Origin of the sequence: Filobacillus milosensis, from assembly GCF_004402015.1 — a bacterium.
GTDB lineage: Bacteria > Bacillota > Bacilli > Bacillales > Alkalibacillaceae > Filobacillus > Filobacillus milosensis.
The window spans coordinates 57,672-173,014 of record NZ_SOPW01000003.1; the positions used below are offsets into that span (position 1 = coordinate 57,672).

The 115,343-nt window shown below is 34.8% G+C and carries 134 protein-coding genes and 1 other annotated feature (2 of these 135 cut by a window edge); of the genes, 120 read left to right on the forward strand and 14 right to left on the reverse strand.

Annotated elements, in window-relative coordinates:
• The 11 genes from lpdA to E3U55_RS03385 all read left to right on the forward strand — a co-directional run.
• Positions 1 to 650: the end of a dihydrolipoyl dehydrogenase gene (lpdA, locus tag E3U55_RS03335; protein WP_134338922.1), read on the forward strand. Its footprint begins 772 nt before the window's first position; 650 of the gene's 1,422 nt are visible here — the last part of the coding sequence; its start codon lies off the left edge, out of view; its stop codon occupies positions 648 to 650.
• A gap of 19 nt (positions 651 to 669) precedes the next feature.
• Positions 670 to 1,674: a thiamine pyrophosphate-dependent dehydrogenase E1 component subunit alpha gene (locus E3U55_RS03340; protein WP_134338923.1), complete on the forward strand. Its 1,005-nt coding sequence runs from the start codon at positions 670 to 672 to the stop codon at positions 1,672 to 1,674.
• Positions 1,675 to 1,676: 2 nt separating this feature from the next.
• Positions 1,677 to 2,660, forward strand: coding sequence for an alpha-ketoacid dehydrogenase subunit beta (locus E3U55_RS03345; RefSeq protein ID WP_134338924.1), 984 nt, complete (start codon positions 1,677 to 1,679; stop codon positions 2,658 to 2,660).
• A gap of 26 nt (positions 2,661 to 2,686) precedes the next feature.
• On the forward strand, positions 2,687 to 3,964 hold the full coding sequence (locus E3U55_RS03350) for a dihydrolipoamide acetyltransferase family protein (protein ID WP_134338925.1): 1,278 nt from the start codon (positions 2,687 to 2,689) through the stop codon (positions 3,962 to 3,964).
• A gap of 189 nt (positions 3,965 to 4,153) precedes the next feature.
• Positions 4,154 to 4,585, forward strand: coding sequence for a BrxA/BrxB family bacilliredoxin (locus tag E3U55_RS03355; RefSeq protein WP_134338926.1), 432 nt, complete (start codon positions 4,154 to 4,156; stop codon positions 4,583 to 4,585).
• Positions 4,586 to 4,679: 94 nt separating this feature from the next.
• Entirely contained in the window at positions 4,680 to 5,633 is a 954-nt protein-coding gene (locus E3U55_RS03360; RefSeq protein WP_134338927.1) for an aromatic acid exporter family protein, read from the forward strand.
• Between the two features lie 341 nt (positions 5,634 to 5,974).
• Positions 5,975 to 6,682, forward strand: a complete 708-nt coding sequence (locus tag E3U55_RS03365; protein WP_134338928.1) for a hypothetical protein — start codon at positions 5,975 to 5,977, stop codon at positions 6,680 to 6,682.
• Complete coding sequence (locus tag E3U55_RS03370; protein ID WP_134338929.1) at positions 6,679 to 7,419, forward strand: hypothetical protein; 741 nt, start codon at positions 6,679 to 6,681, stop codon at positions 7,417 to 7,419. Before E3U55_RS03365 ends, E3U55_RS03370 begins: the two co-directional genes overlap by 4 nt.
• A 19-nt stretch (positions 7,420 to 7,438) precedes the next feature.
• Positions 7,439 to 7,816, forward strand: a complete 378-nt coding sequence (locus E3U55_RS03375; RefSeq protein ID WP_134338930.1) for a hypothetical protein — start codon at positions 7,439 to 7,441, stop codon at positions 7,814 to 7,816.
• Between the two features lie 31 nt (positions 7,817 to 7,847).
• On the forward strand, positions 7,848 to 8,321 hold the full coding sequence (locus E3U55_RS03380; RefSeq protein WP_134338931.1) for a GNAT family N-acetyltransferase: 474 nt from the start codon (positions 7,848 to 7,850) through the stop codon (positions 8,319 to 8,321).
• A gap of 216 nt (positions 8,322 to 8,537) precedes the next feature.
• The gene (locus E3U55_RS03385; protein WP_134338932.1) at positions 8,538 to 9,470 is read left to right on the forward strand and encodes a DUF2268 domain-containing putative Zn-dependent protease; all 933 of its coding nucleotides are present in this window, start codon (positions 8,538 to 8,540) and stop codon (positions 9,468 to 9,470) included.
• Between the two features lie 115 nt (positions 9,471 to 9,585).
• Here the strand turns inward: E3U55_RS03385 and nadA are convergent, their stop codons facing one another.
• Together nadA and nadC are read right to left on the reverse strand one after the other, a co-directional pair.
• On the reverse strand, positions 9,586 to 10,686 hold the full coding sequence (gene nadA, locus E3U55_RS03390) for a quinolinate synthase NadA (protein ID WP_134338933.1): 1,101 nt from the start codon (positions 10,684 to 10,686) through the stop codon (positions 9,586 to 9,588).
• A gap of 3 nt (positions 10,687 to 10,689) precedes the next feature.
• The gene (nadC, locus tag E3U55_RS03395) at positions 10,690 to 11,538 is read right to left on the reverse strand and encodes a carboxylating nicotinate-nucleotide diphosphorylase (protein ID WP_134338934.1); all 849 of its coding nucleotides are present in this window, start codon (positions 11,536 to 11,538) and stop codon (positions 10,690 to 10,692) included.
• A gap of 140 nt (positions 11,539 to 11,678) precedes the next feature.
• Between nadC and E3U55_RS03400 the strand changes: the two genes are divergently transcribed.
• Positions 11,679 to 12,809 (forward strand): IscS subfamily cysteine desulfurase, encoded by a 1,131-nt coding sequence (locus E3U55_RS03400; protein WP_194840809.1) that lies wholly within the window; start codon positions 11,679 to 11,681, stop codon positions 12,807 to 12,809.
• A 13-nt stretch (positions 12,810 to 12,822) separates the two neighbouring features.
• Positions 12,823 to 13,362 (forward strand): transcription repressor NadR, encoded by a 540-nt coding sequence (locus E3U55_RS03405; protein ID WP_323740396.1) that lies wholly within the window; start codon positions 12,823 to 12,825, stop codon positions 13,360 to 13,362.
• 32 nt (positions 13,363 to 13,394) lie between these two features.
• Here the strand turns inward: E3U55_RS03405 and E3U55_RS17240 are convergent, their stop codons facing one another.
• Complete coding sequence (locus tag E3U55_RS17240; RefSeq protein WP_153801889.1) at positions 13,395 to 13,544, reverse strand: hypothetical protein; 150 nt, start codon at positions 13,542 to 13,544, stop codon at positions 13,395 to 13,397.
• A gap of 187 nt (positions 13,545 to 13,731) precedes the next feature.
• On the opposite strand from E3U55_RS17240, the gene E3U55_RS03410 reads away from it, so the two are divergent.
• The 12 genes from E3U55_RS03410 (at position 13,732) to E3U55_RS03465 (ending at position 26,323) form a co-directional block, all read left to right on the forward strand.
• Positions 13,732 to 15,390 carry an acyl-CoA mutase large subunit family protein gene (locus E3U55_RS03410; RefSeq protein WP_134338936.1) on the forward strand — a complete coding sequence of 553 codons (1,659 nt, stop codon included), beginning with the start codon at positions 13,732 to 13,734 and terminating at the stop codon, positions 15,388 to 15,390.
• A gap of 20 nt (positions 15,391 to 15,410) precedes the next feature.
• A complete protein-coding gene (locus E3U55_RS17875) occupies positions 15,411 to 15,815 on the forward strand; it encodes a cobalamin B12-binding domain-containing protein (protein WP_134338937.1) in 405 nt (134 codons plus the stop codon).
• On the forward strand, positions 15,812 to 16,222 hold the full coding sequence (gene mce, locus E3U55_RS17880) for a methylmalonyl-CoA epimerase (RefSeq protein WP_134338938.1): 411 nt from the start codon (positions 15,812 to 15,814) through the stop codon (positions 16,220 to 16,222). Before E3U55_RS17875 ends, mce begins: the two co-directional genes overlap by 4 nt.
• Positions 16,222 to 17,769: an acyl-CoA carboxylase subunit beta gene (locus E3U55_RS03425; RefSeq protein WP_134338939.1), complete on the forward strand. Its 1,548-nt coding sequence runs from the start codon at positions 16,222 to 16,224 to the stop codon at positions 17,767 to 17,769. The genes mce and E3U55_RS03425 overlap by 1 nt, the downstream gene beginning before the upstream one ends.
• An 18-nt stretch (positions 17,770 to 17,787) precedes the next feature.
• Positions 17,788 to 18,921, forward strand: a complete 1,134-nt coding sequence (locus tag E3U55_RS03430) for a M20/M25/M40 family metallo-hydrolase (RefSeq protein WP_228547459.1) — start codon at positions 17,788 to 17,790, stop codon at positions 18,919 to 18,921.
• Positions 18,922 to 18,979: 58 nt separating this feature from the next.
• Complete coding sequence (locus tag E3U55_RS03435) at positions 18,980 to 20,227, forward strand: DNA polymerase IV (protein ID WP_134338940.1); 1,248 nt, start codon at positions 18,980 to 18,982, stop codon at positions 20,225 to 20,227.
• Positions 20,228 to 20,360: 133 nt separating this feature from the next.
• Positions 20,361 to 20,795, forward strand: a complete 435-nt coding sequence (locus tag E3U55_RS03440; RefSeq protein ID WP_134338941.1) for an NUDIX hydrolase — start codon at positions 20,361 to 20,363, stop codon at positions 20,793 to 20,795.
• A gap of 32 nt (positions 20,796 to 20,827) precedes the next feature.
• Positions 20,828 to 21,181: a hypothetical protein gene (locus tag E3U55_RS03445; RefSeq protein ID WP_134338942.1), complete on the forward strand. Its 354-nt coding sequence runs from the start codon at positions 20,828 to 20,830 to the stop codon at positions 21,179 to 21,181.
• Between the two features lie 68 nt (positions 21,182 to 21,249).
• Positions 21,250 to 21,503, forward strand: a binding site (T-box leader).
• A 52-nt stretch (positions 21,504 to 21,555) separates the two neighbouring features.
• Positions 21,556 to 24,651 carry an isoleucine--tRNA ligase gene (gene ileS / locus E3U55_RS03450; protein ID WP_134338943.1) on the forward strand — a complete coding sequence of 1,032 codons (3,096 nt, stop codon included), beginning with the start codon at positions 21,556 to 21,558 and terminating at the stop codon, positions 24,649 to 24,651.
• Between the two features lie 253 nt (positions 24,652 to 24,904).
• A complete protein-coding gene (locus tag E3U55_RS03455; protein WP_134338944.1) occupies positions 24,905 to 25,435 on the forward strand; it encodes a hypothetical protein in 531 nt (176 codons plus the stop codon).
• Between the two features lie 227 nt (positions 25,436 to 25,662).
• On the forward strand, positions 25,663 to 26,103 hold the full coding sequence (locus tag E3U55_RS03460; RefSeq protein WP_134338945.1) for an NUDIX hydrolase: 441 nt from the start codon (positions 25,663 to 25,665) through the stop codon (positions 26,101 to 26,103).
• A gap of 19 nt (positions 26,104 to 26,122) precedes the next feature.
• Positions 26,123 to 26,323, forward strand: a complete 201-nt coding sequence (locus E3U55_RS03465; protein WP_134338946.1) for a short-chain dehydrogenase — start codon at positions 26,123 to 26,125, stop codon at positions 26,321 to 26,323.
• 56 nt (positions 26,324 to 26,379) lie between these two features.
• On the opposite strand, the gene E3U55_RS03470 is transcribed toward E3U55_RS03465, so the two are convergent.
• A complete protein-coding gene (locus E3U55_RS03470; RefSeq protein ID WP_134338947.1) occupies positions 26,380 to 27,024 on the reverse strand; it encodes a glycosyltransferase in 645 nt (214 codons plus the stop codon).
• A 190-nt stretch (positions 27,025 to 27,214) separates the two neighbouring features.
• On the opposite strand from E3U55_RS03470, the gene E3U55_RS03475 reads away from it, so the two are divergent.
• From E3U55_RS03475 to E3U55_RS03495, 5 genes are all read left to right on the forward strand, one after another.
• Positions 27,215 to 27,409 carry a DUF2197 domain-containing protein gene (locus E3U55_RS03475; RefSeq protein ID WP_134338948.1) on the forward strand — a complete coding sequence of 65 codons (195 nt, stop codon included), beginning with the start codon at positions 27,215 to 27,217 and terminating at the stop codon, positions 27,407 to 27,409.
• 41 nt (positions 27,410 to 27,450) lie between these two features.
• Positions 27,451 to 28,164 (forward strand): hypothetical protein, encoded by a 714-nt coding sequence (locus E3U55_RS03480; protein WP_134338949.1) that lies wholly within the window; start codon positions 27,451 to 27,453, stop codon positions 28,162 to 28,164.
• A gap of 118 nt (positions 28,165 to 28,282) precedes the next feature.
• A complete protein-coding gene (locus E3U55_RS03485) occupies positions 28,283 to 28,903 on the forward strand; it encodes a zinc dependent phospholipase C family protein (RefSeq protein WP_134338950.1) in 621 nt (206 codons plus the stop codon).
• Between the two features lie 11 nt (positions 28,904 to 28,914).
• Positions 28,915 to 29,487: a D-glycero-alpha-D-manno-heptose-1,7-bisphosphate 7-phosphatase gene (locus E3U55_RS03490; RefSeq protein WP_228547460.1), complete on the forward strand. Its 573-nt coding sequence runs from the start codon at positions 28,915 to 28,917 to the stop codon at positions 29,485 to 29,487.
• A gap of 15 nt (positions 29,488 to 29,502) precedes the next feature.
• Positions 29,503 to 30,480 carry a phosphotransferase gene (locus E3U55_RS03495; RefSeq protein ID WP_134338951.1) on the forward strand — a complete coding sequence of 326 codons (978 nt, stop codon included), beginning with the start codon at positions 29,503 to 29,505 and terminating at the stop codon, positions 30,478 to 30,480.
• Positions 30,481 to 30,516: 36 nt separating this feature from the next.
• Here the strand turns inward: E3U55_RS03495 and E3U55_RS03500 are convergent, their stop codons facing one another.
• Genes E3U55_RS03500 through E3U55_RS03515 form a run of 4 tightly spaced genes read right to left on the reverse strand, consistent with a single transcriptional unit; the run spans position 30,517 to position 34,611 of the window.
• Positions 30,517 to 31,887, reverse strand: coding sequence for an aldehyde dehydrogenase (locus tag E3U55_RS03500; RefSeq protein WP_134338952.1), 1,371 nt, complete (start codon positions 31,885 to 31,887; stop codon positions 30,517 to 30,519).
• Positions 31,888 to 31,903: 16 nt separating this feature from the next.
• Positions 31,904 to 32,818 carry a ribonuclease Z gene (gene rnz / locus E3U55_RS03505; protein ID WP_134338953.1) on the reverse strand — a complete coding sequence of 305 codons (915 nt, stop codon included), beginning with the start codon at positions 32,816 to 32,818 and terminating at the stop codon, positions 31,904 to 31,906.
• A 25-nt stretch (positions 32,819 to 32,843) separates the two neighbouring features.
• Entirely contained in the window at positions 32,844 to 33,860 is a 1,017-nt protein-coding gene (namA, locus tag E3U55_RS03510) for an NADPH dehydrogenase NamA (protein ID WP_134338954.1), read from the reverse strand.
• Positions 33,861 to 33,876: 16 nt separating this feature from the next.
• Positions 33,877 to 34,611 (reverse strand): glycerophosphodiester phosphodiesterase, encoded by a 735-nt coding sequence (locus tag E3U55_RS03515; RefSeq protein ID WP_228547461.1) that lies wholly within the window; start codon positions 34,609 to 34,611, stop codon positions 33,877 to 33,879.
• 139 nt (positions 34,612 to 34,750) lie between these two features.
• Here E3U55_RS03515 and E3U55_RS03520 point away from each other — a divergent pair, with 139 nt between their 5' ends.
• From E3U55_RS03520 to E3U55_RS03565, 10 genes are all read left to right on the forward strand, one after another.
• Positions 34,751 to 36,388, forward strand: a complete 1,638-nt coding sequence (locus tag E3U55_RS03520) for a M20/M25/M40 family metallo-hydrolase (RefSeq protein WP_323740397.1) — start codon at positions 34,751 to 34,753, stop codon at positions 36,386 to 36,388.
• Between the two features lie 72 nt (positions 36,389 to 36,460).
• Positions 36,461 to 37,438 (forward strand): MBL fold metallo-hydrolase, encoded by a 978-nt coding sequence (locus tag E3U55_RS03525; RefSeq protein ID WP_134338955.1) that lies wholly within the window; start codon positions 36,461 to 36,463, stop codon positions 37,436 to 37,438.
• Between the two features lie 227 nt (positions 37,439 to 37,665).
• On the forward strand, positions 37,666 to 38,070 hold the full coding sequence (locus E3U55_RS17930; protein WP_134338956.1) for a PH domain-containing protein: 405 nt from the start codon (positions 37,666 to 37,668) through the stop codon (positions 38,068 to 38,070).
• A 128-nt stretch (positions 38,071 to 38,198) separates the two neighbouring features.
• Positions 38,199 to 38,417 carry a hypothetical protein gene (locus E3U55_RS03535; protein ID WP_134338957.1) on the forward strand — a complete coding sequence of 73 codons (219 nt, stop codon included), beginning with the start codon at positions 38,199 to 38,201 and terminating at the stop codon, positions 38,415 to 38,417.
• 327 nt (positions 38,418 to 38,744) lie between these two features.
• Positions 38,745 to 39,101 carry a VOC family protein gene (locus E3U55_RS03540; protein WP_134338958.1) on the forward strand — a complete coding sequence of 119 codons (357 nt, stop codon included), beginning with the start codon at positions 38,745 to 38,747 and terminating at the stop codon, positions 39,099 to 39,101.
• Positions 39,102 to 39,209: 108 nt separating this feature from the next.
• Complete coding sequence (locus E3U55_RS03545; RefSeq protein ID WP_134338959.1) at positions 39,210 to 39,635, forward strand: hypothetical protein; 426 nt, start codon at positions 39,210 to 39,212, stop codon at positions 39,633 to 39,635.
• 9 nt (positions 39,636 to 39,644) lie between these two features.
• The gene (locus E3U55_RS03550) at positions 39,645 to 40,019 is read left to right on the forward strand and encodes a DUF3221 domain-containing protein (RefSeq protein ID WP_134338960.1); all 375 of its coding nucleotides are present in this window, start codon (positions 39,645 to 39,647) and stop codon (positions 40,017 to 40,019) included.
• Between the two features lie 23 nt (positions 40,020 to 40,042).
• Positions 40,043 to 40,654, forward strand: coding sequence for an alpha/beta fold hydrolase (locus tag E3U55_RS03555; protein WP_194840810.1), 612 nt, complete (start codon positions 40,043 to 40,045; stop codon positions 40,652 to 40,654).
• An 18-nt stretch (positions 40,655 to 40,672) separates the two neighbouring features.
• Positions 40,673 to 40,816 carry an alpha/beta fold hydrolase gene (locus tag E3U55_RS03560; protein WP_134338962.1) on the forward strand — a complete coding sequence of 48 codons (144 nt, stop codon included), beginning with the start codon at positions 40,673 to 40,675 and terminating at the stop codon, positions 40,814 to 40,816.
• Between the two features lie 71 nt (positions 40,817 to 40,887).
• Positions 40,888 to 41,364, forward strand: a complete 477-nt coding sequence (locus tag E3U55_RS03565; RefSeq protein WP_134339155.1) for a GNAT family N-acetyltransferase — start codon at positions 40,888 to 40,890, stop codon at positions 41,362 to 41,364.
• Between the two features lie 62 nt (positions 41,365 to 41,426).
• Here E3U55_RS03565 and E3U55_RS03570 read toward each other — a convergent pair whose 3' ends face one another.
• The 4 genes from E3U55_RS03570 to E3U55_RS03585 all read right to left on the reverse strand — a co-directional run bounded on the left by E3U55_RS03570 (position 41,427) and on the right by E3U55_RS03585 (position 44,491).
• The gene (locus E3U55_RS03570) at positions 41,427 to 41,810 is read right to left on the reverse strand and encodes a DUF3888 domain-containing protein (protein WP_134338963.1); all 384 of its coding nucleotides are present in this window, start codon (positions 41,808 to 41,810) and stop codon (positions 41,427 to 41,429) included.
• Between the two features lie 41 nt (positions 41,811 to 41,851).
• Positions 41,852 to 42,190 carry a YolD-like family protein gene (locus E3U55_RS03575; RefSeq protein WP_134338964.1) on the reverse strand — a complete coding sequence of 113 codons (339 nt, stop codon included), beginning with the start codon at positions 42,188 to 42,190 and terminating at the stop codon, positions 41,852 to 41,854.
• Positions 42,191 to 42,203: 13 nt separating this feature from the next.
• Positions 42,204 to 43,436, reverse strand: coding sequence for a DNA polymerase IV (locus E3U55_RS03580; protein ID WP_456071343.1), 1,233 nt, complete (start codon positions 43,434 to 43,436; stop codon positions 42,204 to 42,206).
• 128 nt (positions 43,437 to 43,564) lie between these two features.
• The gene (locus E3U55_RS03585) at positions 43,565 to 44,491 is read right to left on the reverse strand and encodes an aldo/keto reductase (protein WP_134339156.1); all 927 of its coding nucleotides are present in this window, start codon (positions 44,489 to 44,491) and stop codon (positions 43,565 to 43,567) included.
• Positions 44,492 to 44,595: 104 nt separating this feature from the next.
• Here E3U55_RS03585 and E3U55_RS03590 point away from each other — a divergent pair, with 104 nt between their 5' ends.
• From E3U55_RS03590 to E3U55_RS03765, 36 genes are all read left to right on the forward strand, one after another.
• Positions 44,596 to 45,138: an NUDIX domain-containing protein gene (locus E3U55_RS03590; RefSeq protein WP_134338966.1), complete on the forward strand. Its 543-nt coding sequence runs from the start codon at positions 44,596 to 44,598 to the stop codon at positions 45,136 to 45,138.
• A gap of 5 nt (positions 45,139 to 45,143) precedes the next feature.
• Complete coding sequence (locus E3U55_RS03595) at positions 45,144 to 46,334, forward strand: endonuclease Q family protein (protein WP_228547462.1); 1,191 nt, start codon at positions 45,144 to 45,146, stop codon at positions 46,332 to 46,334.
• Positions 46,335 to 46,416: 82 nt separating this feature from the next.
• Positions 46,417 to 47,046, forward strand: a complete 630-nt coding sequence (spoIIM, locus tag E3U55_RS03600) for a stage II sporulation protein M (RefSeq protein ID WP_194840811.1) — start codon at positions 46,417 to 46,419, stop codon at positions 47,044 to 47,046.
• 105 nt (positions 47,047 to 47,151) lie between these two features.
• Positions 47,152 to 47,601 carry a ferric iron uptake transcriptional regulator gene (gene fur / locus E3U55_RS03605; protein ID WP_134338969.1) on the forward strand — a complete coding sequence of 150 codons (450 nt, stop codon included), beginning with the start codon at positions 47,152 to 47,154 and terminating at the stop codon, positions 47,599 to 47,601.
• A 336-nt stretch (positions 47,602 to 47,937) separates the two neighbouring features.
• Positions 47,938 to 48,825 carry a site-specific tyrosine recombinase XerD gene (gene xerD, locus E3U55_RS03610; RefSeq protein ID WP_134338970.1) on the forward strand — a complete coding sequence of 296 codons (888 nt, stop codon included), beginning with the start codon at positions 47,938 to 47,940 and terminating at the stop codon, positions 48,823 to 48,825.
• A 139-nt stretch (positions 48,826 to 48,964) separates the two neighbouring features.
• Positions 48,965 to 50,146 carry a phosphopentomutase gene (gene deoB, locus E3U55_RS03615; protein ID WP_134338971.1) on the forward strand — a complete coding sequence of 394 codons (1,182 nt, stop codon included), beginning with the start codon at positions 48,965 to 48,967 and terminating at the stop codon, positions 50,144 to 50,146.
• A 17-nt stretch (positions 50,147 to 50,163) separates the two neighbouring features.
• Positions 50,164 to 50,979: a purine-nucleoside phosphorylase gene (locus E3U55_RS03620; RefSeq protein WP_134338972.1), complete on the forward strand. Its 816-nt coding sequence runs from the start codon at positions 50,164 to 50,166 to the stop codon at positions 50,977 to 50,979.
• Positions 50,980 to 50,996: 17 nt separating this feature from the next.
• The gene (locus tag E3U55_RS03625; RefSeq protein WP_134338973.1) at positions 50,997 to 52,301 is read left to right on the forward strand and encodes a pyrimidine-nucleoside phosphorylase; all 1,305 of its coding nucleotides are present in this window, start codon (positions 50,997 to 50,999) and stop codon (positions 52,299 to 52,301) included.
• Between the two features lie 383 nt (positions 52,302 to 52,684).
• Complete coding sequence (locus tag E3U55_RS03630) at positions 52,685 to 53,845, forward strand: D-alanyl-D-alanine carboxypeptidase family protein (protein ID WP_134338974.1); 1,161 nt, start codon at positions 52,685 to 52,687, stop codon at positions 53,843 to 53,845.
• A 100-nt stretch (positions 53,846 to 53,945) separates the two neighbouring features.
• On the forward strand, positions 53,946 to 54,299 hold the full coding sequence (spoIIAA, locus tag E3U55_RS03635; RefSeq protein ID WP_134338975.1) for an anti-sigma F factor antagonist: 354 nt from the start codon (positions 53,946 to 53,948) through the stop codon (positions 54,297 to 54,299).
• Positions 54,296 to 54,739, forward strand: coding sequence for an anti-sigma F factor (spoIIAB, locus tag E3U55_RS03640; RefSeq protein ID WP_134338976.1), 444 nt, complete (start codon positions 54,296 to 54,298; stop codon positions 54,737 to 54,739). The genes spoIIAA and spoIIAB overlap by 4 nt, the downstream gene beginning before the upstream one ends.
• Positions 54,740 to 54,744: 5 nt before the next feature.
• Entirely contained in the window at positions 54,745 to 55,494 is a 750-nt protein-coding gene (gene sigF, locus E3U55_RS03645; protein ID WP_134338977.1) for an RNA polymerase sporulation sigma factor SigF, read from the forward strand.
• Between the two features lie 131 nt (positions 55,495 to 55,625).
• Positions 55,626 to 56,249: a stage V sporulation protein AA gene (locus E3U55_RS03650; protein WP_228547463.1), complete on the forward strand. Its 624-nt coding sequence runs from the start codon at positions 55,626 to 55,628 to the stop codon at positions 56,247 to 56,249.
• Positions 56,249 to 56,674, forward strand: a complete 426-nt coding sequence (locus E3U55_RS03655) for a stage V sporulation protein AB (RefSeq protein WP_134338979.1) — start codon at positions 56,249 to 56,251, stop codon at positions 56,672 to 56,674. Before E3U55_RS03650 ends, E3U55_RS03655 begins: the two co-directional genes overlap by 1 nt.
• 5 nt (positions 56,675 to 56,679) lie before the next feature.
• Complete coding sequence (gene spoVAC / locus E3U55_RS03660) at positions 56,680 to 57,132, forward strand: stage V sporulation protein AC (RefSeq protein WP_134338980.1); 453 nt, start codon at positions 56,680 to 56,682, stop codon at positions 57,130 to 57,132.
• A 15-nt stretch (positions 57,133 to 57,147) separates the two neighbouring features.
• Positions 57,148 to 58,155, forward strand: a complete 1,008-nt coding sequence (spoVAD, locus tag E3U55_RS03665; RefSeq protein ID WP_134338981.1) for a stage V sporulation protein AD — start codon at positions 57,148 to 57,150, stop codon at positions 58,153 to 58,155.
• Positions 58,156 to 58,160: 5 nt separating this feature from the next.
• Positions 58,161 to 58,511, forward strand: a complete 351-nt coding sequence (spoVAE, locus tag E3U55_RS03670) for a stage V sporulation protein AE (protein WP_134338982.1) — start codon at positions 58,161 to 58,163, stop codon at positions 58,509 to 58,511.
• 6 nt (positions 58,512 to 58,517) lie between these two features.
• Complete coding sequence (locus E3U55_RS03675; protein WP_134338983.1) at positions 58,518 to 59,996, forward strand: spore germination protein; 1,479 nt, start codon at positions 58,518 to 58,520, stop codon at positions 59,994 to 59,996.
• Between the two features lie 156 nt (positions 59,997 to 60,152).
• Positions 60,153 to 61,430 (forward strand): diaminopimelate decarboxylase, encoded by a 1,278-nt coding sequence (lysA, locus tag E3U55_RS03680; protein ID WP_134338984.1) that lies wholly within the window; start codon positions 60,153 to 60,155, stop codon positions 61,428 to 61,430.
• Between the two features lie 12 nt (positions 61,431 to 61,442).
• Complete coding sequence (locus E3U55_RS03685; RefSeq protein ID WP_407644093.1) at positions 61,443 to 61,883, forward strand: peptidylprolyl isomerase; 441 nt, start codon at positions 61,443 to 61,445, stop codon at positions 61,881 to 61,883.
• A gap of 162 nt (positions 61,884 to 62,045) precedes the next feature.
• The gene (locus tag E3U55_RS03690; protein ID WP_134338986.1) at positions 62,046 to 62,393 is read left to right on the forward strand and encodes a GNAT family N-acetyltransferase; all 348 of its coding nucleotides are present in this window, start codon (positions 62,046 to 62,048) and stop codon (positions 62,391 to 62,393) included.
• Between the two features lie 130 nt (positions 62,394 to 62,523).
• Positions 62,524 to 63,264, forward strand: a complete 741-nt coding sequence (locus E3U55_RS03695; RefSeq protein WP_134338987.1) for a segregation/condensation protein A — start codon at positions 62,524 to 62,526, stop codon at positions 63,262 to 63,264.
• Position 63,265: 1 nt separating this feature from the next.
• Positions 63,266 to 63,841: an SMC-Scp complex subunit ScpB gene (gene scpB / locus E3U55_RS03700; RefSeq protein ID WP_134338988.1), complete on the forward strand. Its 576-nt coding sequence runs from the start codon at positions 63,266 to 63,268 to the stop codon at positions 63,839 to 63,841.
• A gap of 35 nt (positions 63,842 to 63,876) precedes the next feature.
• Complete coding sequence (locus E3U55_RS03705) at positions 63,877 to 64,335, forward strand: DUF3907 family protein (protein WP_194840812.1); 459 nt, start codon at positions 63,877 to 63,879, stop codon at positions 64,333 to 64,335.
• 111 nt (positions 64,336 to 64,446) lie between these two features.
• On the forward strand, positions 64,447 to 65,352 hold the full coding sequence (locus tag E3U55_RS03710) for a D-alanyl-D-alanine carboxypeptidase family protein (RefSeq protein WP_134338990.1): 906 nt from the start codon (positions 64,447 to 64,449) through the stop codon (positions 65,350 to 65,352).
• Positions 65,340 to 65,948 carry a nucleoside recognition domain-containing protein gene (locus E3U55_RS03715; RefSeq protein ID WP_134338991.1) on the forward strand — a complete coding sequence of 203 codons (609 nt, stop codon included), beginning with the start codon at positions 65,340 to 65,342 and terminating at the stop codon, positions 65,946 to 65,948. The genes E3U55_RS03710 and E3U55_RS03715 overlap by 13 nt, the downstream gene beginning before the upstream one ends.
• Positions 65,929 to 66,453: a spore maturation protein gene (locus tag E3U55_RS03720; protein ID WP_134338992.1), complete on the forward strand. Its 525-nt coding sequence runs from the start codon at positions 65,929 to 65,931 to the stop codon at positions 66,451 to 66,453. Before E3U55_RS03715 ends, E3U55_RS03720 begins: the two co-directional genes overlap by 20 nt.
• A gap of 66 nt (positions 66,454 to 66,519) precedes the next feature.
• Positions 66,520 to 67,260, forward strand: coding sequence for a pseudouridine synthase (locus E3U55_RS03725; protein WP_134338993.1), 741 nt, complete (start codon positions 66,520 to 66,522; stop codon positions 67,258 to 67,260).
• Positions 67,261 to 67,317: 57 nt separating this feature from the next.
• Positions 67,318 to 67,866, forward strand: coding sequence for a thiol-disulfide oxidoreductase ResA (resA, locus tag E3U55_RS03730; protein WP_228547465.1), 549 nt, complete (start codon positions 67,318 to 67,320; stop codon positions 67,864 to 67,866).
• A gap of 27 nt (positions 67,867 to 67,893) precedes the next feature.
• Positions 67,894 to 69,513, forward strand: a complete 1,620-nt coding sequence (resB, locus tag E3U55_RS03735; RefSeq protein ID WP_134338995.1) for a cytochrome c biogenesis protein ResB — start codon at positions 67,894 to 67,896, stop codon at positions 69,511 to 69,513.
• Between the two features lie 19 nt (positions 69,514 to 69,532).
• Positions 69,533 to 70,720 carry a c-type cytochrome biogenesis protein CcsB gene (gene ccsB / locus E3U55_RS03740; protein ID WP_134338996.1) on the forward strand — a complete coding sequence of 396 codons (1,188 nt, stop codon included), beginning with the start codon at positions 69,533 to 69,535 and terminating at the stop codon, positions 70,718 to 70,720.
• 25 nt (positions 70,721 to 70,745) lie between these two features.
• The gene (locus E3U55_RS03745) at positions 70,746 to 71,462 is read left to right on the forward strand and encodes a response regulator transcription factor (RefSeq protein WP_134338997.1); all 717 of its coding nucleotides are present in this window, start codon (positions 70,746 to 70,748) and stop codon (positions 71,460 to 71,462) included.
• Positions 71,462 to 73,207 carry an ATP-binding protein gene (locus E3U55_RS03750; protein WP_134338998.1) on the forward strand — a complete coding sequence of 582 codons (1,746 nt, stop codon included), beginning with the start codon at positions 71,462 to 71,464 and terminating at the stop codon, positions 73,205 to 73,207. Before E3U55_RS03745 ends, E3U55_RS03750 begins: the two co-directional genes overlap by 1 nt.
• A 145-nt stretch (positions 73,208 to 73,352) precedes the next feature.
• Complete coding sequence (locus tag E3U55_RS03755; protein ID WP_134338999.1) at positions 73,353 to 73,883, forward strand: RNA polymerase sigma factor SigX; 531 nt, start codon at positions 73,353 to 73,355, stop codon at positions 73,881 to 73,883.
• Entirely contained in the window at positions 73,880 to 75,049 is a 1,170-nt protein-coding gene (locus E3U55_RS03760; RefSeq protein WP_134339000.1) for a hypothetical protein, read from the forward strand. The genes E3U55_RS03755 and E3U55_RS03760 overlap by 4 nt, the downstream gene beginning before the upstream one ends.
• 224 nt (positions 75,050 to 75,273) lie before the next feature.
• On the forward strand, positions 75,274 to 75,741 hold the full coding sequence (locus E3U55_RS03765; RefSeq protein ID WP_134339001.1) for a helix-turn-helix transcriptional regulator: 468 nt from the start codon (positions 75,274 to 75,276) through the stop codon (positions 75,739 to 75,741).
• 1 nt (position 75,742) lies between these two features.
• Here the strand turns inward: E3U55_RS03765 and E3U55_RS03770 are convergent, their stop codons facing one another.
• The gene (locus E3U55_RS03770) at positions 75,743 to 75,991 is read right to left on the reverse strand and encodes a ferredoxin (protein WP_134339002.1); all 249 of its coding nucleotides are present in this window, start codon (positions 75,989 to 75,991) and stop codon (positions 75,743 to 75,745) included.
• Positions 75,992 to 76,044: 53 nt separating this feature from the next.
• Between E3U55_RS03770 and E3U55_RS03775 the strand changes: the two genes are divergently transcribed.
• The 39 genes from E3U55_RS03775 to E3U55_RS03965 all read left to right on the forward strand — a co-directional run bounded on the left by E3U55_RS03775 (position 76,045) and on the right by E3U55_RS03965 (position 110,911).
• Positions 76,045 to 77,103: a helix-turn-helix domain-containing protein gene (locus E3U55_RS03775; protein ID WP_134339003.1), complete on the forward strand. Its 1,059-nt coding sequence runs from the start codon at positions 76,045 to 76,047 to the stop codon at positions 77,101 to 77,103.
• Positions 77,090 to 78,556, forward strand: coding sequence for a RecQ family ATP-dependent DNA helicase (locus E3U55_RS03780; RefSeq protein WP_134339004.1), 1,467 nt, complete (start codon positions 77,090 to 77,092; stop codon positions 78,554 to 78,556). The genes E3U55_RS03775 and E3U55_RS03780 overlap by 14 nt, the downstream gene beginning before the upstream one ends.
• Positions 78,557 to 79,135: a CPBP family intramembrane glutamic endopeptidase gene (locus tag E3U55_RS03785; protein WP_134339005.1), complete on the forward strand. Its 579-nt coding sequence runs from the start codon at positions 78,557 to 78,559 to the stop codon at positions 79,133 to 79,135. It begins immediately after the preceding gene.
• An 8-nt stretch (positions 79,136 to 79,143) separates the two neighbouring features.
• Positions 79,144 to 79,356 (forward strand): hypothetical protein, encoded by a 213-nt coding sequence (locus E3U55_RS03790; RefSeq protein ID WP_134339006.1) that lies wholly within the window; start codon positions 79,144 to 79,146, stop codon positions 79,354 to 79,356.
• A gap of 460 nt (positions 79,357 to 79,816) precedes the next feature.
• Positions 79,817 to 80,395: an adaptor protein MecA gene (locus E3U55_RS03795; protein ID WP_134339007.1), complete on the forward strand. Its 579-nt coding sequence runs from the start codon at positions 79,817 to 79,819 to the stop codon at positions 80,393 to 80,395.
• Between the two features lie 13 nt (positions 80,396 to 80,408).
• Positions 80,409 to 81,338 (forward strand): D-alanine--D-alanine ligase, encoded by a 930-nt coding sequence (locus E3U55_RS03800; protein WP_134339008.1) that lies wholly within the window; start codon positions 80,409 to 80,411, stop codon positions 81,336 to 81,338.
• Positions 81,339 to 81,510: 172 nt separating this feature from the next.
• A complete protein-coding gene (locus E3U55_RS03805; RefSeq protein WP_134339009.1) occupies positions 81,511 to 82,779 on the forward strand; it encodes a Glu/Leu/Phe/Val family dehydrogenase in 1,269 nt (422 codons plus the stop codon).
• A 97-nt stretch (positions 82,780 to 82,876) separates the two neighbouring features.
• Positions 82,877 to 83,866 carry a YpdA family putative bacillithiol disulfide reductase gene (locus tag E3U55_RS03810; RefSeq protein WP_134339157.1) on the forward strand — a complete coding sequence of 330 codons (990 nt, stop codon included), beginning with the start codon at positions 82,877 to 82,879 and terminating at the stop codon, positions 83,864 to 83,866.
• 1 nt (position 83,867) lies between these two features.
• On the forward strand, positions 83,868 to 84,827 hold the full coding sequence (locus E3U55_RS03815; protein ID WP_134339158.1) for an asparaginase: 960 nt from the start codon (positions 83,868 to 83,870) through the stop codon (positions 84,825 to 84,827).
• Between the two features lie 125 nt (positions 84,828 to 84,952).
• On the forward strand, positions 84,953 to 85,771 hold the full coding sequence (gene sleB / locus E3U55_RS03820) for a spore cortex-lytic enzyme (protein ID WP_134339159.1): 819 nt from the start codon (positions 84,953 to 84,955) through the stop codon (positions 85,769 to 85,771).
• Positions 85,772 to 85,786: 15 nt separating this feature from the next.
• Positions 85,787 to 87,130 carry a germination protein YpeB gene (gene ypeB, locus E3U55_RS03825; RefSeq protein WP_134339010.1) on the forward strand — a complete coding sequence of 448 codons (1,344 nt, stop codon included), beginning with the start codon at positions 85,787 to 85,789 and terminating at the stop codon, positions 87,128 to 87,130.
• Between the two features lie 95 nt (positions 87,131 to 87,225).
• The gene (locus tag E3U55_RS03830) at positions 87,226 to 87,894 is read left to right on the forward strand and encodes a flagellar brake protein (protein WP_134339011.1); all 669 of its coding nucleotides are present in this window, start codon (positions 87,226 to 87,228) and stop codon (positions 87,892 to 87,894) included.
• 23 nt (positions 87,895 to 87,917) lie between these two features.
• On the forward strand, positions 87,918 to 88,574 hold the full coding sequence (gene cmk / locus E3U55_RS03835) for a (d)CMP kinase (protein ID WP_134339012.1): 657 nt from the start codon (positions 87,918 to 87,920) through the stop codon (positions 88,572 to 88,574).
• 11 nt (positions 88,575 to 88,585) lie between these two features.
• Positions 88,586 to 89,164: a lysophospholipid acyltransferase family protein gene (locus tag E3U55_RS03840; RefSeq protein ID WP_134339013.1), complete on the forward strand. Its 579-nt coding sequence runs from the start codon at positions 88,586 to 88,588 to the stop codon at positions 89,162 to 89,164.
• Between the two features lie 99 nt (positions 89,165 to 89,263).
• Positions 89,264 to 90,409: a 30S ribosomal protein S1 gene (gene rpsA / locus E3U55_RS03845; RefSeq protein WP_134339014.1), complete on the forward strand. Its 1,146-nt coding sequence runs from the start codon at positions 89,264 to 89,266 to the stop codon at positions 90,407 to 90,409.
• A gap of 421 nt (positions 90,410 to 90,830) precedes the next feature.
• Positions 90,831 to 92,141, forward strand: coding sequence for a ribosome biogenesis GTPase Der (der, locus tag E3U55_RS03850; protein ID WP_134339015.1), 1,311 nt, complete (start codon positions 90,831 to 90,833; stop codon positions 92,139 to 92,141).
• 16 nt (positions 92,142 to 92,157) lie between these two features.
• Positions 92,158 to 93,180, forward strand: coding sequence for an NAD(P)H-dependent glycerol-3-phosphate dehydrogenase (locus tag E3U55_RS03855; RefSeq protein WP_134339016.1), 1,023 nt, complete (start codon positions 92,158 to 92,160; stop codon positions 93,178 to 93,180).
• 79 nt (positions 93,181 to 93,259) lie between these two features.
• Entirely contained in the window at positions 93,260 to 93,523 is a 264-nt protein-coding gene (locus E3U55_RS03860; protein WP_134339017.1) for a stage VI sporulation protein F, read from the forward strand.
• Between the two features lie 252 nt (positions 93,524 to 93,775).
• Entirely contained in the window at positions 93,776 to 93,973 is a 198-nt protein-coding gene (locus E3U55_RS03865; RefSeq protein WP_134339018.1) for a DUF2768 family protein, read from the forward strand.
• Positions 93,974 to 93,984: 11 nt separating this feature from the next.
• Positions 93,985 to 94,713, forward strand: coding sequence for a hypothetical protein (locus E3U55_RS03870; RefSeq protein WP_134339019.1), 729 nt, complete (start codon positions 93,985 to 93,987; stop codon positions 94,711 to 94,713).
• A gap of 150 nt (positions 94,714 to 94,863) precedes the next feature.
• A complete protein-coding gene (gene spoIVA, locus E3U55_RS03875) occupies positions 94,864 to 96,342 on the forward strand; it encodes a stage IV sporulation protein A (protein ID WP_134339020.1) in 1,479 nt (492 codons plus the stop codon).
• Positions 96,343 to 96,884: 542 nt separating this feature from the next.
• A complete protein-coding gene (locus E3U55_RS03880) occupies positions 96,885 to 97,157 on the forward strand; it encodes an HU family DNA-binding protein (RefSeq protein ID WP_134339021.1) in 273 nt (90 codons plus the stop codon).
• Positions 97,158 to 97,359: 202 nt separating this feature from the next.
• Entirely contained in the window at positions 97,360 to 98,001 is a 642-nt protein-coding gene (locus E3U55_RS03885) for a heptaprenyl diphosphate synthase component 1 (RefSeq protein ID WP_194840813.1), read from the forward strand.
• A 19-nt stretch (positions 98,002 to 98,020) separates the two neighbouring features.
• Complete coding sequence (locus E3U55_RS03890; RefSeq protein WP_134339023.1) at positions 98,021 to 98,731, forward strand: demethylmenaquinone methyltransferase; 711 nt, start codon at positions 98,021 to 98,023, stop codon at positions 98,729 to 98,731.
• A gap of 17 nt (positions 98,732 to 98,748) precedes the next feature.
• Positions 98,749 to 99,717 (forward strand): polyprenyl synthetase family protein, encoded by a 969-nt coding sequence (locus E3U55_RS03895; protein WP_134339024.1) that lies wholly within the window; start codon positions 98,749 to 98,751, stop codon positions 99,715 to 99,717.
• 106 nt (positions 99,718 to 99,823) lie between these two features.
• Entirely contained in the window at positions 99,824 to 100,270 is a 447-nt protein-coding gene (gene ndk / locus E3U55_RS03900) for a nucleoside-diphosphate kinase (RefSeq protein ID WP_134339025.1), read from the forward strand.
• A gap of 174 nt (positions 100,271 to 100,444) precedes the next feature.
• Positions 100,445 to 101,224: a CheR family methyltransferase gene (locus E3U55_RS03905; RefSeq protein ID WP_134339026.1), complete on the forward strand. Its 780-nt coding sequence runs from the start codon at positions 100,445 to 100,447 to the stop codon at positions 101,222 to 101,224.
• A gap of 10 nt (positions 101,225 to 101,234) precedes the next feature.
• The gene (aroC, locus tag E3U55_RS03910) at positions 101,235 to 102,401 is read left to right on the forward strand and encodes a chorismate synthase (RefSeq protein WP_134339027.1); all 1,167 of its coding nucleotides are present in this window, start codon (positions 101,235 to 101,237) and stop codon (positions 102,399 to 102,401) included.
• Complete coding sequence (gene aroB / locus E3U55_RS03915; protein WP_134339028.1) at positions 102,401 to 103,480, forward strand: 3-dehydroquinate synthase; 1,080 nt, start codon at positions 102,401 to 102,403, stop codon at positions 103,478 to 103,480. Before aroC ends, aroB begins: the two co-directional genes overlap by 1 nt.
• A 1-nt stretch (position 103,481) precedes the next feature.
• Entirely contained in the window at positions 103,482 to 104,765 is a 1,284-nt protein-coding gene (aroA, locus tag E3U55_RS03920; protein ID WP_228547466.1) for a 3-phosphoshikimate 1-carboxyvinyltransferase, read from the forward strand.
• Between the two features lie 55 nt (positions 104,766 to 104,820).
• Positions 104,821 to 106,071 (forward strand): tetratricopeptide repeat protein, encoded by a 1,251-nt coding sequence (locus tag E3U55_RS03925; protein WP_134339029.1) that lies wholly within the window; start codon positions 104,821 to 104,823, stop codon positions 106,069 to 106,071.
• Positions 106,072 to 106,090: 19 nt separating this feature from the next.
• A complete protein-coding gene (locus E3U55_RS03930; protein WP_134339030.1) occupies positions 106,091 to 106,636 on the forward strand; it encodes a ReoY family proteolytic degradation factor in 546 nt (181 codons plus the stop codon).
• A 21-nt stretch (positions 106,637 to 106,657) separates the two neighbouring features.
• Entirely contained in the window at positions 106,658 to 107,122 is a 465-nt protein-coding gene (locus tag E3U55_RS03935) for a DUF2487 family protein (protein ID WP_134339031.1), read from the forward strand.
• 137 nt (positions 107,123 to 107,259) lie between these two features.
• A complete protein-coding gene (locus E3U55_RS03940) occupies positions 107,260 to 107,760 on the forward strand; it encodes a QcrA and Rieske domain-containing protein (RefSeq protein WP_134339032.1) in 501 nt (166 codons plus the stop codon).
• A 12-nt stretch (positions 107,761 to 107,772) separates the two neighbouring features.
• Positions 107,773 to 108,447 (forward strand): menaquinol-cytochrome c reductase cytochrome b subunit, encoded by a 675-nt coding sequence (qcrB, locus tag E3U55_RS03945; RefSeq protein ID WP_134339033.1) that lies wholly within the window; start codon positions 107,773 to 107,775, stop codon positions 108,445 to 108,447.
• A gap of 35 nt (positions 108,448 to 108,482) precedes the next feature.
• Entirely contained in the window at positions 108,483 to 109,313 is an 831-nt protein-coding gene (locus E3U55_RS03950) for a menaquinol-cytochrome c reductase cytochrome b/c subunit (protein WP_134339034.1), read from the forward strand.
• A 71-nt stretch (positions 109,314 to 109,384) separates the two neighbouring features.
• Positions 109,385 to 109,978 (forward strand): lipoprotein heptaprenylglyceryl N-acetyltransferase LhaT, encoded by a 594-nt coding sequence (gene lhaT / locus E3U55_RS03955; protein WP_134339161.1) that lies wholly within the window; start codon positions 109,385 to 109,387, stop codon positions 109,976 to 109,978.
• Between the two features lie 27 nt (positions 109,979 to 110,005).
• Positions 110,006 to 110,194, forward strand: a complete 189-nt coding sequence (locus tag E3U55_RS03960) for a sporulation protein YpjB (RefSeq protein WP_134339035.1) — start codon at positions 110,006 to 110,008, stop codon at positions 110,192 to 110,194.
• Positions 110,195 to 110,230: 36 nt separating this feature from the next.
• Positions 110,231 to 110,911: a zinc metallopeptidase gene (locus tag E3U55_RS03965; RefSeq protein WP_134339036.1), complete on the forward strand. Its 681-nt coding sequence runs from the start codon at positions 110,231 to 110,233 to the stop codon at positions 110,909 to 110,911.
• Between the two features lie 103 nt (positions 110,912 to 111,014).
• Here E3U55_RS03965 and E3U55_RS03970 read toward each other — a convergent pair whose 3' ends face one another.
• Positions 111,015 to 111,884 carry a YitT family protein gene (locus tag E3U55_RS03970; protein WP_134339037.1) on the reverse strand — a complete coding sequence of 290 codons (870 nt, stop codon included), beginning with the start codon at positions 111,882 to 111,884 and terminating at the stop codon, positions 111,015 to 111,017.
• Between the two features lie 133 nt (positions 111,885 to 112,017).
• Between E3U55_RS03970 and E3U55_RS03975 the strand changes: the two genes are divergently transcribed.
• The 5 genes in view from E3U55_RS03975 to E3U55_RS03995 are tightly spaced (at most 14 nt apart) and all read left to right on the forward strand, a layout consistent with a single transcriptional unit that may run on beyond the window.
• Positions 112,018 to 112,365, forward strand: coding sequence for a nucleotide pyrophosphohydrolase (locus tag E3U55_RS03975; RefSeq protein WP_194840814.1), 348 nt, complete (start codon positions 112,018 to 112,020; stop codon positions 112,363 to 112,365).
• Positions 112,365 to 113,168, forward strand: a complete 804-nt coding sequence (dapB, locus tag E3U55_RS03980; protein WP_134339038.1) for a 4-hydroxy-tetrahydrodipicolinate reductase — start codon at positions 112,365 to 112,367, stop codon at positions 113,166 to 113,168. The genes E3U55_RS03975 and dapB overlap by 1 nt, the downstream gene beginning before the upstream one ends.
• A 13-nt stretch (positions 113,169 to 113,181) precedes the next feature.
• Entirely contained in the window at positions 113,182 to 113,598 is a 417-nt protein-coding gene (gene mgsA / locus E3U55_RS03985) for a methylglyoxal synthase (RefSeq protein ID WP_134339039.1), read from the forward strand.
• Positions 113,591 to 114,721, forward strand: a complete 1,131-nt coding sequence (bshA, locus tag E3U55_RS03990) for an N-acetyl-alpha-D-glucosaminyl L-malate synthase BshA (RefSeq protein WP_134339040.1) — start codon at positions 113,591 to 113,593, stop codon at positions 114,719 to 114,721. Before mgsA ends, bshA begins: the two co-directional genes overlap by 8 nt.
• Positions 114,722 to 114,735: 14 nt before the next feature.
• Positions 114,736 to 115,343 carry the 5' portion of a CCA tRNA nucleotidyltransferase gene (locus E3U55_RS03995; RefSeq protein WP_134339041.1) on the forward strand. The gene runs 601 nt beyond the window's last position, so the window shows 608 of its 1,209 coding nt (coding positions 1-608); the start codon lies at positions 114,736 to 114,738; the stop codon falls past the right edge of the window.

The following is a 115,343-nucleotide window of genomic DNA, read 5'->3' on the forward strand; positions in this document are numbered from 1 at the left end:
TTCAAGCCGAATTAAAAGGTGAGAACAAAACATATAAAGCTGATAAAATGTTAGTCTCAGTTGGACGTGCACCTAACGTTGACAATATCGGTTTAGAGAATACAGATATTGTTCTAGAAAAAGGTGCGATTAAAACTAACGATTTCTACCAAACAAAAGAATCACACATATATGCTATTGGTGATGTAATTGGTGGTATGCAATTAGCTCACGTCGCTTCTCATGAAGGCATGGTTGCTATTGAACATATGGCTAATCAAAATCCTATGCCAATTAACTATAATCATATCCCAAGCTGTATTTACTCAAATCCTGAAATTGCTAGTGTAGGTTTAACTGAGCAACAAGCTAAAGACAAAGGCTATGATGTAAAGGTTGGTAAGTTTTCTTTCCAAGCTATTGGTAAAGCTTTAGTTCATGGTGAAAAAGACGGGTTTGTGAAAATGATTGCAGATAAAGACACAGAAGATTTACTTGGTGTTCATATGGTTGGACCACACGTGACAGATATGATTTCTGAAGCTGGTTTAGCACAAGTATTAGATGCAACACCATGGGAAATCGCACATTCAATTCATCCGCACCCGACACTATCAGAAGTAATGGGTGAAGCAGCATTAGCTGTCGATGGAAAACAAATACACGGATAATTTTAGGGGAGGTTAAATTATGACTAAAAACCGTCATGAGGAATTAGGTTTAACTAATGAAGAAGTCATTGAAATGTACCGCACCATGTTGATGGCTCGTAAGATTGACGAAAGAATGTGGTTACTTAACCGCGCAGGAAAAATACCATTTGTAATCTCGTGTCAAGGGCAGGAAGCAGCCCAAGTAGGAGCTTCTTTTGCGCTTAATCGTGAAAAGGACTACACAGCTCCTTATTACAGAGATATGGGAGTAGTTTTAGCTTTTGGTATGACACCGAGAGAACTATTTCTATCTGGCTTTGCTAAAGCTGAAGACCCTAACTCAGGTGGTCGTCAAATGCCAGGTCACTTTGGACAGAAGAAAAATCGTATTTTAACTGGTTCATCACCAGTTACAACACAGTTACCGCATGCAGTTGGAGTAGCTCTTGCAGGTAAAATGGAAAAGAAAGACTTTGTTTCTTTCGTTACTTTAGGTGAAGGTTCTTCAAACCAAGGTGATTTCCACGAAGGTTTAAACTTCGCAGGTGTTCATAAATTACCTGTTATTACAATGGTTGAGAACAATAAGTATGCTATATCAGTACCACTTGATCGACAAGTAGCTTCAGAGACAGTTGCAGATCGTGCGAAAAGTTATGGAATGCCAGGACACCAAGTTAATGGTAATGATCCTCTTGAAGTCTTTAAAGTAGTTAAAGAAGCAAGAGAGCGCGCTGTAAATGGCGAAGGTCCAACTCTAGTTGAAGCTGTAACGAACCGTTTAACGGCTCACTCGAGTGATGATGACCACACAGCTTATCGTGATAAAGAAGAAATTGAGGAAATGAAGAAGAATGACTGTGTTGTTTTATTCACTCAATACCTAAAAGATGCTGGTGTACTTACAGATGAAAAAGAAGAAGAAATGATTAAAGAAATTGATAAAGAAATTAATGAAGCGACTGATTATGCTGAAAATGCACCATATGCAGAAGCAGAGAGTGCCCTAAAGCATGTTTACGCTGAAGAGGGAGGGGAATAATTATGCCAGTTATGTCTTATATTCAAGCTGTTACTCTAGCGATGAAAGAAGAAATGGAACGTGATGAAAAAGTATTTGTATTAGGAGAAGACGTCGGTAAAAAAGGTGGCGTATTCAAAGCCACAGATGGTCTTTATGATCAGTTTGGAGAAGAACGTGTAATTGATACACCTCTTGCTGAATCAGCTATTGCTGGTGTTGGTATTGGTGCAGCAATGTATGGAATGCGTCCAATTGCAGAGATGCAATTCGCAGACTTTATTATGCCAGCAGTCAATCAGATTATTTCTGAAGCAGCAAAAATTCGCTACCGTTCGAATAATGACTGGAGCTGCCCAATTACAATTCGTGCACCATACGGTGGTGGCGTACACGGTGCGTTATACCACTCACAATCTGTTGAAGCAGTATTTGCCAATCAACCAGGATTGAAAATTGTTATGCCTTCTAACCCATATGATGCAAAAGGATTGTTAAAGGCAGCCATTCGTGATGAAGATCCAGTCTTATTCTTTGAACATAAACGTGCGTATCGTTTACTTAAAGGTGAAGTACCTGAAGATGATTATGTACTTCCAATTGGAAAAGCTGATGTTAAGCGTGAAGGTGATGACATTACAGTTATTACTTATGGCTTATGTGTTAACTTTGCTCTTCAAGCTGCTGAAAAGTTAGAAGAAGAAGGTATTTCAGCTCACATCTTAGATTTAAGAACGGTTTATCCATTAGACAAAGAAGCTATTATTGAAGCGGCTAAGAAAACAGGTAAAGTATTACTTGTTACAGAGGATAACAAAGAAGGAAGTATCATGAGTGAAGTAGCAGCAATTATTTCTGAGAACTGCTTATTTGATTTAGATTCTCCAGTTCAACGATTAGCTGGTCCAGATGTTCCGGCTATGCCTTACGCACCAACGATGGAGAAATTCTTTATGGTTAATCCAGACAAAGTTGAAGAAGCTATGCGTGACTTAGCAGAATTTTAATTGACTGATAAAGGAGGTTAAGAGATATGAGCGTTGAAAAAATCACAATGCCCCAACTAGGTGAAAGTGTAACAGAAGGTACAATTAGTTCTTGGTTAGTCGGTGTCGGTGACCAAGTTAATAAATATGATCCAATTGCAGAAGTAATGACGGATAAAGTTAATGCCGAAGTTCCATCGTCTTTTACTGGAACGATAAAAGAATTAGTGGCTAACGAAGGCGATACAATTGAAGTCGGAGAACTTATTTGCTACATCGAAGTAGAAGGTGGAGCGAGTGAGGAAGCAACTGAATCCGATGAAAAAGACGATTCTTCAAATGAACAACAAGAAGAGCAGGCTGAACAGAAAGATCAATCAATGAAGAAACGTTATTCACCTGCTGTATTAAGGTTAGCTCAGGAAAATGATATTGACTTAAATGAAGTCGAGGGTTCTGGCCGTGGCGGAAGAATTACTCGTAAAGATTTAGAAAAAATCATTGAATCAGGTAATATTCCGCAAGCTGATTCAGCACCTAAGGCTGAAGAAACAAAGCAGCCATCACAACCTAAAGCAGCACCATCTCAACCACAAGCTCCTGCAGAAACGCAAACTGCAGAAGCAGGTGATGTAGAAATTCCAGTTACAGGTGTTAGAAAAGCCATTGCACAAAATATGGTTAAATCAACGACTGAAATACCACATGCTTGGATGATGGTAGAAGTTGATGTAACTGACCTTGTTAATTTACGAGATGAATTAAAAGTAGACTTCAAACGAAAAGAAGGCTTCTCGTTAACTTACTTTGCATTCTTTGTTAAAGCTGTGGCACAAGCTCTTAAAGAGTTCCCAGAGTTAAACAGTATGTGGGGTGGCGATAAGATCATTCAGAAGAAAGACATTAACTTATCAATCGCTGTTGCCAATGAAAATCAATTGTTTGTTCCTGTTATCAAAAATGCAGATGAGAAGAGCATTAAAGGAATTGCAAAAGATATCGTTGAATTGGCTAATAAGGCTAAAAACGGTAAATTAACAAATGATGATATGCAAGGTGGTACATTTACTGTCAACAACACTGGTTCATTTGGTTCGGTTCAGTCTATGGGAGTTATTAATCACCCTCAAGCTGCGATATTACAAGTTGAATCTATTGTTAAGAAACCTGTTTATATGAACGGTATGTTTGCAGCGAGAGATATGGTTAACTTATGTCTATCATTAGATCACCGTATCTTAGATGGTTTAGTATGTGGTAACTTCATGCAGCGTGTTAAAGAAATTTTAGAGAACATGTCTAAAGACAACACGTCTGTTTATTAATTGTTAAATTTAAAAAAGTAGATGGTTGCATCACGCCATCTACTTTTTCACTTATTATTTAAAAATTTTAATACATAGAAAACGAGCATGTATAAAGTAAATAATAGTGGCAATATAATTGAAAGAGCACTATAAAATTGATAGGATATTAATGTATACTTAAATATTTGAAAAAAGGAGCCATTTAAAATGGATTTTAACATTTATATGCAAGATTTTGTTAACCAGGCAAGAACTGAAATTACAGAAGCTGGTTTTGAATCATTAACAACACCTGAGGAAGTAGATGCAGCTCTTGCAAAAGAAGGTACAACACTTGTAATGATTAACTCAACTTGTGGTTGTGCAGGTGGCGTTGCTCGTCCAGCAGCAGCTAATGCTGTTCATCATGATCATAGACCTGATCATCTTGTAACTGTTTTTGCAGGGCAAGATCGTGAAGCTACTGAGAGAGCGAGAGAGTATTTCGAAGGTTACCCACCATCTTCTCCTTCTTTCGCATTATTAAAAGACGGTAAAATTCAAAAAATGGTGGAGCGTCATGAAATCGAATCTTCAACACCAATGGAAGTAGTACAACAACTACAATCTTTATTTGATGAGTATTGTGAAGAATACTAAGTGTAGATAAAGGTGGTTATTAACCACCTTTTTTCTTTTGTCTTTTTTACAGATAAGATATAGTAATGATAGAAACTAAGAAAGAGGCTGAATTATGTTTAAGATTGGTTCAAGGACCATAAAAACAGCAATCGGTGCTCCCGTATCCATATTTATTGCTCAACTGATTGGTTTAGATAACTTTATTTCGGCAGCAATCTTAACAATTCTTTGTATCCAGGTGACAAGGAGACGTTCCATTCTAAGTGCTTGGTACCGTTTTTATGCATGTTTAATAGGAATTGTTGTATCCGGAGCAACGTTTGAATTGGTAGGGTATATGCCTGTAGCTGTTGGAATTGTCTTAATTATATTTATTCCGATCACAGTAAAATTGAAAATTACTGAAGGTGTAGTGACGAGTTCAGTAATTATTTTACACATTTACGGGGCTGGCCAATTAACCACGGGTGTTGTGATTAATGAAATAATATTATTGGTCGTAGGTTTAGGTGTTGCTTTATTCTTAAACCTGTATATGCCAAGCCTGGAATCAGATCTTGGAGAAGTACAAAATGAAATTGAAGAAAATTTCTCAAAAATATTGGAAGAAATTGCTCACTTTCTAAAAACGGGGGAACATTCTTGGACAGGTGCTGAATTTACTAAAGTAGCACAATTACTTGATCATGCTAACAATTTGGCATCTAGAGATGTCGAAAACCATTTATTAAGAAGTCATCATCCTTATTATCATTATTTTCATATGCGTCAAAAGCAGTTTGAAGTATTGGAACGAATGTTACCATTAATCAGTCGCATTCATGCTACAAAAGATGAGTATGACTATATAGGTGAATTGTTTCAAGACTTATCAGATCATGTTCAACCTCAAAACACGGCTGTTAAATATCTAGAGAAACTTCAAAATATACGAAAAGAATTTAATAAAGAAGAACTTCCTAACGACCGAAAAACCTTTGAAGAACGTGCGAACCTATATTTATTATTAAATGAAATTGAACAATATTTGATTTTAAAAAGATCATATAAGAAAAGTGATATTTAATAAATTTAACTACAAAATTGTTATAACAATTTTGTAGTTTTTTTGTTCTAAATGTCTATTTTATAATTAACAAGTTTTACATATATAGGTTGGATATTTATGTTAATATGAAAAAGGAATATACATAATATAACGCCTACAAATAATTGGTTCAAAGCTTTAAATTTTAAATTGCTTGTTTCTAGATTAAATAAAGTTAAGCTTGTTTTATGAAGTGGATATCTATTAAACTATTATTTTTTTATAATCAATAAGCTCTTAATAGAACAGGAAATATCACTAATAAAAAGGTAACTCTAGTCATTAGATGGCTATTTTACATAGAAAAGGAAGTAAACTGTATGGTATATAGTAATGTGGTGACAATTATAGCTACTATTGTGGCATGGCTTATTATTGGTGGCTTAGTCTTAATTAAACATAAAAAACTGCAAGATAAACCGAAACTATGGAAAGTCATTTTAATTGTAATAGTTGGAATGTTTTCTTTCACTATTAATTTAAACTTTCAAGGTGTTTCAATGCGCATTCCTATTTTGCCGTTAGGTGTTTTGTTATTAATGTTTGCTTTTAGAAATAAAGGTGAAAGTTGGCAAAAATATCGAATTTATGCATGGATTGGTTTTCTCGGTCAGTTTATTTTTATTTTAACTTCCCTGCTAACTATTCCGGTTAATTCAGTTCTTTATCCAGAAGAGGAACTTTCAACTTATATAGCAAATACTCATAATGCTAATATCATTCAAACGCACCCATCTGGTGAAGAGTATTCTTTAAATAAGGAAATTTTATCAAAACAAATTAAAAGTATGAAGCAGGAATCTGTCTATAGTGAACAGTGGTATCAAGAATTAACAGTTAATCCTGATTCAACAAAAGTAAATGAACGGTTCCCTTACGTTGTAATAGATACTTTACCAAAGTGGGGGAGTGGGTTTGAAGGTCTCATTTATTTAGAGAAAGATGGAAAAGGGTTACTTGTTTCTACAGCAGCCGGGCAATATTATTTCCGCGGAGAGGTCTCAGTATTGATGGAGGAACAGAGATGACTAAGAAAAAAATACAAGTGATTCTATTAAGTGGAGTAATTTTGGTGGCACTATTTTTAATCTACTGGTTTTATTTTTCAAAGCCAACTGATTTTCCATCAGACCAGCAATTAGCTAAGGAAATCAATCAAATTTTTCCTAAAGCTGATGTAGATACGATTCAGGATACAATCATATTGGATTCAGAGCATGTTTTTGTCCCGTTTGTATCCAGTAACGAAGAATATGGTTCAAGCTATTGGACGTGGGAAAAACATAAATGGAAACCTGTTTATATTAATACTGTAGGCGATCCTCTGGTTTGGAGAATTGATTCAAAAGATCCTTCTTCTTCATTCATAGTTTGGAATATTCATCCCCGTGACAATGTGAACTATATGAGATTTTATATGATTCGTGATCGTGGTTATCATATTTCATACGGAATACACACATATATTCCACAAATTCAAATGGAAAAGCAGTTATCTTTAAAAGAACAAGGGTATGGCGTTCTCAAGTTACCAATTGAATGGGGGAATTTTTTAACCCGTGCAAATAGGTTAGCAAAAGCTCAGAATCCTAATGTGACATTTAATAGTTTACTACCAGATGCTAGTGTTTACATTGGTTGGATGCCTTATAATAGTGACGACGAACTAGTTTTTCCTGAAAATTCTGTGAATGGTCATGGATTTATTAATGGAGACATTGAAACGGATTTTGTGAGATTATTGAATGAAATTGATTTGGAGTGATTATTTAAGGGGGAAGTTCATGAGAAAAAAGAAATCATTATTATTTTTAATTTCTATAGGTTTAGTTATTATCTTAGCTGTTATTTATTCCTACAACTATAAAATTATAAAAGGTGACTATAATCAACTCACGATTACAAAAATGAATGAGCAGACACACGTTATTCATGATTTAAATGAGATTAGAAATATAATAAATAAAATAAACAACAGTTCAAGAGAATTTCAAGTTCCTATCAACAAAGGTTTTAAATATGATTATTTACCTCATGGACTTCTCACATTTGAAAATGAAACTGAAAAGAAAGTGTTAGGGATAGTTTATTTACAAAAAAGTCAAGTAAGTATACTAACTGACTATTGGGAAATCAAAACAGATTTTAGCTTTAGTCACTAAGTAAAATAGTAAAGTAGAGAGGAGAAAGAAAATGAATATCACATTAAGAGAAATAAATGAGAATGATTTGCCAGTGTTTTTTGAATTTCAGAAGGATCATGATGCTTTGCAAATGGCTGCATTCACAGCTAAGGAACCAGATAACTGGGAGCAATTTATGAATCACTGGAACAAAATTCTTGGTGACGAAAGCATTGTAAAACGTGCCATCATAGTCGAACAGGAAGTAGTTGGAAACATCATCTGTTTTAAACAATTTGGTGAGTGGGAAGTTACGTATTGGATTGATAGAAAGTTTTGGGGAAAAGGGATCGCTAGCAATGCGCTAAGAGAGCTATTAAACATCGTTTCTATTAGACCTTTGTATGGCAGAACGGCAAAGGATAACATTAGCTCACTCAGAGTTTTGGAAAAATGCGGGTTTCAGATTATTGGCGAAGATACAGGGTATGCCAATGCTCGTAACAAAGAAATAGAAGAATACATTTTCAAATTAACTGATTGAGTTAACATACATAAAACATATTCAACAACAGATTAATTGAGGTGAAGTAAGTGTTAATTTTTTTCATAATGATTATTTTAATAATTTTCCTATTCGATTTTGCAAGATTTAGAAGCCAGAATGATAAATTGATAGAACAAAATGAAAAGATTATTTCTTTGTTAGAAGAGATAAATGAGAAATAAGTTCTTTGCTGATTTTTAGGGGGAGAAGGTATTGAGGAGTAAAAAAATCTTAATTAATAATTTATTAATTATTTTTTCAGCACTTCTAATATTAAGCAGTTGTGAAAATAAAGAAGACGATATTACTGTTTCATTCGAACACCCAGATACTGGACAACCTTTCCAAATCGTTAATGCTTATAAGCTTTATAATGACTATTTTGAAAAGGCAACTCAAGACAAACAGCAAAAGAACATTAAAGAGCTATACCAATCTATTATTATTGACCCAATTTACGATCAGTGTTTTGCAGACGGAGAATATTTGCATTTAGTTGATCTTTTTTTGAATAATACACAGAATGACTATACGGCTTTAAAAAACTTAATACAAGATATTGACCAAGAACATGTGAGTAAAGTGATTAAAAATGCTTTATTCACCTCTTCTGAATATCTACTTGTACAAATCAATACAACTGTATGTGTAGTGCCTGTTGTAGAATTAAAAACACCTAGTAATTTGGTTACTGTTGGTTCTGGTAAGATAATGTTTTTTTATACAGGGCACTTCAATGAAGATACACTCAAAACAGGAATTGCTCACGAATATCACCATAGCGTATGGACTCATAAATATTTTAGTAGTGAAGGATTGACTACTTTTTTAGACAATATAGTATTTGAAGGAAAAGCAGTAGCGTTTGAAAAACTTGTTCATCCTGATGGCTCATTTTTTCCTGTCTATCCTTATTATAGTTTGACACATTGGGAAATGATTGAGCCTCATTCATCCGTAAAAGATATAAATCGATATATAGAAATTATGTTTGGAGGTGGAGATTTACCTCGATTTTATGGTTATAGCGTGGGTTATAAAATGGTAAAATCCTACCTTGATAAACATCCTAATTTAACTCCGAGTGAATGGCTGGGGGTTAGTTCAGAAGAGATCTATGATGAAGCAGACTTTCTTTCTAAATAATTTGGATGAAACAGTAATTATTTTATGATTATACGTACTAAGAATGAAAGGCCTTATAAATTATGAAAATAAATAAAAGCTCAGTTTATTTATAACCGAGCTTTTATATCTATAATTAGAGATTTAACATTCTGTTGAGTGCTAATTTTGCATTGTAAGCAATATCTTCATCAACCGTAATTTGATTAATAGGCTGTCCCTGAATAATCGAATCTAGACTCCAAGCTAAATGTGGTAAATCAATTCGATTCATTGTCAGGCAAGGACACATATGAGGGTTTAATGAAATGATTTCTTGGTCCGGGTTCTCTTTAATTAACCGTTTTACTAAGTTCATTTCGGTCCCAATAGCCCACTTTGAACCGGATGGTGCATTTTCAATCTGATCAATAATATATTTAGTTGAACCACTATAATCTGATAGAGCCACTACTTCACGACGGCATTCTGGATGAACAATGATATTCATATCAGGATATTGCTCTCGAACTTGTTCGACATTATACACGGTGAAGTTTTCATGAACTGAACAGTGGCCTTTCCACAAGATAACCTTCACATCTTCAAAGTCCCCATCAAAATGTAGCTTTTCTAAAATTGGATCCCATACAGCCATTTCCTCTAACGAGATACCTAGTTCGAAAGCTGTGTTACGCCCAAGGTGTTGGTCAGGTAAAAATAGTAGTCGCTGTTTTTGTTTAAATGCCCATTTCATAACGTTTTTAGCATTTGATGAAGTTACAGTTGTGCCCCCATGTTTACCGACAAAAGACTTAATTGCTGCCGTTGAATTCACATATGTCATGGGTAGAATCGTATCACCAAATATCTGCATTAACTCATTCCAGGCATATTCTGTTTGTTGAATATCTGCCATATCTGCCATTGAGCAGCCTGCTCTTAAATCTGGAAGATAAACCGATTGATTATCATCAGAAAGAATGTCAGCCGTCTCAGCCATGAAATGAACGCCACAAAATACGATATATTTAGCACTCGTGTTTGCAGATAATTGGGCAAGTTGCAGTGAATCTCCTCGCGCATCAGCAAATTGAATAACTTCTTCCTTTTGGTAATGGTGGCCAGGAATGAATAAGTCGTTTCCCAATTGCTTCTTAGCAGAAATTATCATTTCTATGAGTTCTTCATCCGTTGAATTTTTATATTGTTCAGGGATACTAGATATATTTTTTTCCATTTGTTTTAGTAAACTCATAATTTATATCTCCTTTCGATCCTCAAAATAGACTTCCGCACTGATGTCCAAAGATTCAATCTGATGTGTTAAACAGCCTAATGAAATGACATCAAGACCTAAATGAGCATATTCAGGTAAATCGTTTAACTGAATCCCACCAGAAGCTTCAGTTAGGATAGAGTTTGGAATTAATTTAAGAGAATTTGAAATTTCCTGCGGTGTCATATTATCTAATAGAATGCAATCTGCTTTAGCAGAAACAGCCTCTTTCACTTGCTCTTGATTTTCTGCTTCAACTTCTATCTTGACCATATGTCCAACATGATCACGAACTTTATGAACTGCATCTGAAATAGACCCACAAAAATTGATGTGGTTATCTTTGATCATAACCGCATCATCCAACCCAAAACGGTGATTACTTCCACCACCTTGTTTAACAGCGTACTTTTCCAGCATTCTTAATCCTGGTGTAGTTTTACGTGTATCAGTTATTTTAGTTGGTGAACCATTCAACAATTCAGTGGCCATTTTAGTTTTCGTAGTTATACCACTTAAACGCTGAATTAAATTCAGAATTACCCGTTCAGCTTGAAGTAATTCTATGATTGGACCTACAATTTGAGCTAAGGTTTGCCCTAGGTAAATGTTTTCTCCGTCATGAACAGAAACATTAACATCAATCGTTGGGTTAAAAAGTTTAAAACCATATGTAATAATGTCTTCGCCACAAAAATAGCCTTCTGATTTACTGATTACAATTATTTTTCCATGACGTTCATCAAAAATTGATTCTGTAGTAAGGTCTTGATACCCTATATCTTCAATAAAAAAGTGCTCTAATTGTTGTTTAAGTTTTAATTTGTTCACCCTTCATCCTTCTTTCAACATGACTTGGTAATAATTAATGATAACTATATGTTTTTACACCTGTCTTGACATATATATTTACATATAATTTAATGAATGACAAGAGGAGAAAGAAATTTTCTGTAAGGGGAATGAATGTCATGATTTATTTTGATTACGCCGCAACAACACCAATGAGTAATGAGGCGCTTAAAGCTTATATTGAAGTGGCTCAAAAATATTATGGTAATACAAATAGCCTTCATGATTTAGGAGCTCAATCTGAACAGTTGCTAGAGCAATGTAAAGGTACTTTAGCGAATTTAATAGGAGGAGAGCGGGAGGGGATTTATTTTACAAATGGTGGTTCAGAAAGTAATATGCTAGGAATTAAACTCCTTTTAAACCAAGATAATAGAAAACATATTATCATATCAACAGCTGAGCATAATTCAAATCATCAAATCACCCGATTCTTAGAATTAGAAGGTTACAAAGTTAGCCATATTCCTTTTACAAGAAATGGTCAAATTGATATAGATTTTCTAAAATATGAGATTACTAACGATACTGCGCTGGTTATTGTTCAACATATAAATGGAGAAATTGGAACGATACAACCCATCAATGAAGTTGCTGAAATATGTAAGAGACACGATATTTTCTTACACGTCGATTGTGTTCAAAGCTTTGGTAAAATTGACCTGAAAAATATCTCCCCAGTGGTGGATAGTTTATCTGTGTCTTCACATAAAATTTACGGGCCTAAAGGGATCGGATTTCTTTATACTAACCATCAACCGACAACAAGCCTTGAACAATTAATTTTACATGGTAACACTTATGATTTACCAGGTATTGTTTCCTTCACGGTCGCAGCAAACGAAGCAATTGAATTGATGGAAAGTGAAAAGAAGCAATTGATTGAATTAAGAGAAGCTTTTATCGAACAATTAGAACCTATTAAAGAATTTATAACGATATACGAAAATAAAAACCAAAAACAACTACCCTCAATAATTGGCATGGCAATTGAAGGAATAGAAGGTCAATGGGTTATGTTAGAATGTAATAGACAAGGTTATGCGATATCTACAGGCAGTGCCTGTGATGTTAAATATAATCAAACGCCCAATACATTACGAGCCTTACAAGAAGACGAAATTAAGGCAAAAGGTTTTTTTAGAATATCGTTTGGTAGACAAACTAACATGAACCAAGTTAAAGAATTAGGTCGCTTTTTAGTAGCGATGACATTGCAATATAAAGGTACAGTAGAATTGAATCCTTAAGGAGGAGTCATTTGTGAAACATAAAATGACAGCAGATGAAAGAAGAGAATATATACTTAAACTATTAAAAACAAGTCAAGAACCACAGTCAGGACGTGAATTAGCTGAAAAGATAGGCGTAAGCAGGCAAGTCATTGTTGGGGATATGGCTATACTAAAAGCAAGAAAAGAACCCATTCTGGCGACGAGTCAGGGTTACATATATATGGCGGATCAGAAGGAAGGTTCAGGGATTGAACGTACGATAGCCTGCTATCATCGTCCACAAGATACACAACATGAGTTGAATATTTTAGTTGATCATGGCGTGTTTGTGAAAGATGTTACGGTGGATCACCCGATTTATGGAGAGTTTACAGCACAGCTCAGAATCTCGAACCGCAAAGAAGTAAAGAAGTTTTTAAACCAATTAGAAGAGTCAAGTGCTTCATTGTTATCTGAATTAACGGAAGGCATCCATTTACATACCATTGTAGCTAATCACGAGGAAGATTTAGATGAAGCTGAAAAGGCTTTAGAAGAAGCGGGATTTTTAGTAGACAAAAAGGTATGAGCAAGTTCGCTCATACCTTTTATTTTTGAGAATTATATAAACATAGCAGCACCGAATGTAAAAACTGAAAGTAACATTGTAATAACCATTAACCAAATGATTATCGTTGTCCAAATGTTACGCTTTCTGTTTCTTGATGAAAAAGGAGCTTGCGGCTGCTTTTTCTTTTGTTTTTTCGACACGATGGATTCCTCCCTTACAGATAACGCTATTATTTATTGTAAAAGAAAAAGTTTGATTGGACAAGATTAATCTTTCCTTTAAAATAGTAATAGGAGAGAATTTTCTTACACTTTATTTTATATTACCTTATAAAATTTCATAATTAGACACAGTAGATTGCTAGACGCATTAGGAGGGAGATTCAAAATGGGTGAAAACTTTAATCAATCCAAAGAACAATGGCAACAAAAAATGAAAAAAACACAAGAGCGCTTTCCAGAACGAAAAGAAACGTTCGTTAATAAATCGGACTTAGAGATTGATCCGTTATATTTACCAAAGCATGAAAGTCAGCATGAAGATTATATGGAGAAGCTAGGATTTCCTGGCCAGTTTCCTTACACGCGAGGGATTCAGCCTGGCATGTATCGTAGTCGTTTCTGGACGATGAGGCAGTATGCAGGCTTCGGTTCTGCAAAAGAGACGAATCAACGTTTTAGATATTTATTAGACCAAGGGCAAACAGGTTTATCAGTAGCTTTTGATTTACCAACTCAAATTGGGTACGATTCAGATGATCCAATGGCTGAAGGAGAAGTGGGTAAAGTTGGAGTCGCAATTGATTCATTAGAAGATATGGAGACATTATTAAATGGAATTCCTTTAGATCAGGTTAGTACATCGATGACAATTAATGCGCCTGCATCTGTATTACTATGCATGTATATTGCGGTTGCAGAAAAACAAGGTGTCCCTAAAGAGAAAATCACCGGAACAATCCAAAATGATATCTTAAAAGAATATATCGCACGTGGCACATATATTTATCCGCCAAAACCGTCGATGCGCTTAATTACGAATATCTTTGAGTATTGTGCTAAGGAAGTACCTAAATTCAATACAATTAGTATTTCAGGTTACCATATTCGTGAAGCGGGTTCGACAGCGGTTCAGGAAGTAGCATTTACATTAGCAAATGGTATGGCATATGTTGATGCTGCAATTGAAAGCGGTTTAAAAGTGGATGAGTTCGCTCCAAGACTTGCGTTCTTCTTTAATGCGCATAATAATTTCTTTGAAGAAGCAGCAAAATTCAGAGCAGCAAGACGCATTTGGGCACGTCTAATGAAGGAGAAGTATGGAGCAGAAAACGAAAAGAGTCTTCGGTTACGCTTCCATACACAAACGGGCGGATCAACATTAACTGCTCAGCAACCAGATAACAATATTGTTCGTGTTGCATTACAAGCTCTATCTGCTGTCATGGGTGGAACTCAAAGCTTACACACAAATTCACGTGATGAAGCATTGGCACTTCCAACTGAAGAATCAGCTCGTATTGCATTACGAACTCAACAAATTATCGCGCATGAAAGTGGTGTTGCTGATACAGTTGACCCATTAGCAGGATCATATTACGTCGAAGAAATGACGGATCAAGTTGAAAAAGAAGTCCTAAAATACATTGATCGTATTGAGGAAATGGGTGGAGCTGTTCAGGCGGTAGAAGATGGTTATATGCAACGTGAAATCCATCAAGCAGCCTATGAAGCTCAAAAGAAAATCGAATCTAAAGAAGATATCATTGTTGGCTTAAATGAATTTCAAGTTGAAGAGGAGCTTCATGCGGATCTATTAAAAGTAGACGAACAGTTAGAAAAAGGTCAGGTTAAGCAATTACATGAAATTCGGGATAAACGTGATCAAACAGTTGTTGATGAGAAGCTTTCTGCTTTAAAACAAGCTGCAAAAGATCATAAGACAAATGTTATGCCTTTTATTTTAGATGCAGTTAAAGCCTATGCTACGGTAGGTGAAATTTGTAACGTGTTACGTGATGAGTTCGGAGAATATACAGGAGCTTAATTTTCAGGAGGGGAAAAGAGATGGAACAAAAGATAAGGGTTTTAATTGCAAAACCAGGTTTAGATGGCCATGACCGAGGTGCTTTGGTTATCGCCCAGGCCTTAAGAGATCACGGCATGGAAGTGATTTATACAGGTTTACGTCAATCTGCCGCACAAATTGCTCAAGCAGCAATTCAGGAAGACGTCGATGTTGTTGGACTATCTTCCTTATCTGGTGGACACAAAGCTTTATTTCCTAAAGTAGTAGAAGAACTTAAGAATAAAAATGCTGAGGATATTCCAGTGATCGGTGGTGGTGTGATTCCAGAAGATGATGTCGCTTATTTAGAAGAACAAGGTGTTAAGAAAATCTTTACTTCAGGTACGCCTACAACAGAAATAGCTGAATATATCTCAGAGCTTGTTCGAGGTGAGCACGTATGAATAAAATCGCACACATCGGAATCGCTGTATCCAGTTTAGATGAGACTATTCCATTTTATAGAGACTCACTTGGTCTTTCATTTGAAGGAATAGAAGAAGTACCATCAGAGCATGTGAGAGTTGCGTTTTTTAAAATAGGTGAGAGCGCAATTGAATTATTAGAACCACTTAATGAGGAATCTGCGATTGCTAAATATATTAAGAAAAAAGGCGAAGGTATTCATCATATTGCTTTAGATGTAGATAATATTCAAGAGAGATTAAATCATTTAAAAGAACAAGGCATTCCACTTATTCACGAACAACCAAAAACTGGAGCACATAATAGCCAAGTAGCTTTCTTACATCCTAAAGCTGCTCAAGGTGTACTTTATGAGCTTTGTGAACAAGAACAGGAGGATCACTAATGGATATATACGATAAAATTAATGAACTCTATGATAAACGCCGTAAAGTTGAATTAGGTGGCGGCGATGAAAAAATTCAAAAACAGCGAGATAAAGGGAAAATGACAGCACGTGAACGTATTGAATATTTATTAGATGAAGGATCATTCGTTGAACTAAACCCATTTATCGAACACCGTGTGACCGACTTCGGAATGAATGGTAAAGAAGTGCCTGGTGAAGGTGTTGTTACAGGTTACGGTACAGTAAAAGGACGTCCAGTTTACTTATTCGCACAAGATTTCACCGTTTATGGCGGAGCCTTAGGTGAAATGCATGGTAAAAAGATTGCGGCTGTCATGGATTTAGCTGCTAAAAATGGCACACCTTTTATTGGTTTGAACGATTCAGGTGGTGCACGTATACAAGAAGGTGTCGCATCATTAGATGGTTATGGTCATGTGTTTTACCGTAACTCTATTTATTCTGGCGTCATCCCTCAGATTTCTGTTATTATGGGTCCATGTGCTGGTGGAGCCGTATACTCTCCAGCGATTACTGATTTTGTGATTATGGTTGAAAAGACTTCTCAAATGTTCATCACAGGACCAAAAGTTATTGAAACGGTAACAGGAGAAAAGATTACTTCTGAAGACCTTGGTGGGGCTGAAGTACATAATAGTAAGAGCGGAAATGCTCATCTGAAAGCCGAAACAGAAGAAGAGGCATTGGATCAAGTTAAGGATTTAGTACAATACCTGCCGCAAAATCAGGAGGAAAAGACTCCTAAGGTTGAATATACACCTAAAGAAGATTTTAGAGAAGATTTAACTGATTTAATCCCATTTGACTCCATTAGACCATATGATGTACGAACGATTATTAATGAGGTTGTCGATGATGAATCGTTCTTTGAAATACATCCTGACTTCGCGAAGAATGTGGTTGTTGGGTTTGCTCGAATTAAAGGTGAGACAGTTGGATTAGTATGTAACCAGCCTAAATTTTTAGCTGGTGGATTAGATATTGACTCAAGTGATAAAGCATCTAGATTCATTCGTCTATGTGATTCATTTAATATTCCATTAATCACGTTTGAAGATGTAACAGGATTCTTCCCAGGCGTTAAACAAGAACATGGGGGAATCATTCGACATGGGGCTAAAATCTTATACGCTTATTCAGAAGCAACCGTGCCAAAAATTACTGTCATTACCCGTAAGGCTTACGGTGGTGCCTATGTCGCTTTAAATAGTAAGTCGATCGGTGCTGATTTAGTTTTCGCATGGCCTAATGCAGAAATTGCAGTAATGGGACCAGAGGGTGCTGCAAATATTATATTTGCGAAAGATATTAGAGAAAGCGATCAACCAGAAGAAACGAGACAGAATAAAATCAATGAATATCGTGAAAAGTTTGCCAATCCATATGTGGCAGCTGGTCTTGGTATGGTAGATGATGTCATTGACCCACGCGAAACTAGAATTAAATTAAATCAAGCTCTTGAAATGTTAAAGAATAAGAAAGAAGAACGTCCGAAGAAGAAACACGGTAATATTCCTTTATAATCAACGGAGGTGCACAACTTGGTAGAAATCGAAATTAATCAACAACGTTTAATCGACGAATTTATGGAATTGGTGCAAGTCGATTCTGAAACAAAGCACGAAGAAAATATTGCAAAAGTATTGAAACAAAAGTTTAGTGAATTAGGATTGTCTGTAGAAGAGGATACAGCTAAGGAGAAAACGGGTCATGGGGCCAATAACTTAGTATTTACTCTAAAAGGTAACAAGGATGGAGCAGAATCCATTTACTTTACTTCTCATATGGACACAGTTGTGCCAGGTAATGGCATTAAACCTTCAATTGAAGGCGATTATATTGTGACAGATGGTACAACCATTTTAGGTGCAGATGATAAAGCAGGTATTGCTGCGATGTTAGAAGCTATTAAAACATTAAAAGAAAAGAATTTAGAATATGGTGATATCCAATTCATCATTACAGTGGGAGAAGAATCTGGTTTAGTTGGAGCAAAAGCATTTGATGCCAACCTACTTAGAGCCAGATACGGGTATGCCATTGATAGTAACGGTCAAGTAGGTAATATTATTGTTGCTGCACCTACTCAGGCGAAACTATGGATTACATCTCGTGGAAAAACAGCTCATGCAGGTGTAGCACCTGAAGAAGGTATTTCTGCTATCACACTTGCGGCAAAAGCTATCGCCAAAATGCCTTTAGGACGCATTGATGAAGACACAACTGCTAATATTGGCCGCTTTGAAGGTGGAAAGGCAACTAATATCGTCAGTGATGAAGCATTTATCTTTGCAGAAGCACGCTCATTAGATCCAGAAAAGCTTGAGGCACAGCTTGATAAGATGAAAAAGGCATGTCAAGATGCTGAAAAAGAGTTGGGTGGATCAATTGATGTAAAAGTTGAAATTATGTATCCTGGCTATCGTCATAAAGAAGGCGACCAAGTCGTTGAAGTAGCACGATCAGCTGCTAAACGTATCGGACGAGAAAGCCAACTTGAAAAAAGTGGCGGTGGAAGTGATGCGAACATATTTGCCGGCTTAGGAGTTCCGACTGTCAACTTGTGTGTTGGTTATGAGAACATTCATACCACAAATGAGCGCATGCCTGTTAGTGAACTAGTTAAGATATCTGAGTTTATAACATCAATTGTCGTTGAAGCGGCTGAACAATAAGGAAAAAGTAAAGTGCTTGGTGTGACGGACATCAAGCACTTTTAACGTAGGTGATCGTATGAGTAAAAAAGGAAGAATAATCTATCATGTGGATATGAATAGCTTTTATGCATCAGTTGAGATGGCGTATCGTCCTGAATTGAAGGGGAAGCCTGTCGCAATCGCGGGGAATCCTGAAGAACGACGAGGCATTGTGGTCACAAGTAGCTATGAAGCAAGAGCCAAAGGTGTCAAAACAACGATGCCATTATGGCAGGCTTATAGTCATTGTCCTAGCTTAATCGTCTTAAAACCTAATTTTGACCGTTATCGCGAAGCTTCCAGGCACATGTTTTCTATTCTTTCTGAAATCACCCCATACGTCCAACCCGTTTCAATAGATGAAGGATATATGGATGTTACAGATTACGTAAACGAAGAGAATCCAATTCAAGTTGCAGAAAACATTCAAAAACGAATACTAAATGAACTTGATCTTCCTTGCAGTATAGGTATTGCCCCAAATAAATTTTTAGCTAAAATGGCATCAGATATGAAGAAGCCAATGGGTATTACAGTATTAAGAAAAAGAGAAATTAAACATAAGCTGTGGATCTTGCCTATAGAAGAAATGTACGGGGTAGGTGAAAAAACAGCTGATAAATTAAAAAAGATAGATATAGAAACTATTGGAGACTTAGCAACAAAAGATGTTTTAACACTTAAAAACTTACTAGGTATTAATGGTGAACGACTACATCAAAGAGCCAATGGAATAGATGATCGCCCAGTCGACCCGGATGCTGTACACGAATTCAAGAGTATTGGGAATTCAACGACACTACCTTACGATATGACGAATCAGACTGAAATTTTTAAAGTGCTAAACCAATTATCTGAAAAAGTGGCTGCGCGAATGGAACGAAAAGATGTCGTTGCGGAAAATATTCAACTTATGATTCGATACTACGACCGTAAAACGATTACTCGAAGCAAACAGTTAAATGAATTCATAGAAACTAAAGATGAGATATCTAATATTGCGAAGAGGTTATTCCAACAACATTGGAATGAAGACCCTGTTAGACTATTAGGTGTAACAGCCCAGCATCTAACACCAAGAGAAGAAATGGCCAAACAACTAGACTTATTTAACTATGAAAAAGAAGCCGAAAAAGAAGAACTGTATGTGGCCATGGACCAAATCAAAGAAAAGTACGGTAAAGATGCTTTTATCAAGCTTAAGGATACTAAAGCTAAAATGAGTACGAGCTTTCAGAAAGACTTTTTAAGTGAGTTTAGAGAAAACAAAAAAGGAAAGTCTTAATTAAATATATACTAGTCTAACGACGTGAATTCATAAGTGGATTCACGTTTTATTTTTAAAATTCCGATAGAAATATATGGTAAAATGAATTGGGGTTCTATGACTCAAAGAAATCTTTATTGGGGGAAGGTTTATGTATCCAAAAGCTAAGTCACTGGGGATTATACTAAAAGATGAATACGTCCTACTTGAACAAAATTACGGTAAACATTCTAAAGGTATTGGTTATTATTACCGTCCCATTGGTGGAACAATAGAGTTCGGTGAAATGTCAGATGATACATTAAAAAGGGAATTTCTAGAGGAAATCGATGCAGAAATAGTAGTTGAGGAATATATTACTTGCTTAGAAAATACATTTGAAATTGATAAAAAATTAGGGCATGAAATCATACAACTTTATATAGCAAGCTTTAAAGACGAAAATTTATATGACAAAAAGCAATTTAAAGTGACTGATGTTAATAAAAATACTATAGCCCAGTGGATTCCATTAAGTGAAATCAAAAACGAACGTACAATTCTGTTTCCAATTGGATTAAAAGAATTACTAGTCCATAGCATTTAAATAGATATTTCTACAAAAAGGGTGAAAGATATATGGAATCTCGGTTCTTGAAGTTTCTAACGTTAACCATTTCAATTTCACTTGTGATAGGTTGTTCAAAGGAACAAGCTAACACAAGTAATGACAGTTATAATGATATTAAAAAAGTAGCCTGGGAATACATTGAAGAACAAGAATGGCTTGAATACAATAATGGAAATTGGCAAGATGCTGAGGTTAAACAGATTGAAGCAGATGATACATATGAATTATTAAAAGATGGTTACGATGGGGAACAAGTCATGTCAGTTACATTCAAAGATGAAGAGAAAACTCAGGTTAGTACTCCAGTTATACTTGTAGATCCTGATACGAAAGAAGTTATTGGATATTTACCTGGTGAATAATAGTAGGAACCCACAAGAAAAATTTGACATTAACATTTTTTATGTTTAATATTATTATAATTTATATTCGAAATTCGATGACGAGAACGAGTAGATATGTAATCTGTTCCACAGAGAGTTGACGTTTGCTGAAAGTCAACGTTCAGACCATGTTGAAAATCCTCTCCGAGATGCAAAGCTGAAGTAAAACTTTAAGCTTTGACGGGATTCCGCCGTTAAAAGGAACACGTATGATGGTACGTAGATTGAGAGCTATAATGACTGATTTTCAGTTTATATTATAGAATCAGGGTGGTAACGCGGGTTATAACTCGTCCCTAACTTAGGTTAGGGGCGAGTTTTTTTGTTTTTAAAAATTGTTGAGGAGTGAAATTATGAAACGAGTTAATGCAAAAGAAAAGCCTTTAGAAAGGGAAAAACGCATTAGTGATTATTGGGAGGTTAACGATACTTTTAAAAAATCTATTTTAAATCATGAAGGCAAGGGAACATTTGTTTTCTACGAAGGGCCACCAACAGCCAATGGTTTGCCTCATGCCGGACATGTGTTGGGCCGAGTCATTAAAGATTTCGTAGCTAGGTACAAAACAATGGCCGGGTACCAAGTTATTCGTAAAGCAGGCTGGGACACACACGGTCTTCCTGTTGAATTAGGTGTGGAGAAGAAAATTGGTATCTCAGGCAAAAAAGAGATTGAGGAATATGGCGTAGAAAAATTTATTGAAGAATGTAAAGAAAGTGTATTTGATTACGAAAGGCAATGGCGAACTTTCACAGAAGCTATAGGTTATTGGGTGGACATGGATGATCCTTACGTGACGTTAAATAATGATTATATTGAAAGTGTTTGGTACATTCTCTCGAGCATTCACGATAAAGGGCTACTAGATCGTGGGCACCGTGTCGCACCTTATTGTCCAAGTTGCCAAACATCACTTAGTTCTCATGAAGTGGCACAAGGTTATAAAGAGGTTAAAGACTTGTCAGTTACAGCCAAGTTTAAAGTTGAAGGGAAAGCCAATGAGTATTTTTTAGGATGGACAACGACACCATGGACATTACCAGCAAACGTCGCTTTAGCAGTCAATAAAGATTTAACTTATATTAAAGCTCAACAAGGTGATGACGTATTCATTGTAGCTAAAAACCTTTTAAATGATGTATTAGGAGATAACTATTCAGTGGTGAGTGAACATAAAGGAACAGAATTCGTTGGTCTAAAATATGAACCGCCATTTGATATTCTAAGCCTGAATAATGGACACGAGGTAATATCAGCGAATTTTGTTACAGATGATAGTGGGACTGGAATTGTTCATTTAGCTCCTGCGCATGGCGAAGATGATTATCAAGCTGTGAAAGAAAGTGGTTTAGACTTTGTGAACGTCGTCAATCAAGCAGGGTGTTATACAGGTGAAGTCACACCACTTGCGGGTGAATTCGCCAAAAACTGTGATGTTAAAATCATACAACTGCTTGCAGAACAAAATAAGTTATATTCAAAGAAAAAATACGAACACAGTTACCCCCATTGCTGGCGTTGTGACTCACCATTAATCTATTATGCGATGGAAGGCTGGTTTATAAAAACGACAGAGATTAAAGATAAAATTATCAAAAACAACCAATCAGTCAATTGGCACCCTGACCATATGAAAGATGGACGTTTTGGAAAGTTCCTTGAGAACATGGTTGATTGGAACTTAGGGAGAAATCGTTACTGGGGAACGCCTTTAAATGTATGGCTATGTCAAAGCTGTGATCATCAATTTGTTCCCAAAAGTATTGAAGAGCTAAAAAACCAGGCTATTGGAAAGGTTCCAGATGATATAGAGCTTCATAAACCTTACATTGATCAAGTAGAAGTAAAATGTCCTAACTGTAATAGTAATATGAAACGAACACCAGAAGTTATAGATGTCTGGTTCGACAGTGGATCGATGCCATTTGCTCAGTATCATTATCCATTTGAAAATAAAGAACTTTTTAATAAACAATTCCCTGCAGATGTGATTGCTGAAGGTGTTGATCAAACAAGAGGATGGTTTTACAGTTTATTAACGGTCTCTTCACTATTTACAGGAAAAGCTCCTTATAAGCGTGTTCTGTCACTTGGTCATATTCTAGATGAGAACGGTCGTAAAATGTCCAAAAGTAAAGGGAACGTCATCGATCCTATGGAATTAGTTCGAAAATTTGGGGCAGACGCATTAAGGTGGGCATTACTTGCTGATAGTGCACCTTGGAATAATAAACGTTTTTCAGATAAAAATGTCTCTCAAGCTAAATCAAAACTTGTTGACACGTTAAATAATATCCATTCGTTTTATACGCTTTATGCAGATATCGACAGGTTTAACCCAGAAACGCATGATAATGGTAAACCATCTTTACTTGATCAATGGGTATTATCACGATTAAATACAGTTATTAAACGAGTCACAATCGATTTGAATGCTTATGACTTTACTTCAGGAGCTCGTGAAATTGCTGTATTTGTTGAAGAGGTAAGTAATTGGTATATCAGGCGTTCCCGTGATCGTTATTGGGCTGAAGGGATGAGTGAGGACAAATTAGCTGCATACCACACACTCTACCAAGTGTTAGTTAAAACGAGTCAATTACTGGCACCATTCACACCGTTTATAGCAGATGATATTCATACAAATTTAACAGGCAACAGTGTTCACCTTTCTGATTATCCTGAATCGGATCTCAGTAAAATTGATGAACAGCTTGAAGAGGAGATGGATCAAGTTTTACAAGTTATAGAACTTGCACGACAGATTCGTAACACAGCTAATATCAAAACAAAACAACCATTATCAGAACTTGTGGTTGCCGGATCATCACATCATACTGAACCCCTAGCAAATTACATTGATATCGTTAAAGATGAAATAAATGTTAAAGAAGTTCACTTTAAACGGGATACCAGTTCGGCTGTTCAATACGAAATAAAATTAAATTTCCCTATTGCAGGTCCAAAATTAGGTAAGTTAGTAAGTGTCGTTCAAAAAGAACTACAAAACTTATCAACAGATGATTCAGAGAAAGCAGTTAAGAACGGTTATGTCGAAGTAACAACACCTTCTGGTGAGAAAGTTAAGCTTAAGGAAGAAGATTTAGTAATCAACCAAGTTGCTCAACAAGGAATGGAAGTCGCATCTAATTCAACTTATACTTTAGTATTAAATACTGAAATAACCGATGAATTAAAAAAAGAAGGATTAGTTCGTGAATTCATTAGATCAATTCAACATTACCGAAAAGAATTAAATTTACCAGTAGAGAAACGTGTACATTTAATTATAGATTGTAATGATGCAGTCAAAGCTGCAATAGAACAATTTGAAGGTTTACTTCGAAATAGTCTTCTCGTTAAAGAAATAGTTTTTGATCAACAAGAATCAATGAAACAAATAAAGGTTGAAGAAGAAGAGATAGACATTAAAATACTAGATTTATAAGAATGAATATGATTTCTACGCCCTTTGAAATTAAGGGCGTTTTATTTTTCTAACAAAAGCTTTTAATACCTATAATGAAACTTCGAGGAAAACATATGTTCAAATATTAAGTAATGGTATATAAAGTGGAACTACAATTACTAACAACACTGAAAGTCTTTTTTAACCGAAATCGATTGGAACATTATGTTAAAATTAGTTTAGAAAAATTTATGTTTTACTGGAAGTTTATAGGAATGGGGAGGCAAATCGTGTGAAAAAAATAATAGTTCCATTGTTATTAATATTCATCAGTGCTTGTACACCTTCAAACGAGGAAGGGGTTGCATTTCAAGAACAAGCTAATGAGATTTTTAATACTAATGTTTATATTCCTCAATACGATAATTTGCATATCACATCAGCAATTATTGAAACAGGACCCTTCGGAAAACATAAAGATTTAATAATCGAATATTCCAAACAGTTAGGGGATAAGAAAGACAAGGAATTTACTGTAAAATATGAGAAAAACACAGGCTCTGAAGTATTATACGGTTTTTATGATGGGGAACCCTCAGTCTTTAAATTAAAGTTTAACGATGGAAAAGGAAATATATCACCTAAACAGATAAAAATCATTAATGATGTAAAAGTAGAATACCTCAAAATGGAAAAAAGAAAAACGTTAATTGCTTCTTTTAATGTTGAGGACGGAAATTATACTGGAGAGTTCAACTTAAAAGAACTTTCTGAAGAAAAAGCATTTAAAATTATTGAGCAGATAATAGAAGAAACAAATTAGCTGTAAATTTTTTAATAGCATTAGGTAAGAGTTGAACAAGGGTGATAGTGTTTACGCAAAGGAGAATTGTATGGAGAATTTTGTTTCAATTTTTATAACAATCATATTGTTGATACCTTTGTATGGTGCTTTAATATAGACATATTTAGATTTTTGAAGACCAGCTTCTTATTACTTATTGAAAGCATTTTAATAAATAGGCAAAAATATTGTGGGGGAGTGATTGTGTGCAAGGGTATAATGTTTTAATGATTTATAATAAAGATATGGATCAATTGCTAATGTGCAAACGATTAAAGAATCCTTATAGAGGATTAAGTAATTTGGTCGGAGGAAAAATCGAGGTTGGAGAGTCAGGTATTGAATCTGCTTACAGAGAACTAGCTGAGGAAACAAGCATATCTAAAGAGGATGTCAACCTTCATCACTTAATGGACTTTAAATATTATCTTCAAAATTGTTACGTTGAAGTTTATGTTGGTAGATTAAAGAGAGAGGTAAGTGTTTCGGGTGATGAGAATGTTTTGTATTGGTCGGATTTAAATAATGACTTTTTTGATATGTACCAGTATGCTGGTGAAGGAAACATTGGTCATATGATTGAGCAAGTAAATATGGTCAAAGATAGTTTATTATTAGATAGTCACGATTTGATTCAAGATCAGTAAATGCAAATGGGGGATTACTATGGAAAAAGGAGTTTCTTATTTATTAGCTCTTATTATTACTTCAATCATACTTTTTATAATTGTTGCTAATATATTTAACACAGATTCACCAACTATAGCTTTTCTTCTTTCAATGATTGTAAGTCATTTCATATTAGAGAAAAATGAATGGATAATTGGCACTATAAATAGAGGGTTAAAATGGTGGTTAAGTCAATAAGCTATCAAGCTGGTTGAATCTAAAAAGCTTCAGCATTGAGCTGAAGCTTAACAAGGTTACTGATTAAACTTTTCGGGGAACTGCTTTATAACCCCTTGGGAAATAGCATCTGCCATTATAATTATATGTGTGAGCCCGTCATCAATCGCAACGATTCTATCATCCCATTCTTTATCTAAGCTTGCTACTAAATCATCTGTTACTAATTCCAAATGTATATATAGTAATTCTTTTAAATCTTCACTTTTTAAATTTGGATTTGCTCCACTAAGGAAAACTACAATATCATCAGCATTTCTATACCATTCTTTGTTTAGCTGTTCTATTTTGTCTTCTTTTTTATTTAATGCAGCCTCAACGATTTTGCCAGCAATAACTATATGTTCTTTAAGCAATTCTGTGAGTTTATTCCCAGCTTCCTCACCGTATAAAGGCTTAATAGCATTCCCTATATCCTCCTGGTTTCTGAGAAGTCTTGCTAGTACTTGTTTTTGATCTTCAGATCCGGCTGTGGTTGCACTTGTGATGTAATTACTTGTCCACAATACATGGTCTATCCAAAGTCTCCTGAAATCATTTTTAAATGTCACCTCAGTTTGACTTAAGCACTCTTCCTGCGTTTGTGCTTTGATACTTATTGTGCTGGGTGTCATGAGTAGCATAAATGATAAAGTTAACATTATCGCTAATAATTTCTTCAAATTATATTGCTCCTTCCAAAATAAATTTCTCTCCTATTATTGTTTTATTAAGTTTTTTCATTCGTTTTGGATGAATTTCTCAAATTATTATAATAGTTAAATAACTTTCTGGGTGCTGTTGGAATATTATGTTAATATTGTTTTATAAAGGTTTTTAACTTATAGGTAAATTTAAATTAGGAGTGAAGAGATGGAAGTTACATGTATGACTTGTAAAAAAGAGTACATCATTGATTTTAAGGATAAACAATATAATAAAATAAAATCAGGCAAATCAAAATTATATGTTTGTAAGACATGTAACGAAGGTGTTCAACGTGAATCTATAAAGACTACAGGAATTAGCCCTAATGATGTAGATGAATATGGAAAGTATTTAAAATAAAAATAGTTTATTTTTTGCTTTTGCATAAGTGAGGTGAGGAGATGTTAAATCTAAAAAGTTTAGAAGAATTCCAATGGATTAAAGAGGAAACAGTTAGTTTAAATTTTGATAGTGGTGAAGGGTGTAGAGTTTTTAATATTCTGCCCAATAGATATAGTCACTATTGTAAAATCTTGCACCCAGTCTACCGTGACAAGAACATCAAAGATGAAACTATTTTATGGAATGAATGCGATCCTAATGAACCATTCTATTTTAACTATGGAGAAAGATTAACTTTTAAAGCTTTAGCTGAAAAGTATAATTTAAATTATTCAAAAGAGATTAATTCCTCATCAATCGCCAATAAACTAGGTGGATACCCGCGATACTTGATCTTGGGTGATGAAGGGACTACAGATGAAAATACCCTTCAAGAATTATTCTCGGTATTAAAGCCTTTAACGAATCAGGAGCAATGTTATTTCCAATATGATGTTTTAAAAATAATCAATGAGTTCCACGACTTTCAAGAATTTGAACATGGACTTTTATATTATGGAAACCTTGATGATGTATTATCGACGTATCATATGGGGGATTTTTTGGGTGTCGGTTCTCCAACGTATTGGTGGGCAGAAGATAAAAGTTGGTGTATACATACGGATTATGACTCCGACTTTTCTCTTGTAGGCGGAAATAAAGAGTTAATAGATGAATTATTGTCTCACAATAAACTAGAATGTTTAGAAGTTGAATTGAAAACAAAAATCTAAAGGCAATCTACTTTTGATTGTGTTTAGTTTTTTAAAAAATGATGAATTGTTGGAATATTATGTTAAAAATAAATACTTAACTAACTTTATTTTATTTAATAGAAAGGTGAGGAAGGTTATGGGATCGAGAATGATGCATTTAATTATTGCGAATAGAATTGCTGAAAGTCTCTCAATGGAAGAACGAACTGAATTATTACTTGGAGGTATTGCTCCAGATGCAGTAGCTCCAAAAGGTCCGTCGCATTACTTTATAGGTGATTTAGAAAACTATTCTAGGGAAATTGATTATGACGGATTCTTGGAAAAATATAAATCTCATTCAGATAACCATTACATATTAGGCTATTACACACACCTCATTGCTGATGATCTATGGCTACAGGGTTTTTATCAACCCTGGTTAAAAAATAGAATGGAAAATAATGAGGAAGTATTTAATTTATATCATAATGATTTTCGTTTATTAAATGGTAAGCTATTAGAATATTATGGTTTCAGAGATGAATTGATAGAAGCATTGGGCAAGGAATACAGTATGCTTGACTTAGAAGAGGTTAAGATTCGTGATGTTGAGGAATTTATTACTTATGTATTAGGCGATATGGAGTACGGTGAGGAAGTTAAAAATGAGAAACTTAACGTGTTTACGTTTGAACAAATAGTTGGCTATATTGAGACATCGGTTGATAAAGGCGTAAAGAAAATAAAACCAATACTTGCTGAGTATAGTGTTTAGATAATTTATTTGTGAGGTGGTTTAAAATCAAGGCTGTGTTTTTAGATCGTGATGGAACAATTGGTGGTACAGGAGGTGGCATGCATCCTTTTCAGTTTTCGATGTATGATTATGCACCTAAAGCGATTAAAACCTTGAACGATATAGGGGTAAAAGTGTTTCTCTTCACAAATCAAACTAGAGTTGGCCGTGGTTATTTTACAGAAAATGAACTTTTGCAAGGGTTTCAATTGCTGAAAAAGGAATTGGAAAAGTATGGAGCTCATTTGGATGATATATTTTATTGTCCACACAAGCCGGACGATGGTTGTGACTGTCAGAAGCCAAATATAGGGCTATTGTTAAAAGCTCAGGAAAAATACGGTATGAATCTTAATGAGTGCTATGTAGTAGGAGATACAGGTAGTTCTGATATGTTAGCAGCTCATATAGCAGGTACGAAAAAGGTTTTAGTTAAAACTGGTTGGGGAGAAGGCTCATTGACCACATATCGTCATACATGGGAAAATGTTGAGCCTAATTACGTTGCAGATGATTTAGTGGACGCAGTCAATTGGATATCTGAAGACATAAACACTATATAAAAGGGGAAGAGTGAATTGACTCATACAATTAAAAACACCTTAATTCCAGAAGAATCAATAATAACACTAATGCAAAACTATGACTTATCAGAAATGGTTAGTTGTAAGCTTCTTGCAAGGGGATTAAATGATACATATTTGATTTCAACTAATAAAACCAATTATATATTTAGAGTTTATCGCCTTAATTGGAGAAATGAATCCGATATATTATTTGAAATAGAAGCGTTGAGCCACATGAAAGAGAAGAATCAACACATATCTTATCCACTTAAAACAAAACAGGATACTTGGTTAACTCGTATAAATGTACCTGAAGGAGAAAGGTATGGTGTTTTATTTACATATTCTGAGGGTGAAAGACCGGAAATAAACAAAGAAAACTGTAGATTAATAGGTCAATCTCTTGGTTCGATCCATAACTGTACAGATTCATTTAAAACTGAACAGAAGAGAAGTTATGAACTCGATTTTTATCACCTGATCGATGAGCCGCTTAAAGTTATCTCCCCGGTCATTGAAAGTTTATTTGGTAAAGAAAAAGTAGATTTCTTAGACAATATTGCAGATAAGATTAAACAAGAACTTAAGAGTAAAAATCTAGAGTATGGTTTTTGCCATGGAGATTACCACAATTTCAATATGCACATATCGGGAAACAATTTAGAAGTATTTGATTTTGATTGTTGTGGTTTAGGTTATCGGGCTTATGATGTGGCTGTATTTTGGTGGAACTTAAAGAATAACTACCCAAAAGTTGAAGCGGAATGTTGGAGTGCATTTTTAGAAGGTTATTTATCACAAAGACAGTTATCTAAAGAGGATATAGATAGTTTACCTCTATTTATTACCGTAAGAAGAATTTGGCTTGTGGGAACAATGCTGAGTAATGAGGATGTATGGGGAAGAGAATGGATAACGCGAGATAACTTAGCTCATTTTCTTGAGGATTTAAAACAAGATCAAGAAAAGCTTTGGAAAATCAAAGAGTAAAAGGGAGATGGATTAATCCAACTCCCTTGGTCTTTTTTATTTAAATAATTTCTTTAAGATGTTACGTCCCATTTTAGAGTTTGGATAGCGGAATGCTAAATCAAAAGATGTCGTTTGTTTTAACACACTCTTTTCATGTGTAAAAGTTTCGAAGCTGTATTTTCCATGATACTGCCCAATCCCGCTTGTTCCAATACCACCAAACGGTAGTTGGTTATTACCAAGGTGCATCATCGTATCATTAATGCAACCGCCACCGAAGGAAATATTTTTCGTAATCCATTCTTGATTTTTCTCATTTTCAGAGAAGTAATAGAGTGCTAATGGATTACGAGAGTGTTCAACATGATCATAAACTTCTTCTAATTGATTAAACGTCAAAATAGGTAGAAGCGGACCAAAGATTTCATCTTGCATAATTTTTGAATCCCAATCAACTTTCTCAATAATGGTTGGGTTAATTAAGCGGTTGGTGCGATCAGTTTGGCCACCGTAAATAATGTCTCCCTCGTCTAAATAACTTGTTAGGCGATCAAAGTGGTTGTCGTTAACGATTTTGGAATAGTCGCCACTTTCCATAGGGTTAGCTGTATACATTTTTTCAATCTCTCGTTTAAGATGTTCGGTGAACTGTTGTTTAACATCTTCATGTACTAGTACATAATCTGGTGCGACACAAGTTTGACCTGCATTAACAAATTTACCCCATGTAATACGACGAGCAGCGACCTCTAATTTCGCATCACGATCTACAATACATGGACTTTTACCACCAAGCTCTAAGGTGACTGGGATTAGCTGTTGGCTAGCTTTTTCCATCACAATTTTTCCAACAGGTACACTGCCGGTGAAGAAAATATAGTCAAACGGTTGTTCAAGTAATTCTTGGCTAACATCCTTATCGCCTTGAACCACAGTAATATATTTTTCTTCAAATGTCTCTTGAATCATTTCTTCAATTAATTCACTTGTATAAGGTGTAAGCTCCGATGGTTTGATCACCGCTGTATTACCAGCTGCAATAGCACCGATGAGTGGGGCAATGGCTAAATGTAAAGGGTAGTTCCAAGGCCCAATAATTAATGTAACACCATAAGGTTGCTTATAAATAAAGCTTTTCGCGCCTTTATGAGACGTTGGCGTTTTCACTTTTTTGGGTTGCATCCATTCTTTTAAATACTTTATGGCGTGATTCACTTCTTGCTGTAGGAAACCTAACTCAGTTGCTAATACCTCATACGTTGATTTATTTAGGTCTTTGTTGAGTGATTCGTAAATTCTAGGCTCATATCTATTAATCATCTCTTTGAGCTTTTGGAGTTGGTGAATCCTATAAGTATATGTCATTGTTTTTCCTGCTCGATACATCATTTTTTGATTTTTTACAAGTTCTTTAATTTCTGTCATAAGTCACCCCTCCAAATTAAATTTGATATGTGGTTAAATCTTCAGCATAAAATGTTTTAGGAAATATTTCTTTCAGTTTTTCAAGTTCTTGTGATAAATCATCTGAGTGATATCTTGAAGATAAATGCGTCAATATTAACTTTTTGACATCTGCTTTTTTAGCGATCTCAGCAGCTTCATTTCCTGTTGAGTGATAATACTTTTGTGCAAGTTCTTGATCATTTTCTATGAACGTTCCTTCATGTACCAAAACATCCGAACCTTCTATAAAAGGTATAACTGTATCAGTTGCCTGAGTATCTCCTAGTATCGATATTTTCTTTCCTGGGATAGGAGGACCTGTCACATCAGAACGATTAACCTTAGTTCCATCTTTTAATGTAATGGATTCATTGTTCTTAATATCCTGATAGATAGGTCCAGGTTTGATACCAAGAGCTTTTAGTTTATCAGGCAATAAGTGTCCAATTGACTCTTTTTCCTCAATAATATATCCATACGATGGCAGTCCATGTTTTAGTTTTGTAACCTTTACCGTTAAGTGGTCGTCTTCGAATAAAACATTTTGATCTAAACTTCTAAAAATCAGGTTATATTTTAACTTAGTTTCACTTACTCTTAAACTCAATTCGATAAATTCCTTCAGGCGAGGAGGTCCATAGATTTCAACTGCGCTAGTTCCTTCCTGAAAAGACCGGCTGCTTAGTAATCCTGGCAACCCATAAATATGATCCCCATGCATGTGAGTTATAAAAATTTTGGATATTTTACGTGGTTTAATGGTTGAATGTAATATTTGATGTTGTGTAGCTTCACCACAATCAAACATCCAAACTTCATCTCGTTCTTGCAGCATAGAAAGAGCGATGGATGATACATTTCTTTTTTTAGATGGAACACCTGAACCTGTCCCTAAAAAAGTTAATTCCACTGTCCATAATCCTCCTATTTGTAATCTACCAGCCTCTTGTATAATGCTTCGGACCTTCTAGGTCATAACCTAGTTCATCTGCAACCTGTTTTGGCCAATACGGATTGGATAAGAAAGCACGAGCAACAAAAATTAAATCTGCTCGATGATTTTGAAGGATCTCTTCAGCCTGAATACCAGTTGTAATTTGACCAACAGCTCCTGTTGGTATGTCAGCTTCATGCTTGATTGTCTCTGCGTAAGTGACCTGGTAGCCTGGGAATGTCTTGATTGGTACAGCAACGACTCCACCTGAACTACAATCAATAAGTTCAATTCCTTGTTGTTTCATTTGTTTGGAAAAATAAATGAAATCGTCAATATTATTACCTTCATCATGATACTCAGCAGCTGAAATTCTAACAAAAATAGGACCATCAAATTCAGTTTTCACTGATTCAATAATTTCTGATAAGAAACGGTAGCGATTTTCTCGTGAACCACCGTAATAATCTGTACGCTTATTCGTTAATGGTGATAAAAACTCATTAATTAAATAACCATGTGCACCATGAATCTCAACCATATCAAAATTCGCTTCCTTAGCACGTCTTGCGGCTTCTTTGAAGGCTTGAATGGTACGATTAATATCTTCGTCTGTCATTTCTGTTGGTGTCTTCATATCTTCTTTAAAGGGGATCGCACTTGGTGCATAGATTTCACCATCAACCATCGCTTTTCTTCCTGCGTGTGCCAATTGAATGCCACTTTTAGAATCATGTGCATGAATACGATCATTGACGTATTTTAATCCTTCTATTTGATCGTCTGACCAAATTCCTAGATCTTCTGGAGAGATTCGTCCTTCAGGCAGGACAGCTGATGCTTCTAACATAACAAGACCAGCTTGTCCTGCAGCACGGCTTTCATAATGTGTAATATGAAATGGAGTTACTTGACCATCTTGTTTAAAACAGGAATACATACACATAGGTGACATGACAATCCTGTTCTTAAGAGTCATATTTTTAAAAGTTATTGGTTCAAATAATTTAGTGTTCATTTTTATAACCCCTATCCTAACTATTCAAATGTAGTTGCATAACGTCTGGTATATCCGAAAATATCCCATCTGCTTCCATTGTGACACATTTTCGCATTAAGCTCACGCGATTAACTGTGTAAACACGAAAAGGGATATGCTCCTCTAACATACATTTCACCATTTTAGAGGATAGTAAACGTGATTTAATATGAACAGCATTGGCTCCAATCTCTTCTATAAACTCTTCAATTTTTCTAACCTGAATCTTTGTTAACCAGGCTAATTCAATATTTTCATCAATCTCTCGCACTCGTTTAATCGTTTGAGGGTTAAAACTAGATATAATGGTGCGATCAAGCATGTTATGTTCATAAATCAAATCCATCACACGTTTTTCAATTGAGGGATATTCTATAACATTTGTTTTTAGTTCAATATTTACTAAAAGATTTTTATCATCCACCCATTGAAAAAATTCCTTAAGTGACATAATAGGAGTATGTATATATCTTTTAGAGAACCAGTAGCCTGCATCATATTCTTGTAATTCTTCTAATGTATAGTTTTGAACAAATCCTGTTCCATTCGTTGTACGTCTAATATTCTCATCATGAATAATGACTGGGATCATATCTTTTGTTAATTGAACATCCAATTCAATTCCATCAACACCTATTTCATGTGCAATCTCAAAAGCGGGTAATGTATTTTCAGGTGCATACTTACTTGCGCCTCGGTGGGCGAATATTTTCGTCGTAATGATGGCCACCTCTTTCTCTGCACTATACCTCTATAATAAATATTACGATAAATAACCGTTAAATCCTGTTATTTCTGTTATGATTGTGGTGTAAAACATTTTAAAAGTCAATAACTATATAACTTAGAGTACATAATGGAGGGGTTTTATGATGAAATGGCAAACAAAATCAGAGTTAAAGTCGCTACTATGTAACTTATTACAATATAAGAGTATCTCAGGAAGTGATGATGAAATTGCAGTTGTCGAATATCTTTATCATTTGTTAAAGTCAGAAGCTTATTTTCAAGAAAACCCTCATCATTTAAAGACAGATGCATTAGATGATGGACGTCAATTACTTACAGCATTAGTCAAAAGTCAGAAACCGACTAAGAAGACCATTATCTTATTGAGTCATATTGATGTGGTTGATATTGAAGATTATGGTTCATTTAGTAATTTAGCGTTTCACCCATTAGAATTAACCGAAGAATTTAATCAACAGAAGCACAAGCTGCCTGATGAGGTTCAAGCTGATTTAGAATCTAATGGCGATTGGCTATTCGGTCGTGGTTCAATGGACATGAAAGCTGGAACAACATTACATATGTCGATGCTTGAGAGAGCTATTAATGGAGAATGGGACGGAAATATAATTTTGTTAGCTGTTCCTGATGAAGAAGTTAATTCAGCTGGCATGCTAAAAGCAATTTCAACTTTAAATCATATAAAAGAACAAGAAGACCTTGAGTATATTTTATGTATGAATAGTGAACCTATGTTTCGTCAATACCCTAATGACCCAAATATGTATTTATACTCAGGTTCATTAGGCAAAATTCTTCCTGGATTTCTTTGCTACGGAAAGGAGACACACGTAGGGGAACCTTTTCATGGATTAAATGCTAATTTAATGATCAGTTATTTAAATACCAACTTAGAATTAAATGAAACATTAATGGAGAAAGTTGGGGATGAGGTAGTACCACCGCCAATTAGTTTAATGAATAGAGATTTAAAGGATCGTTATTCAGTTCAAACTCCTGTAACCGCTGTTTCTATGTATAATGTTCTCATGATGGAGCAATCAGTACAGCAAATTTCACAAAAACTATATCAAATAATGGAGAAAACTAAATCACAAATTGAACAACACATGATTAGACAATCATCATACTTCTCAGAAGTGGCAGGTGACGAAAGGGAGTCTGTTGAGTTTGAGGTTTCGATTTTAGATTATGACCAACTATATGAAGAAGCGGTTAACCGTTATGGACAGCATGAAGTACAAAGACGCCTCAATTTATTATTACATGATAGAGAGCAAGGAGACCGGGACTTTGGCACATTAATCGTTCAAGAATTAGCTTATTTATGTAAGGATTTAGCACCAATGATGGTTATGTTTTATAGTCCTCCTTATTATCCTTCTGTATCTAGTCGAACAAATCAGCTCGTTACGGGTCTGTGTGAAAGAGTATCTGACTATATGAAGGAAGAGTTTAATTTAGAGGCTAAAACAATTAATTATTTCAATGGGATTTCTGACCTAAGCTTTATTGGAAATGACCCTCATAAACAAAGTAATATTGATGAACTAAGTAAAAATATGCCATTAGAACGTTTGGGTCTGTCATTTTTAGATAGCTTAAAAACCGACCTGGAAGTTCCGTCAATTAATATCGGGCCATTAGGAAAAGATGCTCATCAATGGACTGAAAGATTAGAAATGAATTATTCCTTTGAAGAGTTGCCATCAGTTTTATCTATGGCGATTCGTGAGGCGTTTTTAAAGTCAGATTAAATCTTATGTGATAAAAATTTATTTTTGTAGTATAATTAAATGAATAACCATTCAGTTTACGGAGGCTATAACATGACAGAAACGGGTATACATCAGATTACAATTCCGACTCCTTATGCTGTTGGAGATGTTCATGTATATATTGTAAAAGACGAATTAATTACTTTAGTGGATGCAGGGGTTCACACTAAGGAAGCATGGGAAGCTTTTTGTGAAGGATTAAAAGAAATTAACCTGCAACCTAAAGACATTGACCAAATCGTATTAACACACCATCATCCAGACCACATTGGATTAGTTGGTCGTTTAGATCACGTGGACCGTGTGTACGGCCACGAGTTAGTGAATCTTTGGTTGACTAGAGATCAAGATTTCATGAATCAGTACTTAACTTTTTTCAACAACCTATATGATCAGTGGGGTGTTCCGGAAGAATTTCAGGATATCGAAAAAGCTTTGAAATACACTCTGAAGTTATCGACACCAAGTGAATTAACCCACATATTACATGAAGGAGATAAAATTCCAGGATTTGGGGATTTTGTAACTCTTGAAACTCCAGGTCATGCCGAGAGTCATTTATCTTTTTATAATCCTAACTCTCAAGTATTTTTAGCTGGTGATTTCCTGTTAAAGCATATTTCATCAAATCCATTATTGGAACCGCCAGTTAATCAAGGTGAGGTTCGTCCGAAACCATTAATTCGTTACCGGGAATCAATGCAAAAAGTATTGGACTATAATTTCTCTGAGATATTACCAGGGCATGGAGAGGTTTTCTCTGGACATCAACCTTTAATTATTGATCGTTTGGCCAAACAAGAAAAACGCGCAAATAAAGTGTTTGAATTTATCCGTCAAAAACCGGCAACACCATTTGAAATTTGCCAATTCTTATTTCCTAAACACTATAAGCATCAGTTTGGTTTAACGATGTCAGAAACGGTAGGACAGTTAGATTATCTTGAAGATGTAGGAAAGATTAAAGAAGTTATCGACTCAGGACAAAGCCGATATGTAGCTAATCATCCGATTAGTAATGGAGTTTAAGAAACTATAAGGCTCTATGTTTTTACACGTGAACTCAAATGAATTCACGTGTATTTTTATGTAATAAACACAAGGACAAAACATATGTTTAGAAAAACAAATTATAGAAATAGAAAATCATGTTAAAATTTAGATATCGATTTGGATTGAAAAGAAATGTACTGAAAGTTTAATAAGAATGGCAGTTTAGGGGGTGATAAAGTGTATTTTCCTTCAAAAAAAGACTTATGGATGACAATAATAGTTTGGTTGTTTGCATTTCTCTTTATTGTATTCTCTTTCCAGACTTGGGAGTTTGGGTGACCCCTGAGTTCCTGGACCAACATTGGATCAAAATAGTTTTTTTAAGCCCAATAGGTTTTTGTTTACTATGGATATGGTTCAAGACTGGTTATACAATTCAAAACAATTTAATTGAAATCCAATACGGACCTTTTAAAAAGGGAATAAAAATAGCTGAAATTCACAGCATTAGACGAACCAAGAATCCATTTACAGCTCCATCGCTTTCAATGTGCCGAATTGAAATAAATTACGGAAAATATAATACCATACAAATCTCTCCTAAAAATATAGGAGAATTTATATACGAGTTAGAAAAGCGAAATACCAATATTCAAATTAAAAACTAAATTAAAAGGGTTTACCCCTTTGTATGGAGAAAACGGCAAAAATTGAAGAAGGAAGTTTAATTCTTCCTTCAATAACATTCTGAAAAATTTATTGAGATGTTTTAAAAATATATACGGGGGTTAGAGCCATGAAAAATAATATGTTTGCACTTTTTGTTTCTTTATTTGTGCTAGTAGGTTTTCCAATTGTTTTTCTCTTCATATCTTTGTTTACAGGTCAATGGAGCTATATTGTTTGGAGTATTCCTCCTTCTCTTCTTGCGGGGTTAACTGGTTTAATGATCACTCTTAACCAAATTAAACAAAAGAAGAATCACCTAAAGAAGATTTTCATTCCAATTACATAGCTGAGACAGCAAGTATATTTTCAGTAAAGGAGAATATTGATATCGTTCTGGTAGGTAATGCAGCAGAGGATAAATCACATTCCATTTACATTAACTCTGAAGGGAGTTCTGAAGAATTTTCTCAGAGAATTAGTAAGGTTAAGGAAAAGTTAGGTGTGAACCAAGAGTAATGAGATCTTCTTGATACTTTCATTATTTATTATGAACCGTTATTTGATATTTTAAAAAATCCTATAGTAGCTTGGAAGTGTTAATCTGGAAAGGGTTAACGCTTTTTTTGTCGAATTTAATAAAGTAAGCCATTATGAAAAAAGGAGTCATGTTTTAATGAATTTCTTGAAAAATTTAGTTTTGTTTTGCAAGGATACAGATCAATCAAAGGAATGGTATGAAAAAGCTGGATTTAATTATTTACGAGGATATGAAGGGATGTACTGGTTTGAAGTTGGTGGAATAGAAATCATGCTTCATCCGACAAATGAAAAAGGTGATAGTGGAGATGCACAGTTTCACGTTGCAGTCGATGATATCATGTCTTTTATCAATCAAATAAAAGAATCTGGGTTAACTCCTATTGATTATCATAATATGAATATAATCTCGGAACCTACTACTCGTAAGTGGGGCATAGATTTCGGAGTTATTGACCCTGATGGATACATGTGGGTCTTTATTCAAGCATAAAACTTATAGTTGTAAAAGTTCTGCAAGGCAATCATTGTTGGGTGTCTTTTAAAGTTGGGTTGTTAACATATTAAATAGTAAACGATACTTAGAATTGGAGGGTTTGTGATGCACTCAATCGCTACAAGATTATTAAAAGCATGTAATCTAACTATAGATTTATATAAAACGATTGACGATGAGGGTTTGAAATTAAGGATTTCGGATTTACCTTCTAATACAATTGGGGAACAAGTATATTGTATTGTAGGAGCTAGAGAAAGTTATTTGATAGCTTTAAAACATGGTAAGTGGAAAGGGTTCTCATGCAGTTTGGAAGATTGCTTTGATCAACAATTAGTAATACATAAATTAGAAGAATCGTCATCTAAACTCGAACAATTCTTACAAGAAGCTGATATAAATAATATCAATGCAGACCTTCTTATAGATTTGTTAGAGCATGAAGTTATGCATCATGGGCAGCTGATTCGTTATTTTTACGCTAATAGATTAAGCTTTCCTAAGAGCTGGAATCAGCGGTATACAGTTTAGTGGTTTGGAGTGATCAGTATCAATTCAAATGTTAAACAAGAATTAAAGTTTTTTATGATTTTTATTCTCGTTATTTTGATTCTAATTGTTGCATGGACTACTTATAACGCTATAAATGAACCAGACGGGATGAAAATGGAAGGCTATATAATTGATATTAAAGAGGAAAGAATTTTGGTTGCTAAAGGTGTTACCGAAAGCGAATATAAACAATTAAAAAATCAAAGTGTTAAAGAACTTATGGAGAATGAGGTAGATTTAATTTATTTAGATTATAAAAGTTCAAAATTTAATAAAGGAAATCATGTTCAATTTTGGGTAACGGGTGTAAATGCATCATATCCAGCGCAAGCAACACCAGAAAAAATTATTAAATTGGAGTAATGACTCGAATGGAGGTCTTGAGTATGAAGATGTATTATCGTGCTTGGGGGAACCCTCAAAATCCACCTTTGATACTTCTACACGCTCTTGCTTGTCATAGCGGCTGGTGGAATGAGGTATCAACTTATCTGGAAGAGGAGTACTATCTGATCGCTCCTGATTTAAGAGGGCACGGTCAAAGTCCTTGGGCGGAGAGTTACCGTTTCGATGATTACGCTGAAGATATAGAAGAAATGGCTCGAGAATTTAATCGTCCTTATGCCATCGTTGGTCACTCGATGGGAGGTTACATTGGGATGAAAGTAGCAAGCAACAGTCATTGTCCACCTAATGCTTTACTTGTAGCCGACATGAAAATTGACTCACCTGAAAAGGAGTTGGCGGGTTTTCATAAAGCTGCGCAAAAGAAAGGTCGTGTTTACGACACTTTAAAAGAGGCTGTAGATCATTATAAATTATTACCACCTCAGCACAAAGCAACACCTGAGCGAGTGAAACGAGTAGCCCAAGATTGCTTCTATGAACAAAAGGATGGGACCTGGACAGAGCGTTTTGATCGGAAGGCACTGGCAATTGAAAATGTGGAATCTTTGTCATTAGCTCAACAAGTTAATTGTCCAACTTGGGTTGTTTGAGCTAAGGAAAGTCCTGTCATGTCACTTGAAGGTGCCGAACAACTCGCTCGAATTGTGAATGGGCTGAAAGAGTTGGAAGATACCTATCACCATCTACCTCTTGAAGCACCAGAAGTGTTCGCTAAAATCATAAGAGATTTCATGAATCAAACTACGACTTAAGAAGCACCAAAGAAATAAGGATTTTTAAAAGGGTGATTAAGATTAGAAAAATATACGAGACCAAACAATTGATGTTAAAAGTTTTTGAACCAGAAGATGTGAACAGTGCTAAAAGTTTCTGGGGTGACGAAGAGGTAATGCAGTACTGTTTAGGTGCCACTCCTCATGAATTACTGTCTAAAACAATAGATTACTATATAAAATGTCATGAAGAACAAGGGTTATCGGTTTATGCAGTCGTAGAGAAAGAGTCAGAACAGGTGATTGGGGCAGCTGGACTCAATTTAGGCTCATCAACAGAATCTGTAGAACTTATTTTTCATTTAAATAAAGATTCGTGGGGAAAGGGTTATGCTACTGAAGCGGCTACTGCTTGTGTGGATATTGCAAAACGACATAATTCTGTTGAGTACATTTATGCTTCAGCGAACCCCATTAACACTGGTTCGTTAAAAGTCTTAGAGAAAATCGGTTTAAAATATCAAGGCATGAAATGGTTTGATGATGTACAGGAAGAAGAGGCTTATTATGAAATGCATTTAGAATAATTTAAAGGCATAAAACATCGTATAACGTGGTTACTCGGAGGCGCTTAATAAATCAGCCCTTATTAAGGGTGTACTGACCTATTGAAATACCACTCTAATATCTCTTCTTTGTGTTCTGATGGGATATGGTTGTAACTAATTAACTTAAGCCCTTCAACTTCCCTTCTAAACTTTAATGTGTCTGTACCGATTGTGTTGTGGGCTCCTATAAAAGTAGAGATTTTAACAGCAACATCAAAAGAAAGTCCGCCAGTCATCTTCAATTCTAAAATCTCTTCATCGAAGAATTGAACACCTTCGAAGCCATAGTATTCATCAACTGTTTTGTGAATATCTTCAAACATTAAGGAAATTAATGCTTTTTCGTAGTCTGTTTGGGCAGAGGCTTCTGCTATGGGGACAAATAAAACCAACAGAAACACGGTTATAACAATAATATTCCTCACTATATCATACCTCCATAGCTTTTATCGTACCCTGTTTTTAACTATTCTATTTGCATAATGTCTTTAAATTTAACCCACTCTAATTCATCGTTGGGAAGAAGTATTTTAATTTGTCGAAGTTGATGGTCAACCATTCCTATTTTGCCGGTTAATTTCAGGTGTTCAATAGGGCCGAATATTACAAGGGTAACGGTTGAACCACTGTGAATAGCTTCATTCAGCTGTTGTTCAAGGCATTGAACTTCTTGTTCATCTAGCTGTGGTTTTGTTTTTAGATTGAGCTTTTGTTGGTGCTGCTGTAGGATTTCTTTGTGTTCTGGGAGCATCATTCGGCTCGATTCCCACATCAAATTGTGTCCGTGAGTGAGTTTATTTGGCATGATTTATTCCTCCTTATTTGTAGTGACCACCAATTTTTTTAGATCGATCAAAGACTTGCCCGCCATCTCGTAATGAAGACGCACGAACAATTGCTGTTTGCCCAAATTTTAATCGAATATCATCCATGGCTTGGCTTAGTTGGTCTTTTTCCACTGACGCATCAAAAAGGCTGAGTTGATAAACATCAGCTGACTGGAGTTGTGACAAGGTGACTCCCACACTGCGAACGGGTAGCCCATCCCAATGCTTATTTAACAATTGTAAAGCAGCTTGAAAAAGGTCCATCCCGTAGTTAGTTGGAGAAGTCAGCTTGATTTGCCGGTGAAAACCTGTTGGGTGATCAAAGTTTGCCCCACGCACCCCCAGTGATACCGTGTGACCACGGTAGTTTTTAGAACGGGCCCGTTTCGCAACTTCCTCACTGAGTTCTAATAAAATAATTTTAATGTCTTCTAATGTTTCATAATCACGTGGTAAGGTCATATGGTGACCGACAGCTTTTTGACTATTATGCGTATGGGTCGTGACAGGAGAATAGTCGATTCCATTAGCAATATTAGATAAAACTTCACCATTAATTCCCCAGCGTTTTTTTAGATAATGAACGGGGTAGTTAGCTAAATCTCCTATGGTTTGAATCCCCATGCGATGAAAGTGGCGCTCCATACGGCTTCCAACGCCAAACATTTTACCAACGGGAAGCTTCCACATCGTTTGCTTCATATTCTCTTGGGATAAATAAAAAATCCCCTCATCATTCTTCTTAGCAAAGTTATCACATGCAATTTTAGCTAAAATTTTGTTAGGTCCCATCCCAACACGGGCATAGACACCTAATTCTTCCTGGATTTCCTCTTGAACCTTTCGAGCAATGGTATTCATATCTCCAAATAACCGCTCGCACCCTGTAAGATCCATAAATTGTTCATCCACTGAAAACACTTCAACTTGGTCTGTAAAGCGCTCCAGGATTTGTGTAATTTGATAAGATATATCAATATAAAGCTGCATTCTCGGTCGTACGATGACGAGGTGTGGGCATTTTTGTTGTGCCTCCCACAGAGCTTCAGCAGTTTTCACACCATATTTTTTAGCTAACGGGCAGGCCGCTAGTATAATACCACTTCGGCGTTCGGGGTCACCCGCCACAACGACTGGTTGGTTTTTCAGGTTTGGATTAGCCGATTTTTCAATGGATGCATAAAACGATTGCATATCGACTAAAAAAATAATGTCATTCATAATATCCCTCACAAAAGAACCTATGTTCGTGTTATTTATTATATGCGAACAAACGTTCCTTTATCAATAGAAATATTATACAATAAAAAAAAGGCCGCGCCCCAAAATTTGGAAGCGGCCTAGTAGAGAAGCTATTTACGGTGTTTATCATAAATATTTGAATGAGTTAATTTTTTTAATTGTTGATACACATCATCGGAGATGTGAGAATTTTGATAAGCTTTAACATTATCAAGAACTTGTTCAGGTTTGCTCGCACCTAAAACAAGACTACTTAAAGCCGGATTCTTTAACGCATAACCAATAGCTAAAGATTGAGGAGAAACGTCATGTTCACTCGCTAAGTCTTGAAGTGAAGTGACCACACGATGTAATTGGTCAGCGTCAGAATCAAGGAAACCGTTTTGACCTTTTTTCTGCCATTGTGTCTGACCTTGGCTTGTGAGCATGCCTTTACCTAAGGATCCACGCGCCACAACCCCGACATTGTTTTTATTTAATAGGTCTAATATTTCTTCTTCTGGTCGTCTATCGATTAAACTATATTGCATCATCACACTTGTCATATTTGATTTTTCTAAAAAAGTCTTTATAACATTTGGTCGGATAGATGAGATCCCATAGTAACGAATCAAACCTTCTTGTTGTAACTCTTCAAAGGCTTCAATCGTTTCATCGGTTGGGTCTTCGATGGTTCCTCCGTGAAGTTGATATAAATCAACATCATCAACACCGAGACGATGCAAACTATTTTTTATGGCTTCTTTTAAGTGAGTTTTAGACGGATCCCAGTACCAATCATCTTTTCCTGGTTCGAAATGGTTTCCACCTTTAGTTGCCAAGGTGATTTGATCACGTTTGCCTTTTATCGCTTGCCCAACTACTTTTTCGTTTTCACCAAAGTCGTATAAATCAGCGGTGTCTAAATAATTAATGCCTTGATCTAATGCAGTGTCTATAATGTGTTTTGCCTGAGTTGCATTGGTTCCCAGGTTCATACATCCCAAACTAATTTCAGATACTTGTAAGTCAGAATGTCCTAATTGGCGGTTGTTGATCATCTAATCACTCCTTCATATTCTATTTTAAAAACAAGGCAGTTCAAAAGACAAATCATACAATTGGGTATGCTACAATTAAGGTAGGAAAGGGGTTAATAGTGTTGAAGAAATTTGAAGAAAAAACGATTAAAAGTGAATCCATATATGAAGGAAAAATTATCGACCTTAAAATAGATGAGGTTAAGCTGCCAAATGGAAAAACCTCTAAACGAGAATTGATTGATCACCCTGGAGCTGTGGGGGTTATTCCAGTAACGGATGATGGAAAAGTTGTGATGGTTGAGCAATATAGAAAAGCACTGGAAAAAAGTATTATTGAAATTCCAGCCGGAAAGTTAGAACCAGGTGAACAGCCTGAAGTAACAGCTGAACGTGAGCTAGAAGAGGAAACAGGCTATAAAGCTGATTCGCTTGATTTTGTCGTGTCATACTATACGTCACCTGGTTTTGCGAATGAAATTATTCACATCTATGAAGCTCGAGGGTTAACTAAAGTGGAAGATGCTTTAGAGGGTGATGATGATGAATTTGTAGAATTAATGGAAGTTACCATTGATGAAGCAATAGATCTAATTAAAGAACAGCGAATCCACGACGCAAAAACTATTCATGCTATTTATTACTTAATGTTACAAAAAGGGTGAAAGAATTGACTTTAAAAAGTTATTATGCTGATCTGCACGTACATATTGGTCGGACGATCCATAATCAACCTGTTAAAATTTCAGCTTCCAATAATTTAACTATTACTAACATCTTTCATTATGTTAGAGAGAAAAAAGGGTTAGATTTAGTGGGAGTCATTGATACTCATGTGCCTGAAGTGATTGAAGAAATCGATCAACTGCTAGAGTCAGGAGAATGTAAAGAGCTTGATGGGGGAGGCATATCTAATGGTTCGGTGACTCTGTTATTAGGATCTGAAATTGAGTTGTACGATGACAATTGTTCTGGGCCAATACATGTTCTATGTTTTCTGCCAACTTTAAAGAGGATGAGACAGTTTTCGGAATGGTATGCCCAGTTTGTGAAGAATCGTACATTAAGCTCGCAGCGTATGTATATTCAGGCAAAAGAACTACAGAAAAAGGTAGCTGAATTTGGCGGATTATTTATTCCGGCTCATGTATTTACGCCTTTTAAGAGCTTGTATGGTAAAGGAGTAAACAAAAGTTTAACCGAAGTTTTCGATCCAAACCTGATTGATGCAGTTGAGCTAGGGTTAAGTTCTGATACTTCCATGGCTGATACTATCGATGAATTAAACGCATATACGTTCTTAACGAATTCTGATTCCCATTCATTAGAAAAAATCGGACGTGAATATCAAGAGTTAGGACTGGCTGAACCGACATTTGAAGAGCTAAAAAAAGCTCTGAAATCAGATCAAGGCAGGTGTGTGAAAGCTAATTATGGGATGAATCCAAGATTGGGTAAGTATTATACGACGATTTGCCGTTCGTGTGATAGTCGCATCGATTATGCTGTGCCATGTCCAGAGTGTGGTTCGAAAAAGGTTGTTAAAGGTGTTAGCGAACGAATCCTAGAAGTGAGCGGTAAACAACAATATTCACCGAACATAAATAGACCTCCATATATTTATCAGGTGCCTTTAGAATACATCCCTGGACTAGGGCCAAAGACTTTAGAGCGATTACGAAAGAGACTATATAATGATATGTATATCATTCATCAGGCAACATTTGAAGAACTGATAGATAACAGTAATAAACAAGTTGCTGAACTCATTTTACAATTGCGTCATGGTAAGCTCGGTATCGAGCCAGGCGGTGGTGGGACATACGGTCGAGTGGTAGTTAGTCCACCAAAAAATGATTAATTCTAATTAATCTACTTGGTTCTATATTTATTTCTACTAACATAGGATTTTACTAGAGTTAGAAATGAATGGAGGAACCATGATGAAACGTTGGCTTAAGGGATCATCTTATACATTGGAGCCATATATCAGTTTATATGTGTTTTTATTTGTCTTATTTGTGATCGGAGTAATATTTGGAGCGAGTTTGGTTGGGAGTTTAAGTTTCTTACAAAAACAAGATTTATTGTTTTTTGTTGAACAATATTTTCAATCATTTACGGAACAGTCACGTCAGTTAACCTTAAGTGAATTAGTGAATTCATTCTGGACCCACGGAAAATATGTGACGTTCTTATTTCTTTTTGGTTTATCCTTTATCGGTTTACCTGTCGTCTGGTTTTTATTGTTTATTAAAGGGATTGTTATAGGGTTTACGGTAGGATTTTTAGTGAACCAATTAACGTGGCAAGGGTTTCTTATTTCTCTAACGTCAGTCGCACCTCAAAATTTATTAATTGTCCCAGCTTATCTTTTAATAGTAGCTAGTAGTATGATTTTCTGTATTCACGTAATGAAAATGCTTTTTGCTAAAGGGAAGAGTTACTATACAATTGGACAGGCTATGTCATTGTATTTTAAAAGCTATTTAATTGCTTTATTAATTATATTGGGGGGGTCAGTTATTGAAGCATTTATCTCCTCCCAGGCCATGTATTTTATATTAAAATAATTATAAATTAACAATGTTTATAAAACACAAATTAATATCATTACAATTTGACACTAAACCCCCTGTTACTTATAATAAAACTGAAAAGTAAGAGGGGGAATTATGATGGAGAACCGCATAGAAAAAATAAAAAAACAATTGCATTCACAGAGCTATAAATTAACCCCGCAAAGAGAAGCAACGGTACGTGTATTGTTAGAGCATGAAGAAGATCACCTAAGTGCGGAAGATATTTACCTCCTCGTGAAAGAGAAATCACCAGAAATTGGTCTGGCAACTGTGTATCGAACATTAGAATTATTATCAGAATTAAAAGTCGTAGATAAAATAAATTTTGGTGACGGTGTATCAAGATACGATTTAAGAAAAGAAGGGGCAGAGCATTTTCATCACCATTTAGTATGTGTGGAATGCGGCTCAGTTAAAGAAATTGAAGACGATTTACTAGGTGATGTTGAGAAGATTGTTGAATCACAATGGGAATTTAAAGTGAAAGATCATCGACTAACCTTTCATGGAATTTGTAACAAATGTCAAAATCGTGAAAACGAATAGACTTTACATACAATGACCTTTTTTCATCAGGAAAAAAGGTTTTTTTGTTTAGGTCTGTTAAAGTTTGTATAGATTCTATGAATCGCTACAGGCGGACGCTTTCCGCGGGCACGGCCTCAACTTCCCAAAACTCACTGCCGTTCGTTTTGCGTGATTTTCGGCTTGCGCTGTTCCCGCAGGAGTCGCCGCCTTTCGCTTTTCGTAAAGTAATAAATTGAACACTTGAAAACATTAAACTATAACAAAGCCAGTTGTTTAATTCTAATTGTATTAGTTTTTCAAGAATTATTAATGGGAATATATTTTTATTGAAAGCATTTATTAGGAGGGCTGGGGATGGAAGATTCGATTAAAGATTTTCTCCATTTTTTAAGAGTTGAAAAAGGACTAGCTGATAATTCTGTTGCTTCTTATAGAAGAGATTTAAATCAATATCATAAATATTTAAAAGAGGTTGAAGAAGTTACTGATCTTCAAAAAATAGAAAGAAGTCATATTAGAGCTTTTTTAAAACATTTATCAGATTCAGGAAAATCAACGTCCAGCATGGCTCGAATGATTTCAACACTGCGTTCATATCATCGTTTTATCATGCAGGAATATGATGTTAGTCATGATGCAACATTACATATACAAACGCCTAAAAGAGAACGAAAATTACCTAAAATTTTATCTAGTGAAGAAGTGGAATCATTATTAGAGCTTCCTGGTGATGAACCTTTAACGATCAGAAACCGTGCGATGCTTGAAATGCTATATGCCACCGGTCTAAGAATTTCTGAATTGTTGTCACTTAAATTTAATGATTTACATTTATTAATGGGGTTCGTAAGGGTAATTGGTAAAGGGGAGAAAGAACGAATTGTACCTTTAGGAAAACATGCTCAAAAAGCTGTCGAGGAATACGTTGAATATGCGCGTCCAACTTTTACAAAAACGAAGGATACAGATGCTTTGTTTGTTAATCATCGAGGTGGTGCGATGACGCGACAAGGTTTTTGGAAAGTATTAAAGAAGATTGCTCAAGAGAAAAATATAAAGAAAGAATTAACGCCTCATACGTTACGTCATTCGTTTGCTACACATTTACTAGAAAATGGTGCAGATCTTCGAGCGGTACAAGAGATGTTAGGACATGCAGACATATCTACTACACAAATTTATACTCATATCACAAAAACACGGATGAAAGATATTTATCAGAATTACCATCCAAGGGCATGATATGTTATAGTTTCACTTTGAGGTCAACTTCAGCACCTTAAAGTAAGGATTAATTATATTTTATTCTGGCGAACAGCTTTATTTTTATTTAAGATAAGTTGTGGGAAATGAAATAAGACAATTAAATGGAGGGATCATCATGGAACAACCTTTTAAAAGAGTATTTTTAATTGTTATGGATTCAGTAGGTATTGGGGAAGCTCCTGATGCTAAAGATTTTAATGACGAAGGTGCCGATACGCTAGGGCACATTGCTGAACATATGAATGGACTTAATATGCCAAATATAGGCAAGCTTGGTTTAAGTAATATTAGAGAGATTAAAGGTATCGAACCAGCAGAAAAGCCCTTAGCGCATTACACAAAAATGCAAGAGGCTTCAGTTGGTAAGGATACAATGACAGGGCATTGGGAAATCATGGGTCTAAACATGGACCAGCCATTCCGCACATTTCCTGAAGGATTCCCTGATGATTTAGTTAAACAAATTGAAGAGAAAACTGGACGAAAAGTGATTGGTAATAAACCAGCCTCAGGAACTAAGATTATTGAAGAACTTGGTGAGGAGCATATGGAGACAGGTGCATTAATCGTTTATACTTCAGCAGACCCTGTTCTTCAAATTGCAGCTCACGAAGAAATAGTTCCCATCGATGAGCTATATGAAATTTGTGAGACAGTAAGAGAATTAACCAAAGATGACCCATACATGATTGGACGTATTATCGCACGACCATTTGTGGGGCAACCTGGAGGATTTGAGCGTACCTCCAACCGTCATGACTATGCGTTAAAGCCGTTCGGTCGTACCGTAATGAACGAGCTACAAGATGCACAATATGATGTTATTGCTTTAGGTAAAATTAGTGATATTTATGATGGTGAAGGTGTAACAGAGGCTAAACGTACGAGTGATAATAGTGACGGTATGGATAAACTGGTTGACAGTTTAAATCAATCATTCAAAGGTCTGAGCTTCTTAAACTTAGTAGACTTTGATGCGAAATTTGGACATCGTCGTGACCCTCAAGGTTACGGAGAAGCGTTAGAAGCTTTTGATGAGCGTTTACCTGAAGTGTTGAATAAACTTCAAGATGATGACTTGTTAATAATCACAGCAGACCATGGTAATGACCCTATTCACCATGGAACAGACCATACACGCGAATACGTACCACTTCTTGTTTATCATAACGGGATTGAAGTAGGAAAAGAGCTTCCGTTGCGCAAGAATTTTGCGGATATCGGGGCGACAATTGCTGAAAACTTTAATGTTAAAGCACCTAAATTCGGTAAAAGCTTTTTAGAAGATATTAAATAAAAGGAGTTTGCTTAATCATGATGGAACAAATTAATGAATCTAAAAATTATATTCAGCAACAAATCAAGGAAAACCAGCCTAATATTGGACTAATTTTAGGTTCTGGACTTGGAGTCTTAGCAGATGAAATTGAAAATCCAACTGTAATTCCTTATGGAGATATTCCACATTTTCCAACATCCACAGTAGCAGGTCATAAAGGCCAGTTAGTAGCAGGTACACTACAAGGTAAAAATGTCATTGCGATGCAGGGACGTTTTCATTATTACGAAGGCTACACAATGCAGCAAGTTACTTTTCCTGTTCGAGTAATGAAAGCGCTGGGTGTTGAACAAATACTTGTGACTAATGCTGCAGGTGGAATCAATGAATCGTTCGATGCGGGTAATTTAATGTTAATAACAGATCATATTAACAACATGGGCGACAACCCATTAATCGGTCCAAACATAGATGAATTAGGTCCTCGTTTTCCGGATATGTCGCAAGCTTATAACACTGAGCTAATGAATGTCGCTAAACAAAGCGCAAGTGAGCTGGGATTAACACTTCAAGAAGGTGTGTATGTTGGAAATACAGGTCCTGTTTATGAAACAGGTAGCGAAGTTAAAATGCTACGTACATTAGGCGGCGATGCTGTTGGAATGTCAACGGTTCCAGAAGTGATCGTTGCTAACCATGCAGGTATTAAAGTGTTAGGGATTTCATGTATATCTAACATGGCAGCAGGAATTTTAGATCAGCCTTTATCACATGATGAAGTGATTGAAACAACAGAAAAAGTACGTGAAGACTTTATTCAACTAGTTAAAAAAGTTATTGAAACGATGTAAAAGCAGGAGTGTAAAAGATGAGAATGTATGATATTATCGCCAAAAAACGTGATGGTGGCAATTTAACAACAGAAGAAATCAATTTTTTTATTGATGGATACACAGATGGATCCATTCCAGACTATCAGGCGAGTGCTTTAGCTATGGCCGTTTTCTTTCAGGATATGAATGAAGAGGAACGTGCAGCACTGACAATGGCTATGGTTAATTCAGGTGACACCATTGATTTATCGGATATTATGGGTGTGAAAGTTGATAAACACTCAACTGGTGGTGTAGGCGATACAACGACCTTAGTATTGGCCCCCCTTGTCGCTTCAGTTGGTGTGCCAGTAGCTAAGATGAGCGGACGTGGGTTAGGTCACACAGGTGGTACGATTGATAAGCTTGAAGCGGTTCCTGGTTTCCACGTAGAAATCACTAGCGAAGAATTTGTAAATTTAGTTAATAAAAATAAAATTGCGGTCATTGGTCAAACAGGTAATTTGACTCCTGCAGATAAGAAACTATATGGCTTAAGAGATGTAACAGCAACGGTCAATTCCATTCCATTGATAGCGAGCTCAATCATGAGTAAGAAGATTGCTTCAGGTGCAGATGCCATCGTATTAGATGTAAAAACTGGTGCTGGTGCATTTATGAAATCTAAAGCAGAAGCGGAAGAATTAGCTAAAGCGATGGTGTCAATCGGAAATAATGTCGGTCGTCAAACGATGGCAGTCATTAGTGATATGAGCCAGCCTTTAGGTCGCGCAATCGGAAATGCTTTAGAAGTTAAAGAAGCAATTAATACGTTACAAGGAAATGGTCCAGATGATTTAACAGAGTTATCTTTAACTTTAGCTAGCCAAATGGTTGTTCTAGGAGGAAAAGCCGAAACGCTTGATGAAGCTAGACAATTATTAGAAGAAAACATCAAGAACGGTAAAGCGATTGATAAGTTGAAAGAATTTTTATCGGCACAAGGTGGGGATGAATCAGTCGTTGATCATCCAGAGAATTTACCTAAAGCTTCACACACATTTGAGCTTGAAGCGAAGCAGTCGGGTTACATTCAGGAAATAGTAGCAGATGAAATAGGCTCTGCAGCAATGATGCTGGGAGCAGGACGCCAAACTAAAGAATCGGAAATTGATTTATCCGTCGGTTTAGTACTAAATAAAAAAGTCGGCGATTACGTTGAAGAAGGCGAATCCATATTAACTTTACACAGTAATACAACTGATGTTGACTCAATTAAAGAAAAACTTTATGAGAACATAACAATCAGTGAATCAAATCTAGATACGCCAACACTTGTGCATACCATTATTAGTGAATAACACAATATAATGATGTTTGTATGATAGACCTTATCGAATGATAGGGTCTATTTTTTAGGTCTGATTCTCATAACGAATCATTTTCTTATAGACCTTATAGAAATTCTTATAGAAGGAGCTAATTTTCCTATAGAACTATATTTTTTTCTCATAGATTGACAAGTAGTTCTTATAGGTAAAGAAAAAGTTCTTGTAGAGCGGGTTTAATTTCTTATAGAGAAATCAAATCCCTCCATTACCTCAAAAATACCACTAAATAGTTTAAGACTGTTACACACGATTAAACAGATTCTATCGCTTTTCTTACACCTTCTTTTATATTTTTGTAATAAATCCGAAAGCTTTGGAAAAAATATGAAACATGAAATGGAGGGAGTATTGACATGAAAAAAATAATTTCAAGTGTATTAATTATTTCACTCATTTTTCCTAGCTTTAATGTATTTGCCGAACCGACACAAGAGGAAGTAGCTAATCTTATTGAATCCTCACAATCTGCACTATTAATGGAAGCTGATACCGGACAAATTCTATACAAAGAAAACGAAGCCAAACGATTACCGCCAGCAAGTATGACTAAGGTTATGACGATGTTACTAATCATGGAAGCACTAGATGAAGGCACGATTACATTAAATGAAAAAGTTCGCATTAGTGAACATGCTGCTTCAATGGGTGGTACGCAAATTTTTTTAGAACCGTTTGAAGAGATGGAAGTTAATGATCTGCTTAAAGGTATTGCTGTAGCCTCAGCCAATGATGCATCAGTAGCTTTAGCAGAAAGAATCGCTGTAACTGAAGAAGCTTTTGTTGAAAAAATGAATAACAAAGCCAAAGAGCTTGGTTTGAAAGATACGCATTTTGAAAATGTAACTGGGTTACCAGCTGAAAACCATTATACAACAGCTTATGATATGGCAGTTATGGCAAAGGCTTTATTAGAGCATGAGGAGATTACAAACTATACGAAAATCTATGAAGATTATTTAAGAAAAGGATCAGAAGATGAGTTCTGGTTAGTCAATACCAATAAATTAGTGAAATTTTATGATGGTGTTGATGGGTTAAAGACGGGGTATACTTCAAAGGCAAAATACTGCTTAACAGCTACAGCCAAACGAGGTGACATGCGAGTAATCGCTGTCGTTATGGGCGCTGAAACATCTAAGGAACGAAATCGAGATATTTCTAATATGCTGGATTTTGCTTTTGGGCAATACGATATTAAAAAAATTTACAGTAAAGATGATGCTGTTTATGAATGGGAACCTTTAAAATCTAATCAAAAATTAGTCGCGTCCCCGAAAACGAATGTCTCTTTATTAATAAAAAAAGGCGAATCCTTAGATGAATATGACACAAAAATTGTTAAGGAAAACAATCAGTGGCCAGTCCAAAAAGGTGATGAGGTCGGTAAAATTAAAATATTTAAGGGAGATCAAGTCGTAGGAGAATATCCGTTAGTGGTTAGTACTGATGTGAAAGATGCAAATATTTGGACATTATGGAAACGTACGATGAAAAATATTCATCAAGGTAAATAAACGTCGAAACTTCACTAGTTTTGTCTTGTTGCAGGAATTTGAATAAAAAAAGAAGAAAGACTCAATAGCTTAATTTCATTCAAGAAGGAGGAAGAAAGCGTTGAGTCTTATTTCACAATTTGAAAAAAGAGAAGATGTTTTATTAGTAAGGCTCATTGGTGAGTTAGATCACCATGAGGCAGAGAAGTTAAAGGAAGAATGGAAGCACCAGTTGCAGGATACGAGTATTAAGCATGTTGTCATTAATTTGGAGAAATTAGCTTTTATGGATTCGTCAGGTTTGGGGGTATTTTTAGGACGATATAAAGAAGTTAAACAATTAAATGGTGAGATGGTCGTATGTGCTTATAACGCATCCGTTAAGAGATTATTTGAACTATCAGGTTTATTTAAACTGGTTAGAACAGCTAATAATGAAGACGCTGCCCTGGAACGTCTGGGGGTGGCATCATGAATAATTACATGAAGGTTGATTTTGCAGCAAAAAGTGAAAATGAATCTTTTGCAAGAGTTGCAGTGGCATCATTTATTGCACAACTAGACCCGACAGTTGACGAATTAACTGAAATAAAAACTGTTGTTTCAGAGGCTGTAACAAATGCGATTATCCATGGTTATGAAGAGGATGAAAATGCGCTGGTAACATTAGAATGTCATATTAGAGACGGTGAGGTCGAGTTGAAAATCATGGACCAAGGCCGTGGCATTGAAAATGTAGATGAAGCAACACAACCTATGTTTACATCTAAACCTGAGTTAGAACGTTCAGGCATGGGCTTTACGATTATGGAGAACTTTATGGATGATATTACAGTAGATTCACAAATGAGTTATGGGACAACTGTCACAATGAGAAAGAAGTTCAATCAAAATGAAACTGCTTATCATGGGTGATGCCTATGAGCGGAAACGGTAAACTTAAAGAAGAGGCACTATCAACAGAGAAAGTCAGGGAATTGATTGAACAAAGTCAAGCGGGTGATGAATTAGCTAGAGATGAATTAGTTAAGAAAAATACTCGACTTGTGTGGTCAGTGGTCCAACGCTTTTTGAATCGAGGCTATGAACCCGATGATTTGTTTCAAATTGGATGTATTGGCCTCATAAAATCCATAGATAAGTTTGACCTATCGTATGATGTAAAGTTTTCTACTTATGCTGTACCGATGATCATAGGTGAAATCCAGCGTTTTATTCGAGATGATGGTTCGATTAAAGTCAGTCGCTCTTTAAAAGAACTCAACAATAAAATTAGGGGTAAAATGGATGAGTTCTCAAAAGCTCATGGCCGTTCTCCCTCGATAGTTGAAATAAGTGAAGAGTTAGAAATACCTAAAGAGGAAATTATCATGGCCTTAGAAGCTAATCAAAGCCCTCATTCTATTCATGAAACTGTCTTTGAGAATGAAGGAGATCCTATAACATTAATGGATCAAATAGCAGAAAAGGATTCAAGTTGGTTTGATCATATTGCTTTAAAAGAAGCTATACGTCAACTGGATTCAAGAGAGCGATTAATTATTTATTTGCGCTACTTTAAAGATCAAACTCAATCAGAAGTAGCAAAACGGTTAAATATATCACAAGTTCAAGTTTCGAGGCTTGAAAAAAATATTCTTGAACAAATGGGACACCTATTAAATAAGTGACTGAAAAGCTTTTGCCTTTGCGCAAAAGCTTTTTTATATGTCTTAAATACATTTTCAAATTAGTAATGTACATAATAACAATATAGAATGGTCTGTCAGTTAATTGAGCAAAATAAAGTTGGAGTTGATTAATGATGCAAAACGTGATTTATCTTCGACTTAAACCTAAACAAGTAGTTAAAAAAGGTCAGAAGATACTATTGAGTGACATTGCTTGGATTAGTACAAACGATGACACGGTAAAAAAGAAGCTTTCAACTCTATATTTGCACACAGTGACTAAGGAGGATCAAACCTATAAAGTATTTGATCTATTTACGATTATTAAAAGAATTCATACGTTATATCCAGAGTATGAAATTGAATCTGTTGGTGGTTCGCAAGCCATTCTCGTGATTTATCAGCCCAAGCCCAAAGTTTATCCACTGTATGTGGCATTTATATGGTGTCTTTTATTTGTAGGCGCTGCGATGGCCATAATGAATTTCCATTTTGATGTGAGTATGGAAGAAGTTCAATCTACTTTACATGAGATGATCTCAGATAAAAACGAAAATCGTAGCGTTTTGTGGTTACAAATACCTTATTCGATCGGGTTGGGTTTAGGTATGCTTTTATTTTTTAATCACTTTTTTAAGAAACGATTTAATGAAGAACCGAGTCCGTTAGAAGTTGAAATGTTTAATTATGATCAAGACCTCCATCATTATGTGTCTTTTAATGAAAATGAATTAAATAAAGAAGATGAGAAGTAATGTTGGAGATTATCAGTTATGGAATTGAGATATTCGTCGGATTAGCAGGTGGGCTGGCAGTAGGATCTGGTTTTGTTGCTTTCATTACTGTCTTGGGGATTATTCCAAGGTTGGTTCAATTAAGTAAATCGAAAAGTGCATTACAACTTTATGAATGGGCTGTTATTTTAGGTGCTCTGTTTGGGATTTTTATTTCGTTCACACATGTTTCTATAGATACTCCGATTGTTTTTGAAATGTTTTGGGGACTTCTACATGGAATTTTTATTGGTATGTTAGCTGCTGCATTAACAGAAGTCCTAAATGTCTTTCCTATTTTAGCTAAGCGTATTAAGTTAGCTGATCAGCTTGAAATATTAGTTTTAGCTATTGTTTTTGGCAAAATATTAGGCTCGATTTTTCAATGGGTGATTTATGTTAAATAAGGGTGATGAATGTGATAACAAAAGAAAACTACGCAAAAGAAATAAAAAAATATCAACCTAAACCAAAGCTATTCAAAAACTGCTTAAAGGCGTTTATTGTTGGGGGATTAATATGTGTTGTAGGTCAAGCTTTATCAGTCATGTATATTGAACTCTTTGGTTTTACAGAAAAATCAGCTGGTAACCCTACAGTTACGACCTTGATTTTAATTTCCGCGTTATTAACCGGATTTGGTGTTTATGATCGGTTAGGGCAGTTTGCTGGGGCAGGTTCAGCTGTTCCAGTTACTGGGTTTGCCAATTCCATAACGAGTGCAGCATTAGAACATAAAAGTGAAGGAATAGTTTTAGGTGTTGCAACAAATATGTTCAAGTTGGCAGGTTCAGTCATTGTATTTGGAACCATTTCAGCATATTTAGTCGGAATGATACGATATTTAGTTCAACAGTTCTTATAGTTTGAGGGTGAAAAAATGAAAACAGGTAAACAGTCATGGATGTATAATCAAGGTGTATTCGTACAAGCTTCTGCAGCTGTTACTGGACCAAAAGAATACCAAGGACCGCTTGGGCAAACATTTGATTATTCTTATGAGAATTTACATTGCGATGAGAAAAACTGGGAAAGTGCAGAACGTGCGTTATTAAAAAAATCAGTAGATATATGTATGAGTAAAACTAATATTAGAGAAGATGCCATTGATTTATTTATTAGTGGAGATTTATTAAACCAAAATGTTTCTTCAAACTATGTTGCAAGAGAGATTCCCAGTTCTTTCTTATGTGTGTTTGGCGCTTGTTCGACTTCAATGGAAGGCTTAGCAATTGGTGCATCATTAATTGATAGTGGAAATTGTAAAAACGTCTTAGCAAGTACCAGCAGTCATTATTCCACTGCAGAGAGACAGTTCCGCTATCCGACAGAATATGGGGGTCAAAAGCCTGATACAGCAACCTCAACCGTAACTGGTGCAGGTACCATATTAATTAATGGAGAAGCATCAGATATTCAAGTTGAAGGCGCAACTATTGGAAAGGTTATTGATTATGGAATGAGCGACCCCTTAGATATGGGATCTGCTATGGCGCCGGCAGCTGCAGATACAATTGTTCAGCACATGAAAGATTTTGGGAGAAAGCCAGAAGACTATGATCTTATTCTAACGGGTGATTTGTCGAGTGTCGGAACACCAATAGTCAAAAAAATGACTGAACAATCGGGATATGATATCGAGGGAGTTCACCGTGACTGCGGATTAATGATTTATCATTCCAATCAACAAGTATTTTCAGGTGGGAGTGGTTGTGCTTGTTCCGCAGTCGTAACTTATGGATATATATTGCAACAGTTAAAAAAGAATAATCTAAAAAAAGTCTTAATAATTGCAACCGGGGCGTTATTAAGTCCAACTGTAGTCCAACAAAAAGAAACGATTCCTTGTATTGCACATGCGGTCGTATTGAAAAGGGCGGATGCATAATGTTCATGGATTTCTTTTGGGCATTTGTCGTAGGTGGTTTGATATGTGTTATTGGTCAAATTTTATTGGATGTGTTTAAGTTAACGCCGGCACATGTGATGTCTTCATTTGTTGTTGCAGGCGCTGTATTAGACGGATTTAATTTATATGACAAGCTTATTGAGTTTGCAGGAGCTGGGGCAACCGTCCCAATAACAAGTTTTGGCCATTCCCTTTTACATGGTGCGATGGCACAAGCAGAAGAACATGGCTTCATAGGTATAGCAATCGGTATTTTTCAATTAACTTCAGCAGGTATTGCTTCGGCCATTTTATTTGGATTTTTGGTCGCTTTAATCTTTAAACCTAAAGGGTGATCATGTTTGAAAAATGAAAATAATGATTTAAAATTAAGCCCATCTATTCGAAAGAATCGTAAAGTCTTTGAAGAATTATTGGGAATTGGCGTTTCTTTTGATGTGGATTATCGAACACTAAAAATATTAGAAAAAGAAGTCGATATTTACTACATTACAGGGCTAAATGATAAAGATCACGTCAACGTTATAATCAAAGAATTATTAGAGTTAAATGAGGTTGAACACGCTAAAAGCAGTAAACGTAAAGTTCATGAGGTTATTGAGAATCGCATTGTTAATTACCAAGTTGAAGAAATGGATAAGTTTTATGATGCGAATACTCAAATAATGTCTGGATTAATTGTCATAGTTGTTGAAGGTTATGAGAAAGCTTTCGCTGTAGATGTTCGTAGTTATCCTGGACGGTCCCCGAGTGAACCTGATACAGAAAAAGTAGTGAGAGGGTCAAGGGATGGATATACAGAGAATATTATCGTTAATACTGGATTAACCAGACGACGGGTACGTGACGATAATTTACGTTTTGAATTACTCAGAATTGGTGAACGTTCCAGAACTGATGTAGCCATTGCTTACATTAAAGATGTCGCAGATCCAGGGCTTGTTCAACAAATAAGGAAAAAGCTAGAAGACGTTAAAGTTGATGGGTTATCCATGTCTGAAAAAACTCTAGAGGAATTCATAGTAGATCAGAAGGGTAATCCGTTCCCATTAGTTAGGTTTACAGAAAGACCAGATGTTGCTTCTGCTCATTTATTTGAAGGCCATGTAATTATTATTGTCGATACGTCACCAAGTGTAATCATCACACCAACAACCTTTTTCCATCATGTTCAACACGCAGAAGAGTATAGGCAATCACCTACTGTTGGTACATTTGTTCGTTGGGTTCGTTTCTTTGCCATCTTCTTTTCGATTTTCTTATTACCTTTATGGTTACTATTTGCGACTCATCCAGAGTTATTACCACCTGATTTTTCTTATATAGGTCCAAATGAAGAAGGTAATATCCCCATAATTGTTCAAATATTAATTGCAGATATAGGGGTAGAGTTCATGAGGATTGCAGCAATACACACGCCAACTGCTGTGTCGACTGCAATGGGATTGATTGCTGCTATATTGATTGGTGAAATTGCCATTAAAGTTGGGTTATTTACCCCTGAAATTATATTATATGTAGCGATCAGCGCAATGGGGGCTTACGCAACGCCGAGTTATGAATTGAGTGTTGCAAACAAACTGGCGAGGCTCAGTATTGTATTGGGTACAGCATTTTTTGGCGTACCTGGATTGGTCATAGGGTTTACGCTATACATTTTGTTCTTAACAAAGACTATATCATTAAATACGCCGTATTTTTGGCCAGTTATCCCGTTCAACGCAAGAGCATTGTATAATATAATATTTAGATTACCTGTTCCACTTGATAAAGTTAGACCAAGTATAGTGCATCCGCAAGATGACAAACGTAATAATTAATTATTGATAGAATGGTCAGCATGTGATAAAGTTTATGCTATAATTTTTATGAAACATAACTAATCGCATATTTAATACTTGTTATTCAAGAACTAATTATTGGATAACAAGTATTATTTTATGTATAGTTCATTTATTCGTTGAGAAGGTGTTTATATGGACAATCAGTACTTACATATTGGTGGTATTAATGTAAAAGAGCTAGTACATAAATATGGGACACCATTATTTGTATACGACGTTAACCAAATTAGAAATAACGCAAGGGCATTTACTGAAACCTTCAAAAGCTTGGACGTTAATTATCAAGTTGCATATGCCAGTAAAGCATTTTCTTCCATAGCGATGCTTCAAGTGGCAAAACAAGAAGGGCTCAGTTTAGATGTAGTATCTCAAGGTGAACTTTATACAGCGATTCAAGCAGGTTTTCCAGCCGAAAAAATTCACATGCATGGTAACAATAAAAGTATTGATGAATTAGAGATGGCCATAGAGCAAAATATCGGTTGTATTGTAGTCGATAATTTTTATGAAATTGAACTGCTTGAATATCTGGTAGAAAAGTACAATCAACCAGTGAATGTGTTACTAAGAATCACACCTGGTATTGAAGCACATACACATGACTATATCTTAACTGGGCAAGAAGATTCCAAATTTGGTTTCGATATATCCAGTCAACAAGCAAGTAAGGCCTTAAAATCGCTTATTAATCATAAGAAAATTCATGTTCAAGGTGTGCATTGTCATATTGGATCTCAAATATTTGAGACTCAAGGTTTTGTGATGGCGATTAGAAAGATATATGATATGCTTAGTCAGTGGAATGAAGAGTTTAATTATCAAGCTGAAGTTGTTAATTTAGGTGGTGGCTTCGGAATTAAGTATACCGAAGAGGATCAACCACTTCCTTTAAATGAATATGTCGTTTCTTTAGTTAATACGGTTAAAGAGCAGGCAGAAAAACATGATTTAAAAGTACCTGAAATTTGGATTGAACCTGGGCGTTCAATTGTAGGAGAAGCAGGTACGACCATTTATACCATTGGTTCAATTAAAGAATTACCGAATGTGCGTAAATATATATCTGTAGATGGGGGAATGACGGATAATATTCGTCCGGCTTTATATCAGGCTAAGTATGATGCTCAAGTCGCGAATAAGTTAAATGAACCCATTAGAGAAACAGTATCTATAGCAGGGAAATGCTGCGAATCTGGAGATATGTTAATCTGGGATTTAGAAGTACCTGAGGTTGAAAGTGGTGACTTGCTTGCTGTACACTCTACAGGGGCTTATGGCTATTCAATGGCTAACCACTACAACCGTTTCCCAAAAGCAGCTGTAGTTTTTGTTGAAGATGGTGTAGATCGTTTAGTTGTGAAACGTGAATCATATCAAGATTTAACTATAAATGATTTATCATACGAATAAATATTTTAGGAGATGATTATAGTGAAAGAAGCAACAATCCAATTTGAGAACGGTGAACAAATCGTTATTGACTTATTTGAAGAAGATGCGCCAAATACTGTAAAAAATTTCACGGATTTAGCAGAAAAAGGTTTTTACGATGGTTTAACGTTTCATCGTGTAATTCCTAACTTTGTTATTCAAGGTGGCTGCCCTAAAGGTGATGGAACTGGTGGCCCTGGTTATACCATTAAATGTGAAACTGAAGGTAACCCGCACAAACACCAAAGAGGTACGTTATCTATGGCCCATGCAGGAAAAGATACTGGTGGTAGTCAATTCTTTATTTGCCATGCACCACAGCCACATTTAGACGGTGTGCACACAGTATTCGGTCAAGTTAAAGATGGAGTTGAAGTCGTTGATCGTGTACGTCCTGGTGATGTGATGAATAAAATTACCGTTAATAAATAAGGGTTTGGATTTTATATATATACTCTAATATGGTCCTCTAAATCATAATTAACATGTCATTTGACAAATACAATAAAACAATTAAAGTATATATTGTATATTAGATAGCCAAAACGGCTATAACTTTATTAAATTTAAGAGTATCATTTAAGAGGGGTTTTTATGCTTATTAAATATAAAAAAAGTTTTGAGAAGATTGCAATGGGTCTATTATCTTTCATGCCGGAAGAAAAAGAAGTTAAGAAATTGCAATCTACTATTAAAGCTTATGAGACGAATGATAATTGGCGTTTATTTCTTTGGAAAGAAGAAGATGTACTAGGAGCTATTGGAGTTCGTGTGGATGATGATCAGAAGATGATTGTTCAACATATTAGTGTTACTCCATCCCACCGAAACCAAGGAATTGGCAAGAAGATGGTTATGGCTCTTAAAGAACAATTCTCCGATGAATTTATTATTTGTGCCAATGAAAAAACGGAAAACTTTGTAAATACTTGCGAAGAATAATAATTATCCTGCTAGTTAATTAAACTAGTGGGATAATTTTGTTTTTACGTCAGACTATATTTCTTTTTTGTTCATTATTTGATAAAATTTGAGTGAGACAGTTGAGACGAACGGCGAAATGAGTGAGTTTATGGGACAAACAGTATACGAAGTGAAACTAGATACTTTTGAAGGTCCGTTAGATCTACTATTACATCTAATTAATCAGTATGAGATTGATATCTATGAGGTACCATTAAGGGAAATTACTGATCAATATCTAAATTACATTCATACTATGCAAGAATTACACCTGGATGTAGCCAGTGAGTATTTAGTAATGGCTGCAACCCTTTTAGCCATTAAAAGTCAAATGCTATTACCTAAACAGGAATTAGATGACGTTGAAGATGAATATGAAGAAGATCCAAGAGAAGAACTCATTCAACGATTAATAGAATATAGAAAATATAAAGAAGCGTCAGTAGAATTAAAAGAGCGTGAATCAGAGGCAAATCAGATTTTCACCCGTGAACCAGCCGATTTGTCTGAATATGAAAATCAAATAAAAGTGACAAAGAGTGAGGACTTAACAGTTGTAGATTTAGCACAAGCCTTCCAAAAAGTATTAAGAAGGAAAAAGTTATTAGAGCCTATGGAAACAACTATTCAACGACAGGAAATTTCAATAGATGAACGAATGGACCAGGTTATTGATCAATTACAACAAACAAATGGTAAACGAAAGTTTGAAGAGCTCTTCCCATACCGAGAAAAATTTGAAATCGTCGCAACGTTTTTAGCTCTTTTAGAATTAATGAAAGCCGTTAAGATTGCGTGTTATCAAATAAGTAATTTTGAGGATATTATGGTTGAGCTCATGGAGGTTTAACATGGAATTAAAGCAACTAAAAGGGGTTTTGGAAGGTTTATTATTTGTTTCAGGTGATGAGGGCCTTTCGACCAAACAAATTAAAGACGTTTTATCAGTAGATTTGGAAACGGTCCATGTTTTATTAGAAGAACTGAAATTTGATTACGAACATAATCAAAGGGGTTTATCTATACTAGAACAAAAGGAGGTTTTCTATCTAACTACGAAATCCGAACATGCATTGTACTATGAAAAAATGAAGGAAACCACTGTTTCATCCAGATTATCACAAGCCGCTCTTGAGACTTTAGCTATTATTGCTTATCAGCAACCTATAACTAAGGTTGAAGTTGAAGATATTAGAGGAGTGAAGAGTGATGGGCCTGTCCAGACTTTAGTATCCAGATTTTTAATAGAAGAATGCGGAAGAAAAGAAACGAGTGGCCGTCCAATCCTTTACCAGACGACTAAAGAATTCTTAACGTTTTTCGGATTATCATCGTTAGAAGACTTACCCCCTTTACCCGAAGACGATTTTAATGATGCCGTCCAAGAGGCAGATTTATTCTTTAATGATTTAAAAACACAAAACTAGGTTATATGACTTCTAAGGAGGACTATTTAAAACAAATGGATACCCACCTTTACTCTCAAGCAGAGTCTATAAACGACCAATTAAAATTAATTGAAACAGAACTGCATGAATTTTTGGATTTTTCAAGTATAGATAAACTGATCAATTTAAATAAACATATTGATATTGAATACGTTCAAGCTATCTTCAGAGAGTTTCGTTATTTAGCTGTCTATTGTGGAGAAGGTAGAAACGCCATTGATAAGTTAATTCAATCAAAGAATGTTGAGCAGGATATTGTTGATCGCGTTTATAAAGGAATATATCGAAAGTGCGTCCTTGAATTTTTCTCACCTAAAGATGAAGTATGGTATGAAGACAGTAGAGCGTCATATCGTAATAAATGTTCTATTGATTTTCAAACTGATCCGAGTGATCCCATCGTTCAAACAATGGAAAAAATAGAACCATACTTTCACAAATTAAGAGAAGACTTAGACTATCTGGAATGTTAACAAAGAGTTGGGTTTATTAACCCGGCTCTTTTTTTATTCATACAAAATGGACAAACTCATATATTGAATATTAGATATTAGTATTTAAGTTCTCAAGTGAGGAGTCCTTTCATGAAAAAATTAATAATAGTTGTATTAATTGCTTGTATGTTATGTTCTATAACCACTATTCAGTATAAAACTGAAGCGGCACCAGGAGTATCTGCTTCTAATGCTGTAGTTTTAGATATGGATACGAATGAGATTTTATTTGAAAAACAAGCACACGAATCTCGAAATATAGCAAGTATAACAAAAATCATGACTGCCATCGTAGCTTTAGAACACGGAGAATTAGATGATCAAGTGTTGATTACACCGAATGCAGCTCATAAGGAAGGTTCTTCAATTTATACCAAAGCTGGAGATATTTATTCTTTAGAAGATTTAATTTATGGACTGTTGTTACGTTCAGGAAATGATGCTGCTACTGCAATTGCTGAACATATAGCAGGAAGTGAAAAAGGGTTTGCTTTTTTAATGAATCAAAAAGCAAGATGGATTGGAATGAACGATAGCTCCTTTCAAAACCCGCATGGTTTAGATGAAGAAGGTCATTATTCTTCAGCATATGATATGGCGTTACTGACAAGCTATGCCATGAATACGAATAAAACTTTTAGGAAAATGTTTGGAACAAAAAAACACTTATCAGAAAATATTGATTATCACTGGTTTAATAAGAATAAGCTCCTAATGACAAATGAGTATTGTACAGGTGGTAAAACTGGTTTTACTAAGAGTGCAGGGCGCACATTAGTAACGACTGCTGAACTTGATGGAAAAAGAGTCGTTGTTGTGACATTAAATGCTTCAAGTGACTGGAGCGATCATCGAGCATTATACGATTATGGTTTTGAGCAATTAATAGAGAAAGATGAAGAACTAGGAGAAGGCTTTTTTGAATTTCCTGCTTTCTTTAAGTCATATTTTGATGTATTCAACAAAATGCACGGAGTTACAGAATGGTCCACATAATTTGGGTAGGTATGGCAGCGGTAGGTATTGTTTATGCGATGTTTAATGGAACAATTGAAGAAGTAAATAAGGTTATCTTTGAAAGTGCAAATGATGCTGTATTTCTAACCATTAGCCTGATTAGCATTTTAGTATTTTGGTTGGGATTAATGCGTATTGCTGAAGAAGCGGGTCTACTTATTAAACTAGCCGAATTGTTTAAGCCTATCTTTAAACGATTGTTCCCTGATATACCGCCAGACCATCCGGCAATGGGGTACATCCTATCAAATTTTTCAGCTAATATTTTTGGGTTAGGAAATGCGGCCACACCGCTGGGTATAAAAGCAATGAACGAATTAAAAAAGTTAAATAATGACCAAGATGATGCCTCGCGTTCAATGATCACATTATTAGCCCTAAATACGTCAAGTGTAACGTTAATTCCAACGACCATTATAGCCATCCGGATGCAATATGATTCCATCGGGCCAACCGATATTGTTATATCTACTATTTTTGCAACAATTATTTCTACAATAGGTGCTATTTTAATTGATCGATATTTTTATTATCGACGAAAAGGGAGATTAGAATATGATACTTCAATTGAGTAATTATATTATCCCGTTCATTATATTGTTTGTTTTGTTATATGGTACGTATAAAAGAGTTCCAACTTATGAAAAATTCGTTGAAGGAGGTAAGGAAGGAGTGACACTCGCCATTTCCTTACTTCCTTTTTTATTAGGGATGATTGTTTCAATTAGTATATTTAGGGCTTCTGGTGCAATGGATGCGTTCGTTGGACTACTAACACCGCTATTAACAATTATTCATGTACCGCCAGATATTGTGCCATTAGCTTTAACAAGACCCATATCAGGCACTGCATCTTTAGGTATTGCAACCGATATAATAAAAACAGAAGGACCTGATTCCTATTTAGGGAAATTAGCTTCTACGATGCAAGGCAGTACAGACACAACATTATATGTATTAACCGTCTATTTTGGAGCAGTGGGTATTAAAAAAATGGGGGACGCGCTTAAAGTTGGACTGATAGCTGATTTTATTGGTATAATAGCATCGTTAGTCATATGTTACTTAATGTTCGGATAATAGAAACAAAAGGGGGAGCGTTAACTAAGGTTAACGCTCTTATCTTGTATTGAAGGGTGATAAATTATGAATCAAAAAGAGAGACTGCAAAAGGTGATCGCAAAAAGTGGTTATACATCAAGAAGAAAAGCTGAAGGTTTAATTACAGAAGGAAGAGTTAAAGTTAATCATAAAAAAGTAACTGAATTAGGAACAAAGGTTGGACCGAATGATGTCGTTGAAGTAGATGGGATTCCATTGGAAAAAGAAGAGCCTATTTATATCATGCTTTATAAACCACGAGGCGTTATTTCAAGTGTAAGTGATGATCGTGGAAGAAAAGTAGTCGGTGATTTAATTAGTGAAGATATAGAAGAAAGACTATTTCCGGTTGGACGCCTGGATTATGACACTTCAGGGTTAATTCTATTAACGAATGACGGTGAATTTTCTCAAAAACTTATTCATCCGAAATATAAAATCAATAAAGTTTATATTGTAAAAGTTGAAGGGATTCCTAATAAAGAGGATCTTAAGGCATTAAAAAAGGGCGTTCACCATGAGGGTGAATATTTAAAATGTGTGAACAGCCGAATTGTTAAAACAGATGCGAAAAAAGGCAAAAGTATTTTAGAATTAACGTTACAAGAAGGAAAAAATCGTCAGGTACGCCGTATGCTTGAGGCATTAGGTTATAAAGTTGATAAATTAAAACGTGAACGCTTTGGCCCATTAACATTAGGTAATTTAAATCCGGGTGATTATCGCGAGTTAACACCACATGAAGTTAAACAGCTTTTAGAATTAGCAGAAAAAAATGTTAAATAATGTTCAAACATGCTTTATGTGACCTGAATTGTCAGTGTTATAATGGGCAGTGAAGGAGTGTTCCAGTTGTTTAAGAATAAAAAAGTCCGCTTAATATTTCGTACAGTAGTATTGACCGCTTTAATCGCAGCTACTATTGCTGTGATATATCTAAATTCTTTAAAGGATAATCCGGTGCTAGCTGAAGGGGATGACGCTCCTAACTTTATGCTAGAACGCTTAGATAGTAATGAAGTTATTGAATTAGATCAGTTAAAAGGAAAAGGTGTAATGATCAACTTCTGGGCTACATATTGTGAACCTTGTAAAAAAGAGATGCCTTATATGGAAGAACTTTATAAGGAGTATCAAGATAAAGGTATCGAAATTGTAGCAGTTAGTGTTGATAAAAACAGAATGGTTATTGAGAACTTTTATAACCGTTTTGACCTGTCTTTTCCTTTAGTACATGATAAAAAAGGAACCATTATGGAATTATATCAAGTTCAACCTTTACCAACTTCATTTTTCATTAATCCTGATGGAACAATTGAACGAGTGGTGAAAGGCCCATTAACATTAGATCGTTTAGAAACTTATTTTAAAGAAATATTACCTAAGAATTAAAACAGAGAGTAACCGTGAGGGATTTTTATGAAAAAAGTAAAATGTGAATGTGGTCATATAAACCATGAGGGAACTGTTTTATGTGAAGCATGTGGTAAGCCTATTGAAGAAAACCAACACATCGATAATAATGATAAAAACAAATTACTAAACATGAGATATGACGGAAGTGCAAGGCGGTCCCAAACTAAAAAAAGAACTATTGTTGACAAAACATGGGCCTTCTTTTCTTCAGTTAAAGTGGGTGTGTGGTTGATTGCATTAACATTAATCGCAGCGGCCCTCGGGACGCTTTACCCGCAGGAACAATTTAAGCAGTCACGATTACCATCTAGCCAATTTTATGAACAAGAGTATGGAATAACGGGTAAAATATTCTATCAATTAGGGTTTCATAATTTATATAGTTCATGGTGGTTTATCACATTAGTTGCTTTAATAGGTATTTCACTTGTTATTTGTTCTATTGATCGTGTTATACCATTACATAGAGCACTAAAGAATCAAAAACCTAAGCGCCATGAAATCTTTGTGAAGAGACAGAGATTCTTTAGTGAAACAGAAGGTGTAAGTGATAAAGATCGAGAAATGTTAATTCAAAATTTAAAGAATAGACGATATAAAGTAAGAGAAGAAGATGGGCATATTCTGGCAGAAAAAAATCGTTTTTCAAGGTGGGGACCTTATGTTAACCATATTGGCTTAATTATCATTTTAGTAGCCAGTATATTAAGAATGTTTGACTTCATGCATACAGAAGATTATGTCTGGGTGCGTGAAGGTGAAACTAAAGTTGTCCCAACAACTGATCAACAATATTATATTAAAAATGAAAAGTTCATTTATGAAGTTTACGATCGTAATGATGAAAGATTTCAGGAAGCATTAAAAAATGAAGAGTTTGATGTGCCTAGTAATTTTCAGACAAACGCAGTTGTCTATAAGGTGAAAGAAGAAGTCATTCCTGGTCAAGAACCTGAACTAGAAGAAGTAACTCGCGGTGAAATACGATTAAACCATCCACTAAAGTTTGATGGATATAGTGCTTATCAGTCGGGAACACAGTTAAGAAGTGAATACGAAACAATTTCATTTAGCATTAAGAACAGCGATGGCCAAGATGTAGGTGACTTTAATTTCAAACCAAATGTTGATAAACGTAAATACGAATTGAAAGATGGTTATAATGTTGTTGTAACCGATTATTACCCACAGTTCGAAATAACTGAAGAAGGTCCTTCATCTTCATCAAAATTTCCACGTAATCCAGGAATTATTTTTGAAGTAAATGGACCGAATGGTCATAGCGAACGATACTTTTATTTAAATGAAGATATAGTGGCTTTATCCGAAGACCAACAGTTTAATGTGAATTTAGAGGATACAAAGCTAATTACAGCATCTGGTCTAACTATTAAGAAAGATTTTTCTTTACCAGTATTTTTAGTAGGTGCCATCATATTTATGATTGGCGTCGCTCAAGGTCTTTACTGGCATCATCGTCGGGTGTGGTTGCATCCAACAGGTAATAAGGTGCTATTTGCAGGACATACCAACAAAAACTGGTATGGATTGAAGAACGAAATTGAGCAAGCATTGGAGGGCACCAATATTAATATGGTTAATGATCAACAGGAGAAATTTTAGTTAAGAAGGAGGGGACGTCATGGACTTATATACGATAAGCAGTAATTTCTTATTTGCTGCATTTATCTTATACCTAATTGGGACACTGTTTTTTGGAGCCACAATTGGGCAAAAACGACAACAAAACATCAAGTCTAAGTCATCTAAGATTGCAATATCAATCACGATATTAGGTTTTACTGCGCATTTAAGTTACTTTATCATTAGGTGGTTTGCTTCAGGACATGCACCTGTTAGTAATATGTTTGAATTTATTGCGTTTTTTGGGATGATGCTTATTTTAGGTTTCATCATCATTTATTTTATTTATCGTGAAACTGTACTTGGTTTATTTGCATTACCTATTGCGATTTTAATCATTGGATACGGGAGTATGTTTCCTAGAGAAATTTCACCTTTAGTTCCATCTTTGCAGTCTTATTGGTTAAAAATTCATGTAACGACTGCCGCGACTGGAGAGGCTATTTTATCTATTAGTTTTGTGGCTGGTCTAGTATACTTAATAGCAAAAGTTGATCAAACCGTTCGCTCAAAACATACGACTTGGCTTGAAATTGTAATGTTCTTTATATTTGCAACTGCAGCATTTATTATTGTTACAACTACTTTTGAAGCGATGAATTACCAATCTGTATTTACCCAGGAGCTTAATGAGAGCGTTCGTGATATTGAATATCATTTACCAGCACTAATTGAACCAAACAGTTCAGAGTTAAAAACAGAAGGAGCCTTTAGCACTGGGTTAGAGGCACCTGAGTGGATGCGTGGAGATGAAGCAGGGTCTAAACTTAACACGTTAATTTGGTCATTATTAGCAGGCTTTGTCTTATATGGTTTAACTCGTTTAATTTTAAGAAAACGTGTGGCAGCTGCCATTCAACCTAAATTGTCTAGAATTAATTTAGATAAAATAGATGAAATTATTTACCGTTCAGTTGCTATTGGCTTTCCAGTATTTACGTTAGGTGCTTTAATATTTGCCTCAATTTGGGCTCAGGAAGCATGGGGACGTTTCTGGGGCTGGGATCCTAAAGAAGTTTGGGCTCTAGTAACTTGGTTATTCTATGCAGCGTTTTTACACCTTCGTTTAGGTGCAGGTTGGCACGGCGAAAAATCAGCATGGTTAGCTGTAATAGGTTTCACAATCATCATGATAAATCTCATTGTAGTAAATCTTATTTTAGCTGGCTTACATTCATATGCATAATTCTATGTAGAAGGAGTTGTCTTGCATGTCAGAACAAGCAAAGATCTTAGTTGTTGATGACGAAGAACGAATTCGTCGATTATTAAAGTTATATTTAGAGAGAGAAGATTTCGAAATTGAAGAGGCTGAAGACGGAGAACAAGCTCTTCAAAAAGCATTGGAGACTGACTTTGATTTAATTTTATTAGACTTAATGCTTCCAGAAATGGATGGCGTAGAGGTATGCACCAAACTACGAGAGCGTAAGGCAACACCAGTGATTATGTTAACAGCAAAAGGAGAAGAATCTAATAGAGTTCAGGGTTTCGAGGTAGGCGCAGATGATTATATTGTTAAACCATTTAGTCCTAGGGAAGTTGTTCTAAGGGTCAAAGCCTTATTAAGAAGAGCATCTTCAACTAAATACCTGAAAACTGATACTGATTCACATGATGTTATTGTTTATCCTCATTTAACTATTGATAAGGACGCTCATAGGGTTATTGCTGATGGCGTTCAAGTAAACTTAACGCCTAAAGAGTATGAGTTACTTTATTATTTAGCCAAAACACCTGATAAAGTTTTCGATCGTGAAGAACTATTAAAAGAAGTTTGGGAATATGAATTTTTTGGAGATTTAAGAACTGTAGATACGCATGTGAAGCGATTAAGAGAAAAATTAAGCAAAGTGTCTGAAGATGCTGCGAGTATGATTGTTACCGTTTGGGGCATCGGTTATAAATTTGAGGTTATTGATTCATAATGCTTTGGCGAAGTGTAGTCTTTAAACTTTGGCTAACTATAATTCTTTTAGTAGCCTTTGTTTTAATGATTTTAACCGTATTATTACTAGAATTCTTTGAGAATTATTATGTGGAAGAAGCCGAAAAAAATTTAATGAATCAGGCGGAAAACGTATCTGTTGTCATTGATGAACATGAGGAAAAGACTTTAACAATGGATACCATTGATCAATTATTAGCACCTCAAACCCGGGTGACTGTATTCTTTAATGAACATCAGTATTGGCAAAACGAATTTGATGAAGCTCAAATACCTGCTATTGAACCAAGCTGGTTCGTAGGAAATGATCAAATTAATGAAGTTTTTAACTCTCAACAACCTGTTAAAAAGATAACAGATATACCAAATAGTAATTCTGAAATCATAATTGTTGGTGTGCCAACTGTCGATGAACAAGGTGCTATCTACATTTACCAATCATTAGATGTTGTAGCAGAGACAACGACCAAAGCAACGCGTTTAATTTTGCTCGCTGCTACAATTGCAATTATTCTAACGACTATTTTTGCTTTCTTTTTATCCAGTCGTATTACAGCTCCGCTAATCAAAATGCGTAAGGTAGCCGGAGAACTGTCTCGAGGGGAGTTTCAAACGAAAGTCCCTGTGTTGACACATGATGAAATTGGTGAATTGGCGATTTCATTTAATCGTATGAGAAGACAATTGAACTACCATATTACAGCGTTAAATCAAGAGAAATCTCAGTTGTCAAGCATTTTAAAATCTATGGCTGATGGAGTTATAACAGTTAACAATCAATTAGGAGTTATGTTAATTAATCCACCAGCAGAGCAATTTCTGGCTCAGTTAAACTTTGAAGACATCGATCATGACTTTTCTTTACCTTTGGATTTAAGAGATGATTTTAAATATGTAATAGAGAATGAAGAAGAGTTTACAAAAGAGGTTGTAGCCCAAGGTCGAAATTTTGTTTTAGTCTTAACACCTTTATATATTGAAGGTAAAGCTCGTGGAGCAGTAGGCATCATTCGTGATATGACTGAAGAAAGACAATTAGATAAGTTACGTAAAGACTTTTTAGCGAACGTCTCACATGAATTAAGAACCCCAATATCAATGATGCAAGGTTATTCTGAAGCAATCGTCGATGATATTGCTGAATCGAAAGAAGAAAAACAAGAGCTAGCAAGAATTATTTATGATGAATCTTTAAGAATGGGCAGATTAGTTAATGAATTACTTGATTTAGCTCGAATGGAAGCAGGGCATATCAGTATTCAGAAAGAGCCCGTTTCAGTTAAGCCTTATGTTGAACGCATTATAAAGAAATTCCATACAATTATGGAAGAACAGAACATTAAATTAGAGAAAAAGATTCCTATAGATTTAACTTATTCATTTGACCCAGATCGAATTGAACAAGTATTAACTAATTTAATTGATAACGCGTTAAGACATACACCTAAAGACGGTAAGTTATCTGTAATTATTGAAGAGGTTAATCAAGAAATGTTCGTGCATATTCAAGATAATGGATCTGGAATACCAGAAGAAGACTTGCCATTTATCTTTGAACGCTTTTATAAGAGTGATAAAGCAAGAACACGCAATGGTAAGAAAAAAGGAACCGGCCTAGGGTTATCTATTGCTAAACATATTGTTGAAGCCCATGGGGGAACGATTTATGCCAAAAGTAAAGAAAGTGAAGGTACAACTTTTATATTTACTATTCCTTTGAAATAACCTTTCAATTGAACCGCATTATAGATAGCTCTTAGAAGTTGTCTATAATGCTTTTTTTGACTTTTGAATTCATATGATAGAATATATTTTGTTGTAACTTTTTTTAATACATATCGACTAAATTAGTGAGAACGGAGGCTCGATGATGAAAGATATCTTTCAAGAGCTGTATGAACAATATCACCAGGACTTATATCAATTTATTTTTTATATGGTAAAAGAAAAACAAGCTACTGAAGATTTAGTACAGGAAGTTTATATAAGAGTATTACAATCTTATGATTCATTCGAAGGCAAAAGTAGTCAAAAAACTTGGTTGTTCTCAATTGCTCGTCATGTAACTATAGACTTCTTCAGAAAACAAGGAAGACGAAAGAAACAAACTGCTGAAGGTTTTGACATGGATGAGCATGGTAATTTATTGAGAGATGAACAGCCTACACCTCAAGAAATTGCTGAAAAAAGTGAGGAAATTAAAACGTTGTATAAATGTTTAGATGATTGTTCTGAAGATCAAAAAATGGTTGTAATTCTTAGATATATACAACAAATGTCGATTAAAGAGACTGCTGATATACTTAATTGGACGTCAAGTAAAGTAAAAACAACTCAACATCGAGCAATTCAAACTTTAAAAGAAAAAATGCTTCAAAGAGAAGGAGGGCATACAGAATGAAAAAACATGATGATAAATCAATAGAGCAATTATTATCTGAAATGCCCAATGTTCATGATGACAAATCTTTTGATGAATATTATAAAAATATATCAAAGCAGATTAACAATCAGCCAAAAGCGAAACAAAGAGGCTGGATTTTACCTGCATTAGCTTCTGCAGCTGCCTTGTTTTTAATGGTTATAGTAGGAATGCAATTAGTTAATACAAATGATACAGCAGACCAAGCCAACAGCATGGAAACGGCTGAACTCAGAAAAGAATTTAGTCCAGAATCAGAAGAAGGGTCAGCAGGCATTGCAATGGATGAAAATGAAACAAGTGATGAAGCTAAAGCAGGAATCACTTCTAGTGAGGAATCAGGAATTGTCCAGTTGAGAGATCTATCATCAATGGTTCTAACTCAAGAAGAAACAGAAGGTAAAGAACTATCAACTTTTATCGTACCTGATCAACAAGCCATGTATAGCGTGCCAATTACTGTTAATATTTCAAATAAGGATCCTTACGAAGTGTTTAATGAATACTCCTCGTATATTCAAAGTGAACAGTGGGGAGTTAGCACAGCAATCTTTAACAAAATGAAATATATTGGTATGAATAAACAGGAAGAACCTATTGTCCAAATAAGTGAAGATATTCAGGGTTCTTCTATGGAAAGAGCAGTTATTGAAGGATTAAGATATTTCGAAAGCTTAGGTCATGAAAAAGTCCAGATTCAAGACTCAGAAGGTAATGCAGTTGAGTTACCTCATATAGGGGATTTGACATATATAGAATTTAATCAGTCACCTAAAGTTTATAAATTATATGAAGCAAATGAAAATCAGAAGTTCTGGATTGAAAAAAAGATGAATAATCAATCAATTGATGAAGCGATTGAAGAACTTAAAGTTAATGAAAAAGATTTTAACGTTACTGCACCTGTACCTGATTATATAAATCTTGATTTAGAAGAAGATACTTCAACCTTAGTCATTACAATGACAAAACAACAGCATGACAGCTCTTCTGAAGAAATGATTTTTCTAATAGAAGGTATCTTATTAACAGCTAAATCTTATGGTTTTGAAAAGGTGGAGTTTAATAATTTTGGAGTAAGTGAAATTGGTAAGTATGATTTAACTCAACCAATTAATGTGCCAGTTTATATTAATCCAAAATAAACTTAATAAAATTTCTTTAATTTACAGAATAGAAATGCCTTACAACTATTGAGGGAATTACAGTCTCCCCAAACGTGTAAGGTATTTTTTGGTTTTGATATACTAAAAATTATTTAAAGAATGAAGAGGTATTGACTTGCATTTTGTTATTAATCTTGATGTAGTAAGGAAAGCAGGATTCATGGTAAAATGATATAAAAGGACAAATGGTGTGGGGGATTTCTGTGAATGAGGAGAAATTACGTTCAGCCCTATCAAACAAAATAAAAATGGTACGATCAGAATTTGATTATAATCAAGGTCAGATGGCGGATATACTAGGTGTCTCAAAGAAAACATTAGTTCAAATTGAGAAAGGGAGACAAATAGCGAGTTGGCCTGTGGTCGTAACATTTGCATGTATTTTTAGAGATAGCATGATCATTCAACAAGAGTTGGGAGAGCAGGATGTTGTACATTTTATCCAAGTCTTCGCACGTAAAAACATCGATTTACAAAAAGAGGGAAAAGTTCAGAATAATACATGGTGGAAAACGATTGATGAGCAAAATAGTTACATTCTTCAACGAAACGTAATCAGCCATTATTTTAGAATTGTTGATCAATTTGGTTATCGATTATTTAGTAGTTTTTATAAAAAAAGTGCGGTGAGACAGTTCAATGAAATAGTTAAAAATAAAAAAGATGACTAATCTAGTCATCTTTAAGAGCCATTTTATATAAAGGTTGATTGGTGATATTTATAGATTCTGTTGGACAACCATCGAAAGCATCCTCCAGATCCTCTGTTAAATGGTGAGGTATCTTGGCAACACCTTTATTATCATCTATAACATTAAAAGCTACACCCATCTCATCGTAATCAAAAATGTCAGGCGCAGTAGCACCACAAGCTCCACATGCAATACATGTATCTTGATTTACGTATGTATATAAAGACATGAGCAAAGACCTCCTGAGGACTACATTTTACAAACAAGGTGTTGAAAGATTATATGATTTATTTCTATCATATTCTATTGAATATGTTAACACGTTTAGCAAAACAACGCACTATTTCTTCCGCTTATCATATTTTACGAGGGAAAAAATCTTCTCAAACCTTACAAGATATACATTTATTTCAATTACAACCCCTTTATGGAATTTATCCTGACTTAAAAAAATCTACATATGATAATTGGATAGATCAACTAATTAGTCAGCAATTTTTATTGAATACTGATGATACATTCAGTTTGGATCTTGAGAAAGTAGGAGAAATAAGAGATATTTCTAAGTCTTTTAATGGTTTAATTTATAATAATTTTGATAAAGAATTTCTAAAGGCATTAAAGTTATTGGCACAAACTTTATCAAACATAAGTTATGGTCAATTTCGTTTTATCCCATTGATTGATGATATGAATATTCAGTGGAAGGTTAAAAAGATTATTCGTGAAAACGAATCAAAACAAGATTGGTTGATTAATCAGTTTTATCAAGAGCTTTTTAAATGCTTAGATGAAGTTGATGAGATACAAGCAGAAATATTTGTTATGCAGTTATCTGGTGTAAACCGAATTGGTTATAGTAGAAAACAATTAGCAGAACTATATCAAGTTAATAAAGAGGATATACAACTTACAACTATGAACATCACTCATAGCTTGATTACCATGATTAACAATAATCCCAATCAATTTCCGTTATTGCATTCTCTAATTCCTGCACATAAATTTCACTCGATTACAGTTTCTGCAGCAAAAACTCTCGAGCTGATTCAACAAGGGTATTCATTAGAAAAAATTGAACAAGTACGTCAGTTAAAATTAAGTACCATTCAAGATCATGTGGTGGAAATAGCGAATCAGGTCATTGAATTTGATATTCAACAGTTTGTAAGTGAAAGCATCGAGAAAGAAATTAAGGAATGTCTTGCACGAACAAGCACTAGAAGACTTAAACAAATAAAAGATGAACTCCATCCATCTATTAGTTATTTTCAAATTCGTTTAGTTCTTGCTAAATTAAATCAAAATGAAGCGAGTGAAATAATCAATGAGCCATATTAAACCGAATTTAGAAGAACAACTGTTAACCCATTTTGGTTTTTCATCTTTTCGCGAAGGTCAAAAAGAAATAATAGAATCCGTATTAGGTGGGCATCATACCTTGGCTACATTGCCTACAGGGAGTGGTAAGTCCATCTGTTATCAACTTCCATCAGTGATTAATGAGGGGTTAACCATTGTTGTATCACCTTTGATATCATTAATGGTGGATCAAGTAAAACTACTTAAGTCTGAAGGCTTTAAAAGGGTAACCGCTCTTAATAGTCTTTTAAACTTTAAACAAAAGAGTCAAATCATAAAAAATTTAGATCAATATAATTTAGTATATTGTTCGCCCGAAATGTTGCAACAACCAGCTGTTATTAATCGGTTAAAACATATTAAGGTTGATTTATTTGTAATTGATGAAGCGCATTGTATTTCTCAATGGGGGCACGAATTTCGTCCGGATTACTTAAGATTAAGAGAACTCATACAAGCTTTAGAGGAGCCAACCATACTGGCACTTAGTGCAACGGCAACTCCAGAAGTTCAAGAAGATATTATAAAATCACTTTCAGTAGATATGAAGAGAATTATTTATCCGATGGACCGAATTAATATTACTTATAATGTTTTGCATTCAGAGAATCAATTAGAAAAGCAAGAACAATTACATACCATTATTAAGCAAGTAGATAGCTCGACGATGATTTATTTCTCAAGTAGACAAATGACTGAGCAAATAAGTCTTCAATTAAAGCAACAATTTCCCGACCGACAGATTGCCTATTATCATGGTGGAATGGACCAACAGGATCGATTGTTAATTCAACAACAATTTATGCATGATCAGTTAGATATTATCTGTTGTACGAGTGCATTCGGAATGGGAGTCAATAAAAATAATATTCGTTTAGTTATTCATTATCATTTACCTCCAAACCTGGAATCTTTTATTCAAGAGACTGGTCGAGCAGGTAGAGATGGTGCCCATTGTGTGAGTGCATTACTATATTCTAAAGGTGATGAAGCAATTCCATTTCAAATTATAGAATCCGAGTTACCTGAAGATCATGAAATTAAACAATATCTATCTCAAGACCGCCAGGATACTATGGATTTCTTAACTGAAACAAAACAGCGTTTTTTAGAATATCATTCCCACCAACTTAAAGTTAACAATGATATATCAGAATTAAGCATAATCAACAAATTAATAGCTTTCCGAGATAAGAGAAAAAAAGTGAAAATCAAAAGCGTTCTTGATATGGTTCAATGGATCAATACTGAAGAGTGCAAAAGAAAGAGGTTATTTGAATCATATCAAAGTAACACACGTGAAGCAGAGTTTGAGTGCTGCAATTCTTGTGGGTTTAACATTTACGATTGGGAGTTAGAAAGGACTCACGAATTACAATCAAAAGATAATTGGCGTGAAATCTTGGATGAGATGTTCTACAGAGGTGTATAGATGAAAAAAATGTCTCAAGGTGAAATAATTAAAAAGTTAACTGATCGTGAATTAATATTAAATTTATATTTATCACAAATAATTTTTATAGTTTTGGCAATCACTCTTTCAATTTTTTTATTTGATAGACATGAAAGTTTATTCAAGTTATTTGAGTGGAATGTAAATGATATATTTTGGTTTGGGATTGTTCCAGGGTTATTAGTTGTTGTGATTGATATTCTATTAATCAAATTCCTGCATGAAAAACATTATGATGATGGTGGAATTAATTCCAGAATCTTTAAAGCGATATCAGTTCCGCACATTTTCTTTATTTCATTAGTTATTAGTTTTTCTGAAGAATTGTTGTTTAGAGGAGTTATACAAACGAGTTTTGGTTTTATTTTTGCCAGCTTGCTATTTGCTTTAGTTCACTTTCGATACTTGAAAAAAATAGTACTTCTAGTCTCTGTTTTATTACTATCGTTTTTGATAGGTTATATGTATGAAATAACAGAGAACTTATTGGTATCAATTTCCGCTCACTTTACAATTGATTTTCTGTTGGGTATTTATTATCGTTTATATCGGGAGTGACCACAACTATGAGAGCAACATACACAAAGAATAAAGAATTAGAAGATAATCAGGATTTAGATTTATTAAATTTACCACCTAGGTCAAAAAAGCACAAATCATCCGTAAAAAAAGAACGTAATAGTTTGTTTGTTAGTCAGATTATATTAAGAACTCTGTTGACTCTTTTCATATTTTTAATCTTTTTGATTCCATTTGCTTATTATTATTGGTTACAATAATACTGAATACAAATTGATTATTATTATGACATGCCGTTCAGTGGTTTATATAAGCCACTCTTTTTTATTTTAGGCACTGTTAAAGCTTAATGTTGATAAAAAAATAAATTGATCGGAAAGCGTCAGCCAGTGTCTATTCGCTGAAACAACAAGTAACTTTGCAAAGTCTAATTTAAATGAGTTGTTGTTAGTTAACAGTTTGAACAATATAATATATAAATATATGAATTATCTTTTATAGTGCAGGAGAAATCAATTAATCAATAGAAAAGATTAATAATCATAATTATAAATATACATTTCAAAATAAGAACTTTTGACATTTGTAAAATTCGAGTTTCATAACATATTCAATCTATTTAATAAAATAACAAAAAATAATCAAGAAGATTTGAGTAATACAGGCAATTTTACTATGAGTTTTTTCATAAGATAATAGTGAGACGGTGGAGGTGGTTACGTGCGATTAGAACGTTTAAGCGTTAACCAGTTTAAGATATTCCTTACCTACGATGACCTCAGTGAACGTGGCTATTCGAAGGAGGATTTATGGAACAATTTACCTAAGGCAAATCAATTGTTTCAAGATATGTTATACGAAGCGTGTGAAGAACTTAACATGGACTTAGATGGGATGTTAATGGTAAAAGTTCACATGTTGCAAGCACAAGGAATGATTATTATCGTGACTCAAAACGATAATGAGGAAGCTGAAAGTGAAGAATATATTGAATTAAAAGTAACTATGGATGAGAGTAAAGAAATGATATTTGTATTTAATGATTTAGAAGATGTGATTCAGGCAGCAAAAGGTACGCAATATCAGTTTGATCTGAATGCCAGTCTGTATGTTTATGATCATTTGTATTATCTCTATATCAATGAATCCTCTTTAACAGAGAAAATTAGGCAAGATTTGATCTCAATATTATCTGAGTATGCTTCACCAAGTACAATGACGTCATATATTTTAAATGAGCACGGTAAGTTGATTGCAGAAAATAATGCACTACAAATTTTTGTAAAGTACTTTAATTAATGAGGTGAATCTAATGAAGGTAGCTGTATTATACGGAGGAACATCTAAAGAACGTGAAGTATCACTATCAACTGGTAAAGGGATTATTCAAGCTTTAAAAAAACTTGGTCACGAAGTTGTAGATATCGATTTTAATCCTAAACAATTATATGTAATAATGGACAGAATTAAAGACGTCGATTTAGTTTTTATTGGTTTGCACGGTAAACAAGGTGAGGACGGAACTGTACAAGGGCTATTAGAACTTATGGACATTCCATATATTGGCTCAGGGGTATTAGCTTCTTCACTTGCGATGGATAAATCAAAAGCTAAGCAAATATTTGAAATGCATAATATTCCTGTGGCTAAAGGTAAAACTTATTCTAACCAGGCATCTGTTGAAGATGTTCATGACGATATCCTTAATACATTTAATCTTCCTATTGTCATTAAACCTAATCAAGAGGGTTCAACACTAGGCTTATCAATTATAAATGATCAAAGCCAAATCAAAGATGCAATTGATTTGGCTTTCACACATGACTTTGAAATTTTGGTGGAAGAATTTATTAAGGGAAGAGAGTTAACCTGTGCAGTAATTGGAAAACGTGGTCATGAATCTGCACTCCCGGTTATCGAAATCATCCCAAAAAGTGAATACTATGATTATGAATCAAAGTATTCTGCTGGGGGAAGTGAACATATTTGTCCAGCTCAAATTAATGAAGAGATAACAGAGCAAATACTTAATTACTCAGTTAAAGCCCATCAAGTTTTAGGGTGTGAAACTTACTCTCGTGTTGATTTTATTCTAAATGAGAATAATCAGCCAATTATTCTTGAAGTCAATACTTTACCTGGTATGACTCCGACAAGTTTATACCCTGATGCTGCCAATGCTGTTGACATGAGTTATGAGGAAATGCTTGAGAAGTTTATTCTTCTCACAATTGAGGAATAATAATTCTGTTAACTAAAATGTCAAATTTACGAATATATTTACGCTTGTTATAAAGAATAAAATAAGGGAAAATAATGGTTGATTTATGTTGCATATTCGGTGCGAAAATGTATACTAGTCATTGAAAGCACTAATTTTAATTTTTCTTTTCTTTATTATAGGAGGTAAACACATGGTAGCCGATAAACAAGCAGATTCTCAAGATTCCAATGACGTTCTTGTATCAACTCAAGAGGTTATTCAAACAGCGTTAAATAAGTTAGGTTATCCTGAAGAAGCATATGAATTAATGAAAGAACCTGTACGTATGATGATTGTTCGTATTCCCGTGCGTATGGATGATGGTAAAATAAAAATTTTCACAGGTTATCGTGCACAACACAATGATGCAGTTGGGCCAACAAAAGGTGGGGTTCGTTTCCACCCTAATGTAACAGAAAATGAAGTCCGAGCTCTGTCGATTTGGATGAGCTTAAAAGCGGGTATTGTTGACTTACCTTATGGTGGAGGTAAGGGTGGAATAATTTGTGATCCACGAAAAATGTCATTCCGTGAGTTAGAGGCTTTAAGCCGCGGATATGTTCGTGCTATTTCACAAATTGTTGGACCGACAAAAGATATTCCAGCACCAGATGTTTTTACAAATTCTCAAATTATGGCTTGGATGATGGATGAATACAGCCGAATTGATGAATTTAATAACCCTGGATTTATAACAGGTAAACCGATTGTACTTGGAGGGTCTCACGGAAGAGAATCTGCTACTGCAAAAGGTGTTACTATTTGTATAGAAGAAGCTTGTAAAAAGCGAGGAATCGATATTAAAGGAGCTCGTGTTATTGTACAAGGTTTTGGTAATGCGGGTAGTTTTTTAGCAAAATTCATGTATGATATGGGTGCAAAAGTTATTGCTATATCGGATGCAGAAGGGGCATTACATGACCCGGATGGATTAGATATTGATTACTTATTAGATCGTCGTGATAGCTTTGGTACTGTGACGAATCTGTTTGAAGAAACTATATCCAACCAAGATATGTTAGAGCTTGAAACAGATATATTAGTTCCAGCAGCTATTGAGAATCAAATTACAAAAGATAATGCACATAATATTAAAGCCAGTATAGTAGTAGAAGCAGCAAACGGGCCTACAACACTTGAAGCAACGAAAATTTTAACTGAACGTGATATTTTAATTGTTCCAGATGTACTAGCATCATCTGGCGGTGTAACGGTTTCTTACTTTGAGTGGGTGCAAAATAACCAAGGCTATTACTGGAAAGAAGAAGAAGTACAAGAAAAACTACGAGAAGTATTAGTTAAAGCATTTAACAACGTTTATACTACTTCTCAAAACCGTCAAGTGGATATGAGATTAGCAGCTTATATGGTCGGTGTTAGAAAAATGACTGAAGCGGCTCGTTTCCGCGGATGGATTTAATTCATATAAATAATATGTATTCGATTTGATTATTTAATGACAATCTCCTATCATAGTTTTGGTAGGAGATTTTTGTATGTCTAGGAGTGGGGCAATTATGCAAACAGAAGAAGTAATTATCATAGGTGCTGGTCCATGTGGACTATCAGCAGCTTTAGAATTAAAGAAACAAGGGATCGACCCTTTATTAATAGAAAAAGGTAATGTTGCAAATGCTATTTATAACTATCCAACCCATCAAACTTTTTTCAGTTCGAGTGAGAAATTAGAAATAGGGGGCATGCCTTTTATTTCTGAACGTCAAAAACCTGTTAGAAATGAAGCATTAACATATTATCGTACAGTAGCAGATCGTGGCCAATTAAGGATTAATAATTATGAAAAAGTGACTCAAATAACAAAAAATAAAAATAAATATATTCTTAAAACCGAAACATATTTAGGAAACTATAATAAGTATCAAGCAGAGTATGTCATTATTGCTACAGGTTACTATGACCACCCTAATAAGTTAGGTGTCAAAGGTGAAGAGCTTCCCCATGTTAATCATTACTTTAAAGAAGCTCATCCATTCTTTAAAAAGAATGTAGTGGTGGTTGGAGGTAAAAACTCTGCAGTAGACGCTACACTTGAATTAGAAAAAGCAGGTGCAAATGTCACTGTTTTATATAGGGGTGCAGATTATTCGCCTAGTGTTAAACCTTGGATATTACCATTGTTTGAATCATTAGTGAATCACAGAAAAATAGGAATGTCTTTTAAAGCGCATGTGAAAGAAATTCGTCAAAAAGATTTAATAGTAGATATTGATGGAGAAGAAGAAATTATTGAAGCAGATTATGTTTTTGCGATGATTGGATACCATCCAGATCAAAGCTTCTTAAAACATACTGGCGTGGACATTGATGAAGAAACTGGTCGACCGACGTTTGATCGTCATACGATGGAAACCAATTTAGAGAATATTTACATTGCAGGTGTAATAGCAGCAGGTTATAACAATAATGAAATTTTTATAGAAAATGGTCGTCACCACGGTGAATTAATCGCAGAAAGTATTATTAAAAAAAGGAATCACGGTGAATAACATGAAAAAAGTCGTTCTTTTAACAACAGGTGGAACAATTGCGAGTAAACCTAATGAAAATAGCGGTAAATTATCCTCAGGGGCAATGACAGGTGAGGAATTAGCAGCGCTATGTGATTTACCAAATGAAATTCAAATTATTGTGGATTCTGCTTTTCAAAAACCTAGTGTTCACCTTAATTCACAAGATTGGATTTTATTAAAAGACAAAGTTAATAAATATTTTCAAGATGAAGAGGTTGATGGGGTTGTCATTACACACGGAACTGATACTTTAGAAGAAACATCTTACTTTTTAGATTTAACAGTGAATGATCACCGTCCAGTTGTTGTAACCGGCTCTCAACGATCCATTTCAGACCTTGGAAGTGATGTTTATATCAACCTTAGACATGCCATTTATAGTGCTTGTAGTGAAGAGTTATATAATTGTGGCACCGTAGTCGTATTTAATGAAAGAATATTCTCTGCCAAGTATGTAAAAAAAGAACATGCTAGTAATATACAAGGTTTTAATGCTTTCGGATTTGGTTATCTTGGAATTATTGATAATGATCAGGTACAAGTATTTCAAAGACCATTAAAAAGAGAGTACTTCTTAGTACAGGATTTTTTACCTCGAGTAGATATCGTAAAATGTTACACTGACGCCGATGGAGTAATTTTAGATGCATTAAGACAGACCGATACACAAGGAATTATAATCGAAGGTGTGGGTCGTGGGCAAGTTCCACCTAATATGATGCCTGCAATCAAAAGGTGTTTAAATGACGGCATAGTAATTGTAATTACGACTGCATCTGAGGAAGGTGCTGTATATCCTACCTATGATTATGAAGGTAGTGCATATGATTTAATTAATCATGGTGTTATTTTAGGTAGTGATTATGATAGTAAGAAAGCTAGGGTACGTCTTTCTACCATGCTTTCAAATAACCAAATAAGTGATTTTAAGTTTTAGTCGACAGGATTCTGTCGGCTTTTTTTATTTTTATAAGAATATTACCCATAAAAAAACAAAAGATAATAGAGCGTATATTGTTAGATGTCAGGAGGAATACAACATTGAGAAAAACTAAAGTCATTATGTTACTAACACTAGCTTTAATTTTGTCTTTTAGTACATTTACAAATAATCAAACAACAAACGCTTTTACAAATCAAGTCATTCAACAAGGGGCTGTTGGAGATGATGTGATCGAATTGCAATCACGGTTACAATATATCGGTTTTTATAACGGAGAAATCGATGGAGTTTTTGGGTGGGGAACCTATTGGGCAGTAAGAAATTTTCAATATGAATTTGGTCTTCCTATAGACGGACTTGTTGGGCAAAAAACAAAAGATATGCTAGTAAAAGCATCAGAATACGACAAACAATGGATTAAAGAACAAATAAACCAAGGTAAAGAATTTAGCTACTATGGCGGGCAAAAGAGGCCTTACTCTGAAGCTAAACAACAATCGGCTCAACAAGGACAAAATCAACAAGCACAGGAACAACAAAAGCAACCCGAACAACCAACAGCAACAAATGTTCCAAAAGGGTTTTCCCAAAATGATATTCAGCTAATGTCTCAAGCTGTTTATTCCGAAGCACGTGGTGAGCCTTATTCAGGGCAAGTAGCCATTGCTGCAGTCATATTAAACCGCATTGAAGATTCAACTTTTCCTGATTCAGCATCAGGTGTAATATTTGAGCCACTAGCATTTACAGCTGTAGCTGACGGTCAATTTTATATGGAACCAGACCAACAGTCACGAGAAGCTGTAATAGATGCAATCAATGGATGGGATCCTTCCGGTGGGGCGACGTATTATTTTAACCCGAATACGGCTACATCTGATTGGATATGGTCCAGACCTCAAATTAAACGCATAGGCAAGCATATATTCTGTAAATAGATTGGAGGATTTAATGTGATACGTTGGATATTATATATAGTTTTGCTTATTGGTTTTATTGGATCCGTCATTTATGGATATCAAGAACACCAAGAAAAAAATGCGATTCTCATACAGGCAGAGAATAATTATCAACGTGCTTTTCACGATTTAACTTATCGTGTTGATTTATTAAATGACAAAATAAGTACAGTGATGGCCATGAATACACCAGAAAATCTCTCGCCTCAGCTGACGGAGATTTGGAAGATTTCTTCAGAAGCACAGGCTGATGTTGGACAGTTGCCGTTAACTTTATTACCATTTAATAAAACTGAAGAATTCTTAACTAACTTAGGAGAATTCTCATATCGAGTGGCAGTTCGAGACTTAGATGAAAAACCGTTGAATGAAAAAGAAATGGAATTACTATCACAGCTTCATCAAAATTCTAATGAAATTAAAAATGAGTTACGTACCGTTCAACATCAAGTTCTTAACAAAGGGTTAAGATGGATGGATGTTGAAGTAGCACTAGCGACAAATGAGCCTAGTGATAATACAATTATCGATGGTTTAAAAACGATTGAAAAAAACTCAGAAGAATTCAATTCAACTGATAATGAAGGTGTATTTACCTTAAACAACAAGTCTGAAAATGAACAAATTAAATTGACAGGCAGAGAATATAATGAGTCTGAAGTTGAAGAAATAGTCAGGAAACAATTTGAGCTTGATCAAAATGTTGAATTACAAGTAACAGAAACAGGTGAAGGATCAAATATTTCAATGTATAATGTTTCTTTTGAAACAGGAGAGCTTCACGGTTATGCAGAAGTTACAAAGCAAGGAGCAAATATGATTTCATATATGCTTACAAGAGAAATTGGAGATAGCCAAATTAGCTTAAATAAAGGCATGAAACAAGCTCAAGAATTATTAGAAGGATTAGGTTATGAGCAAGTTGAAATGGTCGAAAGTTCTCAATATGAACGCGTAGGTGTATTTCGTTTTGTCAGGGTAGAAGATGATGTTTATTATTACCCGGATAGTCTCCAGGTCAAAGTTGCATTAGATAACGGAGATATAGTCGGCTTAAGCGCAAGAGATTACATTATAAACACAACTGCGAGAGAAGATGTTAATTTTGAAGATAATTTATCTGTCGAAGAAGCAAAAGAATATGTTAATCCCAACATAAAGATCCTGGATACAAGAAAGGCTGTTATACAAAATGATCTAGGTGACGAAGTATTATGTTATGAATTGATTGGTACATTAAACGATCAAACTTACCGTGTTTATATAAATGTGAATGATGGTTTTGAAGAAAAAGTAGAAAAACTACAACAATCAGAGCAGCTGTACGGTGTGGATTAATTCAGGTTGAAAAAGGGAAAGGCGAATTAAGTCTTTTCCTTTTTCATTTTTTTTGACATAATATAAGTAATTGAAACCGCACAGGGGATGTTAAGATGTTAAAAGTAGGGATGAAACTAACTATTGAAACGTTTAAAAATGGTGAAGTTGAAGACCGTTTCCAATGTAAAGTTGCTGAAATGACGAAAAATAATATTTATATAGACTACCCTATAAATGAAAGAACTGGGCGCACGGCCTTGTTTATGGATGGTTCAGAATTTAAAGTGTCTTATGTGGCTGATGACGGAAATGTTTATGTTTTCTCATCAGAAATTGTTGGGCGTAAAAAAATTAAAATACCTGTTTTAGCAATCAGAGTACCGCTAAAAAGTGAAGTCAGGAAAATACAACGCAGACAATATGTCAGAGTTGATGTGTCATTAGACGTAGCCATTCATCCAGTTGATGATGAAAAACCGTCATTAATCACACGCACAGTCGACATAAGCGGTGGAGGAATAGCGGTTATTGGTTCTGGACTTGAAAAAGGGTATCAATCTGGAGATATTATGAAATTGACAATCGTTTTACCTTTTCAATCAAATGATTATAACTTCTTTACATCTGATGCAGAAGTTATACGATGTATTGCTGGTACAGATGCATCATCACCTAAAATTACATACAAATTTGTTAACGTAGATGAAAAACAACGAGAGAAAATAATAAAGTATTGTTTTGAAAAACAACTAGAAAAACGCAGAAAAGTTCTAAACAAGTAAACTTCCAGGAGGATCTATAGACCATGAAAATTGCTATCGACGGACCAGCGGCTGCAGGAAAAAGTACAGTTGCAAAGATTATTGCTAAAAAATTAGGGTATGTATATATAGATACAGGTGCAATGTACCGAGCCCTTACATTTGAAGCCCTAGAAACAAATACAAATGTTGAAGATGAACAATCATTATCGGATTTAGCAGATCAAATAAAAATCACCTTTGAAAATAAAGAACATGGACAAGATGTTTTCATTAATAATCGTAATGTTACCAATGAAATTCGTGACCATGATGTTACTAGCCAAGTGTCATTCATTGCAAAACATGAACGTGTTCGTGAGAAACTAGTGGAAATGCAACGCCAACTTTCTGAAAGCGGTAATGTTGTTATGGATGGAAGAGATATAGGAACATTTGTATTACCAGAGGCTGAGGTGAAAGTTTTTCTTGTTGCATCAGTGGAAGAGAGGGCAGAACGACGCCATAAAGAAAATCTCGAAAAAGGATTTGAGTCAGATTTAGAACAATTAAAAGAAGAAATTCGTCAAAGAGATAAAATTGATTCAGAAAGAGAGATTGCACCTTTAGTCAAAGCAGATGATGCTATAGAAATTGATACGACGAATAAAAGTATTGAAGAAGTAGCCGAGAATATTCTATCTCTTGTAAAAAATCCATAAGGAGCCAGGAAATGCTATATCATATTGCGAGAACACTTGTTAAAATTGTTTTTAAATTTATTTTCAAAATCGAAATTATAGGGCGAGAAAATATTCCGAAAAAGGGCCCAGTTATTATTTGTTCTAATCACATCTCAAATTTTGACCCACCAGTTGTTGGAATTACAAGTCCTCGTACAGTCCATTTTATGGCGAAAGAGGAGTTATTCCAAAAAAAATGGTTAGGCAAATTATTAATAGGAATAAATGCATTTCCTGTAAAACGAGGTATGCGAGACAGGAATGCTTTGAGAACTGGATTGAAATTATTATCTGATGGACATACAATAGGTCTTTTTCCCGAAGGAACACGTAGTAAAAATGGTGAAGTAAAAAAAGGTTTAGCTGGTGCTGGTTTTTTTGCTATGCGATCCGATGCAACCGTCATACCTTGTGCTATAATTGGTTCATATAAAAAATTTTCTAAGTTAAAAGTTGTTTATGGCAGCCCGATTAACTTTAACTCATTAGAAAAAGAGAAGCCAAGTGCTCAAGAAGTGACGGATGAAATTATGGAGAATATTAAGTCTTTATTAGATGAACATCGCTAATTCATGTTATTATGAAAATATTAGAAACTCTGAAAACTAAAAAACACTTAAATATGTTTTAGATGTTGTTCTTAGTAAGAAGTTGAAGGAGGAAATATGATGAGCGAGCGTCAAGAAAATCAAGTTGAACAAACGTTAGAAATAGGTCAAGAAGTATCAGGTAAAGTTTTGAAATTAGAAGATAAGCAAGTAGTTGTAGATATCGGTGAAAAATATGATGGTATTATCCCTATCTCCGAATTATCTCATCTACATGTAGAACATACCAACGAAGTATTATCTGAAGGCGAAGAAGTACAATTATTAGTCATAAAAGTTGAAGATGAAGCCATCATTCTTTCTAGAAAGCAATTAACTCAAAAATTAGCTTGGGATAACCTTCAAGAAAATTTTGATTCAGACAAAGTCTTTGAGGCTAATGTTATGGACGTAGTAAATGGTGGATTAGTCATGGATGCAGGTTTAAGAGCATTCATGCCAGCTTCACAAGTCGAAGCATTTTATGTCGAAGATTTTGAGTCATACAAAGGACAAACTTTGCAAGTTAAAGTTATTGAAATGGATGAAGCTAAAAATCGAGTTATTTTATCACATCGCGCTGTTGTTGAAGATGAACAAAAGGCTAAAAGAAAAGACACATTGCAAGCGCTTGAAGTAGGAGAAATAGTCGAAGGTAAAGTTCAACGTATCACTAATTTTGGTGCTTTTGTTGATTTAGGTGGCGTTGATGGTCTAATCCATATCTCTCAATTATCTCATGATCATGTTGAGAAAGCTGAGGATGTTGTTAGTGAAGGGGACAGCATTAAAGTAAAAGTGTTGTCAGTTGATCGCGATACAGAACGTATTGCCTTATCATTAAAAGATACTCAACCTGGACCTTGGTCAGGAATCGATAAGGAGATTGAAACCGGAGACGTCGTTCAAGGCGATGTTAAAAGATTAGTTAATTTTGGTGCGTTTATTGAAGTTAAACCAGGTGTTGAAGGGTTAGTTCATATTTCACAAATATCAAAAGAACATATTGGAAACCCACATGAAGTACTAGAAGAAGGGGAAACAGTTAAAGTAAAAGTTCTGGATATAAATGAAGAGAAAAAACGTATTTCTCTAAGCATAAAGGAAGCTCAAGAAGAACAAGATAATGTTGAATTACAAAAATATAAAAAAGACGAAGAAGATAATGGTTTTCAATTAGGAGACCTTATCGGTGACCGTTTAAAAGATCTAAATAACAAATCATAATGATTAAACGGATCAGCTTACCAAACTATTCTTAAGTCTAATGCTGGTGAATAATAGTTTGTGTAAAATTATTTCAGCCGCTGAGTTCCGTCAAAAAAAGTGGCGTAATGCCACTTTTTTATTTTGAATCATTATAGAATTAAATTTGAATATAACCAAAGTATATTAATAAAGAGACAATGTAAAATTTTTACTGATATTATATACAAAATGTTAAAAAGAATATTTTTGCGAAAAGCGTAAGGCGGCGACTCCTGTGGGAACAGCACGAGCTGAAAATCACGCAAAACGAACGAGAGTGAGTTTTGGGAAGTTGAAGCCGTGCCCACGGAAAGCGTCCGCTTGCAGCGATTCGCAGAATCTACAACAAACTTTACAAAGTTAAGAAAAAGCATTATTAGCAATGAAGGAATGAAAACATATGAGAAAATCAGTCGTAGCCATTGTAGGGCGTCCAAATGTAGGAAAATCAACAATCTTTAACCGATTAGTTGGAGAACGTATATCTATTGTTGAAGATACACCAGGTGTTACTCGAGACAGAATATATGCTGAATCTGAGTGGTTACACACTAACTTCAATTTAATCGATACTGGTGGTATTGATATTAGTGATGAGCCATTAATTGTACAAGTACGTGAACAAGCTGAAGTAGCCATAGAAGAAGCTGATGTAATTATTTTTCTTGCAAATGGTCGTGAAGGCATAACTGCTGCTGACGAAGAAGTAGCAAAAATATTATATAAATCCAACAAACCTGTCGTATTAGCTGTAAATAAAATTGATAACTATGAAATGCAAGATTTATTGTATGAATTCTATTCGCTTGGCTTCGGTCAGCCATTTCCGATATCAGGTACCCATGGTTTAGGATTAGGGGATTTATTAGATGAAGTGATAAAACACTTCCCTGAGCAAGATGAAATTGAAGAAGACGATGATCGAATTTACTTCTCTCTAATTGGTCGTCCAAATGTAGGAAAATCATCTTTAGTGAACTCGCTATTAGGTGAGGAACGTGTAATTGTAAGTAATATTGCAGGTACTACAAAAGATGCGATTGATACTAATTTTACAAAAGATGATCGAGATTTTACGATAATTGACACTGCAGGTATGCGTAAGCGTGGAAAAATTTATGAATCTACAGAGAAATACAGTGTGTTACGTGCTCTCAAAGCAATTGAGCGCTCTGATGTTGTTTTAGTAGTAATTGATGCTGATACAGGAATTATTGAGCAGGATAAAAAGATTGCCGGCTATGCACATGATGCCGGAAAAGCAATTGTAATTGTGGTCAATAAATGGGATGCTGTAGAGAAATCTCAAGATACAATGAAAGAATTTGAAGATGAAGTACGTCAGCAATTTCAGTTCTTATCCTATGCACCAATAGTATTTTTGTCTGCTAAAACTAAGAAGAGAATTCACACGTTACTGCCAATGGTTGTTGAAGTTAGTGAAAACCATTCAAAACGTGTTCGAACCAATTTATTAAATGAAGTAATAGAAGACGCTTTAGCTATAAATCCTACTCCGTCCATAAAAGGACAAAAACTAAAGATATTATATACCACTCAGGTTGCAACAAAACCACCGACTTTCGTTGTGTTTGTTAATGACCCTGAGTTAATGCACTTCACTTATGAAAGATTTTTAGAGAACCGAATTAGAGAAGCATTCGGATTTGTTGGTACACCAATTAAAATATATGCTCGACAACGCAAATAATATTTGAGGTGAGATGATGAAAAAGATCGCAGTAATAGGAGCTGGAAGTTGGGGAACAGCTCTTTCCATCGTGCTTGCTGATAATCAGCATGAGGTTCGACTTTGGTCGCACCGAGAGGAACAAGCTCAAGAAATTAATGAACATAAAACCAACAAAAAATATATTCCTGACATTTCTTTACCTAATAATCTAAAAGGCTACTCTGACCTGCAGCATGCTGTTGAAGATGCTGAGGCCATTTTATTAGTTGTACCTACTAAAGCTGTACGTGAAGTATGTCGGAGTATGAGACCATTTATTAAAAATGACCAAACCACCATTCATGCTTCAAAAGGAATTGAACCAGAAACACATAAACGTATTTCTGAAATGATTGAAGACGAATTAGGCGACCATGTCCGAGAACATATAGTTGTTTTATCTGGTCCAAGTCATGCTGAAGAGGTTGCTCTTAGACAACCTACAACGGTAACTGTTTCTTCGTATAATATAAAAGCAGCTGAAATCGCTCAAGATCTATTCATGAATGAGAATTTTAGAGTGTACACAAATGAAGATGTAGTTGGCGTTGAAATCGGTGGGGCATTAAAAAATATAATAGCCTTAGGAGCAGGTATTTCTGATGGGTTAGGGTATGGAGATAATGCTAAATCTGCATTAATTACTCGTGGTCTAGCAGAAATTGCTCGTTTAGGAACTAAATTAGATGCTAATCCATTAACTTTTGCTGGCTTGACAGGTGTAGGTGATTTAATCGTTACTTGTACGAGTAAACACAGCCGAAATTGGCGAGCAGGTAATATGTTAGGTAAAGGTTACGTTTTACAAGATGTTTTAGATCAGATGGGCATGGTGGTGGAAGGTGTAAGAACCACTAAAGCAACCTACCAAATATCTCAAAAGTTAGATATAGATATGCCGATAACTGAAGGATTATACGAGTTATTATTCCATGAAAAAGAGCCTAAAAAAGTTGTAGACGATTTAATGAATAGAGGCAAAACAAAAGAGCTGGAAGATTTATCATCTTTTTTGTAAAATAGTCCATAAACACACACAACAGCTATCTCCTGGTTGCATATAGTATTACGAATGCAACTTTAGGAGGGAGCACAAAATGAGTCAAGATTTCCAACAATCTGCTTTTGACCATTTGAAAAAGAAGGCGAACATTTCGCCACAAGAAATCATGCAAGTTGCTCAGTCAATGCAGCATGCTAATTTTTCAGATGAAAAAACAGTACGAAATTTAGTTCGTCAACTTGCTCGAATGGCCAATAAGCCTTTAAGTCAACAAAAAGAGGACCGTATTGTAGAAATGATTACAAAGAAGGGTCATCAATTAGATTACAACGCTTTACAACAATTATTTAAAAAATAGTGTAAGGAATAGGCAAGAGAAGTTTCAAGTTAAACAATTAGACATACTATAAACTGCACCAGTCAATATGAGCTGCTTTGTCATGAGGAATTAGTCATAAAAGAGGTGTGATGCCCCAACGCCTCTTTTATTTGTGTTCAAATTTCAAGCCAGAAGTAAATATAACTTTATTCAACTTTCTATTCTTTTGAACGGTACATTTTATGCTATAATACGACCGATAGCACTAAATAGAAAGGGCTTGATTTTAGAATGTCTGAAGGTATGTTAAGAATGTACATATCATTTGCTGGTATGGCTTCATTAGTTATTTCAGCATTATTAATTGTACTAGCAAGACATAAGTTAAAAGGTATTTTTAGAGTGATTGTAAGTATATTAGCTTATATTCTTTTAATCATTGGTGGATTTATAATATTTTTTATCGTATTTAGCGGTCCAACTGGTTAAGGTGGGATAACATGAAATTAAAACTATCAATTATTATACTAACAACGTTATTACTGCAAGCTTGTTTATACCCGGATAGTCAAAAGGTTGAAAACGCACCCACCAATGATGAGCAATTAAATGAGGTTCAACAAGCGGTTAACCAATATAAAGATCAAAATGGTGGATTGTTACCTATTAAGAATAGAGGGCAACAAACTCCTATTTTTATTAAGTATCCAATAGATTTTACTAAATTAAGTGATGCAAATATTTTGGGACAGCCTCCAGGCAACTCTTATGAGCGAGGCGGACCATATTCTTATGTAATTTTGGATCCAGAAAATGAAGTTGAAGTAAAAGTAGCTGATGTACGGGTAAACCAAAAACTAAGGTCTATTAATTATGAAATTAATATTTACCGTAATGAAAATCTTTACCCGCCATACGGTGAAATGATTAATAAAGGTTATTTTAATATTAACCTGGAAGCCATTGAACTGGATGAAGTACCAACTGTTAAAAGTCCTTATTCAGGCCAGAAGTTAGAGATTATCATTAATCATGAAGGTAAACCATTAGTTGATTATAGACCAGACGTCTATCGCATATTAGAAAAGGAAAATATTAATGAGTATGATGGTGATTTAAGGTATTTATTAACTGATCATTATCCAATCGTTCCTTCTTATTCCCCACCAATGAGTTTAGTTGATGGAGAAATTATATTTAAGGAGCATGTATCACAAACAACTGAATAAATATATCGTATGTAGTTAGAGATTCTATTTATTTTAAATTAGAATCTCTATTTTTTTTAGATTTAAGTCATAAATCAATAGGACAACATCATAAATTAATATTGCATCGAATAATAGGTGTACGATATTGTACAGGGTCGGAGGGATATAATGGAAAAATTCAACGTGTTTCATGACATATCAAAACGGACGAACGGAGATATTTACCTAGGCGTTGTAGGAGCAGTCCGGACTGGTAAGTCAACATTTATCAAGAAGTTTATGGATCTTGTCGTAATTCCTAATATCAATAGTGAAGACGACAGAGAACGAGCAAAAGATGAACTGCCTCAAAGTGCTGCTGGACGTACGATTATGACAACTGAGCCTAAGTTCATCCCGAATCAAGCTGTTGAGATTTCGGTTGAAGAAGGCTTAGATGTTAAAGTACGAATGGTGGACTGTGTAGGATACACTGTAGAGGGAGCAAAAGGCTTTGAGGACGAAAATGGGCCTAGAATGATTCATACTCCATGGTATGAAGAAGCAATCCCGTTTCATGATGCAGCTGAAATTGGAACTAGAAAAGTAATTCAGGAGCATTCTACAGTAGGTATTGTTGTAACAACAGATGGATCCTTTGGTGACATTCCTAGAGAAGACTACATTGAAGCAGAAAGAAAGGTTGTAGAAGAGCTAAAAGAGGTTGGTAAACCATTTATTATGATTTTAAACTCCAGCCGACCTCATGAATTAGAGACAATGGAGTTAAGAAATGAGATTTCTGAAGAATATGACATTCCTGTTATACCAGTGTCTGTAGAGAATTTAAGGGAAGATGATATTTATAATGTGCTAAGAGAAGCTTTATATGAATTCCCTGTATTAGAAGTTAATGTGAACCTCCCAAGCTGGGTAATGGCATTAAAAGAAGACCATTGGCTTCGTAAACAGTTCCAAGGGGCTATTCAAGAAACCGTACAAAATATCAGACGCTTAAGAGATGTTGATCGCGTTGTAGGTGACTTCTATGATTATGAATTCATCACTGATGCAAATCTTTCTGGTATGGAGATGGGTGAAGGTGTTGCTGAAATTGATTTACACGCATCTGATGAGTTATACGATCTAGTACTAAAAGAAATTGTTGGTGTTGAGATTCGTGGTAAGGATCACCTATTAGAGCTTTTACAAGACTATGCTGAAGCTAAACGAGAATACGATCAAGTATCAGATGCGCTACAAATGGTTAAGCAGACTGGTTATGGTATTGCGACACCAGCACTAGAGGATATGAGGTTAGAAGAGCCAGAAATTATTCGTCAAGGACCACGATTTGGTGTTAGATTAAAAGCAGTTGCTCCATCCATTCATATGATTCAAGTAGATGTAGAGTCTGAATTCGCTCCAATCATCGGAACTGAAAAGCAAAGTGAAGAACTGGTTCGTTACCTTATGCAAGATTTTGAGGAAGATCCATTATCTATTTGGAAATCAGACATCTTTGGCCGTTCGTTAAGTTCAATTGTTAGAGAAGGGATTCATGCTAAACTGACATTAATGCCAGAACATGCAAGATATAAATTAAAAGAGACGCTAGAAAGAATCATTAACGAAGGAAATGGTGGACTAATAGCCATTATATTATAAAAGCGACAATTTTGTCGCTTTTTTATTTTGTCTTTGTTTTATACTAAAGGATCAGTTATAGATAAATTATAACAAAAAACATGAAGTGTTTGACTTAAAGTAAAAGGTGGCCAGGCCTTGCACCTGCGATTACGGGACCAAAGTTAAAGCAGATAAGACTACGGAAAGCGTGCTTTTATAGGGATTAAAAAAATAAGAGTAAAGTTAAACATCGCCTTTATAAAGTTAAATAGCTACAAAATACTTACAGGACGAGCCTTCAAAATTATTGCTGTCGCATAGTCAAATAGTATTATAAAATTGAAAAAATTAATAAAAACCCTGATAAAATGCGATTTTGAAGCGATTTTTTATTGAAATTCCATTGTGCTTTGTGATAATATGCAGTTACACGAACTAGAAAATAATGCTAAACATTAAATTATCGTGTAAGAACTTGTGCCCAATTGCATGAATATGTTGCATGTTGAACGTATTTTTGTTTAAATTGTGGTAACAATGGTATTATCTGATAATTAGCAATTTGAGAGGAGGTGAAATAAATGAACAAGACAGACTTAGTAAATTCAGTAGCTGAACAAACGGACTTATCTAAAAAAGACGCATCTAAAGCTGTAGATGCGGTATTAGATTCTATTACAGGTTCTTTAAAGAAAGCTGAAAAGGTACAGTTAATCGGTTTCGGTAACTTTGAAGTACGTGAGCGTTCTGCACGTAAAGGTCGCAACCCACAAACTGGTAAAGAAATTAATATTCCAGCAAGCAAAGTACCTGCATTTAAACCAGGTAAAGCCCTAAAAGACGCTGTAAAATAATAGCTATACATAGGGCAGAAAAGGAGGGAGCTTTCCCTCCTTTTTTTAATGTAAAGAATAATTCAAAGATCATTATTAAAATGCTCTTAATGTTAACTCCTTGTTTAAGGTTGAGATAATAGATAATGATTAAAGAAAATGCTACAATAATAAGTGAAAGTTTATTAATACCTGCTTTGAATCTAGCTAATAGGTGATTAAATTGATTAATTTAGAAAACACTGAAGATATACGCCATAAGTTTATTACAAAATATAAACATTCTCATATAAGTGCATCACTTTATGATGAAGTATTATCTAACAAACAAATTTCGTGGTTTAAGAGATTATTAATTGAAGCTGAAACACCTTCTGCAAATCAAATATTTAATGCATTATTACATATGCAAACTTCTTTAGATATACATGATCTAGTTGACTTAAAAACTAACGAAAACATGGCTGAAGATCGTAGTCAAACTAATCAATTACAGGTCCTGGTTGGTGATTTTCATAGTTCTTATTTCTACCGATTGCTATCACAACAAAATTTATTAGAGGAATTATATCATTTTATTGAGAAGATAAAGGAAATCAATGATTTAAAAATGTCTGTATTACATAATTACGAAGGTCATGATATGGAAATACAGCTAAAACATATTGAAAAAATACATATAGGATTAATAGAAGCCATCATTTCACTTTATAATTTACCTGAAAAAGAAGTGAAATCAAAAATAATTGATGAGTTAGTCTATCAAAGCGACAGCTGCTGGATTAAAATATTAACTGATAGAGACCACCTGTTATCACACCGTATGATCTCTTTAAGAAAGCAACATTGGAGTCTTACTAAATAATAATAGAGGAAGATTACGTATGGAACAGCAAACTAAATCAGAGAAAGTTCACTCGGTATTTGAAAAAATATACAATAGATATGACAAAATGAATTCCATTATTTCATTTCAACGTCATAAAGCTTGGCGAAATGATGTCATGAAAGAAATGAATGTAGAAGAGGGTTCTAATTGCTTGGATGTTTGTTGTGGAACAGGGGATTGGACCATAGCTTTATCAGAAGCAGTTGGTAAGAACGGACAAGTAGAAGGTTTAGATTTTAGTCAGAATATGTTGTCTGTCGGAGAAGAGAAAATAAAAAGAGAGAACATCTCTAATATAAATTTTGTTCATGGGGATGCTATGAACCTTCCTTATGAAGACGATACATTTGATTATGTAACGATAGGGTTCGGTTTAAGGAATACGCCTGATTATAATCAAGTTTTAAAGGAAATGTATCGTGTTGTTAAACCAGGTGGACAAGTCGTATGTTTAGATACCTCACAACCCACAATACCAGTCTATAAACAACTCTATTTCTTTTACTTTGAGCATATCATGCCAATCTTCGGTAAAGTGTTTGCAAAGAGTTATGATGAATATGCCTGGTTATATGAATCAACGAAAAACTTTCCTAATAAAGACACACTGGCTGAAATGTTTAAAGAAGCAGGATTTAACAATGTTAAGGTCAAAAGTTATGCTTTAGGGGCAGCTGCGATGCATTTAGGAACTAAGACAAAATAACTTTAAAGGTGAAAACAATGAAGTTAGCTACAGCTTTTAAATATATGAATAAAGATATTCAACAAGTTGAAAAACAAATTAAGAGAGTAACTAAAGCGGAAAACACTATGATTCAATCTGCCTCTAATCATTTGCTAACTGCAGGCGGTAAAAGAATCAGACCTATTTTTGTTTTAATATCTTCTAAATTTGGCAGTGACAATCAGAATAAGATTATTGATGTAGCAGTTGCATTAGAACTTATTCATATGGCGTCTTTAGTGCATGATGATGTTATTGATCATGCTATGGTTAGGCGTGGGAAACCAACCGTTAATAAACAATGGGACAACGGAACCGCTGTTTATACCGGTGATTACATATTTGCTCGCACATTAGAGTTACTAAAATCTTTTGATGACAATAGAATACATTCAGTGTTGTCTAATACGATACATCAGTTATGTATAGGTGAAATTGAGCAAATCCGCGACAAATTCGAAATTAATCAAAATTACTTTACATACTTTAGAAGGATTAAACGTAAAACGGCTTTATTAATTGCATCTAGTACTCAAATGGGGGCCATTGCAGCTAATGTTGATCCATCTACTGAAAAGCTTTTGAAATTATATGGTTATTATATTGGTATGTCTTATCAAATCATAGATGATATATTAGATTTCACATCAACAGAAAAAGAGCTAGGAAAACCAGTTGGCAGTGATTTATTAAACGGACATATTACATTACCAACTCTATTCGCAATTGAAGACAAAAAGGTTTATCATGCCATTCAAGATTATTTTAATAATAAAGATCATCCATCTATGAACATAAATGAAGTGATTCTACATATCAAAGAATCTGATGCAATTGAAAGAGCTTATCAAATCAGCCAGAAATTTTTAGAAAAGGCTTTTAACACGGTCAATCAACTTCCGGATATTGAAGAGAAGCGTCTATTAACAGATATTGCGCACTATCTCGGTGAACGGAAATTCTAACCTCACTTGGTTGTGATTTAAATGTTATTGCAAAAACGATTGTTTTTTGTGACAAACTTTGATAAAATTTTTGACGGCTTACAAATTATTTATTGAGGTGAATATCATGGAAAAAACTTTTATTATGGTAAAACCTGATGGCGTTCAACGTAACCTAATTGGCGAAATCGTTGCTCGTTTTGAAAAAAAAGGTTTTAGACTTGTTGGTGCAAAATTAATGCAAATCTCTACAGCATTAGCAGAAGAGCATTACGGAGAACATAAAGACAAGCCTTTCTTTGGTGAATTAACTGGTTTCATTACTTCTGCTCCAGTATTCGCAATGGTTTGGGAAGGTGAAAATGTAATTGCTACAGCTCGTAAAATGATGGGAGCAACTAACCCGGCAGAATCTGATATCGGTACAATTCGTGGAGATTTCGGATTAACAGTAGGGAAGAACGTAATTCATGGTTCTGATTCACCTGAATCTGCAGAACGTGAAATTGGATTATTCTTTAATGAATCTGACCTTTTAGATTACAATAAAGATCAAAATCAGTGGATTTATTAATTAGTAAAAGGCCTTAATTATAAGGCCTTTTCTTTTTTTGATTTTTTAACTCATGATACACTTATATATCTAGAGTATCTAAATTAAAAACATGTATTTATACATAAATTTATAGCGTATTTTCCGTGGATTTCTTATAATGTGATTAAGACTGTAAATTGGGAGAGAAACTTAATGGTAGATGATTACATAAAATTTGTTGAATTAATCTATGACAAATCAGGAATTGATTTATCTCAATACAAAGAAAAACAAATGAAAAGGCGTTTAACGTCTTTAAGAGATAAAAAAGGATTTAGTTCATTTGATACTTATTTTAAAGCATTGGATTCTGATGAAACGTTATTGCATGAGATGCTAGATCGAATGACTATTAACGTATCTGAATTTTATCGTAACTATAAAAGGTGGGAAATATTAAAAGATGAAATTATACCCGGTTTAGCTGAAGGAAAACCGTCTTTAAAAGTTTGGAGTGCGGCTTGTTCTACTGGAGAAGAACCGTATACGCTAGCCATGTTACTTAGTGATTTTTATGACTTAAATAATGTCTCAATTCTTGCGACGGATATTGATGAAAATGCTATTCAACGTGCGAAAATGGGACTATACCCTGAACGTTCACTTAAAGAAGCTCCCCAAGATAAAATAAACAAATTCTTTACGCAAAATGACAAAATGTTTACTGTTCGTGATGAGCTTAAACAAGCTGTCACTTTTAAAAAACATAATCTATTAGCAGATTCCTACCCTAAGAATGTAGATTTAATTGTTTGCAGAAACGTCTTGATATACTTTACAGAAGAAGCAAAATCGACTATTTACAGCAATTTTTCTAAAGCATTAAAACCTAATGGTGTTCTATTTGTAGGTAGTACTGAGCAGCTATTTAATCCTTCATCATATGACTTTGATGTTCTCAGTACATTTTTTTACCAGAAAGTTAACAAGTAAGGGTGATAATATGAGGTATTTAACAGCAGGTGAATCACACGGAAAACAATTAACTACTATCATAGAGGGTATACCCTCTAAATTAAACTTGGTTAAAGAAGACATCAACCACTCATTGATTAGACGTCAAGGTGGATACGGCCGTGGAAGACGAATGAAAATCGAGAAAGACTTAGTAGAAATTATGAGTGGAGTTAGACATGGTTATACGTTAGGCTCTCCGGTCAGTCTAGTTATAACAAATGATGATTTTATTCATTGGACAGACATCATGGGTGAAGTTCCGATTGATGAAAGTGCAAAAGTTAGAAGACAAATAACGAAGCCACGTCCAGGACATGCAGATCTAAATGGAGCATTGAAATATGACCATCGAGATATGAGGAATGTATTGGAAAGGTCTTCTGCAAGGGAAACAGCAGCACGTGTAGCTGCTGGGGCAGTAGCTAAAAAGATATTAAAAGAAGTTGGAATAGAGATTATTGGCTATGTAAAGCAGATTTATCAAGTACAAGCTGAAGACCAACATCATTTATCTATGCAAGATAAAATTAAAAGATCTAACGAAAGCCCTGTCCGTTCATTAGACAAAAAACAAGAACAGTCTATGATGGATGCGATAGATCAAGCAAAAAAAGACGGCGACTCTATTGGTGGAGTTGTTGAAGTTTATGTTGAGGGTGTACCGGCTGGTCTGGGGTCCCATGTGCACTTTGATAGGAAATTGGATAGTAGAATAGCAGGTAGCGTCGTTAGTATTAATGCGTTTAAAGGCGTTGAGTTCGGTATAGGCTTTGAAGCAGCTAACAAACGTGGAAGTGAAACGCATGACGAAATTGCTTATGATAATGAAAAAGGATATTATCGTTTAACCAATAGACTAGGGGGTTTTGAAGGTGGAATGACAACAGGTATGCCTATTGTCGTAAAAGGTGTCATGAAACCTATTCCAACCTTATATAAACCATTAAATAGTGTAGATATTGATACAAAAGAACCTTTTCAAGCAAGTATTGAACGTTCAGATTCTTGTGCAGTTCCAGCAGCTTCTGTCGTGATGGAACATATTGTTGCCTGGGAGTTAGCAAATGCCATATTAGAACAGTTTACATCTGATACGATAGATCAATTAAAAGAAGAAATCGAGAAGCATAGAGAAAGGATTAGACAATTTTAATGAATACATTAAAAGTTAAATCCTATGAACATAGCTATGATATTTATATCGAAAAAAAGCTGAGATTTAAAGCAGGGGATCAATTAAATAAAGAATATTCTCAGATAGCTATTGTTACAGATGAACATGTAAGTCAATTGTATCTAGAAGATGTTAAACAAAGCATTGATCAAAAATGTAAGTCTTTTATTATACCTTCTGGTGAACAATCTAAATCATTAACGAAATATGAGGAAATTCAAAAGTATTTACTAAATAATAATTTTGATCGCCACTCAGCCATTATCGCATTAGGTGGAGGAGTCGTCGGTGATTTAGCAGGATTTGTTGCGGCAACTTATATGAGAGGTATTGATTTTATACAAGTTCCAACTACTCTCTTAGCACATGATAGTAGTGTAGGAGGCAAAGTAGGTATCAATTTATTAGATACGAAAAATATATTAGGAAGTTTTTATCCTCCACAAGCAGTTATTTATGATACAGAAATGCTTCAATCATTAAACGAGCAAGAGCTAAGATCAGGTTTTGCAGAAATGGTTAAACACGGATTTATATTTAATGTAGATCTGTTAAATGAATTAAAAGGTATTAATACGATCGACCCAAGTCATCCTTTATTTGATCAATGGCTAATCAAATCCCTTAGTGTAAAAAAACATTTCGTTGAACAAGATGAACATGAAGGGAACATTAGACGTTTCTTAAACTTTGGACATACTTTAGGACATGCCATTGAATCAACTAAAAGTCATGTCACACATGGTGAATGTGTTATGTATGGCATGTTGTTTGCGATATATTTATCAGATTGTATTAATGATAAAGATGAAAAGTTATTTAATGAGGAATTAGTGAACTGGGTAAAGAACTTAGGTTTTCCTTTGAATTTAATAAATATTAGTGACATCTCAACAGTTTCAGATAAAATGTTGAATGATAAAAAGAATTCTAATCAATTTATAAATTTTGTTCTATTAAATGATTTAGGTGAACCATTTGTATCACCATTTTCTATAGAAAAGATTGAAGAACATTTAAAAGCCTTTTTAGACTTGAAGGCTTTAAAGGGTGTATAAGTTGAAGATAATAAAAACTATTAATCAAGGTTTGACAGGTAAGATAAAAGTACCTGGAGATAAGTCAATCTCTCATAGATCAATAATGTTAGGAGCATTAGCAGATGGTGATACTTACATCACAAACTTTTTAGATTCAGAAGATTGTATGAGAACAGTTGAAGCATTTAAAGCTTTAGGTTCAGACATTAAAGTAGCGGGTTCAATAGTTGAAATAAAGGGAAAAGGTGTTAAAGAACTAAAGAAGCCTTCTGGACCTCTAAATATGGGAAACTCAGGAACGACAGCCCGTTTATTAAGTGGAATTTTATCAGGGTTGCCATTTAACGCGACTATTATAGGTGATGACTCATTAAGCAACAGACCTATGGATCGTATTATAGAACCTCTTAATCAAATGGGAGCTACTATTGAATCAAAAAACAATAGATTACCTATGACGATTCATGGTGACCAATTACATCCTATTGAATACAAACTGCCGATTGATAGTGCTCAAGTTAAATCAGCTGTGTTATTAGCAGGTCTATTAACAAGTGGTCATACAACTGTAATTGAAAACAATGAAACGCGTGATCACACTGAAAGAATGTTACCTTTATTTGGTGGTAAAGTGAACCGCGAAAATAAAAGAATATCTATAAAAGGTAATCAACACTTACATGGGGCAAAGATAAAAATTCCAGGCGATATATCATCAGCTTCATTTTGGATTGCAGGTGCTGTAATTACACCTGGAAGTGATATAACAATATCCGATGTCGGTTTAAACCCAACTCGTATAGGATTTATTAATGTATTAAAAAGAATGAATGCTAATATATCAATGAAAGTGACTCGTTATGAAGGTGATGAGCCAATAGGAAATATACATGTGCAATATTCACAATTACAATCAACCACAATTGAAGAACAAGAAGTAGCTTCGTTTATAGATGAAGTTCCATTATTAGCACTTGTTGCAACACAAATAAATGGATCGGTAAAAATCGAACATATTGAAGAGTTAAAATATAAAGAATCAAATCGTATTCAAACGACTGTTCAAGCCTTAAATGCATTAAACGTTAATGCCAAAGAAATTGAAAACGGCATTTTAATTGAAGGACAATCTAAGTTAATCGGTAATGAAATTCAAACGTATGGGGATCATCGGATTGCTATGATGGCCTGCGTGGCATCATTTATAAGTGAAGGGGATATTATACTTGATGATACTGACTGTATAAATATTTCTTACCCTAACTTTTTGGATGAACTACACAGAATAAATAACAATCTATAGTATAATAATTAATGTCATTAAATGGTTTAATGATGTGTAATGGAGGGAAATTTTAATGGATCCAATAGCTGAAGCTTTAGACCTTTATGAAGCTGGCAATATTAATGAAGCTGTTAATCACTTAATGGAAAATGCTAAAGAAATTAGTGAACAAGAACAGTTTTCGGTCGCTGAACTACTACAACAATGGGGATTCCTTGAAGAAGCAAGGCGATTATTTGAAGAATTATACCGCACCTACCCTATAGATCATCAAATAAAATTTCAACTGGCTGACATTTATATTGATTTAGAGATGGATGAAGAAGCACTTAGTTTAATAGAAGAAATTGAACCAGATGATCCAGAATATGTAGATGCATTAATGATTTTTGCTGATATTTATCAATCTCAAGGACTAAATGAAGTCGCAGAACAAAAGTTAATTCAGGCTAAAGAATTACAGCCGGAAAATCCTTTAATAGATTTTGGACTAGGTGAATTAGCTTTCTTTAACGGTGAATTCCAAAAAGCAATCGACTGTTATGAACGAATTGAGCCTCATGCAGACCAATTCCCAATGGTCAATATATTAGAGCGCTTAGCAGAATGTCACGCAACGATTGGTAACTGGGAACAAGCATTAGTTTATTATCAAGACCTTGATCTTAAAGAACCAGACCAATTATTCAAATATGGATATACAGCTTTCCAAATGAGTCGGTATGATGTTTCGATTAAGGCTTGGAACGATCTAATTGATTTAGATTCGGATTACACTAGCGTTTACCCATATTTAGCTCAAGCGTATGAAGAGGAAGGTTTGCTTGAAGCGGCGAATGATATACTTAAGCAAGGCCTGAAAAAAGATGAATATAATCTAGAGCTATATATAACATTAGCTAGAAATGAAAAGAAACAAGGTCATATAGAGCATACGAAAAAATACCTTAAGGAAGCGATCGCCTTAGACCCTAGTCATGAAAAAGCGATTGAAGAATTATATTCTATATATGAACAAAATGATAACTGGGATGATGCGTTGAAACTAGTTGAAGAGCTGAAGAAGTTTGAGCCATACCCTGAAATATTGGATTGGCGATCTGCTCAAGTATACAATGAGTTAGAAGAATTTGATAAAGCCAGAAACTCCTATGAAAAGGCTTATTTAACATATCATCAGGAAGCGGATTTCTTAAAAGAATATGGTTTCTTTTTAGTCGAAGAGGGAAAAATGGAGAAAGCAGTGGAATTACTTAATGAATATCTAAAACAAAACCCTGAAGATCAAGAAACTATCGAATTTCTTGAAAGAACACAAGGGTAATAAAAAAGTAGGTGTTGATATGAGCTTGTCTCCGGGTAAAAAAAGGATTTTTATTAAATGGTATCTCGAAAACTTTGATACTGACAAAAGGGAAATGGTTTGGTTATTAGAGTATGTTATGAAGCGCGACTATTTATTAAATCACATTCACTTTGTATTTGAGGCGCATTTATGTCCAAGAAGCATTATCATATCCAATAATAAAAAAGAAAAAAGACCATTTCGCTTTTATAAAGATCATGTCGTAACTACAGATGTCGATAAAGCTTTTCATGATATACGACTTAACCCTGAGGAAACATTATATGTGGAAATAGTGTTTGATGGTGTGCGACAATCATATGAGTATGCAGAGGTTTTAGAAGACAACCCTTATTTACCTGAAGACTACTATTTGCAAAACGAAGATTATGTTTTATTAGAGAACATAATAGACGATTCGACTCGTCACTCTAAAATTAATTATCTTAAAAATAAAATAGATCAAGCCTTAGATTTAGGTGATATAGAGTCCTTCAATAAATGGAGCGAAGAATTAAATAATCTAAGAGAAAGCAAAAAATAAATAGTCTGGAGCGTATATTTAATGAAATATAAAACGTCTGATACAAGTCAGTATACTCAAGCAAAGGAGTATATTGATACTGCAATTATTCCATTAATCCCATTTTCTTTTGTATCTGATCAAGAGATGACACAACTCTCCCTTCAAAAAGAGATGACTCAAATTTATATAGATCAGATTGAAAAAGAACTAAAAGGAAGGGTTTTTGTTACTCCTGAATATTACTACGTAAAAAATGACAAAATATCAGATGAAAAGCTAAGACTTGAAGAATACGTGAACCACATTAATAAGCAGCCTTTTAAGTATATCTTTTTAATTACTCCAGATAATAAATGGAGAAAAATAACAAAAGATATGGATGTTGACTTAATCTGGATCCCTGTCATTAAAGAGGGTAACCTTAATCAATCCGAAACCCAACAACTCATACAATCACAGGTGAAAGAAATCCAATCTTTAATCATGGATAGTTGGAACGAATAATTTATGACATTTTTTTATCTAAACTGTGGTTTTTATTGACCACTTTATTCGTTTGCGCTATCATTGTATTGTCCTAATAAATATGTGTATCATCAATACCCTGTTCGTTGTAATTGATGAATAGAGGGGGGAAAGACATGACTGATAAAAAAAACCAAGTATCGCGTAGACAATTTTTGAATTACACTTTAACTGGTGTTGGAGGTTTCATGGGGGCAGCTATGGTTGCTCCGATGGTTGGTTTTGCGATTGATCCTTTATTGAAAGGTCAAAAAGATACGGAGTTCATTTATGTAATGGATGTAAGTGAAATTACTAATGAACCTCAACGTAAAACGTTTAAAGTTGACCAAGTAGATGGTTGGTATGAATCACAGGTTGATCGTACTGCATGGATCTTCAAAACCGAAGAAGGCAACATACTCGCATTATCACCAGTATGTACTCATTTAGGTTGTACGGTTGACTGGGCTTCAAATGAGCAGTATCCAAATCAATTCTTCTGTCCTTGTCATAATGGTCGTTATACTAAAACGGGTGTCAACATTGAAGGAACACCACCTACAGAGCCATTACATGCGTATGAGTACAAGGTAGAAGACGGAAAATTACTTTTAGGTAAAGCTAAGAAGAGATAGGAGGCGTAATAGATGTTGCATAAGTTGTATGACTGGATTGATGAGCGATTAGATGTTACGCCTATTTGGCGAGATATCGCTGATCACGAAGTGCCTGAGCATGTTAACCCGGCTCATCACTTTTCTGCCTTTGTTTATTGTTTTGGTGGGTTAACATTCTTTGTTACTGTTATCCAAGTACTATCTGGAATGTTCTTAACCATGTATTACGTCCCGGATATTGTAAATGCTTGGGAGTCGGTAAAATATTTACAAACACAAGTCGCTCATGGACAAATTGTAAGAGGTATGCACCACTGGGGAGCTAGTGTCGTGATTGTAATGATTTTCTTACATACATTACGTGTATTTTTCCAAGGTGCGTATAAAAAACCACGTGAATTAAACTGGGTGGTTGGTGTTCTATTATTTTTCGTAATGCTTGGATTAGGTTTCACAGGTTACTTATTACCTTGGGACAATAAAGCATTTTTCGCAACACAGGTTGGACTAGAAATTGCTGAAAGTGTACCTTATATTGGTGGAGATTTGAAAACACTACTTGCTGGTGACCCAGAAATTGTGGGAGCAAAAACTCTGGCAAGATTCTTTGCGATTCATGTTTTCTTCCTGCCAGCTGCATTATTTGCATTGATGGGAGCACACTTTATCATGATTCGTCGACAAGGTATTTCTGGACCGCTATAAGTTATATTTCCATGTCATGAAAAGGAGGGAACACAGTGCAAAGAGGTAAAGGAATGAAATTTGTTGGGGACTCTCGTGTACCCGATAAAGAAAGCAGAAATAAAATTCCAAAGGATTATTCGGAGTATCCAGGTAGAACTGAAGCATTCTGGCCAAACTTTTTATTAAAAGAATGGTTAGTAGGTGCTGTGTTTTTAATCGGTTTCTTATGCTTAGTTGCGGCACATCCATCGCCACTTGAGCAACAAGCGGATCCGAATAATGCATCATATATACCATTACCGGACTGGTATTTCTTATTTTTATATGAACTATTAAAGTATAAATATGCTGCTGCCCAATATGTTGTTATTGGTACAGTAATTATCCCAGGTTTAGGATTTGGTGCTTTATTACTTGCGCCATTCTTAGATGTAGGGCCTGAACGTAAGCCATCTAAACGACCTATAACAGTTGGATTAATGTTATTAGGTGTTGCAGCAACAATTTGGTTAACTTATGAATCTGCTGCACACGTAAATTGGGAAGAAAGAGCTAAATACTCGGTAGCAAACGTACCGGATGTAGAAATTGATGAGGATTCCCCAGGTTATCAAGTGTATTCACAAAACTGTATGTCTTGTCACGGTGACAGCTTACAAGGTAACCCTGGAATGGCACCTTCTTTAGTTGGAATACCATATAAAGCGGAACAAATTAAGGATATCGCTAAAAATGGTATTGGTACGATGCCAGCTAACCAATTCCAAGGTAGTGAAGAAGAATTAAACCAACTTGCAGAATTTATTGTTTCAATTAATGAACAAGCAAGTGGAAGTGGTGAAGGCGGCGAAGGTAAATCTGAAGACGGTGGATCATCACATTAATTAATGAAAAAGCTGACTTGTGAAAGCAAGTCAGTTTTTTAGTATGTATGAATATGGGTGAGAAAATGATAATGAAATTTAAATTTATTTTAATGGATCGTACATTTTTAACACTTCTTTTAATTATTAATTTTTTAGGAACGATATATGGATACATATGGTATGAATATCAACTTGTACAAACACCTTTGCATCTTATTCCATTTGTTCCTGACAGTCCAACTGCCTCTTTATTTTTTGTAATTGTATTAATAGGATTATTACTAGGAAAAAACTATAAACTTTTTGAGGCTTTAGCTATGCTTACGTTATTTAAGTATGGCGTATGGGCTGTAGTCATGAATATATTGACTTATTTAGAGACTGGAAACATGTCAATCCCTGCTTTAATGCTAATTATTTCTCATGGTGCTATGGCGATTCAAGGTTTACTTTATGCCCCATTTTATAAAATTGAATGGATACACGTTATAATAGCTTCTGTTTGGACGTTACATAATGATGTCATTGATTACGTTTATGGTCATATGCCTATTTATGGATCTTTAACTAAATATATGGAACATATTGGTTATTTCACTTTTTGGTTAAGTTTATTATCAATTTGGTTAGTCTATAGATATGGTATGAGACAACGTTCTAAACCTTCCACAAAAGCAATATAATATTAAAAAGCTTGTGGAGGGCTGTAAATGACTCTCACCATTGGATTTCTCATCGTGATAGCCACCCACTCATCGCTAAGTGGTTTTCTTATAACGTTAATAATCGTGTTTGGATCTGTATTTATAACTTTAATTTATGTTGGATGGAGAAAGTATCGTACGCACGAGATCGAAGAAGCTAGAAATAATGACCAACATAATAATGATAGTGATTAAAAATAATATATAGATGTTGAAATGGAGGGATGTGTCATGAATTTAGGAGCTTTTCTTATTTACTTTGCCATATTATTAATTTTACCCTTGTGGGCGCAGAGTAGAGTGAAGAACACATATAAAAAATATATGAAGGTACCTAATTCTGCTGGCATGTCTGGTGCAGAAGTCGCTCGCCGTATTTTAAAGGAAAACGGAATATTTAATGTTAAGGTTGTAGAAACAAAAGGATTTTTAAGTGATCATTATGATCCAAGAAAAAAAATTGTGAGACTGTCTTCTCACAATTATCATCATTCTTCTAAAGCCGCAGCAGCTATCGCGGCTCATGAAGTGGGACATGCCATACAGGATGCTGAGGCTTACGCATTTTTACGCTTTAGACACGCCCTAGTTCCTGTGGCAAATATCGGTTCAAATATGTCCTTCTTCTTAATTATCGCTGGATTCTTATTAGGAGCAACTGGTCTGATAGGTATAGGTCTTGTTTTAATGTCATTTGCAGTATTATTTCAACTTGTGACATTACCAGTTGAATTTAATGCTTCTAACCGTGCAATGGATCAATTAGTCTCAATGGGTGTTATTACCAGCTCTGAACATCCTCAAACCAAGAAAGTTTTAAATGCAGCCGCTTTAACATATGTAGCTGCTGCAGTAGTAGCATTAATGGAATTAATTCGTTTTGCATTAATGTTTTTTGCAATGGATGACTAGAGAAGGGTATATAGTAGCTTTTATAATACGAAAGCTTGGGAAATTTCCCAAGCTTTTTTATGTGTTATTTCCGTTGTTCTCCATGTTGTAGTAACTACTTATATCATGTTAGAGGCTTTTTATTTTCATCTAATGTGAATCCTTCACCTAATACATCATGTACAGACATCATAGCTACAAATGAATGTGGGTCTATTTCATTGATAATTCCTTTTAGTTTTACAATCTCGTTTCTTCCTACAACACAATAAAGAACGTTTCTTTGTTCTCCTGTAAAACTTCCACTTCCATGTAATACAGTTACGCCTCGATCCATTTCTTTATTAATCTGTTTGGAAATTTCGTCACTATTATTAGAGATAATCATAGCACCTCTTGCTGAATATGCACCTTCTTGAATAAAATCGATGAGACGTGCGCCAATGAATACAGCAACTAGTGTGTACATGCCCTGGATGGGCTTTAGATAAAGAACGATGGAAGAAAAAATAACAATCGCATCAAACAAGAACATGGTTCGTCCCATACTCCATCCAATATACTTATGAACAAGACGAGCAATGATATCTACTCCACCTGTCGTACCTCCATATCTGAATATAATACCTAAACCTACACCAATAAAAGTACCTGCAAATAGAGCAGCTAATGTCATATCACTTTGGAGGGAGAAGTTAATAGGATATATTTGAAATATCCATAGAAATACTGATACTGCAAATGTACCAATAACAGTATAAATAAATGTTGTAGTGCCTAACATTCGCCAACCAACAATGAAAACAGGTATATTTAATACAAGGTTCATTAGTCCTGGATCCAGTGAGAACATAAAGTATAATAATAGCGTAATACCTGTAAATCCACCTTCAGCCAGGTTGTTTTCCATATTAAAATTTACAATACCAAACGAGAAAATGGCAGAACCTAATAATATGAAAATTGTATTTTTAACTTTAATATTATATTTCATTTTTTACCTCCTATCATTCAAGTCACCCTAACACATTATAGACAATGGATTAGAATGCATCAATATCAAATAAAAGATTTGTCAAAATACTTCGATTTAGCTAACATTAGGTTAGGTAATTAGAAAGGTGATTATGATATCTAATTCAAATACAGATTTAAACCATATGCAACAACGTGTAGATAATTTTATTGGTCAATTCAAAGAAGGTTATTTTTCTCCATTATCAATGACTGCTCGTTTAACTGAAGAGCTGGGCGAGTTAGCTCGCGAAGTCAATCATTATTATGGAGAAAAGCCTAAAAAGGATACTGAAAAGGAAAAATTAATAGAAGAAGAACTTGGTGATTTATTCTTTGTTCTAATTACATTTGCTAACTCATTGGGCATTGAATTATCTGAAGCCTTTGATCTAAGCATGTCTAAAATTGAAAAACGAGATCAGAATCGATGGACAATGAAAGATGAGGAGAATAAGTAATGAAAGAAACAATTAATGTCATGTTAGCTGGTCCTAGAGGAAAAATGGGAACAGAAGCACTAAAAATGATTCAACAAACCGAACAATTTAAATTGGTTGGTTGTGTTGATCGTAAAAATAATGGGATGAATGTTCATGATATCGAAGGGTTACCTAATATAGATGCTCCTATTTATACGGATGCAGAAGAAGCTTTTGATCGATTAAATGCAGATGTATTTATTGATTTAACTAACCCTGAAACAGGATACAAGCATACGAAACTAGCACTACATAACCATATACGGCCGGTTATTGGTACATCAGGTTTTTCAGAAGAACAATTAGCAGATTTAAAAGAATTAAGTCATATCCAGCAAACAGGTATTGTTATTGCACCCAATTTCGCCATTGGTGCTGTATTAATGATGAAATTTTCTCAAATGGCAGCAAAATACTTCTCCAATGTTGAAATTATAGAAAAACATCATGACGAGAAATTAGATGCACCCTCGGGGACGGCTGTTAAAACAGCTCAACTCATAAAAGAAGTTAGAGATTCAAAAATACAGGGTCACCCTGAAGAAAAAGAGACCCTAGAAGGTGCACGAGGTGCTGATGTTGATGGCATGCGTATCCATAGTGTGCGTTTGCCAGGATTTATTGCGCAACAAGAAGTTATATTTGGTCAGAGTGGACAAACATTAACCATTAACCATAACTCAACAGATCGTCAATCGTTTATGAGTGGAGTTAAGTTTGCGGTCGAACAAGTTATGGAAATTGATCACTTTGTATATGGTTTAGAAAATCTAATGGAATAGTAGGTGTTAAGAATTGAATATTGCACTTATTGCACATGACAAAAAGAAACAGAGTTTAATTAATTTTGTAACTGCCTACAAAGATATATTTAATGATCATAAGTTATTTGCTACGGGTACAACTGGTAAGATGCTTCAAAAGGAAACAGGTTTAGAAATTCATCGATTTGAAAGTGGTCCTCTCGGTGGTGACCAGCAGATTGGAGCTAAAATAGCTGATGATGAAATGGACATGATTATATTTTTCAGAGATCCATTAACAGCTCAACCCCATGAGCCAGATGTCTCAGCATTATTAAGGCTGTGCGATGTATATAAAGTACCTTTAGCAACTAATGAAGCGACTGCCGAAATATTAGTTCGCGGCTTAAAACATGGCTGGTTAAATTGGCGAACGATTAAAAACAAAAGGGAAAGATACGATGACTAAAAAAATAGGAATAGTTTGTTACCCAACAGTAGGGGGATCTGGTGTGGTTGCAACTGAACTGGGTATCCATTTAGCTGAAAAAAATTATGAAGTACATTTTATCTCAACAACTATGCCATTTCGTTTAAAAAGGCTATATCCAAATATATATTTTCATGAAGTAGATGTATCAAATTATCCAGTCTTTAAACATCCACCTTATGATTTATCACTTGCAAGTAAAATTTCTGAAGTGATTGATCGGGAAGAATTAGATATTATTCACGCTCATTATGCCGTTCCGCATGCGATTTGTTCCATATTCGCAAGTCAAATGGCTAAACGAGATGTAAAGATTGTTACTACGCTGCACGGAACTGATATTACGATATTAGGAATTGATGATAATTTTAATCATATGATTCGTTATGCTATTGAACAGTCCGATCAAGTCACTGCGGTGTCTGAAAGTTTAAAAAAACAGACGGAAGAAGCATTTCAAATACAAAAGCCAATTAAAGTTGTCTATAATTTTATTGATAATGTTGAAGAACGTGAACTGTCTTGTAGTGATTTGAAAAGTAAATTAGGAATCTCATCAAATGAGAAAGTCCTCATACATATTTCTAATTTTAGACAAGTCAAACGTGTGGAAGATGTTGTAAGGGTGTTTGAGCAAACCTTCAAGAGAGTTGAGAGTAAATTACTCTTAGTTGGTGATGGACCTGAACATTCAAAAGTAAGAAATTTAGTTAATGAATTAAATTTAGATGAACAAGTAATCTTTCTTGGCAGACAAGATAATGTTCATGACTTATTGAAAATTAGTGATTTAAAATTATTATTATCAGAAAAAGAAAGTTTTGGACTAGTTTTATTAGAAGCTATGATCAGTGGGGTTCCTTGTATTGGTACAAATATTGGGGGGATTCCAGAAGTTATTGAAGATGGCCAGAATGGATACATTTGTGAGGTAGGAAACATAAATGGTATCTCTGATAAAGCTGTAAAGTTGTTGACAGATGATAATCTATGGCAGAAGTTTTCAAGCCATGCTAAACAATACGCGGAAAATAATTTCAGTTCGGATCGTATTGTTAGAAAATATGAAGAGATATATGATCAATTACACAGTCAAGTGTAGTATGGGTGATAAAAATGTTAAAAGAACCATTCATTCAGGCAGGAAATATATTTAATGTATTAAATGAAAATGGCTTTGAATGCTATTTTGTTGGCGGCTCAGTAAGAGATTATCTATCCAATCAGCCTATCGGAGACATTGATATTGCTACAAATGCTAAGCCTGAAGATATGCAAAGAATTTTTCCAAAAACTGTACCAGTTGGTATCGAACATGGTACAGTCTTAATTATAGACCAAGGCAACGCATTTGAGGTGACCACTTATAGAACCGAGGGAGAATATAAGGATTTTCGTCGCCCCAATAAGGTATCGTTTGTAGATAATATTACCATAGATTTAAGTCGAAGAGATTTTACAATGAATGCTATGGCGATGGATTTTGAAGGCAATATTGTTGATCCTTTTAATGGTCAAAATGATTTAGATAATAAAATTATACGGACCGTAAGAGATCCATTTGATCGTTTTAACGAAGATCCACTTAGAATGTTACGTGGTGTACGTTTTGTCAGTCAACTTAACCTTCAAATGAATGATAAAGTTAAAGAAGCTATTCAGGAGCAACATCATTTATTAAAGAACATTTCAGTAGAACGAATTAGTGATGAGTTAATTAAACT

Excerpts from the sequence above, each read along its gene's own strand:
- E3U55_RS03560 (WP_134338962.1), top strand. The coding sequence starts at position 40,673 with ATGTCACTTGAAGGTGCCGAACAACTCGCTCGAATTGTGAATGGGCTG.
- E3U55_RS03475 (WP_134338948.1), top strand. The coding sequence starts at position 27,215 with ATGGAAGTTACATGTATGACTTGTAAAAAAGAGTACATCATTGATTTT.
- E3U55_RS03790 (WP_134339006.1), top strand. The coding sequence starts at position 79,144 with ATGAGAGCAACATACACAAAGAATAAAGAATTAGAAGATAATCAGGAT.
- E3U55_RS03435 (WP_134338940.1), top strand. The coding sequence starts at position 18,980 with ATGAGTAAAAAAGGAAGAATAATCTATCATGTGGATATGAATAGCTTT.
- E3U55_RS03720 (WP_134338992.1), top strand. The coding sequence starts at position 65,929 with ATGATACTTCAATTGAGTAATTATATTATCCCGTTCATTATATTGTTT.
- E3U55_RS03565 (WP_134339155.1), top strand. The coding sequence starts at position 40,888 with ATGTTAAAAGTTTTTGAACCAGAAGATGTGAACAGTGCTAAAAGTTTC.
- E3U55_RS03555 (WP_194840810.1), top strand. The coding sequence starts at position 40,043 with ATGAAGATGTATTATCGTGCTTGGGGGAACCCTCAAAATCCACCTTTG.
- E3U55_RS03970 (WP_134339037.1), bottom strand. The coding sequence starts at position 111,884 with ATGAAATATAATATTAAAGTTAAAAATACAATTTTCATATTATTAGGT.
- der (WP_134339015.1), top strand. The coding sequence starts at position 90,831 with ATGAGAAAATCAGTCGTAGCCATTGTAGGGCGTCCAAATGTAGGAAAA.
- E3U55_RS03890 (WP_134339023.1), top strand. The coding sequence starts at position 98,021 with ATGGAACAGCAAACTAAATCAGAGAAAGTTCACTCGGTATTTGAAAAA.
- nadA (WP_134338933.1), bottom strand. The coding sequence starts at position 10,686 with ATGAGTTTACTAAAACAAATGGAAAAAAATATATCTAGTATCCCTGAA.
- E3U55_RS03855 (WP_134339016.1), top strand. The coding sequence starts at position 92,158 with ATGAAAAAGATCGCAGTAATAGGAGCTGGAAGTTGGGGAACAGCTCTT.
- E3U55_RS03930 (WP_134339030.1), top strand. The coding sequence starts at position 106,091 with ATGAGCTTGTCTCCGGGTAAAAAAAGGATTTTTATTAAATGGTATCTC.
- ileS (WP_134338943.1), top strand. The coding sequence starts at position 21,556 with ATGAAACGAGTTAATGCAAAAGAAAAGCCTTTAGAAAGGGAAAAACGC.
- E3U55_RS03465 (WP_134338946.1), top strand. The coding sequence starts at position 26,123 with ATGGAAAAAGGAGTTTCTTATTTATTAGCTCTTATTATTACTTCAATC.
- E3U55_RS03485 (WP_134338950.1), top strand. The coding sequence starts at position 28,283 with ATGGGATCGAGAATGATGCATTTAATTATTGCGAATAGAATTGCTGAA.
- E3U55_RS03860 (WP_134339017.1), top strand. The coding sequence starts at position 93,260 with ATGAGTCAAGATTTCCAACAATCTGCTTTTGACCATTTGAAAAAGAAG.
- spoIIAB (WP_134338976.1), top strand. The coding sequence starts at position 54,296 with ATGAATAATTACATGAAGGTTGATTTTGCAGCAAAAAGTGAAAATGAA.
- E3U55_RS03905 (WP_134339026.1), top strand. The coding sequence starts at position 100,445 with ATGGTAGATGATTACATAAAATTTGTTGAATTAATCTATGACAAATCA.
- E3U55_RS03805 (WP_134339009.1), top strand. The coding sequence starts at position 81,511 with ATGGTAGCCGATAAACAAGCAGATTCTCAAGATTCCAATGACGTTCTT.
- cmk (WP_134339012.1), top strand. The coding sequence starts at position 87,918 with ATGAAAATTGCTATCGACGGACCAGCGGCTGCAGGAAAAAGTACAGTT.
- E3U55_RS03960 (WP_134339035.1), top strand. The coding sequence starts at position 110,006 with ATGACTCTCACCATTGGATTTCTCATCGTGATAGCCACCCACTCATCG.
- E3U55_RS03500 (WP_134338952.1), bottom strand. The coding sequence starts at position 31,887 with ATGACAGAAATTAAAGAACTTGTAAAAAATCAAAAAATGATGTATCGA.
- E3U55_RS03965 (WP_134339036.1), top strand. The coding sequence starts at position 110,231 with ATGAATTTAGGAGCTTTTCTTATTTACTTTGCCATATTATTAATTTTA.
- E3U55_RS03535 (WP_134338957.1), top strand. The coding sequence starts at position 38,199 with ATGAAAAATAATATGTTTGCACTTTTTGTTTCTTTATTTGTGCTAGTA.
- E3U55_RS03755 (WP_134338999.1), top strand. The coding sequence starts at position 73,353 with ATGAAAGATATCTTTCAAGAGCTGTATGAACAATATCACCAGGACTTA.
- E3U55_RS03705 (WP_194840812.1), top strand. The coding sequence starts at position 63,877 with ATGGATACCCACCTTTACTCTCAAGCAGAGTCTATAAACGACCAATTA.
- E3U55_RS03350 (WP_134338925.1), top strand. The coding sequence starts at position 2,687 with ATGAGCGTTGAAAAAATCACAATGCCCCAACTAGGTGAAAGTGTAACA.
- E3U55_RS03695 (WP_134338987.1), top strand. The coding sequence starts at position 62,524 with ATGGGACAAACAGTATACGAAGTGAAACTAGATACTTTTGAAGGTCCG.
- scpB (WP_134338988.1), top strand. The coding sequence starts at position 63,266 with ATGGAATTAAAGCAACTAAAAGGGGTTTTGGAAGGTTTATTATTTGTT.
- E3U55_RS03770 (WP_134339002.1), bottom strand. The coding sequence starts at position 75,991 with ATGTCTTTATATACATACGTAAATCAAGATACATGTATTGCATGTGGA.
- ndk (WP_134339025.1), top strand. The coding sequence starts at position 99,824 with ATGGAAAAAACTTTTATTATGGTAAAACCTGATGGCGTTCAACGTAAC.
- aroB (WP_134339028.1), top strand. The coding sequence starts at position 102,401 with ATGAATACATTAAAAGTTAAATCCTATGAACATAGCTATGATATTTAT.
- E3U55_RS03690 (WP_134338986.1), top strand. The coding sequence starts at position 62,046 with ATGCTTATTAAATATAAAAAAAGTTTTGAGAAGATTGCAATGGGTCTA.
- E3U55_RS03785 (WP_134339005.1), top strand. The coding sequence starts at position 78,557 with ATGAAAAAAATGTCTCAAGGTGAAATAATTAAAAAGTTAACTGATCGT.
- lysA (WP_134338984.1), top strand. The coding sequence starts at position 60,153 with ATGGACAATCAGTACTTACATATTGGTGGTATTAATGTAAAAGAGCTA.
- E3U55_RS03895 (WP_134339024.1), top strand. The coding sequence starts at position 98,749 with ATGAAGTTAGCTACAGCTTTTAAATATATGAATAAAGATATTCAACAA.
- E3U55_RS03655 (WP_134338979.1), top strand. The coding sequence starts at position 56,249 with ATGTTGGAGATTATCAGTTATGGAATTGAGATATTCGTCGGATTAGCA.
- E3U55_RS03745 (WP_134338997.1), top strand. The coding sequence starts at position 70,746 with ATGTCAGAACAAGCAAAGATCTTAGTTGTTGATGACGAAGAACGAATT.
- E3U55_RS03545 (WP_134338959.1), top strand. The coding sequence starts at position 39,210 with ATGCACTCAATCGCTACAAGATTATTAAAAGCATGTAATCTAACTATA.
- E3U55_RS03410 (WP_134338936.1), top strand. The coding sequence starts at position 13,732 with ATGGGTGAAAACTTTAATCAATCCAAAGAACAATGGCAACAAAAAATG.
- E3U55_RS03365 (WP_134338928.1), top strand. The coding sequence starts at position 5,975 with ATGGTATATAGTAATGTGGTGACAATTATAGCTACTATTGTGGCATGG.
- E3U55_RS03440 (WP_134338941.1), top strand. The coding sequence starts at position 20,361 with ATGTATCCAAAAGCTAAGTCACTGGGGATTATACTAAAAGATGAATAC.
- E3U55_RS03650 (WP_228547463.1), top strand. The coding sequence starts at position 55,626 with ATGATGCAAAACGTGATTTATCTTCGACTTAAACCTAAACAAGTAGTT.
- E3U55_RS03355 (WP_134338926.1), top strand. The coding sequence starts at position 4,154 with ATGGATTTTAACATTTATATGCAAGATTTTGTTAACCAGGCAAGAACT.
- E3U55_RS03380 (WP_134338931.1), top strand. The coding sequence starts at position 7,848 with ATGAATATCACATTAAGAGAAATAAATGAGAATGATTTGCCAGTGTTT.
- E3U55_RS03445 (WP_134338942.1), top strand. The coding sequence starts at position 20,828 with ATGGAATCTCGGTTCTTGAAGTTTCTAACGTTAACCATTTCAATTTCA.
- E3U55_RS03375 (WP_134338930.1), top strand. The coding sequence starts at position 7,439 with ATGAGAAAAAAGAAATCATTATTATTTTTAATTTCTATAGGTTTAGTT.
- ccsB (WP_134338996.1), top strand. The coding sequence starts at position 69,533 with ATGGACTTATATACGATAAGCAGTAATTTCTTATTTGCTGCATTTATC.
- E3U55_RS03760 (WP_134339000.1), top strand. The coding sequence starts at position 73,880 with ATGAAAAAACATGATGATAAATCAATAGAGCAATTATTATCTGAAATG.
- E3U55_RS03975 (WP_194840814.1), top strand. The coding sequence starts at position 112,018 with ATGATATCTAATTCAAATACAGATTTAAACCATATGCAACAACGTGTA.
- E3U55_RS03520 (WP_323740397.1), top strand. The coding sequence starts at position 34,751 with ATGATGAAATGGCAAACAAAATCAGAGTTAAAGTCGCTACTATGTAAC.
- E3U55_RS03575 (WP_134338964.1), bottom strand. The coding sequence starts at position 42,190 with ATGCCAAATAAACTCACTCACGGACACAATTTGATGTGGGAATCGAGC.
- qcrB (WP_134339033.1), top strand. The coding sequence starts at position 107,773 with ATGTTGCATAAGTTGTATGACTGGATTGATGAGCGATTAGATGTTACG.
- E3U55_RS03360 (WP_134338927.1), top strand. The coding sequence starts at position 4,680 with ATGTTTAAGATTGGTTCAAGGACCATAAAAACAGCAATCGGTGCTCCC.
- E3U55_RS03525 (WP_134338955.1), top strand. The coding sequence starts at position 36,461 with ATGACAGAAACGGGTATACATCAGATTACAATTCCGACTCCTTATGCT.
- aroC (WP_134339027.1), top strand. The coding sequence starts at position 101,235 with ATGAGGTATTTAACAGCAGGTGAATCACACGGAAAACAATTAACTACT.
- deoB (WP_134338971.1), top strand. The coding sequence starts at position 48,965 with ATGGAACAACCTTTTAAAAGAGTATTTTTAATTGTTATGGATTCAGTA.
- spoVAC (WP_134338980.1), top strand. The coding sequence starts at position 56,680 with ATGAATGTGATAACAAAAGAAAACTACGCAAAAGAAATAAAAAAATAT.
- E3U55_RS03725 (WP_134338993.1), top strand. The coding sequence starts at position 66,520 with ATGAATCAAAAAGAGAGACTGCAAAAGGTGATCGCAAAAAGTGGTTAT.
- E3U55_RS03775 (WP_134339003.1), top strand. The coding sequence starts at position 76,045 with ATGATTTATTTCTATCATATTCTATTGAATATGTTAACACGTTTAGCA.
- E3U55_RS03630 (WP_134338974.1), top strand. The coding sequence starts at position 52,685 with ATGAAAAAAATAATTTCAAGTGTATTAATTATTTCACTCATTTTTCCT.
- E3U55_RS03620 (WP_134338972.1), top strand. The coding sequence starts at position 50,164 with ATGATGGAACAAATTAATGAATCTAAAAATTATATTCAGCAACAAATC.
- lhaT (WP_134339161.1), top strand. The coding sequence starts at position 109,385 with ATGAAATTTAAATTTATTTTAATGGATCGTACATTTTTAACACTTCTT.
- dapB (WP_134339038.1), top strand. The coding sequence starts at position 112,365 with ATGAAAGAAACAATTAATGTCATGTTAGCTGGTCCTAGAGGAAAAATG.
- E3U55_RS03750 (WP_134338998.1), top strand. The coding sequence starts at position 71,462 with ATGCTTTGGCGAAGTGTAGTCTTTAAACTTTGGCTAACTATAATTCTT.
- E3U55_RS03925 (WP_134339029.1), top strand. The coding sequence starts at position 104,821 with ATGGATCCAATAGCTGAAGCTTTAGACCTTTATGAAGCTGGCAATATT.
- E3U55_RS17875 (WP_134338937.1), top strand. The coding sequence starts at position 15,411 with ATGGAACAAAAGATAAGGGTTTTAATTGCAAAACCAGGTTTAGATGGC.
- xerD (WP_134338970.1), top strand. The coding sequence starts at position 47,938 with ATGGAAGATTCGATTAAAGATTTTCTCCATTTTTTAAGAGTTGAAAAA.
- spoIIM (WP_194840811.1), top strand. The coding sequence starts at position 46,417 with ATGAAACGTTGGCTTAAGGGATCATCTTATACATTGGAGCCATATATC.
- E3U55_RS03710 (WP_134338990.1), top strand. The coding sequence starts at position 64,447 with ATGAAAAAATTAATAATAGTTGTATTAATTGCTTGTATGTTATGTTCT.
- E3U55_RS03425 (WP_134338939.1), top strand. The coding sequence starts at position 16,222 with ATGGATATATACGATAAAATTAATGAACTCTATGATAAACGCCGTAAA.
- sleB (WP_134339159.1), top strand. The coding sequence starts at position 84,953 with ATGTTACTAACACTAGCTTTAATTTTGTCTTTTAGTACATTTACAAAT.
- E3U55_RS03480 (WP_134338949.1), top strand. The coding sequence starts at position 27,451 with ATGTTAAATCTAAAAAGTTTAGAAGAATTCCAATGGATTAAAGAGGAA.
- E3U55_RS17930 (WP_134338956.1), top strand. The coding sequence starts at position 37,666 with ATGGATGACAATAATAGTTTGGTTGTTTGCATTTCTCTTTATTGTATT.
- mce (WP_134338938.1), top strand. The coding sequence starts at position 15,812 with ATGAATAAAATCGCACACATCGGAATCGCTGTATCCAGTTTAGATGAG.
- E3U55_RS03815 (WP_134339158.1), top strand. The coding sequence starts at position 83,868 with ATGAAAAAAGTCGTTCTTTTAACAACAGGTGGAACAATTGCGAGTAAA.
- resB (WP_134338995.1), top strand. The coding sequence starts at position 67,894 with ATGAAAAAAGTAAAATGTGAATGTGGTCATATAAACCATGAGGGAACT.
- E3U55_RS03780 (WP_134339004.1), top strand. The coding sequence starts at position 77,090 with ATGAGCCATATTAAACCGAATTTAGAAGAACAACTGTTAACCCATTTT.
- E3U55_RS03935 (WP_134339031.1), top strand. The coding sequence starts at position 106,658 with ATGAAATATAAAACGTCTGATACAAGTCAGTATACTCAAGCAAAGGAG.
- E3U55_RS03625 (WP_134338973.1), top strand. The coding sequence starts at position 50,997 with ATGAGAATGTATGATATTATCGCCAAAAAACGTGATGGTGGCAATTTA.
- E3U55_RS03800 (WP_134339008.1), top strand. The coding sequence starts at position 80,409 with ATGAAGGTAGCTGTATTATACGGAGGAACATCTAAAGAACGTGAAGTA.
- rpsA (WP_134339014.1), top strand. The coding sequence starts at position 89,264 with ATGAGCGAGCGTCAAGAAAATCAAGTTGAACAAACGTTAGAAATAGGT.
- spoVAE (WP_134338982.1), top strand. The coding sequence starts at position 58,161 with ATGGATTTCTTTTGGGCATTTGTCGTAGGTGGTTTGATATGTGTTATT.
- fur (WP_134338969.1), top strand. The coding sequence starts at position 47,152 with ATGGAGAACCGCATAGAAAAAATAAAAAAACAATTGCATTCACAGAGC.
- E3U55_RS03830 (WP_134339011.1), top strand. The coding sequence starts at position 87,226 with ATGTTAAAAGTAGGGATGAAACTAACTATTGAAACGTTTAAAAATGGT.
- E3U55_RS03370 (WP_134338929.1), top strand. The coding sequence starts at position 6,679 with ATGACTAAGAAAAAAATACAAGTGATTCTATTAAGTGGAGTAATTTTG.
- E3U55_RS03400 (WP_194840809.1), top strand. The coding sequence starts at position 11,679 with ATGATTTATTTTGATTACGCCGCAACAACACCAATGAGTAATGAGGCG.
- E3U55_RS03870 (WP_134339019.1), top strand. The coding sequence starts at position 93,985 with ATGAAATTAAAACTATCAATTATTATACTAACAACGTTATTACTGCAA.
- E3U55_RS03715 (WP_134338991.1), top strand. The coding sequence starts at position 65,340 with ATGGTCCACATAATTTGGGTAGGTATGGCAGCGGTAGGTATTGTTTAT.
- E3U55_RS03340 (WP_134338923.1), top strand. The coding sequence starts at position 670 with ATGACTAAAAACCGTCATGAGGAATTAGGTTTAACTAATGAAGAAGTC.
- spoIVA (WP_134339020.1), top strand. The coding sequence starts at position 94,864 with ATGGAAAAATTCAACGTGTTTCATGACATATCAAAACGGACGAACGGA.
- E3U55_RS03540 (WP_134338958.1), top strand. The coding sequence starts at position 38,745 with ATGAATTTCTTGAAAAATTTAGTTTTGTTTTGCAAGGATACAGATCAA.
- spoVAD (WP_134338981.1), top strand. The coding sequence starts at position 57,148 with ATGAAAACAGGTAAACAGTCATGGATGTATAATCAAGGTGTATTCGTA.
- E3U55_RS03685 (WP_407644093.1), top strand. The coding sequence starts at position 61,443 with ATGATTATAGTGAAAGAAGCAACAATCCAATTTGAGAACGGTGAACAA.
- bshA (WP_134339040.1), top strand. The coding sequence starts at position 113,591 with ATGACTAAAAAAATAGGAATAGTTTGTTACCCAACAGTAGGGGGATCT.
- E3U55_RS03940 (WP_134339032.1), top strand. The coding sequence starts at position 107,260 with ATGACTGATAAAAAAAACCAAGTATCGCGTAGACAATTTTTGAATTAC.
- E3U55_RS03865 (WP_134339018.1), top strand. The coding sequence starts at position 93,776 with ATGTCTGAAGGTATGTTAAGAATGTACATATCATTTGCTGGTATGGCT.
- E3U55_RS03840 (WP_134339013.1), top strand. The coding sequence starts at position 88,586 with ATGCTATATCATATTGCGAGAACACTTGTTAAAATTGTTTTTAAATTT.
- E3U55_RS03345 (WP_134338924.1), top strand. The coding sequence starts at position 1,677 with ATGCCAGTTATGTCTTATATTCAAGCTGTTACTCTAGCGATGAAAGAA.
- namA (WP_134338954.1), bottom strand. The coding sequence starts at position 33,860 with ATGAACACTAAATTATTTGAACCAATAACTTTTAAAAATATGACTCTT.
- E3U55_RS03880 (WP_134339021.1), top strand. The coding sequence starts at position 96,885 with ATGAACAAGACAGACTTAGTAAATTCAGTAGCTGAACAAACGGACTTA.
- sigF (WP_134338977.1), top strand. The coding sequence starts at position 54,745 with ATGAGCGGAAACGGTAAACTTAAAGAAGAGGCACTATCAACAGAGAAA.
- E3U55_RS03810 (WP_134339157.1), top strand. The coding sequence starts at position 82,877 with ATGCAAACAGAAGAAGTAATTATCATAGGTGCTGGTCCATGTGGACTA.